This window comes from Thalassomonas sp. M1454 (assembly GCF_007097525.1).
GTDB lineage: Bacteria > Pseudomonadota > Gammaproteobacteria > Enterobacterales > Alteromonadaceae > Thalassotalea_A.
Window position 1 is genome coordinate 1 of sequence record NZ_VKDD01000007.1, and the last position, 115,343, is coordinate 115,343.

Consider the following 115,343-nt stretch of genomic DNA (forward strand, 5'->3'; position numbering starts at 1 on the left):
GCTATCGTAGGTATCAAAGACACAACTACTACTACTTGTACTGGTGTTGAGATGTTCCGTAAGCTTCTTGACGAAGGTCGTGCTGGTGAGAACTGTGGTGTATTATTACGTGGTACTAAGCGTGAAGACGTACAACGTGGTCAAGTATTATGTAAGCCTGGTTCAGTTAACCCACACACTAAATTCGAATCAGAAGTATACGTGTTAAGTAAAGATGAAGGTGGTCGTCATACTCCATTCTTCAAAGGTTACCGTCCACAGTTCTACTTCCGTACAACAGATATCACAGGTGCTGTAGAGCTTCCTGAAGGTGTAGAAATGGTAATGCCTGGCGACAACCTTAAGTTTGTTGTTGAGCTAATCAACCCAATCGCGATGGAAGAAGGTTTACGCTTCGCTATCCGTGAAGGTGGCCGTACAGTTGGTGCTGGTGTTGTATCTAAAATCATCGACTAATCGATGTTTTAGCTAGCAATAGCACAAACTAAAAAAGAGCGCTTCGGCGCTCTTTTTGTTTTTACGGTCAGCTTCACGGCTGCTCTTAATATGAGCGAGATGACGAATCACTTAAAAAAGTGTGCTAATGGACAGTTTTTAGTGATTCGCTTAAACCCTCAGGGTTTAAGAAAAATCATTTATAATTTTCTAGAGCCGTACAGACAATTAATCGTCTGAAATATAGTAAGCACGCTGTCAAATTGGGAGGTCCCGTCCAATACCATCAGATCTAATTTTAAGCCGCTTTTCAAGACTGTATTGCAACTCATTTTGCTGTCCGAGTATGTTTATATCTAATTCACTTATGTCAAAGGTGTAAGTCTAAAAATTAGTTACGAGCGCATGCATTCACCTTAATTTGTTAGTGCATACCCGTAATAATCATTAGAGGCAGAAATAATATAAATCCCACTACAGCGCCAACTGTGTCTATGGCTAAGGTTACAGGTGTTGCCACTACCTTACCTGCAGTACCTATAGCCGTTGACTCTTCTTTTATACTAATTTGAAAATTTTGACTAATTTCCTCATATTTCCCTTTTGATATTTCCTCTTGTGATACACGCTTACCTTTAAGAGCAACCATTTCACTTTCATATATCGTTGAATAAGTTGTCTCTGAAATCGTACTTTCTTGAAGTTGTTCTTGTTTAATAGTAGGAATCATTATTTCAAAAGTAGTAGCTACACTACTGCCTTGTTCATTCCATGTGAGGCTTCTTATTTTCATATTGTGTTTTTTTGAGTTGTCAAATAACTGAACAAGGTCGCGGTCTTTGTCACTGATATAGAACTGATAAATATTTTTATAAGTTTTAACTAGTAATATTTTTTTTGTTTTTTCTAGACTCAATGAATGCACAGTCTCAAAGCGAGAGTCTTCATCCCATAACTCTGTAGTAGTACAACCAGATGCTATTATCATTGAAACCATAATTAAAATTAATCTTTTCATTGTATTTCCCTCTATATTTTATTGTGCTCAAGACTCATAACTAACCAGACATATCTCTAAATTGCCGAAGAAAAGATTATGTTAATAAGTTTGCAGGTGATACTAAGATAAGAAAGGTAGTATAAAAATATACCAAAGGTATCAACAATTAATACTTGTGGTGAAAATGAGAAAGCAACATGATTTATCAGACACTATTTTTTGCTGATATATTATTGTCAATGTGTCTCAATAATATGAATTGTAATCAAATTAATTTTTAATTTATGTTATAAAGTAGTTATATCAATAATAAAAAATTAGGATTAAAATGAAATTGAATTCACCTACAGTAAGCTCAAATATGAAGTTTCCTTCAGTTCTCGGAGTTATTACATCGCTATTTCTATTTGTGCTGATATATAGCAGTTGGTTTGTCATTGATACTGGTCATGTTGCTGTAAAGAAAACACTGGGCACAGTTGATATGGAAGAAGTATCGGCTGGGTTAAATTGGAAATTACCTTTTTTAACTAGGTCATATGAATTCTCAGCAAAAGAAATTGCCATAGATTTTAACGATTTACGCCCTAAAGCCAGAGATAATCTTAGATTACAAGATTTAGACATTAGTATTTACTATAAAGTTTCACCTAACTTTATGGCCGAGACAATGGTTAAATATGCATCATCTTATGCTGAAGGTGATGATGCATTACTCCCTGCCTATGCGATTGTTTATCGTGAAGGCAGAGATGTTATTTATGAAGAAGTAACAAAAATTGATTCTTTAGATTTACACCGAAACCGCGATGAATTGCGCTTAGGTATAGCAACAGAATTGCAATTAAAGCTTGATGATAAAGATCCTGGTTTATTCACTATTACCAGAGTTGCAATAAGAGCGTTGAATACGGACCCGACAATTGAAGCTGCAATTCAAAAAGCTGTCCAAGCCCAAAAAACACTAGAGGCCAAGAAAGTTGAGGTTGAGATTGCAGCTAAAGATGCTGAAATTGAAATAGCAAGGGCAAGGGGTATAGCCGAGGCTAATGCGATTATCAATTCATCACTTACTCCTGAGTATTTGCAACACGAGCTGAATGATGCCTTAAAAACGTTTGCCGAAAATGATGGTGGTGTTGTCGTGATCCCTGCAAATATGCAAAACATGAGTATGATTATGGATACTAAATCTATTCGTAATAAAAATTAATCAGTAAATTATTGGCACATTAAAAGAGCGCTTAGGCGCTCTTTTTTTGTTTCTGAAATAGTTATCTATACTTAGGTTAGTTCCACAATGCTGTGTGGATAGTCTAATAATAATTACTAGGTGATAAATGCTGAGACAATTTTTAATCTTATTAAAACCTCTAACATTACTAATCATTACTCTACTAAGTCTTAGTGCTTATTCTCAAGAGCTAACTCTAAAGCAAGTAAAGGAACGAGAAGAAAGCGCGAAAGAGGCTGTTGCTCAAGCTCAATTGCAGCAAAGAGCTAACACTGTGGTTGGCAGTACACCTTTATCCACTTTACTTGCTTTAGCGGATGCTGTTAATAATAACGACTATGTTAAAGCGAGTCAGTTTCTAGATTTAAGGTACTTACCCCCGGAGCATCAAAACATACCTGCAGAGGAGCTTGTTAGGCAACTTGTAATTGTTTGGGGTCAACAGCGTATGCTTGATATCTCAACCATAAGCGATCAACCCGAAGGTCATTTAGATGATGGTTTGCCTAAATATCGAGATTTACTCGGTGTATTAAAATCTAATGGTGAAAACCTCCCCATATATTTACAACGCATTACAGATGCTAATGGTAATAAAACGTGGAAGATATCGAGCAACAGCACGGCTAAAATACCTGCTCTTTGGCAAGAGTTTGGTTACCATCCTATAGCTGAATCTATAGCAAGATATTTACCTGAATTTACTATTGCAGATATGCAAAACTGGCAGTTCGTCAGTTTTATTTTAATTTTATTTGGTAGTTGGTATGCAACGGCAATCTTTCGTTGGCTGATGCTGCAACTAGTATCCTATTCAGATGTTTATAGTAAAACCATGCGCCGCTTTATCAGAGTTCCTCTGCGCTTGTTTCTATTTTTTATTCTATTGCAATGGGCCGTTGGTTACCTTGGTTTATCACTTACCGCTAGAGTTTGGCTTGATAGCGGTACACTAAGTTATTTAGCTTCTATGTTTTTGACCTTAGGTATTATTGAATTTACCTTTGCATTGTATGTTAGTAAGGCTGATCAGAGTCAAAATGTTATTGCCATCCTCAAGCCATTAGTAACAACCTTAAAAATTATTATGGTGATAATCATCATACTTAATTGGTTCTCGGATGCAGGGTTTAACATTACCACCATTGTCACAGGCTTAGGTATCGGCAGTTTAGCGGTTGCTTTAGCGGCGCAAAAATCTTTAGAAAATGTATTCGGCGCTTTTACTTTGTTTATCGCTCGGCCTATTAAGCCAGGTGATATGTGTAAGTTTGGCTCAACGCGTGGCAGAGTTGAGGAAATTGGCTTGCGCTCTACTAAAATAAGAAAATTAAATCGTGCAGTTGTACATGTACCAAATTCAGTAATCGCGTCGATGGATTTAGAAAATATTACTGAAATAGATAATCGTCAATATGAAAAACGATTACGAATTCGTTTAGAAACACCTCTTGATAAACTTAAGCAATTACTTGTTAGGATGCGAGACTTATTAGAGCAACACCCAAATATTATCGAGTTAGAGCGCTATGCTCGCTTAGAAGAGATTGGCGAAGATGCTTTTATTATTGTTATCAATGTCTACTTTAATACTGGTGGGCGTATTAAATATAAAGAGCTAGAGGAAAAACTAAATTTACAGCTTTTAGAGCTCCTCGCTGAGTTAGGTATTGAACTGGCAATACCTCAACAAAATATTTCAATTGATCAAGCCAGTGCTAAAGCATTAAACCAATTGTAAATAGCACCCAATAGGCAAAGCCTGCAATGGCCGTTTTTGTTGTTTGGCTTTGCGCTACATCACTTTCAGGGTAGTGCTCTAAAGTCATGATTGTCGCATATAATGAAGGTAAGGCCATGATGAATAGGCCTGCAGTTAATGGTAAGTAGGCAAAATAAATAAACAATAAAGTCGCTATGGCGCTAATAATAATAATTACTTTTTGCTGCAGTAATTGTGTGCTTATTTGCTTTGGCATTTGTTCTGCTACAACAGGGGTATGTGCAATTATTTGCTCTTTTATTTGCTCGCTGAGTAAAAGCATTAAGCTCACTAGGCCTGCTATTATTGCAACTATAACTACATCTATAGGTAGCTGAGCTGTATGCAAATAATAAGTCAGAGTTAACGGAATTACTGCACTTAATGTTGCATAGACTAATGCGTTTACTATGGTTAATTTAGCGTATAAAGGTTTAGCTTTTTTACTTTTTTGTCTTAATACGCTAAGCATTAAAAATGCGTAAAACGCAATAATTAGTAACGCGATACCTGAGCCGTTAATTGCCGCAAAACTTAACAAACCTAAACTAAATATCATTGTTAAAAAACAACCTAAAATAAGTTGTAGCATCTGTTTGCGAGTTTTATATAGTATTTCGCTATTTGCCTTTATTTTGGCTTTTTGTGCAGCCGTAATAAATGCTCTTTGATAGTCATTAGCTAAATTAAACGTTACTTGCCCTACTATCGTTAGAATGAGCAATGAGATAAATAAGCCGCCATCAACAACGCCATTAAAGGCCGCCAATCCTGCCCCTAAAATCACGGCCGCACATGGTAAGAAAAAGGTGATAGGGCGTATTGCTGATAATAATAAATTAATAAAAATAGGCATGGTTTGATAGTGAAGATAAACGCTAATAAGTTGTTTGATTTTACCTTTTTGTTGTCGACATTACTATTTCTTAAATACTTCTTCTTTCCTCATATTTTCTTTAATGCTTTATAAGCTGTTTTTAGTCAATTCCATCAGTATTTAGTGATAGAAACCAATCGTAATATTATATAGTCGCTAGAGCCTAGTAAAACCGCCATGCTTTAGTTGGTACGCAACTTGCTATCTATGTCATATTAAAAATACAAACTGGATATCAGCATGACTGAACAACAACTTACAAAAATTAAAATTTATTTTACCGGCACAATAACTTTAATTATGTTGGCACTACTTATGTGGCAATATTTTCATAATGGAGTTCCTAGCCATCATTTACTGCATAATGCTGATTATCCTGCTATTTCTAATTGGTGGGGATTGCTAGTTTTGCCTGCTTTATCGTGGCTGTTGCTTGAACGAGTGCATAAGCAAACTTTAACTAAAAGCGATCAAGAAATTAAATATCCAACAAATAGGCTTGTTGGTTTTGGTTTAGCGCTTTTGTATGGGGCGGGAATGTCTATTGCTTTTGCTACCGGAAATACTGAAATTTCATCCGTTATGTTTCCGGGAATATTAGTTATTGCATTATTTTTTAAAGTTTATAGGGAAGAATATATACTTGGTTTTATCCTAAGTATGTCAATAGTATTTGGTGCCGTATTGCCAACTATCTTTGCGACAATAATCGCTATTGGATCTGCAATCGTGTACCACTGTGTGCACTTTATTATTCGCCAGTTTAAAGTGTTTTTCAAAAATACTAGAGCGATTAATTAAGTATCTTAATTTAACGGCCAAGTATGAATGATCTTGTACTGCACTCCTTGATTAGAAGAAATCGATTCATATAAGTGGCATTGCTGAAAATCTAATTTAAAGTTAAACGCCTCAGTAATTATTGGGGCGTGCTTTGCTTTTCTGCATAAGGTTAGGTGAGGTATATAGGGTCTATCTTCTTGATGAATATTATTATGTTTTACCGTTTCAATAATATTCGTTGCTAGGGTAAGAAGGTTTTCCTGAACTGATGAGGCATGAAGAAATAGCACTTTGGGTTTAGGCCAGCAATCGAGTCGATTTAAATCGATAGAACATTTCGGTTTTAAGGTTTTATTCATTGCAGCAATTAATGGCGTAATTTTATCTGCTGATATAGAGCCGATAAAACTCAAGGTAATGTGAAAATTATCTTTATCTACACTTTTAAATAGCTCACCAGAGTTATCTGATAAAGCTTGCTGTCGCCATTGAGCTATTTGTTCTCTTTGCTGCTTAGCGATACTTAAGCCAATAAATAATCTTTTCATTTTGTCACATGCACCTATCTACTTTGTTTCATCATGGCATCAAATATAGTTTAAATCTAAGTGTTTTAATTAATTTATTAAAACGCACTTAAAGTGTGCATTAGTTCATTTCAAGAGCAATTACATCTCGAAGTGTTATTTAGGTAAATCTTTAAGTTGCTGATTTAAAATGAAATAAATTAGTTTTTTTATTGGCATTCGCTTTGCACTATCTCCATCAGTTTTAGATTTATTAACTTTTGGAGTAATTATGAGTGAGCAAGCAGGAATTAAGCTTTGGTCCTTTACCGGTAAAATGAAAACTCTTCATTTGAGTTGGATGGCATTTTTCATCACCTTTGTTGTATGGTTTAACCATGCCCCATTATTGGCAGTCATTGGTGATAGTTTAGGCTTAACTGCTAGTGAAATTAAAACCTTGTTAATTCTCAATGTGGCACTAACTATCCCAGCCCGGGTAATTATTGGCATGCTGACCGATCGCTACGGACCAAAACTCACATACACATGGGTACTTTCTCTGTCTAGTATCCCTTGTTTTATGTTTGCTGCCGCTGATTCATTCGAGCAAGCCGCAATATCTCGATTCTTACTAGGCTTTATAGGTGCTGGATTTGTTATTGGTATTCGTATGGTTAGTGAATGGTTTCCAGCTAATGAATTAGGCACCGCTGAAGGTATATATGGCGGTTGGGGTAACTTTGGTTCAGCAGCTGGAGCCATGACTTTACCTGCTATCGCGCTTTTATTTGGCGGAGAAGATGGTTGGCGATATGCCATTGCCTTAACCGGTTTAATGAGCTTAACCTTTAGTGTTATTTGGTATTTTAATGTTGATGATACGCCTAAGGGCTCAACGTACTTCAAACCAAAACAAACTGGTGCGATGGAAGTTACTAGTAAAAATGACTTTTGGTTGTTATTGATAATGAAACTACCAATGTATGGTGCATTAGCATTACTTACTTGGAAGTTATCACCAAACGGTGTGAGTTTATTTTCAGAGCAAACTTCAATTATCGCTTATATTGCTTTGGTATTGTTATTTCTTTTTGAAGTAAAGCAGACTTATAAAGTTAATGGTCATGTATTTAAACAACCAGTTGCAGAAATCCATCAGTATAAATTTAAGCAAGTGGCGATTTTAAATGTTTTATATTTTGCAACGTTCGGCTCTGAATTAGCCGTTGTATCAATGTTGCCTTTATTCTTTGCTGACGTATTTAGCTTAGATATGGTTTATGCAGGTTTATTAGCATCACTTTATGCCTTTATGAATTTAATGTCTCGTCCGGGCGGTGGCTGGATCAGTGATAAATTTGGACGTAAGAAAACATTACTTATTTTAACTGCAGGCTTAGCCGCTGGTTATTTAACTATGTCGGCAATTGATAGCAGTTGGCCACTAGTCTTAGCCGTTATTGCTGCCATGGCATGTTCGTTCTTTGTACAAGCCGGAGAAGGCGCGGTTTTTGCTGCAGTGCCTTTAATTAAACGCCGTTTAACTGGGCAAATCGCGGGTATGACAGGCGCTTATGGTAATGTTGGTGCGGTAGTGTATTTAACTGTACTTTCAATGGTTAGTTATCAGCAGTTCTTCTTAGTTATTGCCGCTACGGCAGTTGTTGGCTTTATTACTTTATTGTTTATGGAAGAGCCACAAGGCACAATAACTGAAGTAAAAGAAGATGGTTCAATTGAGCTTATTAGCGTTACCTAAGATAGAACAATTTTATGTTAGTACTTGCAGAGTAATATATGTCAGTTAATGAAGTTATTAACGTCATTAAAGACCAAAATGTAGTTGCCCAGTTGCAACTGCATTTTGGTGGTTACTCTAGTGCTGGCGTAAAATCGCAAAACCAAGATGCGTTTGCTGCCTTTGAACCTAAGGGTAGCGACTTAAAAGCAAAAGGCGCTATTATTGCAATAGCTGATGGCGTATCAAGTGCAACTAAAGCTGCAGAAGCTGCACAACTTGCCGTTACTCAGTTTATTGAACAGTACTACTCAACCCCGCAAACTTGGTCGACACGTAAATCAGCAGCAAAAGTTTTAACTAGTTTGAATTCGTGGTTATATTCACAAACCGATGCAAATAGCGGCCTTGCTCAACAATGGTTAACGACATTTTCTGCGCTTGTGATCAAATCATCTACAGGTTACTTATTTCACCTTGGTGATACCCGTATTAGCGTATATAAAAATAACCGCATAGAAACGATCACTAATGATCATAATCGTAAGCAAGGGGTTAATAATGCCATCCTTACTCGAGCTCTTGGCGCAGATCCTAGGCTGCAAGTCGATGTTCATCAAGTAGATATAAGCCCTGGTGATATTTTTTTACTTACCTGCGACGGTGTTCATGATTATTTATCAGCTAAATACTTACAAGAACAACTCGCAACATTAGCAAAACCACCTAGCTCACAAGACTTAGAGCGGTTAAGTAAACAGTTAACAGAGCAAGCCATTAAGCAAGGCAGCGATGACAATGTAAGTTGTGTACTCGTTTATGTTAATAACACGCCTAATCGTAAGTCTGAAGAAATAGAGCGTAACTTACTCAGTCGGCGTATTCCTCCTGCGTTAAACGTAGGTAATAAACTAGACGGTTATAAAATAGTTAAAGTGATCCATGCCAGTCATCGCTCGCATTTATATTTGGCTGAATATGAAGGTGATACAAGCCCAGTCGTTTTAAAAGTGCCTTCGCAAAACTTTGCCGAGGATCCTATTTACCTACAAGGTTTTATGCGTGAAGCATGGGTAGGCGAGCGAATTAATCACAGTAATGTGATGCAGGTTAAAAGTGACCAAAAAGACAGTCGTTTTTTGTATCATGTATGTGAGTATATTGAAGGTCAAACATTGACTCAGTGGATGCATGATCACCCTAAACCAAGTATTGCACAAGTGCGGGATATTATTAGTCAGGTTATTGCTGCACTGCGTACCTTTCAGCGTTTAGAGTTAGTCCATAGAGACTTAAAACCAGACAATATAATGATTGACCGTTTTGGTCATATTAAGCTGATCGATTATGGCACTGCTCTTATTGCTTCACTTGATGAAAATAATGATGTTATAGAAGAAACTGTGCCGCAAGGTACGTTAAACTATATTGCCCCAGAAACCCTGCTAAGTTTAACCGCTACTAATCTTAGTGATATATTTTCACTAGGGGTTATTTGTTATGAAATGCTGAGCGGCGAATTACCGTTTAAGCCAATGCAACAAACTAGAGTAACTCAAACTCAATATAGTGATTGGCAATATCGCAGCATAAAGCAATTTCGCCCTGACTTACCTATTTGGCTAGATTTAAGCTTACAACAATGCACTCACCCTGATCCTAAATTACGTTATCAAGCGTTTTCTGAATTAGCCGCCGATCTTGAAAAGCCTAATTTAACCGCTGTAGAAGAATACAAGAAGCAACCTATTTTACAGCGCAATCCTGTCAAATTTTGGCAGGGTATGTCATTCATTTTATTTATATCTTTACTCATTTCAGTTGCTGTTTAATTGCGCACTTTTTTAGGGCAGGAACTTGTTCAAGCTAGTGCAAATCTACTTATCTAATAGTTAACATAAAACTTAATCTCTTGTTATCGTTGACTTTTATTTGTTGGCATTGTGCTTGCTCATATAACTTTATATTTCGTTAATTAAACAGTATTCGCTAAAAAGCGAATTTATGTACTAGGAAAATAAGCATGAGCGCACAGATCCAAATTCAAGCCAAACAAAATATTGTTGTTGTCGGTAATGGTATGGTTGGTCATCACTTTGTTGAACAGCTTTATAAAGATAATGACTACCAAATTACGGTGCTCTCTGCTGAATCTCGTTTAGCTTATGACCGTGTACACCTTTCAGAATTTTTTACTGGTAAAACTGCTGATGACTTGGCCATGACTGATGTGGCTACTTATGAAGCATGGGGCGTAGATTTTCGCACTAATGCAAAAGTAGTTAATATAGATAAAGCCAATAAAAAAGTAGTTACAGCTACAGGCGAAGAGTTTGGCTATGACAAGTTAGTCCTAGCAACAGGCTCTTATCCTTTCGTTCCACCTATCCCGGGTAAAGACCGTGATCACTGTCTAGTGTATCGCACAATTGAAGACTTACACGCCATTGAAAATAGTGCCAAATCGAGCAAGGTTGGCGTGGTAATTGGTGGTGGTTTATTAGGCTTAGAAGCGGCAAATGCAATAAAGGAGTTAGGGTTAGAAACTCATGTTGTTGAGTTTGCTCCGCAACTTATGGGCGTGCAAGTTGATGCTGGCGGTGGTGCGGTACTGCGCAATAAAATTGAAGATCTTGGCGTGCAAGTACACACCTCCAAAGCAACGAACGTAATCGAAGATGGCGAGCAATGTCGTTATAAGTTGTGCTTTAGTGATGACACTGTTTTAGAAACTGATTTAATATTATTCTCTGCCGGTATTCGTCCTTACGATAACTTAGCACGCGAGTTTGATTTAGAAATAGGTGAGCGTGGCGGTATAACCATTAATAACCAATGTCAAACATCAGATGCCGATATATACGCAATTGGTGAATGTGCTTTATGGAATAATTTTATTTTTGGTCTTGTTGCCCCTGGTTATGCCATGGCAAAAGTTGCCGCTAAACATATTTGCGGTGAAAGTGAGTCATTTACTGGCGCCGACATGAGTACTAAGTTAAAACTGATGGGCGTTGAAGTAGGCTCTATTGGCGATGCCCACGGTAAAACCGCCGGTTCATTAACTTACACTTACGAAAATCAACCAGAAGGTGTATATAAAAAGATTGTGGTATCGAGTGATAAAAGCAAATTACTTGGTGCGGTATTAATTGGTGATACCAGTGAATACGACAGTCTTTTACAGTACATGCTTAATGGCATTGATTTACCTGAAACACCTGAGTCATTAATCTTGCCTATGGGTGGTGATAAACCAACATTAGGCGCAGATTCATTGCCAGATTCCGCAATGATCTGTTCTTGTCATAATGTGACTAAAGGCGACATTATTGCGAGTGTTGATGCTGGCGCTACCGATTTACCTGCACTTAAGTCTTGTACTAAAGCTAGTACCGGTTGTGGAGGTTGCTCGGCATTACTTAAAGATGTCTTTGAAACTGAGCTAGAAAACCGTGGTGTTGAAGTTAAAAAAGACATGTGTGAGCACTTTGCTTATTCTCGTCGAGAATTATTCGATTTGATCAAAGTTGAAAAAATTAAAACCTTTGACGAATTACTTGATAAACATGGCTCTGGTTTAGGTTGTGAAATTTGTAAGCCAACTACGGCGTCAATTTTAGCGTCTGTATATAACGAATATATTTTAGAAAAACTGCACCTGCCGCTACAAGACTCGAACGATAATTTCTTAGCTAACTTGCAAAAAGATGGTACCTACTCAGTTGTACCACGTATTCCAGGTGGTGAAATAACCCCAGAAAAACTTATTGTGATTGGTGAAGTCGCTAAAAAATATGCGCTTTATACCAAGATCACAGGTGGCCAACGTATTGATATGTTTGGCGCACGAGTTGAGCAATTACCACTTATTTGGCAAGAGCTGATCGATGCTGGTTTTGAAACTGGCCATGCCTATGGTAAATCTCTGCGTACGGTAAAATCTTGTGTTGGTGAAACTTGGTGTCGCTTTGGCGTTAAAGATAGTTTATCTATGGCCTTATACCTAGAGAATCGCTACAAGGGCTTACGCTCTCCTCATAAAATTAAATTTGCTGTATCTGGCTGTACCCGTGAATGTGCCGAAGCACAAAGTAAAGACATAGGTGTGATTGCTACCGAAAATGGTTGGAACTTATATGTCTGTGGTAATGGCGGTATGCGTCCTCGCCATGGTGATTTGTTTGCCACTGACCTTGATGATGCCACCTTAATTCAATACATCGACCGCGTATTAATGTTTTATGTAAAAACGGCAGACCGTTTACAACGTACCTCGGTATGGTTAGAGAGCTTAGAAGGTGGTTTAGAGTATTTACAAAAGGTAATTATTGATGACTCTCTTGAGCTTGCAGGCGAATTAGAAAACCAAATGAAAGTAATTGCCGATTCGTATCAATGTGAGTGGAAAACTACATTGGCCGATCCAGAGGCAATGAAACGATTCAAATCATTTGTAAATAGTGATGATAGCGATAGCAATATTCAATTCGTTACCGAGCGTGAACAAATTCGTCCGGCGCGAGAAGAAGAGCGTATCCCAGTAATTTTTGACCCATCTTAAGGAGAGCATCATGGAATTTACTAACGACAAACAAGCAGATAAAAACTGGATAAAAGTGTGTAGTGAACAAGACCTAGTAAAAGATGCAGGTGTTTGTGCATTAATTAATGATCAACAGATTGCTATATTTCATTTAGAAAAAGCAGAGCAAAAACTTTTTGCTGTTGGCAACTTTGATCCTATTGGCAAAGCTAATGTGATCTACCGAGGTATTGTTGGCAGTATTAATGATGAGCCCGTTGTTGCATCGCCTTTATACAAGCAACATTTTTCATTACTAACTGGCCAATGCTTACAAGATGAAGCAAGCAATGTTCCTGTATATCTTGTTCGAGTGCAATCTGGAGAAGTACAGCTATTTGTTTAATAGTTGGCAAAATTTATGACATTAGCTCAGCCATTACAGCATAAACATACTACCTTAATAAAACAAAGCACTTGTGCCTATTGCGGTGTGGGGTGCGGGGTTGATATTAGCTTGCAAAATAATGTGGCTACAGCAATATCGGGTACACCAGAGCACCCGGCTAATCATGGCCGTTTATGTATCAAAGGCACTAACTTATTGGCAACTCAAAGTGATGATAATCGCTTAACGCAGCCAGAAATTAATGGTGAGCAAGTTGATTGGCCAACGGCTACAAATTATGTGGCTGAGCAGTTCAAAGACATTATCGCCGAGCATGGCAGTGATGCGGTTGCCTTTTATGTTTCAGGGCAGTTATTAACGGAAGATTATTACGTTGCCAACAAGCTGATGAAAGGTTATATAGGCTCTGGCAATATAGATACTAACTCAAGGTTATGTATGTCATCGGCGGTTGCTGGCTATAAGCGTGCTTTTGGTGAAGATGTCGTCCCTTGTAATTATCAAGATTTAGAACAAACGGATGTACTTTTTATTGTTGGCTCTAATGCTGCTTGGGCGCATCCGGTGTTATTCCAACGTATTGAACGAGCTAAGCAGCTTAACCCGCAAATGCAGGTTGTGGTTATTGATCCACGTCGTACGGCAACGGCAGAAATAGCTGAGCATTATTTAGCAATAAAACCAGGAACCGATGGCGCATTTTTTAATGGCTTATTGCATTACCTCAATGCCAACAATGCACTTGATAACGAATTTATTGCAAAGCATAGCCAAGGTTTTGAGCAAACACTCGCTGCTTGTGCTAAATGGGATGTGACAACCACAGCTCAATATTGTGAGTTAGATGCTAAGCAGTTAACTCAGGTTTATCAGTTATTTGCCAGTAGTAAAACCGCGATTAGTTTTTATTCGATGGGCATTAATCAATCGAGCTCTGGTGTAGATAAATGTAATGCCATTATTAACTGTCATTTAGCAAGCGGTAAAATTGCTAAAGCAGGTTGTGGTCCATTTTCTATTACCGGCCAACCTAATGCTATGGGCGGTCGTGAAGTTGGTGGATTAGCTAATCAGTTAGCGGCTCATATGGATATAACCAATAGTGAGCATAGAGACATTGTACAAACATTTTGGCAGTCTCCTACCATGGCCAGTGGAAATGGTTCTCAAGCCGTCGAGCTGTTCGACAAAATTAAATCAGGTGAGATAAAAGCGGTTTGGATCATGGCGACCAATCCAATGGTGAGCTTGCCAAACCGAAATGAAATCGCTAGTGCATTATCGCAATGTGATTTAGTTGTGGTATCCGATTGTGTTGCTAACAATGACACGCTCGACTTTGCTAAGGTAAAACTACCTGCCACATCATGGCTTGAAAAAAACGGTACCGTAACCAATTCAGAGCGACGTATTTCAAGACAGCGAGGTATAGTAAAACCTTGTGGTGAAGCTAAACATGATTGGCAAATCATCTGTGATGTTGCCACTAAAATGGGCTTTTCAGGTTTTAATTATACGCACCCAAGTGAAATATTTTCTGAACATGCAGCTTTATCTGGCTATAAAAATAATGGCCAACGAGTATTTGATATATCAGCTTTATCAACATTAAGCACAAGTGAGTATGATGCACTAAAACCAGTGCAATGGCCGATAAATTCGAACTATCCAGAAGGTTGTGCAAGGGTGTTTGCTGATAAAAAGTTTGCTACTGCTTCTGGTAAAGCAAATTTTATTGCGATAAGCCCACAATTACCGAAACAACAAACTTGTAAGCAATTTCCATTACTGCTTAATAGCGGCCGTATACGCGATCAATGGCACACCATGACTCGTACATCAAAAGCTGGCAAGTTAAACCAACATACTGCAAAACCATTATTATCGATAAACCCAACAGATGCCTCGGTTTATGGCGTGCAAGCAGGTGACTTAGTCGCGGTTAACTCAAACACAGGCGAAGTGATTGTTGGCGTGGATATTTCAGATAATATACGCCAAGGACAGGTATTTTTACCGATACATTGGAATAAACAATTTGCCTCTCATGCTAATGTTAGTAATTTATATCCATCGGTTGTTGACCCTATTTCAGGCCAACCTGAAACTAAGCAAAGCGCAGTTAATATTAAATCAAAACATTACCAGCAACATGTGCAGTTTCATTGCAATAGTGAATTTGTTAAGCCACAAGCTGATTTTTGGTTAAAAACTAATAATCAATATTGTACTTCACAGCAATTGGCTTTTACTGAAAAGCTAAGCGATGAGTTAGCTTGGTGTAAGGCGCAAAATGTGCAGGCAAGTCAGTGGTTGCAATTTAGTGACCCGCAAAATCAACAGAGCTTTATCATTGGTTTAGAACAAAATAAATTAGTTTGCTTAGCCGTGTTTTCACCGCTGCCAAGCGAAAGCGAACCACAATGGTTAGAGCATGTTTTTTCAGCTAAGGAAGTTAGTGCTCAAGAGATTTCAGCCATGTTACAGGGTAAACCCAGTGATGCTTTTGCCAACGGTAAGCAAATATGTAGCTGTTTTGGCGTGGCAGAAAAGCCTATTATTGCCGCAATTAAATCAGGCTGTAACTCTGTTGAACAGTTAGGGAAAAAGCTTAGTTGTGGTACTAATTGTGGATCGTGTAAATCTGAATTAAGTGCATTGATAAGTCAGCATCAAGTGGGTTCATCGGATGTTAATAGCAATAAATCAACCGAGAATGAAGGTAATCGCATTCCTGTTTTAGCCGTTTAAGTAGAACTAATATGACCTTAAGTAATATATTTAGCCCATTATCTTTTTTCAAAAGTGCGTTTAATTCGAATCTATTCTCAAACAAAGATAAGAGAAATGGTTTAAACAAAAACACAACCTTAAAAGGTAGTAAACAAGGTCAAGTATTCTTGATTGGTGGCGGCTGTGGTGATGCTGAATTACTTACCATGAAAGCACATCGAATAATCCAATCTGCAGACGTAATTATGGTTGACTGGCTGGTTAATCCTGACTTGTATGAGTACTTTCCTAAGCACGCAAAAGTTGAGTTTGTTGGTAAAAAGTGTGGCAAGCATAGTATGCATCAAGATGAAATATGTAAAGTGATGCTAGCCCATGCACAAGCTGGTAATACCGTGGTGCGATTGAAAGGTGGTGACCCCAGTATTTTTGGTCGTTTAGCTGAAGAAACACAAATATTAACTAATCATAATATTCCGTTCGCGATAATACCTGGTATTACCGCAGCCAGTGGCTGTGCAGCCTATGCGGGTATTCCGTTAACACATCGTGATTGCGCACAATCGGTGCGTTTTGTTACCGCCTCACTTAAAGATAAAGACGCAGAAGCTAATTGGCGTAACATTGCTAATGAAAAAGACACCTTAGTTTTTTATATGGGCTTAAGTAAAGTAGCCGAAATTAGCCAACGCTTAATTAAGTTTGGTATGCGTGAAACTCTGCCTATCGCCATAATAGATCAAGGCACATTAGCTGAACAGCTCGTTTGTTGCAGCGATTTAAATAATATTGAAACAGATATGAAATTTTATGACTTTAAAGGTCCTGCGCTAATTATTGTTGGTGAAGTGGTTAATAAACGTCAACAAATAAACTCCGTTATGCTGCAACAAACCCAATCGCTAATAACTAAGTAATTTTAATTACTCTAATATATATTGATTTAATTTCTATTAATCGCGATAAATCATTGCAGTTTACCCTACAAAGATTATAAATTATTAACTATACGAGTTAATTATTTTAATTGAAGGAAGCGGCATGAAAGATAAATCAGACATAGGGCTAGTTGGTTTAGCTGTTATGGGGGAGAACTTGGTTCTTAATATGGAATCTAAAGGCTTTACTGTTACAGCGTATAATCGTAGCTATGCGAAGGTTGAAAACTTTTTACAAGGTCGTGCTGCTGGTAAAAATATCCGAGGTGCAAATAGCATCGAATCTTTAGTTGAGTCACTGGCTAAACCTCGTAAAATCATGCTAATGGTTAAAGCTGGGCAACCTGTTGATGACTTTATCGAACAACTCATTCCTCATTTAGACGCTGGCGATATTATTATCGATGGTGGTAATACTCATTTCCCAGATTCAAATCGTCGAACTCAGTACTTAGAAAGTAAAGGTTTATTGTATATAGGCACGGGTGTATCAGGTGGTGAAGAAGGTGCATTAAAAGGTCCTTCAATTATGCCTGGTGGTTCAAAAGCGGCATGGCCTGCAGTAAAAGATATCTTCCAATCAATTTCAGCAAAAGTTGATAATGAGCAAGGTGAAGCGGTTGTTCCATGTTGTGATTGGGTCGGTGATGCTGGTGCCGGACATTTTGTAAAAATGGTACATAACGGTATCGAATACGGCGATATGCAATTAATTTGTGAAGCATATCAATTAATGAAGCATGTACTTGGCTTAAACGCAGATGAAATTCATCAAGTATTTGCCGATTGGAATAAGACCGAACTCGACAGTTATTTAATTGAGATCACTCGCGATATCTTCGCTTATAAAGATGAAGATGGTGAGCCTTTAGTTGAAAAAATTCTTGATACCGCGGGACAAAAAGGTACAGGTAAATGGACTGGCGTAACTGCGCTTGATTTAGGTGTGCCTTTAACCTTAATTGCGGACTCAGTTTTTGCTCGCTGTATATCAGCTCAAAAAGAACAGCGTGTTGCTGCATCTAAGGTGATATCTGGTCCAGGCATAACGTTTACTGGCGATAAAGCTGAGTTTATCGAAAACTTACGTCAAGCATTATTAGCCGCTAAAATGGTGTCATATGCTCAAGGCTATGTATTAATGCAAGAAGCAGCCAAAGAGTTTAAATGGGAACTCAATTATGGCGGTATTGCTTTAATGTGGCGTGGCGGTTGTATTATTCGCTCAGCATTTTTAGGTAACATTAAAGATGCTTATGACGCTGACCCAGAGTTATCTAATTTATTATTTGCCCCATATTTTCAAGACACTGTGGTTAATGCGCAAGAAGGTTGGCGCAAAGTAATTTGTACTGCAGTAACTAACGGTATTGCAGTACCATGTTTAAGTTCGGCACTTACTTATTTTGACGGCTTTAGAACGGCAAGATTACCTGCTAACTTACTGCAAGCACAACGAGACTACTTTGGTGCTCATACTTATGAGCGAGTTGATAAGCCAAGAGGTGAATTTTTCCACACCAACTGGACAGGAAGAGGTGGCGATACTGCTTCTACCACTTATAACGTTTAAATAAGTGTATAACTAATTCAATGCCCCTATAGGTTTAATTATCTATAGGGGCTTTTTTTATAAACTACTGCACAAGGGAAGTGTTAGCTTTATAAAATGGTTTGATATTTATTTCACTTGGTATTATTTGACAGAGTAAATATTTCGTAAAGCCTCTATTAACTCACCAACAGTTTGTTAGATAATAAAACTTGGCCGAATTATGATTTAAATTCCTCAAAAGAAAGGATTGAACAACGCAATGCATCTTATGTTAAGAGTTTTCTGCTCTGTTTTTTTATTGTGCTCGTGCAGTATCCAGACCAAAAAACTAGATGTAACCCCAGATATCGAAAGCTCGTTCATTGATGAAGGTCAAGTTGAGCTAGCTAGCAATTGGTGGGCGGCTTTCAATGATGACAAATTAAATGAATTAATTGAACTTGGCTTAAAAAATAATCAGTCTTTAACTTCAAGCTTAGCTAGAGTAAAAAGTGCCTCTGCAGGCTTAACCGTAAGTCAGTCAGATAAATATCCTGATCTAAATTTAAGTGCCACAAGCAGAAACGACTTTGATGACTTTGATCGAGCAGAAAGCGCATCACTAGGGCTAACATCTTCATGGGAGTTAGACTTATGGGGGCGTATTGCATCTTTAGAACAAAGAGCTGTTTGGGATGTTGTAGCAAAGCAAGCTCTTTACAAAGCAAGAGCTAATGCAGTTGCTGGTTCTATTGCCAAAGCTTGGTTTGGTTGGATAGCTGCTACAGATAAACAAAGATTATTTGCTGATCAATACAAGCGCACTAACTCAGCGTTAAAAGTTATCAATCGTCGTTTTGCCTTGGGTAAAAATTCAATTACAGATATTTGGCAACAACAAAGATTATTAGAATCTATTGTCGCGCAACAAGCTGTAAATGATGCCCGCTTAGCAATTTTTACTAAGCAATTGGCATTATGGGTAGGTGTTAAATCCTCACAATTGCCAGAGCTAACTCAGTCATCACTACCGACAGTGCCGCCCCTACCAAGTATGGGTTTACCATTAAGTACTCTACAATATCGTCCTGATATCCAAGAAGCCTATGCTCAGCTACAAGCATCTAATGCTGCTATGGCTGCAGCGGTTACTGATAGATTTCCACGTATTACATTGCGAGCAAGTTATTCAACTAATAAAACTAACGTACAAGACTTGTTTGACGATTGGAGTGGCTCGCTAATATCGTCATTGGTTTTGCCTTTATTTGATGCGGGCGCTAAAAAAGCGGTAGTAAAACAAAGAGAGTATGCTTTAGAGGCGAGTTTTGCTGATTACAAACAAACTTGGTTAGATGCTATTTATGCGGTGGAGTCATCATTAATTACCGAACAACAACTCGCTAAAGTTGCTAGTAATATTGATTTACAAATGACCCTGGCGAAAAAATCAGAACGAGTTATATCGTCAAAATATTTAAACGGTAAAGCCAGTTACTTAACCTTATTAAAAGCGCAAGAAACCAGTCTTAACCTTGAGCGACAAGTCGTTGATGCCCAAAAAGAATTAATAAATAACCGAGTAAGTTTGTATCGTGAATTAAGTCATGGCAATTTTACTTTGCTAACTAATGAAGAAGCGCAAGAGTCGATAGATTTTTCTGCTAAAACAATAATCGATGAAAATACCTAATGAATAAATTTAATTCCCTACTAATAAAGTCGATCCCTTTAGTGTTGGTTCTCATCAGCATCCCTTTGGCATTTTTCCTTTTAGATTCCGGTAAAATCGAAAAACCAGCATGGAAAAAAGACAATAAAAAAAGACAACGTATTGTTCGCGTGATTGAATTAACAAAAGGCTCTGTTACCCCTACATGGAACTCGTCAGGTCTAGTTAAAGCTAACGAAGCCGTTAATATCTTAGCGCAAGTCTCAGGTAAAATTTCCGAAGTAAACCCTAGAGCTAAACCCGGCGCTTTATTAGAAAAGGGTTCTTGGTTAGCAAAAGTTGATGACACCGATTACACCTTAGCTTTACGAACTCAACAAAGTCAGCTTGTTCAGGCGCAGGCAAGTTTAGAGCTAGAGCGCGGCGATCAAATACTAGCAAAAGAAGAGTTAGCTTTATTAGAAGACATTGACCCTGAAAGTTTAGAAACTACACTGGTGTTGCGCGAGCCGCAATTACTAATGGCGCAAGCAAAATTAGATATTGCCAAAACTAATGTTGAAAAGGCCGAGGTTGCATTACAACGTACTAATATAGAGATGCCTTTTAAAGGAAAAATCGTTAGTAAGTCAGTAGGGCGAGGCAGCAGAGTAGGGCAAAATAGTAATTTATTTGAAGTGGTTAATGTTGATACGTTTTGGGTTGAGGTAAAAATACCTCGTACTTTCCTAGCTATGTTTGATAGCAGCAAAGATGCCATTTTAACGCAACCTAAACTTTGGGGTGAAGGCGTTAGCCGCACAGCTAAGTTTGTTTCTGTACTGCCCGAATTAGATGCTCGAGATCGACAAGTCAAAGTTCTACTTGCCATTGACAACCCGTTATCATTAGATCAAAACAATACTATTGATAGCAATAATCCTCCGATTTTTATTAATGACTTTTTAAGTATAGAGTTGCAAGGCAAAGCAATTAACGATGCGTGGGTTGTTAAAAGTAACTTGTTACAAGCGGATAATTCTATTTGGGTCGTTGATAGCAATAACACAATGCAAAAACGAGCTGTTGATGTGTTATATAAAGGGCGTGACTTTGTTTACATTAAAGCTGACTTTAGTGCAGGGGACAGAGCACTTAGCGAAAAGCCAGGTATTGCAAGTGAAGGTTTAGTGGTTAAGCCAATAAACATAAATAAGCCAAGAAAAGCTCAGGCTTTAGCTCTAGATGAAAATGATAAGTCTGATAAAAGACAGCAAAAACGCCTTGAAAGAGGTAAGTTGTAATGAGCTTTAATCCGATGACATGGATGATCCGCCATGGTATTGCCCCTAACTTATTAATGTTTGCTTTGCTATTTGGTGGCTTAGTTATGTCGGTGGTTATTCGCAAAGAATATATGCCCGAAACAACCCTAGATAGTATTTCTGTACGAGTAAGTTATCCAGGTGCTTCACCAAGTGAAATGGAAAATTCTATTGCTGTACCAATCGAAGATTCACTTGATAGTTTATCGGGCATTCGCAGTATCCGCACCACTATTTTCTCTGGTTGGGTTCGAATACAAGGTGAGCTTGAAGCTGGAGCCGATGCCCAACAAGTTTATCAAGATGCCCAGCAAGCGGTTAACCGTATATCATCTTTTCCATCTGGTATGGAGCGACCTAAAGTCGATTTGGGTAAACGAATTATTGATGTAATGGAAATCGTTGTTCATGCTGATTTGGATAAATTTAGTGTTAAAAGGGTAGCGGAACAAATACGCGATCGTATCTTACAGTCACCTTATATCTCGCAAGTAAAACTAAGTGGTATTCCACGTGAAGAAATTCATGTTGAGATCCCACAAAGTACACTGCAAGCCTATAACTTAACGCTAACGCAAGTTTCATCAAAAATTAAACGCGGTGTTATTGAACAATCGGCAGGAAAAATTAAAGCTGACAATGGCGACATAATCTTATCTGTTGATGAACGTACTTATTGGGCTGATGAATTAGCACAAATGCCACTGCTATCGTCTGAGCAGGGTGATCAATTACTGCTTGGGGATATAGCAACGGTAAGTGAAGGTTTTGCCGATGAGCGTTACTTAGTTACCTACGATAAACAGTTATCTGCTCGCATAAATATTTATCGTGTTGGCGATCAAAGCCCTAGTGATATAGCCGACTCTGTAAAAGAAATGTGGCCAGAGCTCGAAGCTATGCTGCCACCTAATGCAGGTCTTTCAATTGTTGATGATGACGCAACCAACTATCAAAAACGCTTAGGACTATTACTAAATAACGCCTTTATGGGGTTATTACTTGTGCTTATCTTAATGAGTTTGTTTTTAGAATTTAGATTAGCTTTTTGGGTAGTAGCCGGTATTCCTAGCGCTTTCTTAGGCGCTATTTTATTAATGCCAAGTTTCGATGTTTCTATCAATATGGTATCTATGTTTGGCTTTATTATTGCCCTCGGTATTGTTGTTGATGATGCCATCATTGCCGGCGAAAATATTTATGCGCACATGGAAGAGGGCATGTCTTATTCAGATGCAGCAATTTTAGGAGCCAAAGAAGTTGCTAAACCATTAACCTTTGCCATCTTAACCAACATTGTTGCCTTCCTACCTTTACTCTTACTTCCTGGGTTTATGAAACTACTCTTTGGCGCAATCCCCGTGGTGGTTGTACTTTGTTTTATTGTCTCTTGGGTGGAAGCGTTATTTATATTGCCGTCGCACCTTGCCAATATAAAAAAGAAAGAGCCAAATGTTGTTACGGCTAAATTTAAAGCGTTGCAAAGGCGATGTGATAAGGGCTTGCAAAGCCTAATTACTAATTACTACACGCCACTTTTAAAGAAATGTTTAGCGTGGCCAAGCTTAACCCTAGCTATTGCTATTTTATGTTTTGTCTTAGTTCTTTCCTACGCTTTTAGTGGCAAGATGGGCTTTGGCTTATACCCTAAAATGGATGGTCGTTGGGTTAAAGCAAGCTTTGAAATATCAGAAAGCGAACCTCTTGCCGAGGCAATTAAATTGCGCGATATTTTAGAGCGAAGTAGCCAAACTATGCTTAAAGAAAACAATGCCGAAGACATTTTAGTAAGCACTCGTAGCTTGATCACTGATACTGGTGTTGAGGTGAGTTTATTACTTGTTGAAAGTGAAGAGCGTGATGTCAGCACTGAAGAGGTTCGCCAGTGGTGGCGTGAAAGCTCAAAAGAGTTGCATAAAAAAGGTAAGTTGCGATTTAGTGGTGCTCGTCGTGGTAGCAGTGCCGTGGCGGCAACTTCCGTGACGATAGAGTTACGCCACAGTGATGCTGATGTGTTACTCGCGGCATCACAAGATGCGGCATTATTTTTCGAAGGTATTGATAATGTAGTCGCCACCGTTAATTCGATGGAAGAAGGCAAACCCGAGTGGAAATTAAAACTCAATGAAAATGGTCGTTCACTAGGGCTAGATGCTGCTGATTTAGCTGCGCAAATGCGCGCTTCTTTATATGGAGCAAGAGCGCAAAGACAACACCGTTTAAGAAATGAAGTAACCACACTAGTGCGCTTACCAAGAGAAGAGCGTGAAGTGGCGAATGACATTGAAAGCTTGTTAATTCAAACCAAAGGAGGCGGTTATGCTCCTTTAGGGAGTGTTGCCACTATTGAAAAAGTATTAGCTCCTTCTCGAATCAATAGACGTAAAGGTCAACGTATTGAAACCGTTGGCGCGGAAGTTTTACCTGAAGAGGCTATTCCATCGGTAACTCAAGCGGTTAAAGGCCATTTAGTGGCTGAATTAGAGGGGCGCTACCCTGGTTTAACTATTCACTTTGGTGGTAATCAAGAACAAATTGCCGAAAGTGTTTCAAGCTTGGAATTAGGCACCGGTTTTGCGCTAGCTGCTATCTATATTTTGTTAGCCATTGCCTTTAAAAGTTATGCGCAACCATTACTCATTATGGCGGTTATACCGTTTGGCGCAATAGGGGCTATTTTAGGTCATATGTTCCTAGGCCTTAGCTTGAGTGTGGTTAGTCTTATGGGGATGTTAGCTTTAGCTGGGGTGGTAGTGAATGACAGTTTGATTTTAGTTGAATATGCTAATAAGAAAACTGCGCAAGGAGTTAATGCTTTACAGGCAATAATTCTTGCTTGTCAGCGTCGTTTTCGACCTATCATCTTAACCACGTTAACAACCTTTGGCGGATTAGCTCCTATGGTGTTTGAAACATCAAGGCAGGCACAATTTGTTGTGCCAATGGCTGTATCGTTAGGATTTGGTATCTTATTTACCACTTTTGTATGTTTGCTAGTATTACCTTCTTTATACATAGTGTTTAATAAAGATAATCAACTAGCCACTGATAACAAAAATAGTACTGAATCAGAAGCAATTTCTATGGTATAAATAATTATTGCTGAACAGCCATAATGCCAACTCAATTGGCATTTAATATATGACTATAGAACCTAACACGCTTCCTATTAATACCATTAAGCAGCCTTTATTGGCTGCTATTGAAAATGACACTCCAGCGATCATCCTTTGTGCACCTCCTGGTGCCGGTAAATCAACAAATTTACCGCTGTGGTTATTGCAATCTGAGCGCTTTGCGTCGCAAAAGATCATTATGCTTCAACCTCGTCGAATTGCTGCTAAGTCGGTAGCAACACGCCTTGCTCAGCAACTTGGTGAGAAAGTCGGTGAAACGGTGGGTTATAGAATGCGTAACGATACTCGTGTTTCAACAAACACTCGTTTAGAGGTTGTCACTGAAGGGATATTAACTCGCCTTATTCAAAATGATAATGAACTCAGTGATGTTGGCTTAATTATATTTGATGAGTTCCATGAGCGTTCTATTCATGCCGATTTAGCCTTTGCTTTATCACTCGATATTCAACAAGGCTTGCGTGATGACTTACAATTATTATTAATGTCGGCCACATTAGATAATGATTACCTAACTAAGTTTTTACCAAGCGCAGTTTCCCTTGCTTGTGAAGGTCGAACTTTTCCAATTGAAATATCCTATAGTGCGCCAAGCAATGATCGTAATTGGCGTAACAATGCTATTAATGTGATCCGCAAAAATGCGTTAAGTGAGCAAGGTTCAATTTTAGTATTTTTACCTGGCACAGCGGATATTCGCTTTGTCTATAATGCTTTAATTGAACAGCTACCAAATGAAGTCGACTTATTTGCCTTATATGGTGACTTAGATATTAAACAGCAACAACAAGCTATAGCGCCTTCTACAGCAGGGCGAAGAAAGATCGTACTAGCGACAAATATTGCAGAAACCTCACTGACTATCGATGGTATATCTATGGTAATTGATAGTGGTTATGAAAAAGTTGCTCGCTTTAACCAAGACAGTTTAATAAATGAATTAAGCCAACAAAAAATATCAAAAGCTTCTGCTGTGCAAAGAGCCGGTCGAGCTGGTCGTATGCAAGCAGGTAAATGTATACGTTTATATGCTAATGATGACTTTCAGCGTCGAAGTGAACACAGTGCTAGTGAAATTAGCCAAGCAGACTTACTACCTATGACTATCGATGTAGCAAACTGGGGGGTAAGTAAATTTTCACAATTAAATTTTCTAGAACTGCCAGCTAAAGCAAGTGAAGTTCATAACTGGCAAACTCTGCAAGCATTAGATGTGGTTAATCAGCAAAATCGTTTAACTAAACATGGCAGCTTAGTTGCAAACTTTCCTTGCCATCCAAGATTTGCTCATATGCTAATTAAGGCTCTTGAGTTAGTAGAGCAACATCAGCATTCAATACATGCTTTGTCGCTAGCGTGTTTAATGGCGGCTTTATTAGAAGAACGCGATATTTTTAAACGAGAGCAGGCCGAAGGTAATTGCGATATCAGAAGTCGTTTATATCAATTAGCGCAAAATAAAAATAAGGCTAGAGGAATTGAAGCTCGTATTATATTACAAGCAACTAGCTTAGCTAAGAAATTGATTGCTGTGAGTCGCAGCTCTAATTTAAAAAGCTTTAAACTTAGCTTGAATGATAACGATTGGCCAATGACTAGCTCTGGCTTGCTATTAGCATTTGCCTACCCTGAAAGAATCGCCATAACCCGTAACAAAGTTGGTAGTTATTTATGCACCAATGGCAAGGGAGCAGAGCTTGCTGAAAATGATAAATTAAATGGTGAACCTTACTTAGTTTGTGCTCAGTTACACAGTTATCAAAATAAACTTAATATTACTTTAGCTGCGCCAACGTCTGAGGCTGAAATTTATCAGCACTTTGCAGATCATATACAAGAAAGTGATGTACTTAAATATGATGAAAAACAGCAAAAAATCACCAGTGAAAAGCAAACTCGACTTTTTAGCTTAGTACTCAATCGAGAAATAAGTAATGCGGTAATCAACAGTGAAACCTTGACCCAGTTATGGTGTGACTTTATTCGTCAAAAAGGTTTGAACGCCTTAAAGTTTGATGACAAAGTGGTTAATTTTATTAAGCGTGTGCGATGGTTAAATCAATATTTTCCTGGGTTAGACTTACCTGATTTTTCTGAAAAATCTTTGCTGGCGCAACTAGAGGTTTGGCTGGCGCCTTATGTTATATCCATTAAAAAATTAACGGCTGTACAAAAGCTTAATTTTAGCGAAATTCTCAATAACTATTTAGATTTTGAGCAGCGAAAAATTGTCAAACTATGGGCTCCTAAAGTTTATGTATCGCCACTTGGTCGTGAGTTTGTTTATCAATATAGTGACCAACCTCAACCTAAGTTGGCTTTACCTATGCAACAAGTGTATGGTTTAACTAAGTCTCCCTATGTTGCAAATGGACAAGTTGCTGTACTATTAGAGCTACTTTCTCCTGCAAAACGGCCAATTCAGGTGACACAAGACTTGGCTAGATTTTGGCAAGGCAGTTATAAAGATGTACAAAAAGATATGAAGGCTAACTATCCAAGACATTTTTGGCCAGACGAGCCTGCAAACGCTAAACCAACTAATAAAACAAAAAAATATATGCGCAATGACTAAAACTAAAACAGCAAAATCGAAAGCAATAAAACAGAAAGGCTTTACTAAAGGTAAAGTAAAAAATACTAAAGTTAAGCAAGGCTTTAGTCGTTGGTTGATTGTAACTGCAATTAAATTATCGATTATTTTTGTCGCTCTTATTAGTTTGTATAGCATTTACCTTGACGGCAAAGTTAGGCAAACGTTTGAAGGCCAACGTTGGCAAATACCTGCGCAAGTTTATGCCAATATCCCTGTAATTAATGCAGATAAGCCAATTAATTTGGCCAAAGTTGAAAGTGAACTAATCCATCTTAATTATCAACGAGTTACCAGAGTCACATCGCCTGGTCAGTTTTCACGCCAAGGTTCTAAAGTTACTATTTTTAGACGAGAGTTTGATTTTGGTTATGGCTTACAAGAGCCAGCATTAATTAGCATTGAACAAAAAAACGGTGAAGTTTATCGTTTAACAGAAAATAGCGAAGTTAAGCATAGTGTTAAATTAGAGCCCATTTTAATTGACCGCATTCTTTCTGCCGATGCAGAAGACCGTGTGTTCTTATCATTAGAGCAGGTACCACAACAGTTAATTGATACATTACTCTTGATTGAAGACCGTGATTTTTATAGCCATCATGGTATTTCACCTACAGGTATTCTTAGAGCTTTCTGGAAAAACATGCTTGCTGGCGCAACTGTGCAAGGTGGCAGTACGTTAACCCAGCAACTTGCCAAAAACATGTATTTGAATCGTCAAAAAACGATTTGGCGTAAAGTCAACGAAGCTTTAATCTCAGTTATTTTAGAGCTCCGCTATTCCAAAGATCAACTACTAGAAGCTTATATCAATGAGGTTTATTTAGGCCAACATTATGCCAATGGTATTTATGGCTTTGGTTTGGCTTCGCAGTTTTATTTCGGTAAACCGTTAAGTGAGCTCGATGATGCTCAAATTGCTTTATTGATCGCACAGGTTAAAGGCCCTTCATATTATGATCCTTGGCGTAAACCTGAACGCGCCAGTGAACGTCGTGATTTAATTTTACGTGTGATGTTTGAAAATCACACCTTAACTAAAAACAGTTATTTAAATGCAATTGAGCAGCCATTAAGTATTCGTAGTGAACGCCGCTTCGCTAAGCAATCTTATCCTGCCTATATGCAGTTAGTTCGCCGCGAACTTAAAGATATTGGTGCGGGTAATGCACTGCAATCAGGGATTAAAGTCTTTACTGGTTTTGATCTTGTCCGCCAACAAAATGCCGAGCAAGCAGTAATCGAGCAATTAGCGCAACTTGAAAAAAGCAAAGATAGCTCAGAATTACAAACCGCTGTAATTGTTAGTGATATACGCACAGGACAAATTCAAGCGGTTGTTGGTGGTAAAGAGGTAAAATATTCAGGTTTTAACCGTGCATTAGATGCCAAACGACCTATTGGCTCATTGATTAAGCCTGTTATTTATCTAACCGCTTTAGAGCGCTATCAGCAGTATAACTTAGCGACCCCATTGGCTGATGAACCTATTTCATTAAAAAGCTCTACAGGTAAGCGTTGGCAGCCTAAAAATTATGATGGTAAATACCGAGGCCATGTACCTTTAATTGACGGTTTAGTTAAATCTTTAAATATTCCAACCGTTAACTTAGGTTTAAAACTTGGCCTTGCCGATGTTGCCGATACTCTGCATACATTAGGCTATCAAGGTAAAGTCAAAAAAGTACCAAGTATGCTGCTTGGCTCAACCAACATGTCAGCCTTTGAAGTAAACCAGTGGTATAACACTATCGCTAATTCAGGTATTTATAACCGTGCCTTAGCGATAAATAAAGTAGTCTCTGGTGATGGCGAAACCCTTTGGCAGCGAGAAAATGTAGTTGATGCAAGGCTATCATCACAAGGTGCCTATTTAATTGATTATGCACTAACTAAAGTGACATCAGAAGGTACGGCAAAATCATTAGCTTGGAAATTCCCAGAGCAACTGCTTGCTGGTAAAACAGGTACTAGTAACGACTTACGTGATTCGTGGTTTGTTGGTTACGATCAAGAAAGTGTAGTGACCACGTGGATAGGCCGAGATGACAATAAATCAACAGGGTTAACGGGCAGTAGTGGCGCATTGACATTGTTTGCCAACTACCTGAAAAAACAAGGCAGTCATAGTCGCTATGACTTTATGCCTGATGGTGTAGAGTTTGCCACGTTTGAACTTGCTACAGGTAACGCTGTAACAGATGAATGTGCGAAAGTTGCCCAATACCCAGCAGTTACGGAAGGTATCTTTTTCTCAACTGAATGTTTGGAGAAGAAACCTGAACCACCTTCATGGTTAGAAAGGTTGTTTGGCTTAGGCGATGATTAAGGACCTATCGCTCACTGTCTACAGTGAGCGATAAACTGAGGTTATTAACAAAGCAAAAATTTAAACATCTAGTGTTCTGCTAATATTTGAGCTAAAACACGTAGATTACACTTATACCTATTTCAGCTTCATAATTACTGCGAGCAATTGGGCTATCTCTAACCTCACTACTATAATATTCGAACAGCGCTTCACCGTAGATCTGCCAGTTATTATTTATATTATGTCTGTAATTATAATCAATACCAACCGAGCGTATACCTGCGCTTAGGTTGGTTTCTTGTAATCCTGAGTCAGCAGATTGTTGCGCATCTATACCAAAACCTTTATTTGCGTATTCGCTGTCATGAAAAACAGCAACTAAATTGATTTCTGAACCGGTACCATCAACTTGATCTCCGAAACGGCGACCCACACCAAATAAACCTAAATTTCCTTCATCACTTGCCACTAAACGGCCTACTAACCAATACCGCCAATCTTCGGTGAATGATCGACGAGCTTGAAATACCAGTTCAAACCCTTCATCTTGGTCGCCAAGACCGTCAAGCCTACCATCATCCGAGTCACCTTCTTCTCGTCCTTCATCAAAACCAACTAAGGCATCTAATAGCCAATTATCATTCACAACACTTCGCCAACCAAATGCCTCACCTGCAAAATAATATATATTGTTACCATCTCGCCATTGCACAGCACCAGCAGGTTGGATTTCAAATCCAAACTCGTCTGAACCTTCGTACGCTGTTTCATATTCAACGCCAAACCCAAGCCCAAACGCCCATCCATTTTCGCCTCTGGTAAAATCATCTACCGAGGGCAAGGGCACTAAAGCTGTTTTGTTGTCTTCTGCGATTGCCGTATTAAAAAGAGGGAAATGTATTAGTAATACCAAAAGAAAGCTGTGTATATTTTTCATTGGTTACCCTATGTAAATACTGACATGTATATTTATTAACAATATTGTACGAATGGAATTAAAGAAAAGTTCATATAATTGATTTTAGGTTTCAAATTTTTAGCTAACTAATATTACAGACTAAGTACTCTTAATCTATTAGCTTGAGTTAACTCTGCTGTATATACAACCTTGCTTGTCGACCCGTTTTAAGCTACATTCCGCTTATTATATATGGCAAAGAGAAATAAAATGAGCACAGCAAGCAGTACTTGGCAGCTACTTTTTACTAACGTTAATATCGCAACAATGTCTGATGCGAGCAACTCGTATGGTGCGATCACGCAGGGTGCATTAGCCGTAACCGATGGCAAAATTGTATGGTTAGGCGCACAAGCTGACCTTCCTGAAGTTGACCAAGAACTAACAACAATAATTGATGGCCAAGGCAAGTGGATCACTCCTGGTTTAATTGATTGTCATACCCATATTGTTTATGGATCTCATCGTGCTAATGAGTTTGAACTGCGCCTACAAGGGGCAAGTTACGAAGAAATAGCAAATAACGGTGGTGGTATTGTTTCTACTGTTAAAGCTACTCGTGAAGCATCGATAGATGAATTGTATGTTAGTGCTCACCAACGTTTAAGCGCCCTTCATAATGAAGGTGTTACTAGTTTAGAGATAAAATCAGGCTACGGACTCGACCTTGAAACTGAGCTTAAGATGCTTAAAGTTGCCAAGCGTTTAGAGGAAAATGTACCTGTTACTGTTCGTAAAACTTTCTTAGGTGCTCATGCTGTGCCTGTTGAATATAAAGATAACGCTGATGGCTACATTAAACTCGTTTGTGAGCAAATGATCCCTGAAGTGGCAAAGCAAAACCTTGCAGATGCTGTCGACGTTTTTTGTGAAGGCATAGGTTTTAGCATTGAACAAACAGAAGCTGTTTTTAAAGCGGCACAGCAGCATGACTTACCGGTGAAGGTTCATGCCGAACAACTATCTGATCTTGGCGGCACTGAGCTTGCCGCAAAATACCAAGCTCTTTCAAGTGATCATGTAGAGTTTTTATCACAGCAAGGTGTAAAAGCCATGAGCGCAGCTAATATGACAGCAGTTCTTTTACCAGGTGCTTTCTACTTTTTACGAGAAACCAAATTACCACCAATTGAATCACTGCGTGCGAATAATGTTCCTATGGCTATTGCTAGTGATGCAAACCCTGGTTCGTCACCAATCAACTCAATACAATTAATGCTTAATATGGCATGTACGCTATTTAGATTAACGCCAAGTGAAGCATTAGCAGGTGTTACTTGTCATGCTGCCAAAGCATTAGGGATAGATCATAAGGTTGGTCGATTAGAAGTGGGTCTCGATGCCGACATCGCTTTATGGGATATAGAACAACCTGCACAGCTTTGTTACCAGTTCGGGGTAAACCCTCTGGCTGCTTTATATAAGCAAGGTGTAAAAGTTAAATAAATAAAAAGGGATAACAAACGTTATCCCTTTTTACTATCTAGTCGCTTATAACTTACAATTAGCGTTCTACTCAATATCTAGAGGATCAGGAGAAAGCACAATACCTGTGTTGTCTGCATAAATATGATCATCCGGTAAAATCGTAACGCCGGCAAAGTTAATTGCTACATCACTTTCACCCGTTGTATCTTCAGTGGCGCCAACAGGAATCGACACCATAGCTTGAATGCCAAGTTCAATGTCTTCAATAATATCAACATCACGCACACTACCGTAACAGATAATGCCTTCCCAGCCATTGCGAGCAGCAGTTTCGGCAATATAACCATCGATTAACGCTCGACGAGTTGAGCCACCGCCATCAATAACCAATACTTTACCAACACCATCGGTTTCAACTAATTCGGCAATTAAGCCATTGTTTTCGAAACATTTTACTGTAACCACAGAGCCACCAAATGAACTTCTACCACCATAGTTACTTAACATAGGTTCGAGTACATCAATTGAGTCAGCGTATAAATTACATAGTTCAGAGGTGTTGTATTGCATAGTTTACTCCACTTTCTTTGAAAGTTAAGTTGTTGAATTATTTCTAGTATAACCCTTGTGATGGATGGAACAAGAGAAAAATTTTAACTTATTGTAGCCAGCTCATTGCTTTATAAATGATAATTAATGGAGATATATCAAACCGTAAAAACTAAAAAAGCGCCATAAGGCGCTTTTTTAATTCGGATAATAAGTCGATTATTTAGACTTAAGAGCACCGAAACGTTTGTTGAATTTATCAACACGACCACCAGTCTCAGCAGCTTTTTGCTTACCAGTGTAGAACGGGTGACAAGAAGAGCATACGTCTAAGTAAATGTCTTTACCGCGTGTAGATTGAGTTTCGATAACGTTACCACATGAACATGTTGCTTTCATGGCAGTGTAATTTGGGTGGATATTTTCTTTCATGGAAAACCTCTATATTTAGGCCGTATCGCCACTTGATCAATTGCCAAGTACCATACGAGTTACAATTTAAGTTGGCGGATCATACGGTATCAACCGCCGATGATCAACTAAAATAGTTAAAAAATAGACAAATACTTTAACTAGTGCCGATAATTAACATTTTTGGTGACTTTGTTGGTGTGCACAATAAATTTGCTTGGCAAATCTGCTTTATCTGGGCAGAATAAAAACACTTATTATAATACTGATCACTATGACCTTTATCTCCCGTTATATACAAGTGGCAATCCCGGTTCCAATGCGCCAAAGCTTTACTTATTTAGCGCCTGAACACTTAAACGAGCAAACCTTCTCTGCAGGCGACCGAGTGTTAGTGCCGTTTGGCTCTCGTAAATTGATTGCTATTGTACTTAAAGTAAGTAATGAATGTGATGTAGCCGATAATAAATTAAAGGCAATTGTAGAATTACTGCCGAGCGAATCAAAACTTTCCTCATCGCAAATAGATTTTCTTAGTTTGTGTGCGCGCTATTACCATCACCCCATTGGCGATGTCATTAGCCAAGCTTTACCTGTGCTATTAAGACAAATTAAACCTGTCGATTTAACCCCCGAAGCTTGTTGGTTCAAAAATCCAGATAAATCAGAGCAAGAGCTTGAACTGCTAATCGCTAAGCTTGCTAAATCTGCAGCTAAGCAAAAAGCTCTTTATCAATTTATTAGTGAGCATGGTGATATCACTTGGCCTGAAATACGCATGGCAGGTTTTATTAAAAGCCAGCTAACTGCGCTAATGAATAAAGAGTTAATTTGCCAAGGCGAAGTTGCGAGTGTGGCATTTAAGTGCAAAGAAAACTCTATTAATGTTGAAGATAAACACCAGCTTTCAGTTGAGCAAGCAGTCATTGTTAGTGGCATTAATCAACAGCTAAATAAATTTTCGTGTCACTTAATAGACGGTATTACTGGTAGTGGTAAAACCGAAGTTTACCTACAAATTATTGAAGAAGTGTTAAAGCAAGACAAGCAAGTCTTAGTTTTGGTACCAGAAATAGGTTTAACCCCGCAAACCTTATCGCGATTTGAAAAACGTTTTCGTGTGCCAATCGTACTTCACCACTCTGGCCTAAATGATAATGAACGCTTACAAACCTGGCATCGCACCAAAAAAGGTGAAGCAGCCATTGTTATTGCAACTCGATCTGGCGTGTTCTCACCACTCCAAGCTCCGGGCTTAATTGTTATTGATGAAGAGCACGATGGCTCTTTTAAACAACAAGAAGGCTTTCGTTACCATGCCCGTGATGTCGCTATCTTAAGGGCAAGACAGCTTAATATCCCTGTAGTATTAGGCACGGCAACGCCTTCTTTGGAAACGCTACAAAATGCTTTGTCGGGCAAATATCAATATCACCAATTAACCAAGCGCGCTGGTAAAAGTAATATTGCAGGTATCGAACTTATTGATATGGCTAAGCAACAAATTGAGTTTGGTTTATCAGGAACATTAAAAAAAGCGATACAAGATACGTTAGAGCGCGGCGAGCAAGTCTTAATCTTTTTAAACCGTCGCGGTTATGCGCCTGCTATATCTTGCCAAGAATGTAATTGGATAGCTGAGTGTAAGCGTTGTGATAAGCCTTACACCTTGCATCAAAACCAAGGTCTTTTGGTTTGTCATCATTGTGGTAGTCAAAAGCGTATTATGCCGCAGTGTGGTGAGTGTGGCAGTATCCGCATTAAACCATTAGGGCAGGGAACTGAACAACTTGAGCAGCGGTTAGTCGAGTTATTTCCTGATTTCTCCGCTGTGCGTATCGACAGAGACAGCACGCGACGCAAAGGTGAACTAGCTAAGTTATTAGAGCAAGTTAGTAATAAAGAGCACCAAATATTAGTTGGTACGCAAATGCTTGCTAAAGGTCATCATTTCCCTGACGTAACTTTAGTTGCCGTGTTAGATGTTGATGGTGCGTTATTTAGTTATGATTTTCGTGCGCCAGAGCATATGGCACAGCTGTTAGTGCAAGTTTCAGGACGTGCAGGTAGAGCAAGTAAGCCTGGCAAGGTCATGGTGCAAACACAATACCCTGAACACCCTTTATTACAAGATTTAGTGCACAATGGTTATCAACATTTTGCTCGTTATGCCCTAATGGAGCGTGAGCAAGCTCGTATTCCTCCTTTTGGATTTCAAGCACTGTTTCGCGCGGAAGCAAATTCTGCAGGTTTACCTAGTTCATTATTACGAGATATTAGTGAAGGTGACTTTGAGCAATGTTTAATTAGTGGTCCAATTGCTGCCGCACAAGAAAAGAAAGCAGGTAAATTTCGTTTTCATTTATTGTTACAAGCAAGCGATCGTAAATATTTGCATAGTGCAGTACAGGTTATTTTATTACGCCTAGAAAAACATAAGTTACAGCATAAAGTTCGTTGGTCTGTAGATATCGACCCTCAAGAGCTGAGTTGGTAATAAATCGGCAAAGTATCGATTTATTACGTATTTTATTAACTAAATCAAACAAACTCTGTACATTCATTTTCGGTTGGTTAAAATTGACTAATCATTTTTCGTGAAGTTTTATTATGGCTCATCAAGATTACGTTGCTCGCCCCCGCGCAACCAAGAAAAAAAAGAACCCTTATAAACCAAAGGGCAAGAAAGCAGTTGCTAATAATTCAGGTTTTAAGCCGGTATTTATTGGTTTAATAATTGTCGCTATCATTTCTACTTTTGCTTACTTTTTATTTTCGTTAAAGAATAATGCTAGTGATGTTGAAGGTTTAGAAATTAAGCTATCTGAGCCAGCTAATTCTACTGAGTATGTTGAAGAAGACCCACTACCCGAGCCGCCAACTGAAGATTGGAGTTACTTTAAAAATTTACCTGAAAAAGATGTTGCCGTTGGCGATTACGATGTTAAAGAAAGTGGTCCATATCAAATGCAATGTGCTTCATTTAGAAATCAAAATGATGCTGAAAAATTAAAAGCAAAAATAGCCTTTACCGGGCTTTCATCAACGGTGCGTAAATCTGTTGGCAGTAATGGCACTTGGTATAAAGTTGTTTTAGGGCCATTTGAGCGCAAGAGACAAGCGGAAAGTGCCAAGCATAAATTGAAAAGAAATAAAATCAATGGCTGCCAAATATGGCTTTGGACTTGAAAACCTAACTCTTCATTCCCACATTATATCTAAGATTGTTTTTCGAGGCGTCTGTTTCTAATTTTTTAGAAAGCGCCTCGTTTTTATTTATAGAGGTTTATTGTGACTACGATTGTATCAGTACGACGTAACGGCCGCGTTTGCATAGGTGGCGACGGCCAAGTTTCTCTTGGTAATACGGTAATGAAGGGCAATGCCCGTAAAGTGCGTCGTTTATATAACGACAAAGTACTCGCTGGTTTTGCGGGCGGTACTGCCGACGCCTTTACTTTATTTGAGCGCTTTGAAAGTAAGCTTGAACAACATCAAGGTCATTTGACTAAATCTGCAGTTGAGCTAGCTAAAGATTGGCGTAGTGATCGAGCATTAAGAAAGTTAGAAGCTATGTTAGTGGTTGCCGATGAAACCGCGTCATTAATCATTACCGGTAATGGTGATGTAGTACAACCAGAAAATGACTTAATTGCTATTGGCTCTGGTGGTAACTTTGCTCAAGCTGCAGCATTAGCGCTACTTGAAAATACCGAACTATCGGCAAAAGAGGTTGTTTCTAAATCATTAACCATTGCTGCCGACATCTGTGTGTTTACCAATCAAAATCACACGATTGACGAAATTTAACTTATAAAACAGAATTTATAATACTAAATACCCTTATGGTATTTAGTTAGAGGAAATATCACATGTCTAACATGACTCCTCGTGAAATTGTTCACGAATTAGATTGCCATATTATTGGTCAAAACGATGCTAAAAAAGCCGTAGCTATTGCTTTAAGAAACCGCTGGCGTCGTATGCAACTTAGTGATGAATTGCGCCCTGAAGTAACGCCAAAGAATATTTTAATGATTGGCCCAACAGGTGTTGGTAAAACAGAAATTGCTCGTCGTTTAGCTAAGCTTGCTAACGCACCTTTTATTAAAGTTGAAGCAACTAAATTTACCGAAGTAGGTTACGTTGGTAAAGAAGTAGAAACCATCATTCGCGATCTTGCTGATATGGCTATCAAGCTAACTAAAGAGCAAGAGATGACTCGCGTTCAGCACTTAGCTGAAGAAGCTGCAGAAGAGCGTATTTTAGACGTACTTATTCCTAACCCGGTAAATACTATGGGTGATAGCGAAACTACTGATAACAGTTCAACTCGTCAAATTTTCCGTAAGAAATTACGTGAAGGTAAGCTTGATGATAAAGAAATTGAAATAGACGTTGCCCAGCCACAAGTTGGTATGGAAATTATGGCGCCTCCTGGTATGGAAGATATGACTTCGCAACTGCAAAGCATGTTCCAAAATATGTCTCAGGAGAAAACTAAAAAACGTAAACTTAAAATCAAAGATGCGTTTAAAGCCCTGCAAGAAGATGAAGCCGCTAAAATGGTTAATCCAGAAGAGCTTAAAGAAAAAGCGATTGAGTCTGTTGAGCAAAACGGTATTGTTTTTATCGATGAAATCGACAAAATTTGTAAACGTGGTGACAGCTCAGGTCCAGACGTATCTCGTGAAGGTGTACAACGTGACTTACTGCCTTTAATTGAAGGCTCAACCGTAAGTACTAAACACGGTATGGTTAAAACCGATCACATCTTGTTTATCGCATCAGGTGCTTTCCAAATGGCAAGACCTTCAGATTTAATTCCTGAATTACAAGGTCGTTTACCAATTCGTGTTGAGTTACGTGCACTTACCACTGAAGATTTTGTTCGCATCCTTACCGAGCCAAACGCTTCATTAACTGAGCAATACATCGCACTATTAGCGACTGAAGGCGTAAAAGTTGAATTTAGTGATGACGGTATTCAAGCTATCGCTAATGCTGCATGGCAAGTGAATGAAGGTACTGAAAATATTGGTGCTCGTCGTTTACATACGGTAATGGAGCGTTTAATCGAAGAGTTATCGTTTAATGCTGATGCACAATCGGGACAAACTATTGTTATCGATAAAGCGTTTGTTGAAGGCAAATTAACGGCACTTGTACAAGATGAAGACTTAAGTCGCTTTATCCTGTAACTAAACCTATTCGACAGCTATAATAGTTAAAACAAGGAGATAGCATGCAATTACAACAGCTTAATATCGACCAAGCGCAAGGTGAACTTACCTTAACGTTTGCCGATAATTTTCAACAAACATTAAGCTTTGAGTTTTTGCGTGTTTATTCTCCCTTAGAACAAACCAGTGTTAAGGGTAAACCTAAACCACCGGTGAGTCATAAAAAACAAGTACAACTTTTAGCAATAGAGCCGGTGGCTAAACACGGTTATCGATTTATTTTTGATGATCAGCACAGTGCTATTTATTCTGCTTTATTGCTTAATGAGTATGCTCACAATAAAAATCGATTATGGCAACAATACCTCGATGCGCTTAAACTTACTGGGCATAGTCGCGAAGCCATGATAGATATTAAACAGGTTTAATGGACCCTTACACTAATGACTAATAACCAAATTTTACGTCGTATTCGTTACACATTTAATTATTCAGATGCGCAAATGTTGCAGATTTTTGCATCTGCAGAATTAACCGTAGATATAGAAAAGTACCACCACTGGTTACGTAAAGATGATGATCCTAAATACATCAATATTACTGATCAGCAATTCGCGACTTTTTTAAATGGTTTAATCAATGAACGCCGTGGCAAAAAAGAAGGGCCGCAGCCAGTAGCTGAGAAAAAACTAAACAATAATATTATTTTACGTAAATTAAAAATTGCGCTTAATATGACCGATGTTGATATTATTGAAGTGTTAGGCTTAGCTGAAATGCGTATTGGTAAATCAGAACTAAGTGCGTTTTTTAGAAAGCCAGGCCATAAACATTACCGTATATGTAAAGATCAATTCTTGCGAAACTTTTTACAAGGGGTGCAAATTAAGTACCGCGATAACTCACCTTGGCCAGCAGCTGATCACAGTAACTAAAATATAGTTATAAAAATATGAAACGAGTGTTGTTAATACTATTAGGGTTTAGCTTTGTTGCATTAGCAGCATTAGGTGCATTCTTACCTGTATTACCAACGACTCCGTTTTTGTTACTTGCCGCGACTTGTTTTGCCAAATCATCGAAACGTTGCCATCAATGGTTATTAAACAATAAACTGTTTGGCCCTATTATTGAAAATTGGCAATTAAACCGCTGTATACCGGCGAAAGCGAAAATCCTTGCCATTTCATCCATTGTCTTCTTTGGTTCAATATCACTTTACACATTACAGCATAATACCTACGCCCTGATGGGTACCTCGGTATTACTCTTTATTGGTTTATTTGTTGTTATCCATATTCCCACCTGTCCCTAAACCTTATTTTATCCCTATGTTTTAATTATAAAAAAATATAATTTTTTTATTTTTAAACCTTTTTCATTCATACTGCATCTAACAATCATAACTAAAACAAAAGTCTGAAAGGATTTAAAATTTTGTCCGGACAAAGCACCGTGATTAATGCTGAAGACGTTTTTGCGCAAAAGCAAGAACAAGAGTGGATAGCCAATGCCAAACAAGGTGACCGCTTAGCATTTAATCATTTGTATACATTACATATAGGTAGAGTTTTTGCACTGTGTCTGCGCATGCTTTCAAATAAAGAGCAGGCGGAAGATGTGAGCCAAGAAGTCTTTGTGCAAGTGTGGTTGAAATTAGATAAGTTTCGCGGTGAAAGTAAATTTTCTACTTGGTTACATTCCGTCGCCACCAATACGGTACTTAGCCATATTCGTAAACAAAAGAGCTGGGTGCAAAAAGTATTTAGTATTGAAGATCAGCCATTAGCTGAGCCAGTAGGAAATGAAATTGAAGACTTGTCAGATATGGATAAGCATATTATGCGCTTGCCAGAGAAGGCCCGCTTAGTATTTGTATTATTCGCCGTAGAAGGCTATCGACATGAAGAAATAGCAACAATGATGAATATGGCCGTGGGCTCAAGTAAATCACAATTTCATCGAGCAAGAAATTTATTAAAAGAGTGGTTGGAACATGAATAAGCCAGTAACAGATCAACAACTACAGCAGCAAATCGATGGTTTGCAACAAGATATCAAGCCAAGTAGAGATTTATGGCCGGGTATTGAGTTAGCGATAGAGCATCAACAGCAAGAGAGCTCCCCTAAAAAGGCTGCATTTGCTCCATACGCTTGGGCTGCATCAGTAATGGCTGCGGTGCTACTAACTTGGATGGTGAATAAACCTATGCAAGAGCAACCACTACAACTGACTGCCGTTGAAGTGATTCAACAGCAATATGTAGAAGAAAAAAATACTATGTTGGTGAGTTTTGGTAAGCCCGATATAAGTAAATTACCGGCAAAAATTCAGAAACAATTTACCGAATTACAATCAGCAAGAGAGTCATTATTAAAAGCGTTAGAGGATGATCCTGAAAATCCTGACTTGTTGAATTTATTACAGTGGACACAAAACCAAGAGCTTAGTTTACTTGAGCAATTATATAGTCCTAAATGGCAAACAATTTAAGAGAATAGTATGAATGTATTAAAACAAATTACATTGTCGGTTTTTATTCTTGCTTGTTCATTTTCTTTGCAGGCAAAGCAAGTGAATGAGAGCTTAGAAGTTAAAGAAAATGTAAGAGTTAAGATTGAAAACCTTAGAGGTAAGGTGGCAATAATTGGCACCGACTCTCTTGCGGTTAAAGTGTCAGGAGTACTTGACTATAAAGCAACAGACTTTGTTTTTAAAAAAGAAGGTAACAGCGTAATTATTCAGGTACAAATGCCACAGAATATGAATCATAGCTTTTGGGATAATGACGGTCAGGAAACCGACTTAAAAATACACGTTCCGCAATCAGCACGATTAAACTTTAAAGGTGTTTCTAGTGATGCCAGCATTGAAAACGTCAATAATGAGATTAATGTTAGAACCGTAAGTGGTGATATTGACGCGAAAGATTTAAGCTCGCGTATTGAGTTAGATACAGTTAGTGGCGATATTAAGTCGCAGAGATTAGCAGGTCGTATTACCCTAAATACGGTAAGCGGAGATATAAAAGATAGTGCATCGCAAGGGCGTATTAACTATCAAGCCGTTAGTGGTGACATAGAAGCTAACAGTACTGCAAATGAAGTCTATGCGAGTGTGATTTCTGGCAACATGGATATAACTCTAGCTCAAGTAATTGATGCAGAGCTTACCTCGATAAGTGGCGATATTGATGCCAATTTAGAATTAAGTGACCAAGGGCTGTTGAAAATGTCGAGTGTCAGCGGTGATATAGATGTTTTCTTACAAAAAGAGGTAAATGCTAGCGTAAGAGTTCATTCACAAGCTGGCGGTAAAATTTTTAACAAACTCAATAATGATAAAGTTAAAAAAGCTAAGCATGGCCCAAGCTCGCATCTAGATACAACCGTTGGTGATGGCAGCGCTTCAATCAAAGCCTCTACAGTAAGCGGTAGAGTTGGCTTGTATTATTAACTAAGTCGAGCAAATTATCCGGCCTTATGTTTATTGTTAAGCATAAGGCCTTTTTTATGCCTATAAGTTATCGAGCGATGAATTTATCTTTATCTTTATCTTCAAATAAGAGTTAATATAGCTTAAATTAGACAGTTAAATTAGCGATAATACTTCGCTTGTTAAAGCATAAAGACAAATACAGTCGTAGAGTGGGTAATACTTGCGACTTTAATCAGGATTAGCAACATAATGGCGCAGAAACCAGCCCAAAAACAGTTTAAAGATAATAAGTTTAAAGACAATAAGTACGGCGATAAGCAAGTTGAAGGCTTAAAAATTGCTCCGCATTCGTTAGAGGCCGAGCAGTCTGTATTAGGGGGCTTATTATTAGACAACAACGCTTGGGATAGTGTTGCTGAGCGTGTGGTTGCCACTGATTTTTATTCTCGCTCGCACCGTATTATCTTTGAATGTATCGGTGACTTGATTGAAAAAGGTAATCCGGTTGACTTAATTACCTTATCTGAGGCGCTTGAAAATCAGCAAACCATTGATGATGTTGGTGGCTTTGTTTATTTAGCTGAAATGATGCGTAATACCCCTTCTGCGGCAAACATATTTGCTTACTCAGATATTGTTCGTGAACGAGCAGTAACCCGAGAGCTAATTAAAGTAGCTAATGAAATAGCCGATGCGGGTTACGATCCACAAGGTCGTCCAAGTTCAGAATTACTAGACTTTGCCGAGACTAAAGTATTCCAAATTGCCGAGCAGCGAGCGAATAAATCAGAAGGTCCAGAGAATATTCACTCTGTTTTAGAAAAAACAGTCGATAGAATCGAAAAGCTTTATGGCCAACCTCATGATGGTGTTACTGGTGTTTCTACAGGTTTCCAAGATTTAGATAAAATGACTGCTGGTTTACAGCCGTCAGATTTGATTATTGTTGCCGCACGTCCATCTATGGGTAAAACCACATTTGCGATGAACTTAGCTGAAAATGCGGCGATGATGCAAGATAAGCCAGCACTTATATTCTCCTTAGAGATGCCTTCAGAACAAATCATGATGCGTATGCTTGCCTCACTTGGTCGTATTGACCAAACCAAAATTCGTACTGGTCAGTTAGGCGATGAGGATTGGGCAAGACTCTCTTCAACCATGGGCTTGCTTATGGAAAAAGGAAAAATGTTCGTCGATGATGCAGCAGGCCTTACACCTACCGAGGTTCGTTCTCGAGCGCGCCGTATCCACCGTGATAATGGTGGCTTATCAATGATCATGATCGATTACCTGCAGCTTATGCGTGTGCCACAATTTAGTGACAACCGTACCTTAGAGATTGCAGAAATATCACGCTCATTAAAAGCATTAGCAAAAGAGTTGCAGATCCCAGTTGTTGCACTATCACAGCTTAACCGTAGTTTGGAGCAACGTGCTGATAAACGCCCGGTAAACTCTGATTTACGTGAATCAGGTTCAATCGAGCAAGATGCCGATTTAATTATGTTTATTTATCGTGATGAAGTTTACAACGATGATTCACCTGATAAAGGCACTGCTGAAATTATTTTAGGTAAACAACGTAACGGCCCAATTGGTCGCGTACGTTTAACCTTCCAAGGTCAATTCTCTCGATTTGATAACTTCGCCGGTCCTGGCGGTATTATGGATGAAGATTAGGTTAAAACCTTGCTGCTTTCTAAAAACTTTAGCAATGCGGTAATTGCCGCATTGTTCATAAAATAGACTATTTTTATTTCTCTAGCTATAGTTGTACATGGTCCCTGGTCAAGATTTCAAAGGGAATGTATATGGATTTTCACTATTTAATTATTTTTAAATAGTAATCAAAAGGTTAGGACTATGGATAAGAATAGCAATGCAGTAACCGTGTTATATTACGATCAAAATGACATGACATCTATTTGTACAGATGTATTAACTAATTTAGATATAGAAGCCGATAAACGAGTGATTTTTCCAAAATCTTATCGGGATGATAAAATTATTATTGCGGTATTAGATGGCCAATGCCATGTTCGCAATTCTTTAGGTGATAGATCTATTTTCAGTTAGAAAAACTGCTTCTAGCAGTTTTGACACTTGCCATGCGCTTCAACCACTTGATGATTGATGGTAAAACCACTCGCGTCAGCCATTGCTCTTAATGCTAAATCTAAATTATTCGACTGGATCTCTTCTACATGGCCACAGTTATCACAAATAAGCAACTGTACTGGGTGATGGCAATCACTAAAATGGTCACATAATAAGAATGAATTTATCGACTCTATTTTATGCACAAAACCTTGCTTAGCTAAAAAATCTAAAGCCCGATAAACGGTTGCAGGTTTTGCTGACGGGTCAACTTTTTGCAACTTATCTAACAAATCATACGCACCAATAGCACCTTCATTTTCTGCCATTAAAACAAATACTTGCTCTCGCACTGCCGTTAACCTTGCACCGCGCTCTTTACAAGCTTTATGAGCTAATTGTAATAATTGTTTAGGATCCATTGGCGTATCAATTAAAGTTCATTTGTTTAAAGTGTATCACAGTAATTTATCAGTAAAAATAGCTTAATTTATTAAACACATAAGCAAAATATTGGTTATGAATACGTATGCTGTAACTTCTATTCATACGATAAAATTCTATAATTGATGCAATTAAATAAAATAAATTAGTCTCTTTTTATGAATGTTAAAAACCTAGCTCTTCTTCCCGTTATTTTAATTAGCCTATCTCTATGTGTTCTTTCTTCTTGTCATAAGCAAGAACCTAATCTTAAGGTAGATACCCATCAAAAAGAGGAGTTAAGCCAGCAATTTTATTTACGAGGAGGCTTTAATAATTGGGGAACAAGTAAACCATTTATAAAAGTTGACGCTAATAGTTACCAAGTGCAATTAGAAATAGGTCTAGGCAGTCACGAATATAAAATAGCCACAGAAGATTGGTTAACACAAATAATGATTGCTAATTGCAACGAAGCAATTGTTGATATTGCCAACGACGATTCAAAATCTTATCTATTGGCAATTAACCAAACCGAAAATGCCGATCTAATATTAGCTGAGAAGGCAGGTGTCTATACGTTCACATTAGATATAAGCGAGCCAAATAAGCCTAGGGTGTCGATTAAGCGTTTGCAAGATTTACAAATAATGTCAGACATCAAACATCTTAATGAAGATGTCATGCAACTTGAATTTGATACCGTAACTAACGGCAAAGAACTTGCTACATTTAGCGAGCAGCTGTTAAGCAATAACCTTAAGCGCTATGTACACTCTACCAGTCAAAGCCTACGCGACCCTGTTCCACAAATTAATCAGTTTACTGAAGATAAAAACTTTCCTTATACACGAACCAACAATACAGCCTTTGATGCTTTATTTGCCTTAGCCATAGATGAAATGAAGCTCAATTCTGTCGAAAATATTAACGATGGCGCCTATAATTTTGGCGAGTCTATTTCATGTGATTGTTTTAAAACGGGTGAAAAATGGGATTATGTTTGGACTCGAGATTTATCCTATGCGGCTCACTTATCTTTGGGTTTATTAGATCCTGCAAGAGTGCAGAACTCGCTTGAATTTAAACTATCCGGTTTTAGACAAGGGATAACAAAAGCTGAAAATGTTGCAGGCTCAAATGATGGTGTGCAGATAATTCAAGACACAGGTAGCGGTGGCAGTTGGCCAATAAGTACAGATCGTGTTACTTGGGCATTTGGTGCTGAATCTGTGTTAAATAGTTTAACCAAGGATAAGCGCACCCAATTTGCCAGTGCAGCCTACAAAGCTTTAGTAAATACCATTGAAAACGATCGCTTAGCGGTATTTGATCAGCAACTAGGTTTATATAATGGCGAGCAAAGTTTTTTAGATTGGCGAGAGCAGACTTATGCTGATTGGATAAAAGAAGATTTAACCTTTATGGCAACATCAAAATCTATATCAACTAATGTTGGCCACTATCAAGCAATATCATTAACAGCAAAACTTGCTAAAGAATTAGGAAAAAACCAACAAGCTAAGAAATATTTAGCTTGGGCAAATGAATTAAAGCGTGCGATTAATAAGCACCTCTGGTTAGAAGAATACGGTATGTATAGCAGCTTAACCGCTGGCCATTTTGATAACACTCCTATGCCAAGATTTGATTGGCTGGGTCAATCATTAGCGATTATTTCAGGTGTGGCAAACGCCAATAAAACAAAAAAAATTCTGGCTAGTTACCCGCAAGGTCCAATGGGGCCTCCGGTTATTTTCCCGCAGCAACCTAATATTCGAATTTATCATAATAGAGCTATTTGGCCGTTTGTAACTGCATATGGTTTAAAAGCTGCAATTGCAGGAAATAATGCCAGTGTTGCCAATAATGCCTACAACTCTTTAATTCGCGGTGCGGCCTTAAACCTATCTAATATGGAAAACTTTGAGTGGCTTTCTGGTCAGCCGGTGTGGTTACAAAAACAAGACTTAAATTTATCTGGGCCAGTGATTAATTCTAAACATCAGTTATGGTCTGTTGCGGGTTATTTAAATATGGTTGTTGAAGGCGTATTTGGTCTGCAAATAAACAACAATAAATTGAATATACAGCCGTACATCACCACAGAGCTTAAAAGTAGCTACTTTAAAAATGAAAATGATATTAGTTTGCATAACTTTACTTGGCTAAATAAAAGCTTAAATGTAACTTTGCGCTTAGCGGATAAACATCAGCAGCAAGGTGTTTTTGCGGTAACCTCAATCACCATAAATGGTAAAACGCTTAATGATAAAAGTATTACTATTGAACAGTTAACAGAGCAGTCAAACAACATCATTGTCGAGCTAAATAAAGTTGTTGCAACCAATAGACACATTACTGAAGTAAGCGGCCAACCCGTACTTATTGATAATAAAGTTTTTGCACCATTAGAGCCAAAAATCGACTTTAAGCAAACAGATTCTGGTACCAAGCTAATTGTGCAAGATAGCGATAACAGTGACGTATTTTATCGAATATTTAAAAATGGTAAGTTGGCAGTTACTAACTTGTCTAGTAAACAATGGCTAGATAAAGAGGTTGATGGTTTGCAAGCTTGTTATAGCGCAGTAGCCGTGTTTAACGATAGTGGCTTTGAGTCGCAGCACAGCAATGTTAAGTGTGTTAATCCAGGCCAATATATTTCGGTAAATAGTAAGCAAGTTAATACTAACTTAGACGTCATTAGAGTTAACAATAGAGATGTATTACTCGACTTTGGCGCAGCAGCCGATACATTTAAAGTTACCAATATTAGCGTACAACAAAAAGGCTCATACGCTGTTCAAGTTGATTATAAAAACATATACAACAAAACCAACACCGGCATAACTGCTGGCGTTAAATGGTTGAAGGTTTTGAATTCTGAAAATAAAGTAGTAAGCCAAGGGGTGATCCAACTTCCACATTTAAAGGCTGATTCAGAATCTTTAATGTCAACGCCAGTTTATGCTCAGCTTGAAAAAGGCAAATACACTCTAGAGGTTTCAGACTTTTATAATATGAGTTATTTAGAAAACAATAAGACATACTCTCAAGCCGGTGGCTTAGATGGCGCCATAAACAAGTTTGATATCTATGGCGTGCGAATAATGCCAATTGTTGGTAATTAATTTTGATGATTTAGTGTCAGATAATCTTACAAGTATCTTTATTTTCAAAAAACTAAATGAGCAATTATTTGCTCATTTAGCTTATCAAGTTAGTTAGCTGTATGGTTTAACTCTGCACTGACGAATACCTTTGAATCTATTGTCGGTTGCAATGCAAACTCAGTGATAGATGTTGGTGATTTACTGTGTCTATTTAAAAATGAGCTGTTGCGTTCCGCTTGGTAATACTGGGCAAACTCTGCAATAGGCATATTATTACAAAAAATAAAATTAGCCGCTTGTTGGTAGGTAAAACCGTAATATTTAATTTTACCTCTAAACCTTAAATGCTTGTCGGTAACAGAAGATACACATACTTTAGTTGCGTTGCTTTTATCTTCACCTACAAATTCAATATTGGCGTAGCTACCAAAGGCAAGGGTACTTGTAATGATTAAAATCAATATACGAAACATAAAACCTCCAGAAATATTTTAATGAGATGTTTATATTTTTTTTATTGTTATTACATAAAATGAATAGGCATTACTGCATTAAATAAGACCTTAAAAACTACCTTTTGTTTCATCTTATTTATTATTTTACGTTCGATATTGTTTTTAGATCACTTTATGTTATTGACTCAAAAAGTGTTGGTTTGCAATTTGTATTGTGATTTTTTATTCAATAAATAGTGAATAAAGACATTATATGTAATAGATACTCACGGCATAGCTCTAAAAAAGCTTCTCAACCAACTATGCTTTAAATTGTTATTGTGTTTTTGGTGCCAAATACACTTTATCGGCAACTTTGGTAGAGGGAAAGGGCATTCTTTCATAGTTAAAGAGCTTTTGTTTACTGCGTGTTGGGCAAGTGTTTTAGGCAAAAAGGCAATTAAATTTGTGTTAACAACTAGGCTAGCTTGCAATTCTAACGACTTGGTATACATACCTATTTTTCTTGAAAAATCATTATTTCTAGCATAAACATCAATAGGATCAACTTTGGCATCGAGCAAAGAAAGTTTAATATGTTCATGTTGATAAATCTCTGCAATAGTCCAGTTTTGTAAAGCAGGGTGTTCCTTATCAAGTAAGCACACTAAACTGTCTTCGTAAAACAGGTGGCTTTCAAAACACCTATTGGTGTTCAATCCAGAGCCAATTACCAGATCAATTTGCCCATTATCCATTAAGTCAGGCCAGCTAGGTTCATACCCAATAATCGATAACTTTACTTTTGGTGCAGCGAGTTTAATTTTTTTCAAAATATCGGTTAACAAATTCATCGCTATAAAATCATGAGTCATGATCGTTATCGTTGCATCTAAATTATCTAGGTCTAAGGTATCTTCATCAAAAAGTTTGTTAATTTTTTCAATAATGCAATCTATTTCTTTAGCAAGCTCTTCTGCTTTATGCGTTGGATATATGCCAGAGGCATTACGCTCAAATAAGCGTTCATTAAAAGTATCTCTTAAGCGAGATAGTGAATGACTCATTGCTGATTGACTAACATTCATCCTTTTAGCGCTTCGGCCAACATGGCGCTCTTCAAATAATACTTGGAAAGTTTTAAGCAGATTAAAATCGACATTAGCTATATTAGTTTTATTCATAACGTTTATTAGTATTTATCATTTTCGTTAATAGGAAGTATAAACTACCTTAATTAATAGTAGTGCTAATTTTTTAATATTTTTATAAAAATCATTAACTAGCAAGTAAATATTGAAGACTTAAACTATCTTTTAGTTGTTCACTTAAACATCAAGCTACCTATTTATGATGTAACGAATGATTTTGTTGAACTAAACCTAAAAATAATAATTAACACTAAAAAATATCAAGCTAGAGACTTACAGGGATTATGCAGAATTTAATAATAAAAATACTATTACTTATGGCTATCTTCTTTATGTCTAATGCCTACGCACTAGAGATATATAAAGATGATCAAAACTCTGTTGCATTAAGAGGTTTTTTTTCAGGGCTGTATATCAACTCGGATACTAGTGATGAAATCAGCGATGCTGGATCAAGATGGGGCATAGATTATACAAGAGCGATAGAAAATGATTGGACTGTTGGCTTAACTTTAGAGTGGGGCCTTAACTTTGAGAACAATAAAAACTTTACTTTAAATGGTTCTAATCAAGCGCCACAAGGTTCAAGTGATGATGTGATGTTTGCCCGCCTTGGCTACATATCTTTTAGCCATGATGACTACGGCACTATAGGAATAGGCAAGCAATGGGCGGCTTATTTCGATGCTACAGCTGGTACCGATGTATTTAATTATTGGGTTAACTTAGGTAGTGGTGCATTTAATCTTAACAGTGATGGTGGAATTTCAGGCACAGGTAGAGCAGAACAATCAATCGTTTGGAGAAAAACCTACGGTAACTTAAAACTAGCAGCGCAAGTTCAAGCTAAAGATGAGCCTGTTGTATTAGAGCTAGATCCAAACAGTCCAGGTTTTGGCCTATTAAATGGTGAAACTATTGCCACAGTTGGTAATGGCTATGGATTTTCAGCAATGTATGCCTGGCAAAATTTTACATTAGGTTTTGGACACAATAATAATGAAATCGAGCTTGCCCCTATTGTTGGTGGAGGTAGTGAAGATGATGTTATTTCTGCTGTTTCACTTACCTACGGAACCTTTGGCACTGTAGGGTTTTATGCATCGGCAATGGCGGCACAATCTGAAAATCATGAGATTGATAATACTGGTAGGTATTTCGATGCACTCGGGTCTGAATTTGTACTGCGCTATCAATTTGACAGTGGCTTTGCGCCTTATGTGGGATTTAACCGAGTAGAAGAGGATGATTCATCTTATCTAGGTGAGTATGAGTTTCATGTGAATATCATCGGCGCTGATTATTTATTACAAAACTTACATGCCAAATTATTTGCCGAAGTAGCTATTCACGATACTACCTATTCGTTAGGTAATGAATTTGACGAAACCGAGTTTGTTATTGGCGCAACATTCTTTTTATTCTAATTAACAGAGACACAGCTCATGAAAATTAATACTAATAAGCTACTCAAATATACTTTTATACTATCAGGGGCTTTTTTTACTAATTTAGCCATTGCCAATGATGCTGATGAAGCTGCGAAAGAATTAGCAAACCCAAATACGGCGTTCGCCAGTTTAAATATTAAACCTCAATATATTGCTTTCAAAAATGAAAATGGTGAAGACTTTGAAGAAACAAGTTTATTGTTTCAACCTGTCTTACCCTTTCCAAGAGATGACGGTTCAAAAATAATTGTTCGACCTGCTATTACAGCCGTTGAAGATAACGGTTTTGGTGAATCAGGTATGAAAGATATCTCTTCTGATGTGTTTTATGCACTACCTACCGTTGTCGAAGATAGTATTGCAACTATTGAAGGTTTTGGTGCGTTATTTTCTTTGCCTACAGGCTCTAGTGACTTAGGCCAAGGTGAAGTGACGTCAATAGGTGCATCTTATATTTTAGGTAAAATAGCCGCTGATAATATTAAATTATTTTTTCCTCAACACTTGGTTAGTGTTGATGAAGGTGATCTAGGTAATTCGGGTAAAGTGAATCTTACTACGATCCAACTTGGCTATATTAAGTTACCTGGTGGTGGTTGGAATTATGGTACCGGTCCAAAAATCAAATATAACTGGGAAGCAGAAAGTGGTGAAGAATGGACCGTACCACTGAATTTCAGCATAGGTAAAACAACCGTTTTAGGTGACCGACCATGGAAGTTTAGTTTGGAATTTGATTATTTTGTTGTGACCCCTGAACCGATTGGCCCTGAATACCAAATCACATTCACCATTACCCCGGTAGTGCAAAATACTTTAGCAAATTGGTTTTAATTAAATAGGAGGTTTTATGGAGATTAATAGTTCTCGTTTTACTCGAAAAATATTATCTTTAAGCGTTTTAGCTTCATTGATAGCTTGTACTTCAACAAGCGCTGATACAAGTGTAAAAATTCAACCAAGGCCTGAAAGTGCGCCTACGGCAATGACCCCATCAAAGCCATTTAATCTGGCCGAACGACCTACAGAACCTGCTAAATTTGAAAAATACATCCAATATTTACTTGATGTTGCAGAACCTCGTACACCTGCACAACTAAAAGAAGATGATGAAATTAAAGGCCGCTATAAAGACGTAATGATTGTCGATAGCCTTTGGGTAGGGGCACCTGACTTCCCTGCAGGGTTTACCGCAGATCTTTACGACCAAAGTATGCAAGAGTCTTTGGACAATAAGTTTAACGTAGTCTCTGCTACTGTCACCAATGCTGGGCCTGATACAGCAGATGTTGTAAAGGCTCGAATGGAAAAAGCAAATAAGCATTGGGCAGAGCAACCTAATAGATACCTGCAAGTAAAAACAATTGACGATTTTTATAAGGCAAAAAAGGAAAGTAAGTTAGGTGTTTTTCATAATTTCCAAGGCATGTTACCGCTAAGTCAAACAGGCGATAAAAAAGAAATTAGCCAAAATATGGAAATGTTTTATGACTTAGGTATGCGCCAATTAATGTTTACCTACAATATTGATACTGTTTATGCGGACGGTGGAGTGTCAAATTCTGATGGCACTGATCAAGGAGTTCATGAAGCAGGCTTCCATACTATTAAAGAGGCCAACCGTTTAGGTATTGCTTTAGACTGCTCACACTCTTCCAACGAAACATGTGTAGAAGCTGCGCAATATAGTAATGCGCCTATTATGCTTTCACACTCAAATTCAGACATGCTGCAACCTATAGACAGAAACGCATCAGATAAAGCAATTATGGCAGTAGCATCTACAGGTGGTGTTGTCTGCATTAATTTTATTGGCGGCTTTTTAAACCCCGTTGCTGATGCTTCACCGTTCCAAATAGCCAAACATGCTGAACATATTAAAAACCTAGTCGGCGCAGAACACGTATGCGCAGGTTCTGATTATGTATGGAACTATGCCGATACATTACTTTGGATTTTAAATAACCCGCAAAACTTTCCTGTAGAAATGGGCTACGCTACGCCATCGCATATGGGTAAACCGAAAGAGGTTTGGGGGGCAGCTCGTGTACTTGAGGAGACTTACGGTTGGACCCAAGAAGAGGTTGCCGGTTTTTTAGGTGAAAACTTAGTGCGTTTCTATGAGCAAGTGTGGAGCATGAGACAAGAATAAAAGCACGTTTTGTTGAACTGAACAAATTACTAACAAAGTTAATTTAATAGTTAACTTTGTAATTTACTTAACAAGGATTAAAGATGAATTTGAAACAAACTCTAACAATAAGTCTTTCACTAGTGGCTATGTCCTGTAGTGCAGACAGCACTCAAAAGGTTACCAAGGTTGAGTATAATAAAGAAAAAATGCAGCAATCTATGCTAGAGCCTGTTCCGTTTATTGATAAAGCGGCAAAAGCTCGACCAGCGCTTGATGCAAGTTCTGAAGAAATTGAAGCGTACGTACAGTACCTTTACGATGTATCGGTACCAAGAACACCAGAAGAAATAGCAGGCGATAAAGCCGTTATGGCTCGTTACAAAGACGCTTATAACTTAGACAGCTTATTTATTGGTACACCTGCTGGCTTTCCCGCGATGTTTACGCCAGAGCAATTTGATGTTTATGCTGGTCTTTCTAAAAAAGCTAATTTTGATGCTTTATCATTAACCATTTCTAATGGCTCAGATTCATCTATCGAGTATACCTATAACACCATCCAAAAAACGACGGAATATATTAAAAAGCATAGCGATAAATACCTTCACATCACGACAATATCAGACTTTGAGAAAGCAAAAAAAGAAGGGAAACTTGGAATTCATTATAACTTTCAAAGTATGAATGCATTTGGCGATGAATCTAACTTTATCGAAAATATTCGCAAGTATTACGAGTTAGGTATTAGACAAGTTAATTTTACCTATAACAAAGATAACCTGTATGGCGGTGGCGGGGTATCTAATGGTGACGGCTCGAACGACGGCGTTTCTGAATTAGGTGTCAAAGCGATTCAAGAAATGAACAAGCTTGGGATGATTGTTGATTGCTCCCACTCATCTAATCAAACCTGTATTGATGCTTCTGTTGCATCGGCAAAACCCGTGATTATGTCTCATTCAAATGTTGGTACTTTAATGCCTATTGACCGTAATGTTTCAGACCAAGCAATGCGTGCTATTGCTTCAACAGGTGGCGTTATTTGTACTAACTTTATCGGTGGCTTTTTAAATAAGCATGCAATGGCTCGCCCAACCGATATTGCCAAACACGTGCAATACGTACGTGATTTAGTTGGCGTAGAAGCAACCTGTGCAGGCTCAGATTATGTTTATAACCTAAATGACTTAAACAAATGGATATTAGCTAATCCTGACCAATTTCCACCTGAAATGGGCTATGCATCACCTTCTCAACTAGGCTTACCAAGTGAAATTTGGGGTGTTGTACGCGTATTGGAAGACAGATACAACTGGACAGAAGAAGAAGTACGCATGTTCTTAGGTGATAACCTACTACGTGTGTATGCGGCGAACTGGAAATAGGCAGTCGGTAACTTAACGAAGAGATAACTAGCATGAAAATTTTAACGTATATATTAACAATCCTTATTGTTTCAGCAGGTTTAATGAGTACGCAGGTAAAGGCGGACGAACCTGACTTACGTCATTTCATGTTCATTGGTGAACCCAATGCAAAAGCGTGGCAAATGATGGTGAAAGACCCAACAGATAGAAAGCAAGCTGTTGGGGCTGCTTTTAAAGCGTTAGGTGGCGATATCGTTAGCTATTATTGGGGCTTAGGCGATGGTAAAAATTACATTACAGTTACTATTCCTAATGATAATGAACTTATTCAAGCTATTTATTTGATGCGTATGCCTTCTGGATTACTCAACTCTTATCAAGTGATAGAGCTAATGCCAAGCGATCAAATGAGTGATGCCTTAAAACGTTCAGCAGAATTACTATCAAACGATACTACAGTAAAAAAATAATATTAAATTATCTAGACTAAATAACAGGAATTATGATGAAAAAATTACTCCTCTCACTAGTTTTTGCAGCAAATTTTTCAGCGATTGCTGCAGACAATAAAGAAGAGTTACCTAAACAAACATTATTTACCAATGTTCATGTCTGGGATGGTACTAGTGAAGGTATCACCAAAAAAATTAATGTATTGGTTGAAGGTAACCTGATTAAAAAGGTGCGTGCGGATAAATCTGATGCACGTAAAGATGCAACCATCATTAATGGCGATGGCAAAGTATTAATGCCGGGATTAATTGATACCCATACACATATTGCCGTACCTGAGCAACTGGACGTATTAACCAATAAAGTAGACACAATTTACTGGGGGATTTCAGCAGCGCAGGTTACACAAGACTGGCTAATGCGTGGCTACACAACAGTTAGAGATGCCGGAGGCCCTGCGGTAGCAGTGATGAAAGCGGTAAAAGACGGTAAACTTATTGGTCCAAGAGTATATCCATCAGGCCAAGTGATTTCTCAAACCTCTGGTCATGGTGACCATCGCGACTATAATACGCCACACCCTAATTTACCGGGCAATACTCCTCAAAAAATGCAAAAGCCTGAAGGGCTTGAAATGATCTGTGATGGAGTTGCTGAAGTACTACGTTGTTCGAGAGAAGTATTACGTACAGGTGCAACTCAGTTAAAAGTAATGGTTGGCGGTGGCGCTTCATCAAGTTTTGGCCCGCTTTACACGTTGCAATACCTACCCGAAGAAATAGAAGCTGCGGTGCGTGCAGCAAGAGATTATGGCACTTATGTCATGGTGCATGCTTATCATGATGAGTCGATTTTTAGAGCGATGAACGCTGGCGTTCGTTCCATTGAACACGGCACCTTAATGAGTGAAAAAGGCATGAAAGCCATTATGGAAAAAGATGCGTGGATATCGCCTTATTTCACCATGCTGTCATTACCTTGGGAAACAATTGAAGCCTATGTTGGCCCTCAAAATGCCCCTAAAGCCAAGCAAATTTATGACGGCGCTAAAAACCAATTGAGAATCTTAAAAGAATCAGGTTACGACAAAATCGCCTTTGGCGCTGATGTTGTTGGCCCTTTATCGGTGCAACAAACTGCCAATAATGAGTTTGTTGTACGCGCAAAATACTGGAAGCCTGTTGAAGTGCTAAAACAAGCCACCTTCAACAATGCGCGTATGCTAAAAGAAGAAACCGGATTACGTAATCCTTACCAAGCGGGTGATTTAGGTGTGATTAAAGCGGGCGCTTATGCCGATATGATTTTAGTTGATGGTAACCCATTAGAAAAAATTGAATTATTGGTAGATCCAACAAACACTTTAAAAGTGATCATGAAAGACGGCATGGTTTATAAAAATACACTTTAGTAACAATACATTAGCGGTTCAAGTAATAGCATTTAAGTTCAAATGACATTGCGTTTTCTCTATAAAACAAGGAATTATCATGAAAATAAAAACAATTGTAACAGCCTTAGCGTTGGCACTAGCTTCATCACAAGTGTTAGCAAGCACAACACTGTTCAAAAACGTCAATGTATTTGATGGTAGCAAAGACAAACTACATAAAAACTGTAGTGTGTTAATTGAAAAGAACACCATTAAAGACGTATGTACTAAAACAACAACAGCCGATGTGGTGATTGATGGTAAAGGTAAAACGTTGATGCCTGGTCTGATCGATAGCCACGTGCATTTTAACTTAATGAATCCTGGTGGCGTGCGTGAACTTGAAGCCATGAGTTGGGAAAAAATTGGCGCAGGTGCAGCATATGGTGCGACAGAGTGGTTAGCTAACGGTTTTACTACCGTACGCGATATGGGTGGGTTGTACACAGGATTAAGAGAAGTGATTGATTCTGGTATGCTTGACGGACCACGTATTTATAATGCTGGTGGTTTTATATCACAAACATCAGGACATGGTGATTGGCGCTCAACCGCAAGCAGCGTAATGGGATTAAAGCATACTGACAGTAACACCGAACGTTTAGGTATTGCTCGTGTAGTAGATGGCCCAGCTCAAGTAATGGCTGGGGTACGCCAGAACTTTGGTGCGGGAGCAGACTACACCAAGGTCATGATTGGTGGTGGCGTATCGTCTGATAAAGATCCATTACATTCCTTACAATTTACCGAAGATGAAATAAAAGCAGCGGTAGAAGCATCAGAAGCATGGGATACCTATGTTGCAGCGCACGTTTATCAAGATGAGCACATTGATAGAGGGATTGATTTAGGTATTAAGGTATTTGATCACGCACAGTTTATCAGTGAAAAAACCCTGAAAAAGCTAAAAAGTAAAGGCTATTTCATTTCACCGAATACTAACGGCATGAACCCTGATTTACTTAAACACCCGGTTTATGGCAACCCTGACTTACCGCAATACCCTAAAGTGGTTGAGTTTATGGAAAAAAGTAAGAATCTATTCAAGCACTTAAGAAAAGTTAAACCTAAAATTGTTTTTAATACCGATATTGTATTTACAACAGGTGCAGCATTGAGATCAGGTATTGATTTTCAAAAGTATGACTTAGCACGTGGTATTGGTAATTTCGAAGCGCTTAAATCAATGACATCTTACGGTGGTGAATTAGCCGCGTTAACCGGTAAAAATAACCCTTACCCGAAAAAGCTAGGTGTTATTGAAAAAGGCGCATACGCAGACATTATTATTGTTGACGGCAACCCATTAGAAGATATCACAGCTATTGGTGCTCATGACAAATGGTTAGATGCAGAGCCTCGCGGTAAAGAAATAGCGTCAATCAAGTTAATTATGAAAGATGGAAAAGTGTATAAAAACACGTTATAGGTCTAAAGCATTAATTTAAAACACCATCATCTGATGGTGTTTTTTTCAATGTTAAACATATGAAAAGATTAATGCACACTTCTCTTAAATTGTCTTCTGCATCATTGATAAATGCATGCGTACTGATAAATTACTTGGGATCTGATATATAGGTCCCATTTTTATTTAATTACGGAGTATCAATGTTCATTATCACGATTTTACTCGCCTTTTTCTTTTTATTTGCAAGCTCGATAAAAGTACTTGCTTGGCAGAAGTTTATTTTTAATACGCAGCTTAAGTTTTTTATAAAATATGGCTTAAACCGTACTCATATGCTTTTGGTAGGTTTGGTTGAATTTATCTCATCAGCACTATTAGTTTTATCATTGGTGGTAGGTAATGCAGAAATACAAACCCTTGGTGCACTTGGGATTTTCTTTACATCTATTGGGGCAATATTCTTTCACCTTAAATTTGATACTGTTAAGGATGCAATAGCTGCAATAGTAACTCTTATACTTTCTTCAACTTTAATTCTATTTAATGGCGTATTAATTACTTTATAGTTTAAAGCCTATGCCTTATTCATCGTTAATTTAGTATTGGCAATACGATAACATGTTCTAACAGGATGATGAGTAAATGGTATTATTTGGCGTTTATTTTATGATAAAATACGCCATTATTTTGCTCCAATCTTATTTGTTTTTGTAGGCATTTGTACTGTCTATATATGATGTTTTGTGAGCCATATTGTGTTTTAGGTGTATAGTTTAAAAACTCTTGTACCTTTTTTAATAAGGTTTTAGGCCAAAATTGAATAATAAAATTTTTACAGAAAAACTCTCAGTCGCCCCAATGCTTGATTTTATTTAATTCAAATAATGGTTATAAAAATCAACAGTATAGCCATTCTCATTTCAACTTTTGGGCCTATTTAGGGCCTCAGATACCAGCAAGCAACTCACAATCTCAATATAGTTTACTAAAACCTCTACATCAACAAAATTTATCACTTCGTGATGGTGGAAAAGGGTAGCCATATCTATTATAGATATGATGGCAGTTACGCCATTACTTTTTTGACAAAGTCCACCGCTATGAGAGATTAAACATCCCCAATTATTTAAGATAGGAGATTGTATGGGATTTTTTAGTCGCTTATTCGGTTCATGTAGTAATGAAGGTACACGCACAGGGCCGTTAACCAATATTGATGGCACCCCAATGTGCGGAAGTATCGATATCAACGGAAATCCGTATGGGGTTACCGATGATGATGATCCGATATCATCATGTGACCCATTTGATGATGATTTTGGCTCAGGCTGTGGCTTTGATGAATGGTAGGGTTTGCGTTTAGCGCAGATCTTTTGATTGAGTTTCATAATGTTTGTCATGAACATGGTTTAGAGCACAGCATAGCCTGTGCTCTGCTTAATTTGACTAAGAATGAGTTTGATGCTCAGTTAAAAGCAAGCGCACCTACCCACCCTCGCACTGTAAACAGGCTATTGAGGTGTCTTGAGATCTTTAATCGTCTTTATCAGCTTAACTATGTCGAAGCACATCACAAGGCTCATTGGCTTCGTTCTGCTCATAATAAACTAGATGCCAGGCCTATCGAGCTAATGTGTACCGACCTCGGTAGCTGTAAGGTCTTAAAATATCTAATTAATGAGGCTGATCTTAGTTAATCTTCACTGTAATAGTGTGGTCGCGCGACCGATACACTAGCGGTGCTAAGTTTAATTATGTAAGCCTATTAATGTTTCTCTAGCGAGACTCTGCTAGCTGTAATCGATTCGTCTCATCTAGTCCACATTGTGGTCTTATCTTATCCGGAACTTAGCTTCGCTCCGTATGTACAATTTATTTCTATCTTGCCTTTGTGCCACGGTCAATGTGCTTTGGGTTTGGTACTGGTTTAAATGCGAAATGTTTGATTGATAGTGACGCTGATATTATTCGTCTTTATTATGTCGCTTAAGTGGCAATAGCGCTCTTAACCTTAAATTGTCAGCTCAGGTTTGAGCTACTACAACTAAGGTATTGAGTTTTATAGGTCTAAAGCTTGCTATCCTTATATTTCAGACAAAAAAATAGCGCCATAAGGCGCTGTCTTTATTAGTACTTTATTGTAAATAGCCATTCCTGCACACTAAAGCAAAACTTTGGAACAGGGTGGCTTTAGTGTAATGCAAATCAGTAGCGTTATTATTATGTTCCTCAACTGATTTCACCGAACAGTTAAATGAATATTATCTATTTAACTTTAGCAACCTTGTAGTAATTGAAACGATTGTAGTTGGTCACAATGTAATCGTTAATTAATTCGAAAAATCTTTCTGATTTACAATAATATTGACGGCCAAGTTCATTAAGTTCAGACTCATATTTTTTCTGAGTATCAAAGACACAAATAACACCATCTTTTAAAGAATAATTAGTATAATCAAGCTCGGCAGACCGAAACTTTAGTGCCTGCTTGACCAGTTCACTTAAATCATCAGCTCCTATAATACTCAATAGGACTTGAAAAATTTCACCTCGGTCATAGAAATAGTCGAATGCCTGTACGAACCCACCATTTACCACCCTAAAATGAAAGTTTATCCCCCAATAGACCTTTTTATCAATTAGATTTAGTGCATGCCAATATTCAGGATGGGGAGAATGTAGAAATGCTCCACAAGTTGCAAATAGTGCATAAGATGAAGGAGCAGTTTCGAATGAATTTTTCATGATTTTACCTTAGTAGTTAGTATCACTAAGGTTTATACATGACCAAATTATAAAGTAAAAAGTGTATCCTTTGTTTTCTATTAATTACCCATAAGGCTATATCAACTAAAAATATTTTTAAAATTTTATATCCATACTTCAAACTTTACTACTGTGCTTTTAGCCTTTCTACAAAGATGAAACTCTTTAAAAATAAAACTCACGGGGTCACTAGGTTCGTTTTCTAAAGCTTTTTAGCTAAGCCATACCTTCAGGTAAAGGAGCTGTATTCTACTCTCTTGGTATACCAAATGCATTAATTTCTTGCCATTCTATAATGTCTTTGATCTCGTGTTTTGAAGGTTAAACAGTAATATTTCAAGAATAATGAGTAATAACCCCTGCCTAATCTGCAATAATCGATTCTATATGCTCAAGCTGTTTTTTTTGTTGTTCTTGAAATATCATTACTGTGAAATGTAGTGCCAAGCCCCTTCGTTATTCCCGCACTCCAAAATCTGTGGCCAAATTTGCCACCGTTCAAATCCGCGACGACGCCACCTACTAATGCATGACTAGAAATTTGTTATACTGTTTGCCCACTAGTTAATATGTTACCAGCAAAGTTTGTGAGAGAATTTATTCCCATTGCATTGCTATATTTGTATGTACAACCCATCACCCCTTTGCTTACTGTATTTGATAAAAATTATATGAAAATTATATGAAAATTATATGAAAATTATGAGTGTTTTTTTTGATTTATTACTCTATGTCATTGTAACTTCAATAATAAATGCTTTTTCTTTTTACACTCCAGCAATTCAATATTACAGAAGGGAATCTAATGTCGTCATCTGCCATTAGTGTATTTACACGTAACCACACAATTAAAACATTCATATCGATTGTGTTTCTATTTTTTATAGGCACATTTCTCGCTCATGCAACTAATGATAAAATAAAGAACACGGACAAAGACCGTGTCGCGAATGAATATTTCATCGTATTAACAGATGCTGCAAAGCCAAAATATAACCAAGCATTGGCTGACATTTTCAAATCCATTCCCAAAGAGCTTATTGACAATGAAAAGGTCAAAGTATTAAAGAAATACAAAAACATCAACTCTGCGTTCGTTAAAGTGCCAGATAACCTCGTTGAGTATTTGGTAGATAATGAAGACATTCAGTTTATTGAAGCAAACCAGGTTTTAGAAGCTGGTCCATATATTCCACCTAGTGATGGTTTTGGGATAGGTATCCCTGAAGCGCCAGTAGAGGCAACAGGTTTCTTTGGTGAAGAGGGATACGATTGGGCAGTAAATCGTATTATCCAACGAGAGCCATTGCCTTACAGTGACCCTTTCGATACAACGTTTAACAGTGGCTTGCCTATTGACTTATTACACCCAGGTCAAGGTGTTGACGTATACGTGTTATCTACAGGTGTAGATGAATACCACTACTTATTCGAAGGTAGCGCTCAGCATATTTATACCGCAAGTGATATTACGAACCAAACCCCTGGTGATGTAAATGGTTTTGGTACAATGGTTTCGGGTATCGTTAAGCAAGTGGTGAGCGATGCTAATATCAAAGCTGTCAAAATACTTAATGATAGCGGAAGTGGCCCGCTCAGTGCGCTTATTGAGGCATTAGATTACTTAGGGGATGGAGGTGACTCAACGATGTCACCAAATGCGATTATTCTCATACCGTATGGCTTTGGCGGACAAAACTACCTGATTGAAAGTCAAATAGATTTACTTTTTATACAAGGGCATACGGTTGTTGTCCAAGCTGGTAATTCCAATGCAGATGCATGTTCAGAAACACCTTCGTTTATAGGCAGTTCGATTACAGTTGGAGCAAGCGACATAAATGATGTTACTGCTCCATTTACAAACTGGGGGGCATGTGTTGATTTGTTTGCTCCGGGCGTGGATGTGACGACATTTGCCCCCATTAATGACATAATAACAATTTCAGGTACAAGTCTTTCAGCGGCCTACGTAGCAGGTCTTGCAGCGTCATACACCTCTTCGTTACTGCCTGGTTATCCATATATAGGCGAAGTCAAAGATTTTGTTGTTTATAACGCAACGTTTGATGTTTTAAATTGGAATGAACCAATACATAGTTTGAGTCCTAATGTATTCTCATACATTGAAGAAGATGGCTCTCTGATGCATGAGCCTCCAGGTGACTTAAATCAGGTATATATATCAACATCTATCTCAACAGATAGTACATTCAGTATATCGTGGGATGAAATACCTTCAACTAGTTATTATAAAATTGAAGAAGTGCTTAATGGTGTTGGTGGTGGTTTTTCAACGTATTATATCAGTGATATAAATGGGGTTGTCACCAAAACTTATACGAATAAACCTGACGGTGATTACAGTTATAACGTGCAAGCGTGTAATAACTATGGTTGCTCTAGTGTTGTTTCATCCGCGGTGATTACTGCCGATGCACCTGCGCCTGAAGATATTGCGTCTATTACTATCTCTACAGAGCACAGTTTGTCAGGTAGTTTTACCGTGTCTTGGGATGTATCACCTACAGCTACCGACTACTTTTTGAACTCGTCATTTAACGGCGTATGGTCTGGGTTTGTTGATATAAATAATACTGTTTCTAAATCTTATACAAATAAAGCCAATGGTACGTATAAATATCAAGTTAAAGCATGTTCTCTAGGTGGATGTAGTTCAATTGTTGAATCAAACGAAATCGTAGTAGATGTTGAACTACCTGAGCCACCAGCGTATATAAAACCTTCTCAAACTACCGTAGAATCAGGGTACTTTAACGTTGGTTGGAGTAGCTCGGAAGCAGCAACCTATTATAAATATTCTTGGAAAAAAGATGCTGGCTCTTGGAGTTACGATCAAAACTTTACGACTACATTTCGTAAATATTATGAGTACGTTGGTACCGGTAATGGTCAATATACTTATCGAGTAGCGGCATGTAACCTTGCTGGTTGCAGCGATCATGTTGAATCAGTTCCTGTTACAATCACAAATACAGAGTTAAATCTTAACCTTGTTATAACAACAGCTAGAGCTTACATGATTCCTGGAAATGACTATATTAATATCACTTGGGAGAGCGCAACTGGCGGTAATGCAAATTTTTATATTACAGCTAATTATAATGGAAAATCAAAGACTATAATCACGCAAAACCCAGGGTCTTATAAATATTATCCAAAGGAGACAGGGACGTATACCTTTATTGTTCGAGCGTGTAATGATACTGGTTGCGGTTATAGTTTTAACGGGGCGGGAGGCGTTTCTTTTACTTATATACCTCCAATATGGCACGAAACTGGTGGTGATGTAGAGAATGACGGGCTTGTTAGTGCTAATGAACCGACTTCTGATTTAGTACCTAGTCTACCTGCCCGAGCGGGTGTGAATACTGGTCAAGCAACTTATAGTATCCCCGTTGAACTCCCTCCGGGACGAAACGGAATGCAACCTAGCGTAAGTATTCAATATTCAAGTGGGCGAATTAATGGTGTTGCAGGGAAAGGCTTTGCTCTCTCAGCGACAGGGAGCATTCATTTCTGCTCTGCAACCCTTGCTCAAGATGTCGGCAATTTAGTTTCTTACGGGACTAATATACCGTCTAATGTAAGGCTTTGCTTGAATGGGCAAAGGTTAGTCAAAGCGCCAACGAGTAGCTCAAGTTATGGCATAAATGGCGCAATTTATCATACAGAGATTGATAATGGTATTGTTGTCACGCAAAGCGGTACAGCTAGTGAAGGGCTTGGTGACTCAGGTATAACCTTTACAGTTAGTTACTTGGACGGACGTGTTGAGGGGTATGGATTAGAAGAGGCTTCTGTAGAGTCCGTCGCATCAGAATACGAATCTTCATGGCTATTGAAATATCAATCCGATGTCACAGGTAAGAATAATATTACTTACAATTATTCATCTTATGGACTCCATGAAAAATTACTTACTAGTATTAATTATACCGGAGAAACAACTTTATTGAATGATGGTCCATCCAATATTATTTTTAATTATGAAACGAGGGGTGACAAATCGATAAAATATCGTTTTGGTCGTCAATTTGAAACGTCGCAACGATTAAGTAGGATAGATGTTAAGCACGATGCGAACATATTGCATAACTACCAATTTACTTACGGGGATGCCAGTATTGCGACTGGTTCAAGCTTGTTACGCTCAGTCACTAAATGTTTGGGCAGTTTAACAACTTCATGTTTACCTGAAACGAGCTTTAACTGGCAAGAAGACGACGTCACTTATGAACCTAAGAAACTCTCGAATATAGACAGTAATGTTATTAACTTACACCCAACAGGTGACTTTAATGGTGATGGAATTCCTGAATCTATACAAGTATCAGAAGTTTCGAACGGGACGTTTAAAAAAGAACTAGTGACTATAGATTTAGGTGACCTAAATACTACTTCGTTAAAGGAATTGTCCACTGATGATGAGTACCGACCAAAATCACAAGGGTTAGTTGGAAGTTTTGATGTTAACTCTGATGGTATCACTGATTCTGTTTTAACAGAAGGCGCCGCTCATTTGATGAGGTTAAAATTTTACAGTGGAGGTAGTTATTTGGGTCAATATCTCACCGATATTAGCAGCGCATCTAATACTATCATTGATAAAGTAATGCATATTGATATTAATCAGGATGGGTTACTAGATTTAGTTGTTTCATACAACGTTAAAGGTTCTGGAAACAAGGCGAGCTTTTATATTAAAGGTTATCTTGCCCTAGGCCCAATGCCGGATATTGATTATGACTATGCTGATAACAATGTACTATTAGCTGAGATAGTTGATTATGACCTCATCAACGAGGCAACAGATTTTAATACCGGATTGTACTACGTAGGCAAAGAGGTAAGATTCAATGATGATATTTACGTAGACCTTCTACTTTATCGTGATTATATAGATTACCAAGATATGGGACACAAAATACTATTGAGTTCAGGCTATTCTGATGAATATTTCTGGAATATTACAAGCTTTTCAAGCAAGTTCTCAGAATCGGGCTTGAATGAATTTCATCGCTGGGTAGACATTAATAATGATGGACTTGTTGATTTTGTAAGTGTACGACCTGTAATAGAAGAGTTTTATCCATATGTTACATCCGATTCTCATATTCATAGCAATGAAGAAAATTATAATGAAATACATAGTCAGACTTATCAACCACTCGACCTTAGTAGAACGAATGCTGATGGGGATCTTGTTTACAAGTATAATTCTGCAAGCGTATGGCGTTATAGACTGAATAAAGGTGACGGAAGTTTCACTGATGGAGAAGATTTAATTGTAGACGATGCTACAAATAAATCTGTAAAAAAATGCCGCTTGCATTGGCCGGACGATATAACATATTATGGAGATTTGACGCCTGTTGTTGGTGACGATGAAGCATACGAAGAGGCATACGAAAATTATGATGGCACTTGTATACTTTCTAATAGTTTAGGAGATAGTGTTCTAAATGTTGCACTTTCACCGGTCTTAGGAAGCTTAATTCAGCCAACAGATATTAATCAAGATGGGCGAATGGAGTTAACGATACCTAATGTAGCAGGAATAAACCATATTCAAGATGACCAAGTCTCTGATACTAAGACGCAAAATTTTGAAGTAAATCCGTATGAATTTTATTTCGATGAAACAGAAGATAAATTCGGTTTAAGACCTTTAACTGGTTACTCAATGTTTTCAACCCTTGCTTCGGGATCTAACTCTATAGATATTAGCGGTGATGGGCTCACTGATTACATATATAATAACGTACAAGGAAATGCAGATACATCCTTTGAAGATGAAGGTGTTTATATATACGAAAACCTAGGTTCTGGTGGGACAAAGTTGCTCCCAGATACTCTTTTGTCAGTTAATAATGGCATGAATATCATTTCAGCATGGGAATATCACCCTTTACCAGAGGAGTTTGACCGTAATTCGACTGAAGATTCACTTTATAGAACAAAGGCAGGCAATGACATAGAAGATGAATTTGGAGGTATTTACAGTTACCTCACCCCTAACTCCTTTGTCGTAAGTAAGTTTACTCAACGTCAAAATGTTGATTATTCCCCTAACATTGTTGAAAATGACTATAGTTACCAAGGTTTTGCCTACAACAAAGAAGGACGTGGTTCTAGTGGATTTCATTCTATAATTGTTGAAGATAAAATCAAGGAAATAAAGACAAGGACTGATTTTTTACAAACGTTCCCATTTACAGGTAAGCCTAAAGCTCAAGCTACTTATTTATCAGGTGTAAACATCAATTATTATAGCATAAGCTGCAATAATACATCTTACATTGCATGTACCACCTATGATTGGCGAGTAAACTCAAACAACACTTCGAATATTTATCTTTACTCCAAAATCAGCAAACAAAGTGACTACGATGCGTCAGCGTACATGATAGTTTTGCCAGGTATGGAACCTGCCTACCCTTTATTATCGCAAAGCACGACAACTGTTACTGATATTGGTGAATTTGGCAATGTGAAAGTGCAAAACAATACACATTATGATGTAAACTACGGTACGAATGAAATGATAACAACCAATGTGTACGATGAAACTGTTGGTTGGCCAAAGCTTAATTCAACAACAACCGTCTATAAGACTGTAACTTCTCGACATTCAAATGATCCATTTGACCTTACTTTAGATGAAGAAAAAACCATTACTAGTGTACTTACAGACTATGATTTAAATGTAAGGAAACCTCAAAAAATTACAGTGAATTCGTCAGATGCCACACATATAAATAAAATAATTAATACAAACTATAATGCTTATGGTTTAGTTAATTGGTTTGAACAAGAAGGTCAAGTCTATAGCGTAGTTGATGGCACTCCAACACGTAACAGTATAAATGAAAAGCGTAAAACTGTTTTTACTTATACAAGAGATGGGCTAAGTGTGAGTGAAGACGGGCACCTTCCTTTGACTGTAACAAATGCGGAGTCGGAAGAAACATCATTTACTTATGATGTAACAACGGGGCAAGTGATTACTACTACACTTCCTACAGGTTTGCAAACCAGAAACTCATATGATGATTATAACCGAGTTAGAACTGTGGACACATTAGATTATTTAGGTGCAGCTTTAACTCCAACGACCTATTATGCATATAAATCTACTCTTGATAATTCGGCTCCAAATTCAGCCTTTAGTCAGCGTATAACTCAACAAGTTGGTAGTCCAGATGTAACTGAATATTTTGATTATTTAAATCGTCCAGTACGTAGCAGTGTAGTTGCTTTTGATGAAAACTTAATCTTTAAAGACACTCAATATAACAATCTAGGCCAAGTGTCCTTTTCTTCAGTACCATATAAAGATATTAATGGAGGAAGTGATCTGGGGAGTACCTATTATTGGGAACGATTAGGCCGATTAGAATATGTGGAAACTGATTCGATAATTGGTAAATCAAATACTACGATTTTACATTCTGGCTTTGATAAAACAACCAAAGTGAATAGCGACCTAATTAACAGAACTTACAGCAATAGCTTAGGGCAATTAATGAGTTCTAGTGATGACAATTTTAATACTTCATATTTCTCATATGACAGTATGGGTAATCCTATCGTTATTGAAGATGTGAACGGCAACAAAATAAAAGCCAAATATAACGGCTTTGGCCATAAGATATATGTAGAAGATCCGAACCAAGGCACAACGTCTTATATCACGAACAGTTTCGGGGAAGTTGAATTTGAGACAGATGCTAACGAAAACACAATTGATTATGAATACGACCTACTGGGTCGACTTACAAAACGCATCATAAATTACAAAGATGAAGCATTAACTAATGAAATCGACAGTTTCATGTATGATACTAAGGGTTTGTTAAAACTTGAATGTAAGGGAACCATTACGTTAGAGAGTTGTAATGGTGATATGTATAAATTCTATGAATATGACTCTAATGGACGTGTTTTAAAGATAACCTCGACGATTGAAGGTAAATCGTATCCCGTTGAGTATCAATATGATACATATTACGGTCGCATAAAAGCGATTGTTTACCCGAACGACTTAACTCTAGAGTATCAATATGATAGTAATGGTTATCTGCTTAAAGAGGTGAATGCCCAAACCGGCTATGTATATCGGGAAATCAGGACAATGGATGCATGGCAAAACGTAACAGGGGACAAACTAACTAATGGTTTATTGTTTGGTGATTATCATTTTTCTGATAGCACAGGTCAGATGTTGACTAGTGAAGTAAAGAAAGGGAGTGAGTTTGGTGAATACAGGCACCATATTGGTTATACCGGTTTCGACCATTTAGGTAATGTCACAGACCAAACTAACTTTATGACGAACCTTGTTGAACACTTTGACTACGATAGTTTAAATCGTTTAGATTCTAGCACACACGATAATGGAGGTGAGTATTGTACTGACAAACCAGAACTATGCACCGTAAATTATGATTATGATGCTTCAGGTAATATATCTGTAAAAAGTAATTACGCTACAGATTACCAGTATGGGGACTCAGCTAAAAACATAGGAAATGCAGGGCCTAATGCAGTTCACCAAGTCACTAAAATTAACGGGGCTGGAGCTGTTAACTTTACATACGATAATAAAGGAAACATGACTAGCGGTGATAACATGCTTGCCAAGTATAATGCTTTCAGTAAGCCTGTATATATAGATAAAAACGGAAGTGAAACTGAATTTTCTTATGGTGCAGATATGATGCGCTATAAAAAAGTAAATTTAGATACAGGCATTAGTACAATATATGTTGGTAAGTTGTATGAAGCGGATTATCAAAATGATAAACTTATTGCTTGGCGAGCTTACTTAGGTAAAGCAACCATAAAGTACGATGAAACTAATGCACATCAGCTAATTTACACTCATAGCGATAGGCTAGGAAATGGCACAACATTCACAAATCATGATGGTGAAGTACTTAATAGGCAGAGTTACACTCCATTTGGTAAAGTTAGTGCTCAAGGCAGTACTTCGATCCTCACTAACCTGACAAACAGAGGTTTTACAGGACATGAAAGCCTAGATACTGCAGAGCTAGTTCATATGAACGGTCGGATCTACGATCCAAACCTTGGCCGTTTCATGAGTGTTGATCCGTTCATTCAAAGCCCGACAAATACCCAATCTATTAACGCTTATTCGTATATTATGAATAATCCTGTGAATGGTACTGATCCTACAGGATATGAATGGGTCGAAGGGTGTATTGCAGATGGACATGGTAACGATTGTGGAGCACCCTCAGGCGGAAATAGCAAAGGATGTGGTGGGTTTGGTTGCTTACCCGGCGAGCAACCTAGTGGAGCGTCTAAAGGGCAAATGACTGCCGCCGCGAATATTTGGGCTAATAGAGGCAAAATGGCGCCTTGGCTAACAGGAGAGTTCCACACAAAAAATCCTCAAATGCTATCTTCATTTCAAGTATTTTTATTAAAATTAAGATTAGAGAGTTTAAATAGGACTTGGGAAAATTTAGAAGATGAACTAAATGGAATTAAGCCATGGGATAATAATAGAAAATATATAGACTTCGCTAATAAAGTAGGTAAAGAACTTAAGATTAACTTACGTAGGGCTGAAGTTAGCATAGCTAAAATAACTAATGGTGGGGTTGCATCAGTTGATGTTGGTTATGGAACTCCAACTATTTTTTTAGATAAAGAAGCATTCGATTCTGTGTCATTTATAGCTGAAAATTTGTTCCATGAAAGTTACCATATATTACAGAATGAAGATGATATGAACCCTTACGCAGAAATAGAAGCTCACCAAAAAGTACTAGAAAATAAAGAGGCTCTTAGACTAAGTATTTTTGGAATACGTAGAAACGAGGGCATGATTAAACATTATCAAGAAGAGTTAAAAAAGTAATGGCTGTAAATTTATTTAAAACATCAATGATATTTTTTATTATCCTATTGATAATAATCACCTCTATTTATGGAAGTCGGTTTCTGGGCAATGATGCATTTCTGAGCTTAGATGAGACAGAGTTTAATCATTTTAGAGTCGTTGTTAATGATGAAAATGAAATTAGATTGGCTTTTGAGAAAGATGTATATGGCTCAAATAACCTACTATACATCAATATATATAAAAACGAGTTTAATTGGACTGATTTTCAACAAGAAATAGCTCAATTAACTACCACTAATTACTGGAAAGAATATAGCATCTTGAGTTCTCAAAAAGAGATTTATGTATCAATATTGGACTCCAAACTTGATAGGTGTGATAAAATAAGGGCCCAGAGAATTCGAAAGCTATATGTCATTGTTACGTCAGAGCAAGGATGTGAGGAAAAACACTACAATCTTGATAAGTTGTTTAATGAGTCAAATTTTGAAGCATTCTTCGACCAAAAAGAAGCTGTAATGAAACTCGCGGCAAAATTAGAGAAAGAAAAATATAATTATGTTGGTTATAGGCAATACAACTGTTTAAATCGAGATAACTTAGACAAAACTTTTTGTAAAGAGTTAATGGAATACTCACAAGAAATTAACGTCGACATTAACTAGTTGACATTAACTAAGCCGGTAATTTAACAATTATCGGCTTAAATTTTATTAGTTCAGACTAGAGCTGACATAATTGAAAGCCGAATAGTTAACTCCTCCGTGAGTTAACTTTTTTGTTGAGGGATATAAAGTTGTGAGTTTTACTTTGTAAATAAGGCCTATCTAAGCTTTGTAAAATTAACTAGCCTCCCAATGTAACTAAGCCGATAACTTAATGATTATCGGCTTGGTAATTGTCAGATCATGTTTGAGCTACTACAGATGAATATATCGATGTATCTTCTCTAACTTGAGCAAATGAAAATTAGTCAATATCAATTAAAACTTCATTACTCTCTATACAGTTTTTTAGCGACCAATTAGATTTACAAAATTTCCCCTTCACCTTATATTTTCCTGGCGGCAAAATATAAAATGTTTTTAACTCGAATTTTGAAAATTTGAATCCACCGATTTCTCTATAGTCTAAAGCTAATTTAGATGGAGTTCGTTTAGCGTCAAGGTGCCCGTCAAAACTAAATATTTTACCGTCTAAATTTTTTATATTAAAAGATACCTGTCCTGAACGTCCAATATGGAAATAAGCATCCAATGTTATTCGTTTTTGTTCATTATTCTCGATTATATAGATAATCCCTTAGTTTGACTTAACAAGACTTAGCTCCAAGGCACTCACCGATTTTATACCAACTAAAACGCTAAAGAGAAAAATCTGAATAAATTTCTTACTCAACATAAATGCCATTGTTCATTCTCCGTTTTATTTCTATCACCGTAAGCGTATCGGGAACGGCACCTAGCCCTGCTATTAACCAAATATACGACTATGTATTCTATTCACTTTTTATATACATTACTTTTTCTTTCCCTAAAGTAAAAAACTCACCTAGTAATAAGCTACCAACAGGAAAAATATCATATTCATTGAACACATGGCTTCTCGTACTGTCAAACTCATATAATACAAGGGCTGTATAATTGGTACCATTATCTTTATATTGATATTTTTCCCACTTCCCAATAGCTGTTATATTACCATTCTCATGTTGTATATATTCATAATTTTCACGAATACAGATAGTGTCAAATTTAGACTTATAACACCCTGTTATTATTTTTACTGGTATTGTTTTGGATATATAAAACCAAGTACAAACTACACTTGCCAAAACAATGAACAAAAATGTTTTTTTCATTTTATTTGCTCTTCTTCCTAGGTTTAACCCATTCAATGATAGTCTCCATATTTCCTAAGGGAACTCTAGGTCCGTTTGGACCTGACCTATTTGGTAGGTCGGGTAACGATGGAATATTTAAATTATGAGCTTCATTTATTTGATCAATATTTTTACCAAATGTCAAAGAACGTATGCTTGTCACATTTGAAGCTCTAAATACTATCAAATCCTCTGTTGCATGAGCTGAACCACTCCAACTACCTATAAAATGCTCAGCAGGATTGCTAGTATTAAAAGCTCTTGCCCCTTTATCTATCCATGTGAAGTCATAACTAAAATCAGTATAAGTGCCACCATCTGGGATAACATTATCTTCATACTTTTTACGCCAATTATCTTCCATATATTTTGCCCCTTTTCCTTTCGCAAATAACTTGGACATTTTTGTATTTGGACCAAAATACCTTCTTTCAGTGCCTATACCCAGTACCCATTGACCTCCAACTTCATAAGGTGAAGGATCATTTTCCTCTGATAACATTCGAGCTGTTATTAACATTAGTTGAAACGCATTCAAGCCAAATGGTTAGGCCGATCTTATTTCTGTTGAAAAACTGTATTCCAAAGCTTAGATGCTGCATTCATTTGTCCTTCAGAAGCTCCACCTGCTTGTTCTCCTAGTGAACAGCCAAAACCACCGCATCCGTTACCTCTGCCACCTGAACCACCTACCTTTTGACCATCGCCTGAACTAGGAGCACCACAATCATTATCATCTTTTGGATCAGCGATGCAATCCGAAAAATAACCACTAGGATCTATTCCATTCACCGGGTTATTCATAATATACGAATAAGCATTAATAGATTGAGTATTAGTCGGGCTTTGAATGAACGGATCAACACTCATGAAACGACCAAGGTTTGGATCATAGATCCGACCGTTCATATGACTTAATATTATTTAAATCATGTAAACCAATGAATTTTAAAGAACTTTAAGTTTCCCCATTAAACATCTCATAATTACTCGTGTCAAATTCAATGTACTAAAACTAAACGGTGATTCAACAACAAATCGGAGGATATATGAATCACCTTAACTTTCTTCCCATAAAAATTGGGGCTATGTCTGATATGCGTATCGTTATTTCTTGCGTAGATTATAACCATGAGACGTTGCTCATTTCTGATTTTCAAGAGCATGTTATAGACCAGCTTATTAACTACTATCATGCAAGGCTTCTTGAAAACAAAGCTGCCATCAAACAGCTTTTCAATTTGGGAATTAGCATTCAAGAAATCAAAAAGCTCAAACTTGGTTTATGCGATAGAACGCTTAACAAAGCGGTTCCTAAAAGCCTCTCTTGCGAGGGAGCATCTATTCGTGGAACACTTGAAGTTCATGGTCTCATAAAGCCTTCAGGTCATGAAGAGCTGCGTGGTTGCGTTACGATGCCATTGTATGATGAAAATGGTTTAGTTGCCGGTATATTTGGACGAAGAATGGCTCAATACATAAGACGAAATGGCAGACGCCATATCCTCTGGCTGGCAACCCAAGACGCAATAAATAAGTTAAGCTTTCCTGCAAAGATAAAGGAGCTCCAATATGATGAATAATCCTTTACCTCAAAACTTTACACAGTGCCTTGAGTATTACTTAATCAATTTGCTCGCAAAAGGCTATAGCCAAGCAACAGTTGATTTAAAGCAACAAATCCTAGAAACGTTTTTTGATTGGCTTAAAATCCAAGCGATATTTGACTTAGATCGAGTGAATGTTTCTGTACTGGATACGTATCTAGAAAATCTTCGTAGTCATCGAAAGAAATTATCGAATTTACCACTAGCACAAACTACCATTCGAACAAGAGCGACCACAGTTAAGATATTCCTTCGAGGTTTATATACTAAAGGCATTATTGAATCTAATGAATGTGAAAAGTTTGAGCTCCCCAAAGCAGGTAAAGCACTACCAAAATCAATTCTCAGTATTCAAGATGTATTGGCAATAATAAAACAAGTGCCAACTCATACAATAAAAGGAATTCGCGATAGAGCCATTATTGAGTGTTTCTATGCATCAGGAATACGTCGCAATGAGTTAGTAAATTTAAAACTAGAGGACTTCGATTTTTCTGCACGACAAATAAAAATCGTTAATGGTAAAGGTGGCCATGACCGATTTGTACCAATTGGAAAAACAGCCATATTGTGGATACGGAAATACCTAAGAGATGCTAGGCCTTATTTTGCACACATTGGCTCTGGTCATACTTTATTTCTAGGAAACAACGGCAAAAAGTTTTTGCCTGGTGCTTTAACGAGTTTGATGAGTAAATACATTAAGCGCGCAAACTTAAATAAGTTTGGCTCATGCCATCAGTATCGTCATGCAGCGGCTACGCACATGATGGATAACGATGCAGATATACGGCATGTGCAGGAATTTTTGGGTCACTCAAGTATTTCGACAACTCAAGTCTATGTGCACATTAGTAAAGCAAGGTTGCAAAAGGTGTATAAGAAATCACACCCTAGAGCAGATTAAATTATGTGTTTGCAAAATGCATAAATCTAGTGAACAATGTTACAACAACTAACCCATTGTTCACGCGTGGCATTGAGACCCCTGACTTTTGGGAGGGAATGCCAGTTTAATACTGGTTTTCCCAAACTTGCAATTGACTTTGAATAGATTCTTGAATATCATCTTACATAGAAATTGATATTTCTATAGTCGAACCGGAAACGGGCGGCAGTCCCTAAAGCCACATTTTATGTGGCTTTAGTTGTTTTTAGGTGAGGTGAAATGTTTTTTTGTTATATTGACGAAGCAGGATGCACAGGCGTTTTACCTTCGGCTACTTCCGATGTTCAGCCTATATTAGTTTTATGTGGTCTGGTTATTCCTGAAACATCTTTAATAGAATTAACACAAGAATTCCTCGCTTTAAAACGACAATTTAACCCTAAGCTTGCTTCCAAACTCCGACACGATCTAGATATAGTTAAACATGAAATAAAAGGTGCTGAGGATTTAAGAAAGCCTTTAAGGAAGTCAAATCGTAATAACTATCGCCGTGCAATTGGCTTTTTAGATAAACTTCTTAATTTAATGGAAAAGTTAGATTGTAAATTAATCCCAAATATATACATTAAGGCGCCTTCTAAACAATTTGACGGCAAAGCTTTATACGCCCGTTCTGTACAATTTATCAATTCTCATTTTCAACACTTTTTGATGGAAAAAGCGAGTAAAGGGATCGTTATAGCTGATAGCCGAAATCACGAGCTTAATATAGGCGTATCTCACTCCATATTTACTCAAAAATTTAAAGCTAGTGGGGATTCATACCCCAACATTGTTGAAATGCCTTTATACGGCCATAGCGATAACCACGTAGCTCTACAAATCACAGATATAATATGCTCTGCGCTTTTATTCCCTATCGCATCTCATGCTTACTGTACAGAGCATATAAAAAGTATCCACGTAAATTCAAAGTACGAAAAACTTCAAGAAAGATATGCAAAAAGATTAAAGCATATGTCTCACCGCTATTTTGATGGTGAAAGGTATCGAGGCGGAATTACCGTTTTGGATGAAATTGAAAAGCGCAGTGCTAATAAATTTTTTGAGTGATACTTTATTGGCTATTGAGTCAAATACTGATAACATCTTATTCATAAAAGTTCTTTAAAAACCATGCATTTAGCTTGTCTTAAGTCTATTAAGTCATATGAACGGTCGGATCTACGATCCAAACCTTGGCCGTTTCATGAGTGTTGATCCGTTCATTCAAAGCCCGACAAATACCCAATCGATAAATGCCTATTCGTACATAATGAATAATCCTGTGAATGGAATTGATCCTAGTGGTTATTTTGCAGTGGGTTCAATAGGTGAAAGTGGCTCAATAATCGGTTGTGAAGCCGATGGTGTTGGCCAAGATTGTGGAATACCAACGCCAAATGATCCAAGTGAAGATCCTATTGATTTACCTGAATTAGAAGCTCCACCTGTTTATGATGATGTTTTTGGTTATGAACCAGGCAATCAAGCAGGCGGAGCCAGTGTTGGTGTAATGGCCGCTAGTGCTAACTTTTATTCAAATGCTGAAGCCATTGCCCAAGCTGCAATTAATGCCTCTTTAGGTAATTCAGGAGGCGGGTCAAGAGGTTCTAAACAAAATAGTGACTTCAATGGTCAGCCTGCTGGAAATAATGCTATTGGAATAGGAGTAACTGTTTTAGGTGCGCTTGGTAATCAAAAAGCTCCGACGTCGGTCAAGACAAACCTTAAGGCTCCTAATGCTGTTTACAAGGCTCCTACTAACGCAACTAAAGTACCGCTTTATAATTTTTACCATTTAGCTCCATATGCAAAACGAATTGGTATAATTGGTGTGGCTATTACAGTGGCTACTGGATTTGAATCGATTAGAGGAGATAGTGCTTCACAAATAAAGTATGGTATCGATATAGGAGTGGCGGCTCTTACATTTGGCATCGGTTTAATATCTGCCCCAATAGCCGCACCAATAGCTATTGTTGGAGCAATTGGATATTTAGTTTTTGATAACTTATTTGATATTGAAGGTGCTATTAGAAATAAAATAACAGGTATTAGAAGAAGGGAATAAAGTATAAATGTTTTCAATTAAAACTATAATATTAGCACCGTTACTAATAGTTTATTTAACTCAGAAAAATAAACAGAAGCCGGAAGAGTACTTGGCAGCTAGCTTTGCATCTATCCCTTATGTTATGAATGTAGGGAGCATTCTTATAGCATTGGCTTATTGTTTTCCAAATGCTGAAATGTTATTGATTAATGACTATTTTCAGCTTTTTTTGGCTGTTGCTATTTATTTATCTTGTGAGTTTTGTGTAAAGAAACCTGCTTTCTTAAAGAAAGTTGAGGAAATGCAGGTTTATTGGAGGAGAGAAAAATTCAAATGGAAATTAAGTATATTTCTTTATGCGCTTTTATCCGCTGTTCTGTTAATTACGCTAGTTGTTAATTTTGAATAAGCACTAGAGGAGGCAGCCATTGGTATTAACCCTCTGCCAACAGAATATCAGCTAAAACGAAAGCCAGCGGTAGCTGGTTTTCTTTTGTCTGGTGGTTAGTTTTCGTCGGAACTATAACGAAATATTTTGTCATAAGTTAGATGTTTTTTTTCCATTTTTGATCGGAATATACTGCCAATGCGGATTGGGTCGGATGCTGGATATGTTTGGACAGACAGCTAAAAGTGAATGGGTTTTGCAACAAAAACTTCGGTAGTGCTTTTTTAGCACAACAAGCAGGAGTCGCTATGTCAGAGTATATAACAACAACTAATGAAGATTTAATCAATGCTACTAGAAGTATCGCAATTGTTAGCGAGGGGGGCTAGGCTATGTACGTCTAGGACAATTAACATCATCCTTTGTTTGTTTTACTCCTGAGCCAAGTGCTGAAGGAGTAGGATGGATAGTTGTAGATTTAGCAACATTCAGAGCTGGTAACTTCTTTAGAGGTACCACTCTAGAGGTTATAGACAGTGGTATAAGTATACTTATTTGGCTTAATCAAACTGCTAAAAGTGTTAAAACATGTAGCATACCAATGAGGTGTAAGTAAACGAATAAAATTAGCTCTAGAGAATTTATGTATATTGAGGGGGCTTCTTCTACCCATTTTTGATGTTATTCAAAGGGTTATATTTATATTTTTTAGGTTTGTTCATACTTTAATTGTTTTAATAAACTTTGATTCTTTATTTAAAGAATTCAGAAAAGAAATAGATGGGGCTAACAACTTTATAATAATTATTTGGACTGTAGGAATAGTAACTTCCAGTTTAGCTAGTATGATTCCTGGTTTGTCTACATTATTAATATTGATTTATGCCTATTTCTATACTGGTTATGGATTCAAGATGGCAAAGAAAATCAATAATAAATAACTTTTGGATGATTATTCTTAAATTAGCTTTCAAGTGCTAGGGTATTACCTGAAAGCTTCTTATTTTAGCATAAGTAAATAACTTTAAAAAATCAAAAACAAACCTTGTTCTAGCTTCGGCCTTAAAAAAACTAGATATATACTCAACATAAAAAATAGAAAACTTAATATCAAATATACGATATTAACGAGAATACCATATTTTTTAAAATGCATATTATTTTCCATTTCAATTTCCCAGGCAGAAATAGCCCCTATTCTTTTTAGCCTTAGAATTGAAAAAATTATGGTTGCAGTAATAGAAATAGTTAATACTGATATTGCAAACCCATTAGTGAACATATAAAACATTACTTCTTTATATGTGCCTCCTAATAAATAAGAAACCCAAAGTAAAATTGAATATATATTCAATAGGTATAACGTAATACTGAAACCAACCGCTGTATCAAATATGGATTCCCTATCGTTATTTGTATTTTTATATTGGCGATAAAATATAAAAAATGTCCATATAAAAAATGTTTTCATCATTGGCGAATATTCCTTATTGCATTTCTTTGTCGGTTACCAACTATTTTTCCTTTAAAATAACCAAAAGAATCGAATGACAAATCAAATAACAAGTAACCTATTCCAAAAACTACAGCTCCTGGAGCACTGATAAAACCTATAGCAACCGTTGCTACTATAACTCCGGCATCTAACCCTAATTTCGCTGCATGGGCTGTTGCATCGGTAGAGTTCCTTGCATTTATAATATTTGTCATCCCTGAATATCCAGTTACGCCAATAGCTAGTGGGCCCAGTAGCCATTTACTGGCCTTCGAACCTATCTTCGGTAAATCAAGCATAACAAGGCCTTTGCCACCAATAACAAGCTCAGGGGGGCATTTGGTACCATAAACCTAGTTGAAGCTTTAACTGGAGGGTAGTTAATAGTACCTGAATTCTTAGCAATACCCATAGCAGCGTTTGAAGTATTTATTATATTACCGATAGTGTTTGATGACTTAGACTTTTCTTTAGCTGATGAACTTGAAGATTTTCCATTAACATTCATAGATGCATTAATTGCAGCTTGGGCAATAGCTTCAGCATTTGAATAAAAGTTAGCACTAGCGGCCATTACACCAACACTGGCTCCGCCTACTTGATTTCCTGGTTCATAACCAAAAACATCATCATAAACAGGAGCTTCTAATTCAGGTAAATCAATAGGATCTTCACTTGGATCATCTGGCGTTGGTATTCCACAATCTTGGCCAACACCATCGGCTTCACAACCGATTATTGAGCCACTTTCACCTATTGAACCCACTGCAAAATAACCACTAGGATCAATTCCATTCACAGGATTATTCATAATATATGAATAGGCATTTATCGATTGGGTATTTGTCGGGCTTTGAATGAACGGATCTACACTCATGAAACGGCCAAGGTTTGGATCGTAGATCCTACCGTTCATATGGATGCAAACCGATAATCATTTAGATTATCGGCTTAGTTACAGTGGGGGCTTCTTTATGTTTTAATTATTGAATACTAGTCTTTCTCACATTGTGAAGGACTTAATGGAAATCCAATAGGTTGCTCACTCTGAATAACACTGGAGTCAAAGTTGGGAGATGCTTTATATACATAAATATCAAATTTTTCATCTATTTTAAATCGTAAAACAATTGTTGATTCACTCCAAGTATCACGGTATTTCTTTCCAATATTCAAATAGTTAAAATAATAACAATAATCTACATTATTTGATGTGATTTTTAATTCATCTATCATTTTATCTAGCTGACCTGCTGGCACTAAAGCACCGTATACGTCTGCGAATTCTCCACTCTCAAGATTTATTTTTTCAGATTTACTTTGAAAAAATAAATCTTGGTCACTCAAATTATATAAATAAAAAATTGGTGCAGTTGAACATGATGCTAAAAAATTAATGACAATAAATATAGCTAATAACCTAATCATATAATTCATCTTTAAAAATAGGGCCTTCCATAAAATTAGGTTCTCCATGAAACTTCCCCTTCCCCCCGTATTGAGTTCTTAAATTTGCATTGAAAAAAGTTGTTCCTATAAATGAAGACCCCATACCAAGAAGGTTTAAAGGTATATAAGTAAATCCAAGGAACTGTCCCTGAACTGTATGAAGTTCTTCATGGGACGACATTTTTGTATAAAATGTACCTCCTTTTTCTACTCCCCAAGTTATAGTATTACCAAGCGCTATAGCGCCGCTACCACCAAATAAATTTGAAGTAAATTCGATAGCATTATTACCAAACCCTATTTCGGACTCAAGGTTTGTCAAGCCGAAGAATTGGCCTATTTCGGTTACTATATGCCCTGTAAATCCCCAAGCGAGTCCTATTATAGTGTTGGGTAAATTCCATATTTTTCCAATGAAATCAGCAACTCCTCTTATAAACCCTTGTTTGGACTTCGCATTACTAGAAGCACCACCACCAGCAGCCCATGAAGTAGTATCTCCCATTAGAGAGTTCTTATATGCCTTGTCTTCCATTATTGAGTTTATCCAATTAGCAGTATTAATTGAAAATGATAACGATATTACATCTACGTTAAGACCAAGTGAAGAATTTTCAGACATCCATTTGCCATTTATACCTTCTATCGTTTGTTCAAAAGGTATACTTGAACCATTATCGCTATCGTTCGATGAATCACTGCTATTACCGAAAGGATTAAAACCGCTACCAATACCATCAGAGCCATCAAAAGCTCCAGTATAAGGTTTATGATCATCTTCACCAATGTAGCCACTAGGATCTGTACCATTAACGGGATTATTCATAATATAAGAATAAGCGTTAATCGATTGAGTATTGGTAGGGTTTTGAATAAACGGATCAACACTCATAAAACGGCCAAGGTTTGGATCGTAGATCCTACCGTTCATATGACTTAATTTAGTTTAAGTCAGGTAACTATTTGGTTTTTTTAAAGAACTTTATAAATTATATTAAAATGTATTCTTCTAGTTACGTCAATAATAATTAAGCATTAAATGCTCGGTTATTGTATATCTCTGGAGTTGTAGAAACTAGTTTAAGCTTCTTAATATCAGGATGTTTAGGGTTAATAACTAATATATTTTCAAGCCCAGAAGGTACTGCGCAGCTTGGAACCAATAACCCTAAGCTTTTTTGAGACTTTAACCAATCAGTACCTAATTTTTGAGTCGATCTTGGATAAGGATATTCAGACCAATCTTTTGGTAAATGTTCAAGTTCTAAAGTTACGTATTTATCTTCAATAATGTAAGTAGCCAATACATAGAATTTAGGTACTAAACGCGGGCTAGGAAAATAGTTTGCCATTTCAAGCATTGCAACTGAAGGAGATAAAGCAAAGTACAATACAGGCAGCTTAGGTTCATTCCAGCGAGCACCATCTTGATAACTTGCTCCTAATCCACTGAAGCTATCTGCATATTCACGAGGCACAATGCGATATAACCTCACTATGAAAATTCTCCGTGAAGCATTTTATTGATTACTTCTTTGACCATTGTTCTACCAACAAAGGTATTCATTAGCTCATTTGGCTGTTGATTATTGAGAGCAATAACTGTTGAGGTGAGCAATTCTTCCACCAAGCTCCAGTCACCATAAAGCTTAAAAGCCATTTCATACACGGATAATACATCTAACATTTCTTCTGTATGTGTAGGTGTTAATACTTTACGATTGTATAAACGGCTTAAGTTATTCGTCGTTGTACCTAAAGCTCGACTGATAACTTGCCTTTGCTGTGGGAATTGATTAACAGTGCGGCGAACTACAGCACCGGGTATGCCATGTTCAACTAGTTCTAGATAAGCTCGCTTATTAGAAAAAATATTTTCTTTAATCCCTAGGGTTTCACTTAATAGTGATGACATAATTGACCTTATTAAAAATAATCTCAAGCCTCATAATACATCATAATGAAGAGTAATCAACATCAAAATGATGTGTTTGTATTGGTGCATTACCAACTCACCAGCTAAAATTTTTTCTAGAAGCATAATTTTTTGACTAATAGCAAATATAGGTATTTAATGTACCGATTAAAGTTCTTTAAAAACCAATGCGTTAGCTAACCTGTTCGTGATTAAGTCATATGAACGGTCGGATTTACGATCCAAACCTTGGCCGTTTCATGAGTGTAGATCCATTCATACAAAGCCCAACAAATACTCAGTCGATTAATGGTTATTCGTATATCATGAATAATCCAGTTAATGGTACTGATCCTAGTGGTTATCTTTGGAATAGTACAAGTGACCCTCTTGATGTAGGTGATGATATGCTTCTTTTTGGAGGATCTGGAGGAAGCAATTCAAATGGAAGTGATGATGAAGGTGATTCAGGTAGCAGTTATTCTGATATGATGAATGAAGAGTACGCAAAAAACGCCCCTAAAATGACAACGATAACTGTTACCGGTTTTGCATGTTCAGGTTTCATTGACTGTAAACAACAAAATGCTGCTAGGTATGCTGAACAAATTAATGCACTAATGGATCAAATTGATAATGCGTTTTCTGCGATAGGTGATGCGGTGTCTAATTATGTTTTAGCAGGTATAAGTAATACTCTAAATAATATAGTGACTGCTGGCTGGATTGATCCAACTTGGGCGACTAATAAGGCATTTTTCGAAATTGTTGATGGAGTAGCTGATGGTCACCTAACTTTAATTGAGGCTAACAAAATTTGGCGTAAGAATAGCGATCCAAACCTGAAGGTTGTTGTAGACGCGAGCCGCCTTACTGTGGAACGAACTTCACGCTTCAATTCAAAAGGGACCGCTTCAGGAAAAGTTTCAAATTTTTTAGACTGGTTAGTACATGGTTCAGTAACTTTAATTAACAATGGGCAAGGCATAGCTCAAGGGAAATATAATTTTGAAAAGCATGATGCCAGTAGGTACAGTAATGAATTTAAAGGGCATTTTAGGAATTTTGCCACATATTTAGGATTTGCTTATGCGTCTAATGCAGGAAGTGCTGTAGGAAATGACTTTACAATAATGTATAGAGGTTCTCCAAATGTTACACCTTAGATTTTCATTTTTGATCTTCTGTCTATTTGGCTGTGGTCCTGGGGCTGGGGATGGAGCGTTTCAAATAAAAGGGGAATATTATTTTCTTGAGGCTGGAGGCGATGAAAAATTAATAGTTCGAAGACTCGATAAGGAACTTGATATTATAGTCGTGGATGCAAAAGTTGTAGACTTTATTATGAGAGATAATTTGTTATACATTAAAAGGCTACCTAGAATTGTTAAAATTGAAAATGGTCTAGCATTAACTTCTTTTACAGGTTCTTGCGAATTGATAATAATCAATACCCTCCGCCATGGTATTGAAGTCATTCCTGAAGGTAATTCCAATTTCCTTTCATGTTAAAGACTATTTCCCCCAAAGTTATTAAGTAGCCACGCACTGTAACTAAGCCGATAATTCTAAATTATTATCGGCTTAAATTCATATGAACGGTCGGATCTACGATCCAAACCTTGGCCGTTTTATGAGTGTTGATCCGTTTATTCAAAGCCCGACAAATACCCAATCGATAAATGCCTATTCGTATATTATGAATAATCCTGTTAATGGAATTGATCCTAGTGGTTATACAAGTACAAGTGATGATACTTCTGATAGTGGTGACACTAAAAATAGTGCTTGGGTTACAATTTGGGATCGTTCTTTGTGCTCAAGTGATGCATATTGCGATGCTGAGTTAGAACGATTTTTTACCTCTATTGGCCTTAATGTTGAAGGGGGACAGCTTATTTTAACACAAGGTATGGATATGTGGGTTGGTGGAAATAAATTAAGTAAAGCCCTTTCCTTTAATAAATTATTAAATGCATTTGATAGTCCTGAGATGGAAGACTTTGACCCTTCGTCGCTTGATGGAGAAAATTTAGAAATATATAAACTAATGCAAAATAAAAATTATGCAAAAGCCCTAACAATGATAGTTGAAGAGTATGGTGACCTAATAGGCCTAAATGAAAAGCAAAATGTGATATATAGCAATGAGCTACGTAAAGAAGGAACTGTAGCTGAAAATGGCGATATCTTAATAGGTAAAGCTGCTTTCATAAGAGGACCTGGCTGGTTAGCTTCTATAGTTTATCATGAGTATATTCACTATCAGCAAGGTTGGTGGGGCGAGTTAGAAGATGTAAACTTGGCAAGGAAATATGAGGCTGAAGCTTATTTAAAACAGTGGCAGGCATCCCGAATATTTGGATTAAGCCAAAAAGAATCTGATGCACTGTGGTATCGTCGAGATTACTATTTAGATTAGGGACATATATGAAATTTATTTATTATTTAGTTTTTACTATTGTTTTTTGCTTTAACTGTTTTGCATTTGATAATGAAATTAGTCTAAAGCTTGAAAATGATGATAATTCTAATTACTTAAAGTTACTGTTAACGAATTATTCGAATGAAATTGCTTATATAAGACCATCACCTATTTTTAACCAATGTGAATTTAAAAATGGCATCTGCGTTGAGTTTGCCGATAAGCAGCTAGCCAAGACTGTTTTTGTAGATGGAGGGATAGCAAATGGAAAAATAGAGCTTGAGCCCTTTGATATTCAAGGATATTTATTAACTAAAAATTCTTTACAGTATATCTTTCCAAAACACTTAAAGCCCAGAGTAGTACGCTTTAAATTGCATTATTTTTTACCGGAATCAAAAGGTAAGATTTCTTCACCTTGGTATAACCTATCTACTGTAAATTACAGATTAGTAGAGTAGTAATTGATAACTCTAGGTGTAATGAAGTTATGCCTAGAGAGACCATTAACTAGCCACCCACTGTAACTAAAGCCGATAATTTAACGATTATCGGCTTTAGTTAATGTTAATGGTCGAATTATTTTAATGGTTTTGGCAAGTTTTGATCGTAATACTGTCAACCTTTGATTGTGTAGGTGATCATATTTCATTGGATTTGTATCGGTTTTGAGTGGAATCTACAGTAGCCTTCTAAAGTAACGTTCAATTCTGAACAGCTAAAACCACACATTGATCTTAGCTGTTTTTTTTGACTGCTTTTTCAAAATAAATAAGACATTTTCAGAATAAACGAGAGCGATTGCACGAGAGATGAGACTGCCTTTCATTTTGACGGAGAAATATCAATATGTTCTAATTTGATTTCGAAAAACTCTACTTGTGTTTGCCACCTAGAAGTGTATAGCGGCTAATAGTTGAACTTACAGCGCTTAAGCTACGTTTTAATTTAAGAGTGCACCCAGCGTTCTCTATGAGCCATAAGTTTTCCTCGTTTTTTGGCGCGTTGTAGCGCCACATGTACTTGCTTTTTGTTGAAAAATATTAGTTCGCCAATGATAGCTTCCGTTGTCGGGGGATATCCATCAACTACCCACAAACATTGAATTGCATCTAGTAGAATTTCATCTGTTAATCTTTTCATTCAGTATCTTTCGTATAACCAATAGAAATTTGTTCTTTTAGTCCGCACGAAATTGAGAATTTCCTTCGCTAATGAAACAGCCTAACTTTGCACTGTGCCGAATTGCCCTCGATTGATAATTTTTATCTCATGAGGGACGTTTGATGTAACAGGCATTACTAAGCGATAACCTAGCTTTCGCCGCGTTATTATATAGGTAGGGTCTGTAGCTGAGTCACCAAAAACTTTTCGAAGTTGTGAAATGGTTTTATCGATAGAGCCAGAGGAAACATGCTGAGTCCAAACCTTGAGTATTAATTCCTGCTTACTCACTAATCGATCGTTGTTATGTATCAGAAACAGAAGAAGTTTAAATACCAACGGGCTCAGATCGACTACATCTCCTGAGAGGTTTGTCACCTGTGCGAGTTTTTCATCGAAAAGGTAATTGCCAATTTTGTACAAGAATAAGGCCTTATCATGAATTTGTTTTTCCTTCTATTATCCACAAATAACTGACTTGTCAAAAAAGTAAGGGGTAGCTCTAGCCCTTGAAAATAAAGGGGTAAATATAAAATCAGGATAATACCCGTCTTTGGTAAGGTTTAGGTTAGAAAGTAACTATTTTTTAACACTTCTCTAGTAGAGAATCTCTGTGACCTGTTTTTGGACAAAAATACAGGCAACTTAATAATAAAAAGAACTTTTTAATACGGAGATTGCATTTCAAATGAATCGAATTACCTTACTTAGCTTATTTTCCCTTTCTTTAGCAGCCTGCGGCGGTGGAGGTGGTGGAGGTAGCGAGCCCGAAACTACAACTACGCCACCAACACCTAATGTAGCACCAATAGTTACCTTAGCTGAAATGTCGGCAGTTAAAGAACAAACTATGGTGCAACTTAGCGCGGACGCATCAGATAGTGATGGTTCAATTAGTTCTTATGCCTGGAAACAGCTATCAGGCCCTACAGTTTCAATTAACAACGCGAGCTCAGCGCAAGCATCATTTATGTCGCCAACTCTTGTGGAAGCGGCAGAATTGGCGTTTGAAGTCACTGTAACGGATAACGATGGCGACACCGCCAAAGATAGCGTTACAGTTAATGTATTGCCCGTAAATACTGGTCCAACAGTTGCACTAGGTGATGATGTTGAAGTTAACGAACAAACTGCTGTTAGCATTGATGCAATGGCCGAAGATTCAGATGGCACAATTGCGACATACAAATGGACGCAAACAGCGGGTACAGACGTATCGTTTTCAGCTGACGTTAAAACGTTAGCGTTTGAGTCTCCAATGCTAATTACTGAAGAAGAATTAACCTTTAGTGTTGAAGTAACAGATAACGAAGGTGCAACTGCTTCTGATGACATTTCAGTATCTGTGTTACCTGTAAATGCTTTGCCAGTTGTTAATGCTGGTGCGGCACAAACAATAAACGAAGAAACTCTAGTCGACCTTGCTGCTACCGCGACAGATACAGATGGTACTGTTACCAATATTGCATGGACTCAAACAGGTGGTGCGACAGTAGAGTTAAGTGCTACCGATGATCTTACTGTTTCTTTTACGAGCCCAACACTAATTGAAGAAGATGTTTTGACCTTCTCTATAGAGGCTACAGACAATGAAGGTGGCATTACTTCTAGCTCAGTATCAATTACTGTTCAACCTGTAAACATTGATCCTGTAGCTGTTGTTGGCAACTCAACAACTACTAACCCAGATGTAGAATTTACAATTGATGGCTCTGCGAGTACAGATGTTGATGGTTCGATAGCAAGCTACTCTTGGACGCAAGTAAGTGGTACTTCGGTTGAGTTAACAAATGCAGAAACTGCCATGGCAAGCTTTACTGCACCAACTGCAATTGAAGGTGAAACATTAACTTTTCAGCTTATGGTTACAGATAATGAAGGCGCTTCGCATGCAAATAATTTAAATGTGTATGTTAATGAGCACCCCGTAGCAAGAGCAACAAACCCTGTACTTGTGAAAGTTGGTGATGATGTCATTCTAACTGGTGTCAATAGCTCTGACGACGGTCAAATTGTTGAGTACTCTTGGACGCAAGTAACAGCGTTTGATATTGAACTTGATAGTGATGAAGCTATGTCAGCAACTTTTGTTGCTGATGTTACAGATGATGAAGAAGTTGTTTTCGAATTAACTGTTACAGATGATATGGGCCTAACAGACACAACTGAAGCTAAAGTTACTCTCTTACATGTAGATAGATTCATTCACGATTCAGGCGTTAATTTTAGTGCTGGCTTCTTAAGTGGTAATGACGATAGTTGTATATCTGATGAAGGATTAAAGCATGATTGTGAATTAGGTCGAGATGCCGAAGCTGCTGCAGGTACGTTAACAAAGGTAGGTGCTGGTGATGCTGGTTTTGATTTTACAAAACTAGACGCAGAAGGCAACAAGCTTGCAGATTCTGCGGAATCTTGGTCATGTGTGCTCGATAACTTCACAGGTGCTATTTGGGAAGTGAAAACCACCGATGGCGGAGTTCGTGATAGATATAATGGGTACAGATGGGGCGGTAAAGGCGCCCAAGGTTATAATGATGAGAGTAAAATTGGCACTTATTCAGGTGAATGGGATGAACTTGTAGATGAGTTAAATACAAATCAAGTGTGCGGCAAAACTAATTGGAGATTACCAACCGTAGAAGAGCTGGGTGGCTTATTACATTATGGAACATCGGTACCTTATATCGATATGACATACTTCCCAAATGCCCCAATCGGTTCAACCGGAGGGATTTTTTGGACTGGCACTCCTGCATTAGGTCGAACAGATCATGCTTGGGCAGTTGACTTCAATACATCAGGTCAACTTGGACATCTGAGCCGTACAGTAATTGCTCGTGTACGTTTAATCTCGAATAATGAGCTAGCTGATTCTTATGTTATTGATGAAACACCTACATCTCGCTATTTATCTCCTACTGAAGGAGTTATTGCTGACTTAAAAACTGGCTTAATGTGGTCTCGCTGCGTTTATGGTCAAGAATGGAGCATTGAAGAGCAAACATGTACTGGTGATGCGATAAAACTTACATGGGAAAATGCCCTTAAACAGCCTGCTTTAACGTTAAACACTGGTTATGAAGGTTGGAGGCTTCCTAACATAAAGGAGCTGAGAACAATCGCTAACACAGGGCAGGCACAGCCATCATTCAATACAGATGTGTTTTTTAATATTCCAAGTGAAAACACAGACTATTTTTGGTCTTCTACACCTGTACAGTATCTTAGTTCTACGCTTTATTCTTGGGTTATGAATAGATCTGGAGGGGCACAAAAACATACTAGAACCAGTACCGTTTATGTGATTTTAGTACGAGACATCGACTAAGGTTAAACCTTTCAAATCGCCTATTTATTTGGCTTAAAAACTAAACTAGCTAAGCTTTATGCGTCCAAGCTTGGCTAGTTAATCCACAGGACGAGGAAGAGAACAATGAAAAAAATAATAATATCATCAATGCTTTTAGTTTTATCAGGCTGTGCTACACATGCCCAAATTACCATGCCTACTGTTGAGAATGTTTATCATCAGGAATTTGATAATAAGTCGTTCACATATGACATTCTTTATAGTCAGCCGAAACCAGGTATTTTTTCTGGCGGTGAGCAGCTTGCTTTAGCTCCGCTATCAGAAGTTGAGCTTTCTGTAGCGTCAAGTAAAACGTTGAAAGGATTACCTGAGCTAATTTTCGAACAGTTACCGGCAACAGCAAAGCGTGCTAACGCAGAACAGGCAGATTACCAGGTAATCGTTGAGTTAATTGCTCATGATAAACTAGGGCCTGCTTATGCAGATCATGAAACAATGAAAAGCATGGGGAAAAGCTTAGTTACTCTAGGTTTAGGCTCTTCTGAATATGATATCGTTGCTGACTTTGATGTGACTTACAAATTATCTAGTAAAGGTGAAATCGTTTTTGAAAAAGCCTATAAAGTGAATGAAAGTGTCGACCATGAAAAAGGCAGCTTTGATAGCTTCAACACTTTGGACGAGTTCACTTCACAGCTTCTAGAAAAACACTTTATCTTGACGCTAAATGATTTCTTTAAAGAAGCAACTCAGAAAATTTAAAAATCACCTGCTCCCGCCCCTCATGGGCGGGACATTGTCTCTGCTCAACCTAACTACCCAACAAAATTATACCGTTACACATCCCTTATAATGGAATGAAAAGGAAGTTGGTTTCATAATCATCATAGTCATATCACTAAACACAAGGAGAAAATGACTGTGAGAGAGTTTAACTATGACAAGCACGTTGAAACGCTGTATGCAAATGAAGGTAGGGCTTTAGAAGCCGGTATCGAGCATTACAGAGGATTGACTCCTGGAGGGGAAGTAACGGTTAATCTGAGTCGAGATGAAGCTGCTGTGTGCATAAAAGCTCATGATTTTGGTATTCGAGCCTTGTCAGAGAAAGAGAAGTGCATGGTCGACTACGTTATGTCTTTGATTAAATGGTCACTGCGCAACTAATCAACCAATAGACAGAAAACCTAACGATTAAAAGTAACACAAAGCCTAGACAAAGCTAAATTTGGCAGTCGAATTGCCGTTTGGTGATTTATCTAGGCTTTTTCATTCCAGACCTTTTCAGTAGGCATCTGAAGTTGGGCTGTAGAAATATTGACGTTATATCTAGTTCAACCGCCAGTTCCCTTTTTAGACAAAACTGTACTTGTTGAGACAATAAACAAACTAACTATCAACAAGGACAAAAAATGAAAACAGACAAAAAAATTGCCGCAGGGGCTGGATTAACTGGCGCACTGTTTATTGAAGAAGCTTTACTATGGAGCCTAGACCGGATGTTTGATTTGTTTCTTGTATACAAGGACACGATAACAGTACTAATTTCAAATTTTTAGCATTACCTCTCAAAGATGTGCTTATTTAAATCAATGTCTTTCCACGACTAGCCTTTTGCGAATAAATGAAAACCAAAGCTACTTTTTTGACGAATCTCCTAGGTGCATTAATCTGGTAAACGTTCACATAGGAGGAGCTTGAGTTAATGAATTACGTATCATATTTAAGAGTATCAACCATTAAACAGGGCGAAAGTGGCCTAGGACTTGAAGCTCAAAAACATTCCGTTAAAACCTTTATCGGTTCACAAGACCAGGCGACGTTGCTTGAGGAGTATGTGGAAATAGAATCGGGTAAGAAGAGTGATAGAAAGGTTCTTGATGCAGCGATCAGACACTGCAAATTAACTAACTCAATATTGCTAATAGCTAAGCTTGATCGTTTGACCCGTGACCTTCATTTTCTTACGGGATTGATGAAAGAAAAGATCAAGTTTATAGCATGTGACAATCCACACGCGAATGAGCTGACGGTTCAGCTATTAGCCGTAGTTGCAGAAAACGAAGCAAGGCAAGTATCTGTTAGAACAAAGGCCGCACTGGCCGCAGCAAAAGCAAGGGGGGTTATACTTGGAAATCCTAACCTTGATGAAGTGCGCTGTACAGATACCACAAATGCAAGAAAGACCTTTATTGAAAATACTCAGATCTTCTACGAACACATATACCCAGTCATTACAGACATACAGGGTCGGGGCATCGTTTCGTATCGAGGTATTGCTAGAGAACTTAATCGATTGGGCTTTAAATCGCGAAGAGGCGCTGGCTTCACAGATGTTGTGGTAAAAAAGATAGTAACATCTAACTATTAAGTCGCATAAAAGATGTGCTATCTAAAAGCTTTAAGTACTTCTCGATAGCGCTTTATCTCTTGTTTGGTCATTTTTTACATTGCTTATATATGCCATGAACAACATAAAATAGTAACAGGCATATTTTTGATTTTAAATATGAGGTCAAATAATTTCTTGGTCGTGGAAAGACTTACTATTTTACTTTACAATCGTTTTTAAAGTTTAAATTACTAGTAAAAGCATGGATATGCAGTGAAAATAGTAAATGGAGAACCTCCCAATGCAACAATCCAACTTCGAGTTTCTAAAAGGGGACAAGGATAGTCTTTATAGTATCGCGTTTGTGGTGGAGAAAGCATCGAAACCTAAAGCGACCAATGCAAATAAATAACACGATAAGGCCAACATAATGACCATTACAGAACAACAAAACCAAGCAGAGCCACATCGATATTGGTTTGTGGGTTCAACTTGGGGGTATAACCAAGATCAAACACCTCGATTTATCGAAGATGGTATCTGGGAAAATGGTTACGACCATAAATATACTCAAGTTGTGAAAGGGATGAAAGTTGGCGATCGTATTGCGATTAAATCAACCTACACACGTAAAAAGGACTTACCTTTTACTAGTCGAGGGAATGTAGCTTCGGTAATGGCGATAAAGGCTATCGGTGTTATTACTGGTAACAACAAAGACGGAAAACAAATAGAAGTAGATTGGCAGGAAACTTACGAAAAGCCTAGAGAGTGGTACTTCTTTACCGGTCGTAACACCGTTTGGAAAATAGAGCCCGGTGATTGGGCAGAAGATGCTCTTATCGACTTTACCTTTAATGGCCAAGACCAAGATTATAAGCGCTTCACTAGTCACCCTTTCTGGAAAGAGCGTTTTGGTGACTTGCCTGAAGAAGATATTCGCTTTAAATGGACCGGCTTTTATCATGCAGTTTCTAACGCACTTGGCCAATATCATAATGATCGTAAACCGCTCATTGATTTTACACTTCAACTTGCTGAAAAATATGATCTTTCATATATGAAAGACAAAGAATTAGTCGACATAGATCCATTCACCTTTATGGGTATATTCAACCGAGGTATGACCGACGACAATCGTCAAAAGCTTGCTACGGAAATCGCCTTATTTTTAAATGTTGAAGAAAGCGCGCCAGATTCTTTTGAGGCAATCCCTATTCTAAACAATCAAAAATCATGTTTCTTTTGGGGTTGGGGTGAGCGAGACGATAATGATATTGAAAACTTATGGGAGCTTTTTGAAGTCGCCAAACTATTTGCAGATGAATCTGACTCAACAGATGCAGATCTATTTTGTTCACTTTATACCAAGGTTGCTGCTCAGAAAGGAATACGTTGGAACTTAACCATGGGCTTGTATTGGATACGCCCATGGATCTACCCAACACTAGAAAGTCAGTCACAAGAATATTTATCGTCACTATCAATTCGACCACAATTTAATGGCCCTAAGAAAAGTTGTAGCGGAGAAGATTACCTATTAATACGAGACAATCTATTATTGCGCTTCGCAGAAGATGCCTTCCCAGTTCATTCATTTCCTGAGTTGTCGCTAAATGCATGGCAAAAGCCTACCTTAAAGAAAATTGGCGAAAAGCTAACTTGGAAGAGCGCCGTTCTGTCTCGCGTTAAAGATTTATGCTTAGCCAAAGAATCACCCGATTTTACTCGAGTTGAATTTCAGCAAAATTATCTTGATGAGTTAAAGGCTCTCTTTCCCGACAATAATTCGGCTGAGTTTTCTATTGATAGCAGTATGCAAAAACTGCGTGACGAAGGCGAAATCGAGTTCGTTAAAAGTGGTGAATATTCATGGCTTGGCTTTGATGATGGTGAAATAGACACTGACGAAGCGACTAAAGAAGTAATAATAGAACCCTACGATATTTCTAACATTATTGAAGAGGGCTGCTTTTTAAATCAAGCCACTCTTGACACTTTCTTAGGACGTCTAAAACACAAGAAAAATATCATATTACAGGGGCCACCAGGCACCGGCAAAACTTGGTTAGGCAAAAAACTGGCGTATGCATTAATAGGGCAGAAACAAACCGCTTATATTAAGGCTGTTCAGTTTCATCCAAACCTTTCATATGAAGACTTCATAAAAGGTTGGCGCCCAACAGGGGAAGGCAAGCTTGAACTCTGTGACGGTCCTTTTTTAGAGTTTGTAAAACTCGCCCAACAAAATCCTAGCCAAAAATATGTTGTGGTTATTGAAGAGATTAACCGTGGCAATCCCGCGCAAATTTTTGGTGAAATGTTAACGTTGCTTGAAGCTGATAAACGCACACCGAGTGAAGCGCTAGAGCTGAGTTATCGTAAAGAAGGTGATGAACCTGTTTATATTCCTGGTAACCTCTATGTGATTGGTACCATGAACGTTGCCGATAGATCGCTGGCGTTGGTAGATCTTGCCTTACGAAGGCGTTTTGCCTTCATCAACTTATGCCCTACATTGGGTAAACCATGGCGAGAGTGGGTTCATACAAAAGCTAAAATTGAATATTCTGCTCTAGATAAAATTGAAGCTAAATTAAATAAGCTTAATGATGAGATCGCTGCAGATAGCAGGTTAGGTGTGCAATTTCAGGTTGGGCACAGTTATGTTACTCCAGCTATTAACAGTGATATTAAAGATGCAATGAACTGGTTTACTCAGGTTGTTGAAACAGAGATATTCCCGCTACTAGAGGAATATTGGTACGATGACCCTGCAAAAGCACTCAGTGAAAAAGCGGCATTGTTGAAAGATTTATAATGAGTGAGCTAGCTACATCATCAACAATCGAGGATGAGTCAAACTACAGTGCAGGTATTCCTGTGCAAAACCTTTGGCTGTTAATGCTCTATGCGTCGGAGTTCCGTTACTTAGCTAATGAGTATGCAGGAACTGAATCGATTGATGAAGATGTAGCAAACTTAGTTGCTGATGTACTTTGCAAACAAGTTGAACAAAGGCTTCAGCGCAGCTTAACATACGGCTATAAACATTCGACCAGAGAACTAAATCGTGTTCGCGGGCGAATTAATACTCTAGAGACTTACTCAAAACAGTTACTCCTCAAAGGCAAGGTAAATTGTACTTTTGAAGAGCTATCAGTAGACACACCACGCAACAGGTATATCTGTGCTGCGTTAAGCAAAATGTCTAGCTTGGCGTCAAAAAAATCACTTAAGCTAAATTGCCGCAGACTGCACCAAGCAATGCTGCAACTTGGAGTGTCACCTTTATTCTCTGTGAACTACCATCCTAAAAACGACAGATTTGGTCGCCATGAGTCTGGCGACAAGAAAGTTTTGACTACCGCAGAGCTTGCATTTAACTTAGCTTTGATTAATGAATCTAATGGAAGTAGTGCATACCCAACACCTGATAAGCAAGCACACTGGGTAAGAGCATTATTTGAAAAGGCAGTAGCTGGCTTCTATGCAATTAAGCTTGATAGTGACTGGAAAATTAAACCGGGCAGACAACTAAACTGGCAGATCGATGATGCTACAGATCAAATATCGACACTGATGCCATCGATGAAACTAGATATTTTGCTAGAAAATCAAGCGCTAGCAAAGCGCATAGTAATAGACACTAAGTACACCTCAATCACAATGCAGCGCCAATATGGCGGCGAAAGTTTCAAAAGTGGCTACATTTATCAACTATATACCTACCTCAGATCTCAAGAGATTGAGAGCGACCAGCTCTCTTTGAATGCGACCGGCATGCTATTACACCCATCTGTTGGCGTACAATACAACGAACAAGTTTCGATACAAGGTCATGATATTCTTTTTTGTACTGTAGACCTTACTCAGTCATCAGAAAGTATTAGTGAGCAATTGTTGTTATTGTTAAATCCAGCCTCAACCATAAACGGCAATACGCATGAAGGTAACTTTCAGGGATAGATTATATGTTGCTTGAAGTCTCAACTTTAACAAAATACTGGAATAAGATAATCGGTAAAACGATATCTGTTGAGCTTGATAGTACACAAATATCTGTCACTAAAAATGGAACATTGACGCAAATATCACTAAATGATGTGAGTCATATTGAAGTGAAGGAAGGTTGGTTATCTAGCCAGCTAGTTATTTCAATTGATGATCAACCGCACATAGTGCTAAAAGGCTACAGTAGCACCACTTTAAATGAATTTACTCAGCAGGCGATTCAACACTTAATAGCATTACTCGCAACAAGTGATCGCTGGCACGCCTTTGAGCAATCATTAGATATGCTCAAAAATAGAGAAGTCTATTTATCTAGCTCTGAATGGCAACCTATTGCTGATCTGCATCTACTGGTAACTAAGTTTTCCCGTTTAGGTATTCGGCCAGAAGAACTTACTAATCCACTACAGCAACAAGTATTTCAAAGGGCACAAGCTTTATCAAAACAAGATGTGAGTGAGCTTGGGCGTGAGCTGCATAATCAAATGGTAGTCCCCATTTTATTAGAAAAACATTCAGTCTTTTTCGACACCGTTGAAAAAATGCCTCTTACCGATAAGCAAAGAATCGCTTGTGTAACCAATGACGATCATAACTTGGTAATCGCAGGCGCTGGTACGGGCAAAACTGCCACCTTGGTTGGCAAAGCCGGTTTTCTGGTAGAAGCTAAAATAGCCAAGGCTGAAAATGTGTTAATGCTTGCATTTGGTAACAAAGCCGCGGCCGAAATGAACGAACGCATTAAAGAACGTATACCGACAGTGGGTGAAGAGTTTCAGGCGAGTACATTTCATGCATTAGGTAATGAAATTGTCTCAAATCATATAAGTTATAAAAAAACAGTTACCCCATTTACAGATCAGCGCGCTAAATTTACTCAATTTTTAGATCAGTGCATTGAACAGAAGGCTGAAGAGGATGATCAATACAAGGCTCTACTTGTTCATTATTTTTCCAGCTTAGGAACCCCCGCAAAGTCTCAGTTAGATTTTGAAACAATTGACGATTACCATGAATTTTTATCTAGTTGCCGTTTAGTGACGCTTAATGGTGAATGGGTAAAAAGTGTTGGTGAGTTACGGGTTGCCAACTACTTAGCCTTAAACGGTGTGAAGTATGAGTACGAAGCTAATTATAAGCACAATACCAAGAGTGTCGCGCGCAGGCAGTACCAACCTGACTTTTATTTACCAGAAGCGGATCTTTACATCGAATACGTCGGCCTGAATAAAAACTTTGAAACCGCTCCATTCGTCAACCAAGCACAATATATTGAAGGTTTGGAATGGAAGCGAGAGCTACACCGTTCAAAACGTACCAATTTGGTCGAGTTATATTCATACCAATTGACTGATGGTAGCCTATATAGAAATATTCGACAGGTATTACTTGATTACAATGTTGCAGTAACGAAAACACCATTAGATGAAATTTTTAAAAAATTAAAGCGAGAAAACCAGACGCAGTGGCAAGGTTTTATTGAGTTACTCCAACGCTTTCTTGGCTTATATAAAGAAGGCGGCTTTACCGTTGAGTCGCTTTTAAACGATATAAGTCCTGAAGTTTGTGATATTGAGCGTACCAAAGCGTTCTTGAATATCTTTACCCCTGTATTGGATCGTTATCAAGATCACCTTGAAGAAACAGACACTATTGATTTTAGCGATATGATCGCGTTGGCGGTGGATATCATTGAGCAAGGTAAATTTTTTCATAGCTACAGTCATATTCTTGTTGATGAATTCCAGGATATTTCCAGTGGCCGCGCGAAGCTGTTGAAGGCTTTATTGGCATCTAAGCCTAATATGAGGTTATTTGCTGTAGGTGATGACTGGCAATCTATCTATCGCTTTAATGGGGCTGATATTGCACTATTCACAGAGTTCAGCAAAAGCTTCTCTCCAGCGACTGCGGTTCCTCTCGATAAAACGTTTCGTTTTAACAACAAAATACACAATGTGAGCAGCCAGTTTGTTATGGCTAACCCTGGTCAGCTTAAAAAAACAATAACCACATATGCTGAAGTCGACACACCAGCGTTACGCTTAGTTGATATAAAAAATGATTTGCCTTCCCACAGTATTCTGAGTATTAAAGAACAAAAGCAGTACGCATATTTGCACGCATTACAGCGTACGTTGAACACCTTTAACCGAAGCGCAGAGCAGAAAAGTAAGCGATTATCGGTGCTCATTATAGGGCGATTCCGTCAAGAGAATATGATAATGCTTAATGGCATCGATTTTGATAAACACCCATTTGATAATCTTGATGTGAATTATGTCACTGCTCATGCTAGTAAAGGGTTAGAAGCCGATTATGTTGTTGTTCTTGGCGTAGAGGTAGGCAGCTTCCCATCCTCAAGAGAGAACGATGAATTGATTGACCTAGTTTTGCCAAATAAAGAAAATTTCTTATATGCCGAAGAGCGACGCCTTTTTTATGTGGCACTTACGCGAGCAAAGCATTTTGTTTATGTACTTTTTGACTCCGATCAAGGGAGCCCGTTCTTAACCGAGATTAAAAAGTATGGTAGTAAACTCGTTGAAAACTTACGGGCAGGTTCGTTCGCTAGATGGGACTGTCCAAGCTGTAAGTCAGGTACCCTAAAGCCATTGCAAACTCGCGCCAACAAAACATTTTATAAGTGCTCATTGGCTCCCGCGTGTGAGCAGACTATGAATGCATGTAAATACTGTAACTCCCCAATGCAAACACATGTCGAAGGGTTTAGGTATTGCCTGGGCTGTGGTGAAGTCGAGTTAGGTTGTTTACGATGTGGCATAGGTACCATGGTTGCCAGACTTGAGAATGACCCGAATAGAGAAACTTTCTATGGCTGCAACCGTTTCCGGCGTGGAGCCGACGATTCGTGTGGCGAGAATATAAAAGTGGCTGAGTTTGAACAACGATATGAGGTTGCTAAACAAATGATAATGAACAAAGTCTAATCACGATAATCTTCAATCTATATATTGCTTCAAAAACACTCAATAGTTAGGTAAGTTACTAATAGACAAGTGTTTTGAAAACCAGTTTTCAAACCTTTATCACAAATATAGCTCAATTAAAGGACATGGATTATGAGATTGGCGAAAGCAAGGGTACAAAATTATCGTAGCATTTTGGATACGGGAGAGTTTGAGGTAGAAGCTTTGAAAACAATTCTTGTTGGCCCAAATGAGGCAGGTAAAACCGTGATTTTACAAGCGCTTCAGCATCTAAATAAGCCTAGAGATATAAATGATCTTGAGCCACTAAGGGATTATCCAAGATCTAAATATAATGATATTAGCACCGGTAAAACAACACCTGAGACTGTCACTGTCGTAACCGGGTACTTTGACTTAGATGCCGACGACAAAGCCTTAATACCAGTAGATTTTCATAATTGCCAGTATAAATTAAAGCGTAAGTTGAATAACCAAGCTTACCATTCTTTATTGAATGGCCCGGAACGTCTTAAATACGAGGACTTAAAAAAAACATTGATACGTATGTCATCACATATGGATAAACAATTTGAAGGTGAAAATAAAGAAGAGCGACCGACTGCGTCACTTAACAACATTTGTTCTACTTGGGATGACTCAAAAGTAATTGATGATGAAGCTGAGTCATTATTAGAAAAGTGGTTAAATGAAAATCTTGAATTTGTTGATGAGAGCAACAAAGCTGAAGATGAACGACATACAGAGCTTCTTAAAAAGATAAAATTCAATAAAAAGTATGATGAAGTTCTTTCCATTTTGGATAAAAGGACACCTATTTTTATTCTTTTTAATAATTATTTTAAAGTTAAACCTACTATTCACTTAGCACATTTAGCGCAACGCATAGAGCAAGACATCCTCGATGATGATTATTATGATTATGGTAATCAATGTTTACTGAAGTTATTAGGTTTTACAGCGAAAGAGCTCTCCGACTTAGGAGGTGCAAATAGTCCAAACGCGAATGATGATGTAGGGCTTAAGGAGTATAGAGACAAGCTTGATTCCAGAAGTTACCAATTAAATGCAGCGAGCGTTCAATTAACTAGAGAGATTCAATCAGTTTGGATGCCAAACCCGAATAGACCCGAAGCGGATCGATTAAAGGTTATCGCCGATGGTCAGTACCTTAAGGTGGTGGTTGAAGATGATCTAGGTGTCGAAATTGAATTAGATCAACGTTCTGAGGGGTTTCAATGGTTAGTTTCATTCTTCGTAGTGTTTTTCTCTGAAACAATGGATAAACACGAGAATGCAATTCTTCTATTAGATGAACCAGGTATGAGTCTTCATGCTCTGAAACAGCGTGACTTTAGGGACACTATTTCTAGGCTAGCCGCAAATAATCAAACGCTATTTACCACGCACTCGCCTTTCCTTGTTGGCCCTGGTGAACTTGATATCGTCAGAGTCGTAGAAATGAAAGATAGATCTACAGGAACTAAAGTGCACACCACTCTTTCATCAGAAGACCCTGCTGGACTATTACCTCTGCAGGAGGCTCTAGGGTATGATTTGGCTAGTAGCTTATTTTCACAAAAGAAAAATTTGATTTTAGAAGGGTTAACCGACTACTGGTATATTGATGCAACCGCTGAATTACTCCGAGCATCTACCTCTTCAAATCTTGACAGCAAGATAGCGCTTGTTTTTGCTAACACTGCTGGAAAAGTTGTCTATTACGCCACAATTTTGCATGCGCATAAGCTAAAGGTTGCTGCATTGCTAGATTCAGACGCCGCAGGAGATCAAGCTGCGCAACAAGAAGCTTTAGTACACACTCTTGGCAATAAGAGTATTTTGAGAACCAAAGATTATTGCGCAACACCGAAAGCTGAAATTGAAGACTTGTTAAAAGATACTTTAGTCCAAGTGGCGAATGATGAATTTGGTGTCGATGTATCTAAAACCGTGTTGGCTCAACCGGAGCGTTCCATTGTAAGTATCTTTACTAGTGAAATTGATGGATTTTCGAAATATAAATTAGCTAAAGCATACATACGTTGGACTAGAAGTAATGATGCGAGTGCTTTAACGGAAACCGAGTTAAATTATTGGGGTAAGCTGATCTTGAGTATTAACAAAGCTTTAAAATAAAACTTTGAACTTTATACAATAATAGAGCGGCTTTATTTTTTAAGCCGTTTTTTATTAAGTGAAAGACATTCTCTTACCGAAAGACATTTCCCACACATTCCCCATATGAATTAACGACTGAAAATTTTTGTAAGACATAGACCATTTATTTTATGAGGAGTTATGATTATGGTAGTAAAATCAATGACTTTAGCATTACTATTTGCCTGGCTATAAAATTGACTTGTTACCCCCTAAGCAGCTTAAAAGATTAAAGCAAGCTAGACGCTTGCTTTAAAAGAGATCGAATACATAATCTACATATGGGGTTAACTCTTTACTTCTACACTCAACATAATTGCAGCCTCCTCTGTTTGTCGTTTCTTATTTTGCTTTACCACAGCCACTCTGATTTTTCTTACGTTGTTCATCATCAATGATTTCCAGCTTCGAATTGTTGAGTGTTCAACATCGAACTCTTCAAGCAACTGCTCTTGAGTGATGGCTCCCGTTGTGAAAAGGATGGCAAACGCCACTTGTTCAACTTCGTCATAATTTCGTTTCATTTTTACTACCTCATTTATTATTGGATAGGGCTAAGGTAATAACTTTGATTTGCTGTGTGGGGCAAAAGGAGATGTATTATGGGGTGGTTTTGAGGGTGATGAAATAAGTTTTGCCGCCGGATTATGGCGGCTTTTTAGTTGGGGTAGGGCGGAACATAGTCACGGTTCCTGGTTGTTCTAACTTAGGAGAGCTGCTGTCTTTCATTATCCGCCTAAAGGTAAGTTGCCAGTCAGGGGGAATATATTTACTTGGCATGGCGGCTTCTATCTTGGATGGTTGATACTCTTTGTGAAAAACACAGAGTTCATTTGATCCTTGCATGTTTACTTGCTTGCCGTCGTCACAATGAGCAAGCCTTAGTTTACGCTTGTTACTGTATTTAATTTCAACGAGAGATACGCGACTGACTTTGAACTCATCACTAAAAGGGGGAGAGCTCACGATGTAATGCACCTGCTGCCAATCAACATCCCAAATATTTACCGGCAAGAACCGCATTCTGAAGTGTATATCAAGAAGTAGCTTCGGATATGCTATGAAATCTAGGGAGATATAATATAGTATCGTATGGAGTTGCGATATTACGTTTTCGTAGTTGGCACAGCTTATCCCCATTGGGTAGAAAAAGTCTCCGCCTTTCAACCTGTGATAACACCGCCTATAGTAACTAGAACACTCCGTATGCAACCTAATGAGGTCATGCTCTTTGGGTTGGTTATAAATTTTTATTAACTTATCTTTCATCTCTCCAAAGTAACTCAACCGCGCGCACTGTCAAAAATCAGATGAGTATTATTCTGCTTATTATTCCTCGCAGTATGACGGTGACTCTGCGATAAGGGAGATGTGATGACTTGAATATGTTTCTGCAACTACTTGCAGAGATTGTGTTAAGTAATGCTTGTAGATGACGCAAGGAGGTTAATAACATGCAGATGTTTCAGCGAGAACTTGCTGATTGTCAGTTATGAGTTGGACGCATACTACTATTGTGAGAAGTGCTTCCTGCGAGTCCTTGCTGAACAATGTTATTAATGAATATACTTAGAGGTTGTGGGCAATACTTAATCGAGCCGTTTTTGTTGTGAGACGTACCGCCAAGTTAGCGGTACGTTGTTTAAAATAATGGCCTAGCCAAGAGTTTACAAGTAAAAGTTTTAATAGGAGATGAACTCTCCTATTTATAACTACTTCTCGTCTTCCTCATCAAAAAAGTCATCGTTAGCCGCGGATGCATTAAATTGCTTTTCAAGTTTATCAGCCACGGTTTTTAGATCCTTATGAATGTAGTGTTTGCGCATTACTCTGCTATTTTCTGAGTGTCCACTTACCTTAGAAATTTCTGCGCAAGTAAACCCTTTATCATCCAACTCCGTAATTAAGGTTGTGCGAAAGTCACGAAATTGTAGGTCATCGATTTTTAGTGCTTTGAATATACGTCTAAAACCAGAAGATACGGAGTTCATATTGTATGGGAATATTTTACCTGTGGTAATAGGTAGGCTTTCTATTAAACTTCTAGCCACAGGAGTCACCGCCAATAAATCACGTCCTTCTTTATTGTCTTTTCTGTTTTGGTGTCGAGTAAGTTTGATTATCTTGCCGTCTTCTAAAATATCCGCCTGCTGAAAGCGGCCAATTTGTCCACGACGAGAGCCTTGGCTTATCGCAAACTTCAAAATTTTAGAATAAGGTATCTTAACTCGAGGGCTCTTTTCGAACTTGATGCATTTATTAAGGATCTTCTTGTATTCCTCTTTTGTTACTTTGCGGTCGCGTACAGATGACACATCAATTAGCTTATCTTTTCTTAGCGTTTTTCTCGCCTCTAGGACACATGCATTCGAAGCTTTGATATTGGTCACCGTATAGGCACTGTCTAAAACACTGCTAAGTATTGATAAATACCAAGCAACAGTCGCAGGTCCTCTGCCTTTTTTTTGGGATAGTTCGATCGCCAATTGATAAATATGGTTAGGTGTAAGGTCTTTCACTTTGACTTGAGCAATTGCCGTCTTACTCGTTGTATTGATTAAAGTTGTCTCTGACTCTTTAAGGGATTCACCTTTTGCACTTTTATATGCGTTGAACAACTGTAGTACTGTTTTAGAACAACCTACAATTGGTTCAAGTGGCAATCCTTCATCAAAATTAAACCTAATTGTGACATTCCACTTATAGGCGTCATTTTTACAACTAAAGGTTTTTGAATGTTCTTCAACAACTTTACCATGTTGAGTAATTCGAGTTCTTGCGCGAAAGCTAGTTGCGTTTTTCCCGTGATAAGCCTCTATGTATTGCTTTATTCGTTTTGTAACTGGTGTCATTTCTTTTATCCTGTTTTTTCAACCAGTCACCTATTGTTAGCACTTTTGCTTTTTAGTCTATTATGAAGGGGTCGGGTTAACGTCGTTTTCAGACGATGGAGAGGTCGGAGGAGAGGCAGTGTTTTACGTGATACATAAAACACTGTTGTACGCTATTATTTTTGATCGTTTTTAGTCAGCTCAAGTGCGACGAGAGATTCAGGTTTAATCGATACGTAAATGTTGTGCAAAACTTTAAGATCTTTGTGACCACTGACGGCCGCGACATGAGGGAGAGGGAAGCCTTTTTCTATTAAGCGGCTGCAGCCCTCTCTGCGCAGATCATGGTAGCGTAGTTCTTCAATACCAATATTCCTCACCACTCTTCTAAAGCCTGTAGCCACACTTTTGGGGTTATAAGGAAAAATGTACTTACCACTCTTTGGCTGTTTTTCGATGATTTGCAATGCTCTCCCATTACCGAGTAGCGGTAATAACATATTGTTTCCTTGCTTTTGTGTTGGATGTTTTCTGTCAATCACTTGGATCACGGATCGTTCTGGTATTAGATTTTTCCATTCAAGCTGGCAAAGCTCAGAGACTCTAAGGCAGGTTAAAATCGACATCTCGTACAAGTCGGCATAAGGGATTTTTGTTCTACTTTTCGACTGGTATTTGATCAAGGCTTCTAAAATGAACTCATATTCGTTCTCTTTTAGCCTGCGCTGTCGTTGGTTTGAGCGCGCAATCAGTTGTAAGCGTTTCATTGTTGGGTAGGACTCTATAATAGGTGTGTCGTCAATGTTTATTGCAAACATACTTTTGGTATGAAACAAAACTGTGCGTATAAAAGAAATGTCCATAGCAACAGTTTGTGGTTGTGGCCTGTTAGATGAGCTTAAACGATCGTAACAAAAGTCGATAATATGACTCGAAGATAATTCACATAGTTTTGTTTGCGACAGTCGGTATTTACTTACTTGTAGTAATGAATACTCTGCAGTTCTACCTAAAGGCTTATTCGATTGGTTTACCTTATCGATATATTTTCTAATCAAATCGCCAAACGTTAACTGATTTAATGGGTTTTCTGATTGGGCAACACCATGTTCAATGTCGTGTATGAGATCTTTTGCCCACTTAGTTGCTGCTGACTTGACATTAAACGTTTTAGTTTTGTTGAAAAGCACCTTACCATTTTGTTTGTCTCTGACCGTGACTTGGTAGCGTGTTGTCGTCTTTCTATCTTTAGTGTTCTTTACAACTTTTTTTATGGTAAAATACGCCATTATTTTGCTCCGATACTCTCTGTTTTGGTAGGCCTATTTCGGGCCTGATAGTTAAAAAAGGCCTATTTCGGGCCTGAAAACTGATATTTTTGTGAGTAGTTTGGGTTTTGTTGATTTACAGGGTAGGTTGTTAAAACCCTTTGTTTATAAGGTTTGTAGCCAAAATTGAATAATAAAATTTTTACAGAGAAGCTCTCAGTCGCACCAATGCTTGATTGGACTGACAGACACTGCCGTTATTTTTTACGCCAGTTATCTAGTAATACCGTTATGTATACTGAAATGGTAACTACTGGCGCTATTTTATTTGGTAAAGGTGACTACCTTTCATATAACGATGAAGAGCATCCGGTTGTTTTACAACTTGGTGGTAGTGATCCAAAAGCATTGACTGAGTGTGCAAAAATAGCTGAACAGCATGGTTATGATGCGATTAACATTAATGTTGGCTGTCCATCAGATAGAGTACAAAACGGTAGGTTCGGTGCTTGTTTAATGGCTGAACCTGAGTTGGTTGCTGAATGTGTACAAACTATGCAAAATGCGGTTAATGTGCCGGTAACGGTTAAATCTAGGATCGGTATTGATGATCTTGATAGCTATGAATTTTTGCATAACTTTATTGATGTTGTTGGTAAAGCTGGCTGTGAACACTTTATTGTTCATGCTCGTAAAGCTTGGTTAAGTGGCTTAAGCCCTAAGCAAAATAGAGAGATCCCTCCGCTTGATTACTCTCGAGTTTATCAAATAAAGCAAGACTTCCCGCATTTAGATATTTCGATTAACGGCGGTATTAAAACCTTAAGTGAGAGTCTTGAGCACTTAAACCATATTGATGGAGTAATGATTGGCCGTGAGGTTTATCAGAATCCGTATATGCTCGCGCAAGCTGATCAACTTATATGGGGTGAAGATAAGGCGATTGTTTCTCGTGAACAAGTTATCGATGCTATGTGTGACTATATTGACAGGAATGTAGCCAATGGTGGCCGTGTTTGGCATGTTGTGCGCCATATGTTGGGCTTAACCAACGGCTTACCTGGTGCAAGACGCTACCGTAGGTACTTAAGTGAAAATGCAGGCCGTGAGGGAGCTAACTCTGCGGTACTTAGAGAAGCTTTTGCTTTAACAGGTCCTATGCCAGAGTAGTTAATCTATATAGATTTCAGCTAAAGGAGTACTCGTTACTCCTTTTTTTTTGCAAAAAATTTTAATTAGTTTTAAACCTTTTTCACCTTAACTGCGACTAATAGGCTATTGAACAACAATTTTTAGGCACACCTGCTTGAAATTAACTATTTAGGAGATGTTATGCCAAGTTTAATTATTATGTTATCTATCTTTTTAATACCCGTAACATGTCTATTGGCTAGCTCAGTTATTATTAGCTTTGTTGAATAGTACACACACCATTTAAATTTTATAAATCAGCCATAAGGCTGATTTTTTTTGCCTAAAATTTCTCGTTTTAAATTGATTTTAGTTGTTGTTAGTCAAATTAACCAATCGAGTGGTTAAAAAAGCCAATATCTGGTTGTTGCAAAAATGTTAAAAATACAAGCGTGTTCTTATGGTTGCTTAAAACCCTTTGAAAACAGTTGGTTATGAGTTTTTTAAAAGTTGGCACAGCACTTGTAACGTATAAATCATTATTAGCAGTATTTACTAACACTGTAACCAGGAGAAGAACATGAACACATTAACTATTAAAGCAAAATTATTCGCAGCATTATTAGCAAGCAGCGCAGCAGTAAGCACAACAACACAAGCTGAAGAGCTAGTATCGTTAGAAACAGCAGTTGAAATGTTAGTTTCGCAACAAAGCCATATGGTATTTAACCAAGTACGTAATCATATCGCTAACAGCATTGAGCAAGAAGTTGCTAGCTTTAAAATCGACAGCATGTTTGCAAGTGACAAAGGTGTGCCAACTGTAACGATTAGCGAAATGGATAACACTATTAATATTAACGAAGATGAAGATTCATCTGAAGATTTACCAAAGTAGAGAGGAATTAACCATGGGAATGTTTTCAAGAATTACCGATATTATCAACGCCAACTTAAATAGTTTATTAGAGAAAGCGGAAAATCCAGAAAAAATGATCCGCTTGATCATCCAAGAAATGGAAGAAACGCTAGTTGAAGTAAGATCGGCAGCTGCAAAAAATATTGCAGAAAAGAAAACCCTGTTACGCCAAGTACGTAATGTAGAAACTAAAGTGGCAGACTGGCAAGTAAAGGCTGAACTAGCACTGAGCAAAGGTCGAGATGATTTAGCTCGCAGCGCATTACAGCAAAAAAATACAGCTGCTGGTCAACTTGAAGCTCTACAAGCTGAGCTGAACACGCTAGATGAATTACTCGTTGGCGTACAAGATGATAGTCAACGCTTGCAAGATAAATTATCTGAAGCTAAGCGTCGTCAAGAAAGCATCATCATGCGTCAACAATCTGCTGAGGTTCGTTTAAAAGCTAGAGAAACGATCAATAAAGAAAGTATTGAACGTAGTATTGAAAAATTTGAGCGCTACCAGCAGAAAATTGATGGTCTAGAAGCGCAAGTAGAAGCATATGACTTCACTCAAAATCAGAGCTTAGAAAGTCAGTTTGCCGAGCTTGAAAATGAAGATGCGATTGAGCAAGAACTTGCTCAAATGAAGAAAAAAGTAGCTAACGCTTAGGCGTTAGTGAATAACTAAAAATTGAAGGTATAAATTATGTTTCCTTTTTCAATGATGTTTACCCTTATGTTAGTGCCAGTAGTAACGTTTTTTGTCAGTGCTGGTGTTTATGGTATCGCTCGATCGTTGCAAGCTTAGTAATGAGTAGAGTGTAAATTTAAAAAGAAATATAAATTAATTAGGAGTTAGTCATGAGTAATAGTTACCGCGTAGAGCGCCCATTAGCAAAAGATTTAGTTCACAAAAAAGTATCAGGTGTTTGTGGCGGTATTGCTCGCCACTTTGAACTGCCAAGATTACTTGTTCGAGCTGTTGTTGTCATTGCCGGTTTGATGATGCCAATGGTAACTGTAGTTGCTTATATTGTAGCAGCGCTATTAATGCCAAATCGTCATTAATTATTTGAATTATCGTTAGTTGTTAAATCGTAACTGTAGAGGTAAATATGTCATTTTTTAAAGCGCTTATTTTTGCCATTTTCGCGTCAATATTATTGACCTATATTTTTGGCACCACGTTAATGGAGTGGTTTGAAATAAGCGTATATATGGATGAACATCAAGTAGAGCCGCTAAAAGCATTAAGTATCTCGGCTCTGGTTATGGTGGCATTAATTGTGGCAACACTTGCCATTGTATTAACGGTTTTTGGTACTGTGATCTTTGCTGGCTTGTTAGCTCTTGGCGCTATACTGCTTGTTGGGGTAGGTATCTTTTGGCCAGTAATTTTTATTGCGATTATTATTTGGCTGTGTTTTCGAGAAAAAAGACCCGTACAAGCCTAATTAAATAGGCGCTATATAGCCGTTAGCATCTTGAATATTAACGGCTATAGATACAATTAAGTTATTGAATTAATAATATTTAAGTTAAATGGTTAGCAAAAATTGTATTATTTAGTGCTATTTGCTTATTAACCATTGTCGCAGCTCAATAAATAAGAGATTATTTAACTAATATAACTTTAATAAGTGATTTAGTATGAAAAATAATTTTATTTTAACCTTTCTATTATCTGTACTCTTTTCAAGCTCGGTACTGGCGAGTGAGATCTCAATTAGCGAGCAATACGTTAGAGAAACCATCCCTGGCACCACAATAAGTTCAGCTTATATGTTAATTAAAAATACAGGCGACAAAGATGTAGCGCTTAAGAGTATTACGTCACCTGTTAGTGCAAGAATTGAATTGCATGAACATTTAATGGCCGATGGAATGATGCAAATGCAGCAAGTTGAATCTATTATTGTTAAAGCTAATGATAAAACGGTTCTCCAACCTCACGGTTATCATGTAATGATATTTAATTTAGATGAGCCGTTGATGGCAGGTAGTAGCATAGACATGGCGTTAAAATTTGATAATGGCAAGACAGTAAATATCAAGGTACCAGTGCAAGGTCTTAAGAAAAAAACTCACTCGCATTCGCACAATCATTAAGGGCATATTATGAAATTAAATTTATCACTTAAATCTGGATTGGGGATAACTTCACTAGTTTTCTTCTTGTTCTATTTGTTGGGTGTTTTTTGGAGTTTTGAACCGAGCAGCTTTGACGTTCGCGAAGAAGCTATTACCGCAGCAAAAGTTGATGGTTTTAAGCCAGTTGTCGGTTATACAACAACGACTACTTTGATTAAGGTGTCAGAAACGTTATTAAATAAACCCGGTGGTTATTTGTCTAATGATGTATTACCGCCGTCTGTGCTTCTAGATAATATACCAGCATGGGAGTTTGGCGCTTTAGAGATGGTTCGAGATTTAGCTTTAGCTATGCGTCAGTCTTTTTCTCGTTCGCAATCACAATCATTAGAAAATCAGCATTTAAAGAATGCGCAACCTAAATTTAATATTGATGCTAAAAACTGGGCAATACCAAGTGCTGAAGGTGAGTATGCATCAGCAATTGATGATTTATATAAATACCGACGCGACCTTGCTGATCCGTTAGTTCAAAATGCACAATTTTATGCTCGTACCGATAACCTTAGAGATTGGTTGCGTGAAGTTGAAAAAAGACTAGGTGGTTATTCGCAACGTTTAAGTTCAAGTGTGGGTCGTAATCAACTTAATACAGATTTAGCTGGCGAACGAGATGCAACCCAATCTACCTTTTCTGCATCAGCCGTTATTGTAAAAACTAGTTGGTGGAAAACGGATGACGTTTTTTATGAAGCACGTGGAGCTAGCTGGGCACTACTGCATATGCTACAAGCGATTGAGGTTGATTTTGCTGATGTATTAGAAACCAAAAATGCAACGGTAAGTTTAAGCCAGATTATTCGTGAGTTAGAAGCTACTCAATCAACTGTTTGGAGTCCAATGATTTTAAATGGTAGTGGTTTCGGTACACTTGCTAATCATTCTTTAGTTATGGCTAACTATATATCTCGAGCGAATGCCGCTATAATCGACTTGAGAGAATTACTTAGTCAAGGATAATAATAAAAATGAAAAAATCTGCTGCGTTAATTGCTTCGGCAATGTTGTTAACCTGTGGTTCAGCAAAGGCTGACACTATATTAGGTGTTTATGCTGGCGTTCAAGGGTGGGATATGGCTGCTGAAGGTAGCCATGGTGAGAATAATGATTTAACTGAATATAACTTTGATGATGAAAGCCAAGGTCGTTTTTATGCCGCTTTGGAACATCCAATCCCGTTTATTCCTAACATTAAAATTGCTCATTCAGAAATAGTAACTCAAGGTTTAGAAACAGATAGTGAATTTGTTAACTCATTCATTACTGAAGGTTCTGAAATTGATTTGTCTTATACTGATTACACTCTGTATTACGAAATATTTGATAATGGCCTGTTTTCTTTTGATATCGGTTTAACCGCTAAAGATTTAGATGGTGAATTATTAACGATTGATACATTTGATACAGTAGAAGAAATTATTCCTATGGTTTACGCTTCAACACAAGTATCTATTCCGGGTACTGGTTTAAGTGTATTTGCTGAAGGTAACTTTTTAAGTATTGATGATCATACGTTATTAGATTACCAAGCAGGAATTGCATATGCCTTAATTGATAACATGCTTATTGATGTAACTTTGCAAGCGGGTTACCGCATGGTTGATTTAGAATTAGATGACCTAGATGATGTATACGCTGATCTGCAGTTTGATGGCGCATTTGCTGGTGTAGAAGTTCACTTCTAACTTAACTAGTTAAATAACCTGATTAAAAAGCTTAACATGGCAACATGTTAAGCTTTTTTGCTTTCAGGGGGGGAAGTAATTAAATCAGCAGTAAGCTAGCCCTATAAACAAAATTATGTTTCATCTCTTTAAGTGTAAGCGCTTACATGTTTTAATGATGAGATTATTTAAACAAGTAAAATATTTTAAAGGTCTGCTGATGAACCAACTCAAAACAAAAATAACAGTCGCTACCTCTTTTTTAACCGCAACATTATTGCTATCTGCATGTGCACCAGAAAAAAGTGCCATAGAAGCTGATAGTCAAGCCTCAACAAAATCAGAGCAAGAGAGTCGTTTTAATGGCCTTGAGCAAGATGTTGAAAATATTCTTACGCAATTAACGCTAGAAGAAAAAATTAGCTTAGTCCATGCAAGCGGTAAGTTTCATGTTGATGCGATTGAGCGTCTAGGTGTTCCTGAGTTATGGCTCTCAGATGGTCCTCATGGAGTTCGCCATCAAATAGAAAAATACAGTTGGAGCTCAGCCGAATGGGATGATGACCAGTCAACGTATTTACCACACTTAACTTCGGTTGCTGCTAGCTGGGATTTAAATATGGCAACCATGCATGGCAATGTGTTGGGTAGTGAAGCTAGACATCGTGGTAAAGACATTATACTCGGACCTGGTGTTAACTTAGCTCGACTACCTTTATATGGCCGTAATTTTGAATATATGGGTGAAGACCCAGTATTAGCCGCTAAATTAGTGGTACCTGAAGTAAAAGCAATTCAAAGCCATGACGTTGCCGCTAATGCCAAGCACTATGCCCTTAATACGCAGGAATTAAACCGAATCGGCGTTAATGCCAAACCTGATGAACGTACCTTAAGAGAAGTGTATTTACCTGTATTTGAGTCAGCGGTTAAAGACGGCGGTGTGTACTCAATTATGGGCGCATATAACCAGTACTATGGCACTAATGCTAACCAATCAAAACACTTAGTTATGGATATTCTAAAAGGTGAGTGGGGCTTTGATGGCGTATTGCTTACTGACTGGAATGTTGATATTAATACTCGTGACGCTGCTTTACACGGGCTTGATTTGGAAATGGGCACCAATGTTGACAGTTACGATGACTACTTTCTTGCAAAGCCATTTTTAGAAGAAATTAAAGCGGGCAATATTCCTGTTGCCGTATTAGACGATAAAGTTCGCCGAGTATTACGCTTAATGCACCGCGTTGGTTTGTTTGATGAAAACCGACTACCTGGTGCTCGTAACACTAAAGAGCATCAACAAGCTGCCCGCACTATTGGTGCTAATGGTGTGGTATTACTTAAAAACCAAGATAATGTTTTGCCTTGGGATAAATCTAAAATTAAAAATATTTTAGTACTTGGCCCTAATGCTAATAAAAAGCATGGCCAAGGTGGAGGCTCTTCAGAAGTTAAATCTTTGTATGAAGTAACTCCTCTAGAAGGTTTAAAAAATGAATTTGGTGAGCAAGTAAACATTACTGTTATGCGTGCTCGTTCAAATGAATTATCGCCTATTGCTGCCGATTATGTTGCAAGTAGACATTGGACAGGTACGCCAGCTTGGAATGTTTCGTATTTTAATGATGCTAAGCACACTGAGCTTACTAGCGAGAATTGGATTGTAAACTCAGAATTTAAATCTACTATCGCTGATAAAAATGATTTTATTACCATGAAGGCAGATATAAAGCCTCTTAAAACTGGTGAACATATCCTTAAGCTTAACTCTGATGGCAACATTAAAGTATCGGTAAATGGTGAAGCAGTACTTAGCTTTGACGGCAAAACTAATGAGCAGCTAACTTACCCTATAAACCTAACTGCAGATCAAGTATATAAGTTTGAAATCGAATACGCTGGTAATAAAGAATTTGTATTAGGTTGGGATGCACCGGGTAATTTATTTTCAACTGTTGAAGAATACACCACAGCTGCTAAGCAAGCTGATGCGGTTATTTATTTTGGTGGTTTAAGTCATGGTGATGACCGAGAAGCTATCGACCGCCCTGATATGAAACTACCAAACTCGCAAGATGAAATCATTACTAATTTGCTTAATGCTAATGCCAATACTGTGGTGTTTATGGTGGCAGGATCTGCAGTTGAAATGCCTTGGGCAGAGCAAGCAAAAGCCGTAGTTTGGGGGTGGTATGGTGGCCAAGAAGCCGGTAACGCTTTTGCTGATATTCTAGTCGGCGACGTTAACCCTAGTGGTAAAATGCCTATTACTCTACCTGCCAAGCTAGAACATACAGCGCCTATCGCGCTAAATGACTATAACGCCGTAGAGTCTTTATATTCAGAAGGCGTATTTATAGGGTATCGCTGGTTTGAACAGCAAAATATTAAGCCAACGTTTGAATTTGGCTATGGCCTGTCGTACACCAATTTTGGCTACTCTGATATTAAGCTATCAAACGATGTATTTAATGGCGAAGGCCAGCTTGTAGTCACTGCCAATGTTATCAATACGGGTAAGGTTGCTGGCGCTGAGGTTGTACAACTTTATTTGAATGATGAAGTGGCAAGTGTTGAGCGTCCTGCGAAAGAGCTTAAAGGTTTTGATAAAGTTTTCCTTGAGCCAGGCGAAACTAAGCAAGTTACTATTGCTCTTAATAAGCGTGATTTATCTTTTTGGGATGTTAATAGCAATGATTGGTTAGCTGAAGAAGGTAACTTTAACGTGCTGCTCGGCGCATCTTTATCAGATATTCGTTTACAAAAACAATTTACATATAAAACACAGTAGTTCATTACTGTCTGATATTCGATCAAACTATATGGTTAATTATATGGTTTGATCGATAGTCGGATATAAATTCTCTAACTTATTACCTTTTAAACTACCTACCTCATATTCCTTTTTGGAATAAAAAATCGTTATCTATTCTTTTATGTTTTAGTTCTAGCTGTTTATTCTTTATTCATTGTTAATAAATCGTCAATAATTGGATAAAGAGTATGTTGGTAAAAGCCAATACAGATTCATCTGCAAGTTTAAATACCGAGCAACTTAAGCAGTTGCAACAGGTATCGCAGCAATTCACACCTTTACAGCTTGCTTGGGCTAGTGGTTATCTTGCCGCAAAAAGTGAGAACCCTGGTAATCAAGTAGCACCTTCAGCCGAAGCTAGCACAGCAGCTAAGCTGACTATTTTATATGGTTCACAAACTGGTAATGCTAAAGGCGTTGCAAGCCAAGTTGAAAGTGCTGCTAAAAGTGCAGGAATGCAAGTTAGTACTTTTAATATGGCTGACTATAAAGGTAAGAACCTTAAGAATGAATCGCATGTATTAGTTATAACTAGTACCAATGGCGAGGGTGAACCGCCTGATGATGCGATTGCTTTACATGAGTTTTTAGGTTCAAAACGAGCGCCAAAACTTCCAAACCTGAACTATTCAGTACTGGCTTTAGGCGATTCAAGTTATGAATTCTTCTGTCAAACAGGTAAAGACTTTGACGAAATGCTAAGTAAGCTTGGCGCTAAAGCTCTTAGCCCTCGTATTGACTGCGATCTAGATTACCAACAACCTGCTAAAGATTGGCAAGATACGGTATTAAAGGATGTTGCCTCGCAGCTTAAAGCGACAACAGCCGATGTAGTGCAGTTACCTCTTGAAAGTGCTAACTCGTCACAAACGAGTCAGTACAGTAAAGAAAATCCTTTTACGGCCACTATTTTGGCTAATCAAAAGATCACTGGCCGCGACTCTAATAAAGTCGTTCAGCATATTGAAATTGATTTATCCGACTCAGGTATTACCTACCAACCGGGTGATGCTTTAGGCATTTTTCCATTAAATGACAAAGCTCTAGTCGCAGATATTGCGGCATTGTTGAAGTTAGATGTTAGCGAAAGTGTATCGGTTAATGATAAAGAAACTAGCTTAGAGCAAGCATTAATCTCTGACTTAGAAATAACTAAATTAAATAAAGCCAGTATTGTGGCTTGGGCTGAGCTAGCAGACAATGCAGAGTTAACTTCGTTACTTGCGAATGCAGAGCAACTACGTGATTTAATAAATGGCGTCCAGTTTATTGATTTTGCGAAAAAATATCCTGCAAAAGTATCGGCGCAACAACTAGTTGCAACTTTAGCTGCGCTTACGCCAAGACTTTATTCAATCGCATCTAGTCAAGCTGATGTGGAAGAAGAGGTGCATTTAACTGTTGGTCTTGTTGAATACCAAGTAGGCGATGAACAACGCTTAGGTTGTGCTTCTGGCTTTTTGATTGAACGCTTACAAGAAGACGATGAAGTAAGAGTCTTTATTGAGCATAACAATAATTTCCGTCTGCCTGAGAATCCTGAAACCGCAACAATCATGATAGGCCCAGGCACTGGCGTGGCTCCATTTAGAGCCTTTATCCAACAACGAAGTGCAGAAGAAGCTTCTGGTAAAAACTGGTTGTTCTTTGGCGATCAAACTTTCACACAAGATTTCTTATATCAAGTTGAATGGCAAGCTTACCTTAAATCAGGTGAATTAAGCCGCATGGACGTTGCCTTTTCACGTGATCAAGCAGAAAAAATATACGTACAGGACAAACTTAAAGCTCAAGGTAGCGAAGTTTTTGCATGGCTTGAGAGTGGCGCACACTTATACATTTGTGGCGATATGTCACGTATGGCTAAAGACGTACACCAAGCACTTATCGAAATTATAAGCGAGCATGGCCAAAAATCAGCTGAGCAAGCTCAAGAGTATTTAAAACAATTACGCATTAATAAGCGTTACCAGAAGGATGTATATTAATGTCTAATCAAGTTATTGACCCAAATGTGGTACAAGGTACCTTAGCCGTTAACGAAAGAATTAAGGGCGAAAGTAAAAATTTACGAGGTACAATTACCGAAGATCTTAGTGATGAAATTACTGGTGGCTTTACTGCTGATAATTTCCAGCTTATTCGTTTCCATGGTATGTATCAGCAAGATGATCGTGATATACGTGCCGAGCGTGCTAAGCAAAAATTAGAGCCTTTACATAATGTTATGCTTAGAGCGAGAATGCCCGGCGGTATTATCACGCCAAAACAATGGTTGGCTATTGATGAGTTTGCCGATACTCATACATCTTATGGCAGTATTCGTTTAACTACACGTCAAACCTTTCAGTTTCATGGTGTATTAAAGCCAAATATTAAGTTAATGCATCAAACGCTAAACAGTATTGGCATTGACTCAATTGCGACTGCTGGTGATGTAAATCGTAATGTACTATGTACATCTAATCCAGTTGAATCAGCTTTACATCAACAGGCTTACGAATGGGCAACCAAGATAAGCGAGCACTTACTGCCAAGAACTCGTGCTTATGCAGAAGTTTGGCTAGATGGCGAAAAAGTTGAAGAAACAAACTCTCCTGTAGAGCCAATTTTAGGTGATAACTACTTACCGCGTAAATTTAAAACTACCGTAGTTATTCCGCCAAGTAATGACATTGATGTACATGCCAATGATTTAAACTTTGTTGCCATTAGTGATGGTACAGACTTAATTGGTTTTAATGTTTTAGTCGGTGGCGGTTTAGCCATGACCTTTGGCGATAAATCAACTTATCCGCGCCGCGCTGATGACTTTGGCTTTATTAAATTAGCCGATACCTTAGCATTTGCTGAAGCTGTAGTAACTACTCAGCGCGATTGGGGTAACCGTGTT

At 37.8% G+C, this 115,343-nt stretch carries 92 protein-coding genes and 5 pseudogenes (1 of these 97 running past the window's edge); 70 read left to right on the forward strand and 27 right to left on the reverse strand.

Going from position 1 to position 115,343, the window contains the following annotated elements:
- A partial coding sequence (locus FNN08_RS14050; protein WP_260679361.1) for an EF-Tu/IF-2/RF-3 family GTPase occupies positions 1 to 456 on the forward strand: 456 nt, incomplete at its 5' end.
- Between the two features lie 403 nt (positions 457 to 859).
- Here the strand turns inward: FNN08_RS14050 and FNN08_RS14055 are convergent.
- Complete coding sequence (locus tag FNN08_RS14055; RefSeq protein ID WP_143586886.1) at positions 860 to 1,453, reverse strand: hypothetical protein; 594 nt, start codon at positions 1,451 to 1,453, stop codon at positions 860 to 862.
- 310 nt (positions 1,454 to 1,763) lie between these two features.
- On the opposite strand from FNN08_RS14055, the gene FNN08_RS14060 reads away from it, so the two are divergent.
- Positions 1,764 to 2,648 carry an SPFH domain-containing protein gene (locus tag FNN08_RS14060; protein ID WP_143586888.1) on the forward strand — a complete coding sequence of 295 codons (885 nt, stop codon included), beginning with the start codon at positions 1,764 to 1,766 and terminating at the stop codon, positions 2,646 to 2,648.
- 127 nt (positions 2,649 to 2,775) lie between these two features.
- Positions 2,776 to 4,410 carry a mechanosensitive ion channel family protein gene (locus FNN08_RS14065; protein ID WP_143586890.1) on the forward strand — a complete coding sequence of 545 codons (1,635 nt, stop codon included), beginning with the start codon at positions 2,776 to 2,778 and terminating at the stop codon, positions 4,408 to 4,410.
- On the opposite strand, the gene FNN08_RS14070 is transcribed toward FNN08_RS14065, so the two are convergent.
- Positions 4,388 to 5,287, reverse strand: a complete 900-nt coding sequence (locus FNN08_RS14070) for a hypothetical protein (RefSeq protein ID WP_143586892.1) — start codon at positions 5,285 to 5,287, stop codon at positions 4,388 to 4,390. The two genes, FNN08_RS14065 and FNN08_RS14070, sit on opposite strands and share 23 nt — an antisense overlap.
- 261 nt (positions 5,288 to 5,548) lie before the next feature.
- Here FNN08_RS14070 and FNN08_RS14075 point away from each other — a divergent pair, with 261 nt between their 5' ends.
- Positions 5,549 to 6,109 (forward strand): hypothetical protein, encoded by a 561-nt coding sequence (locus tag FNN08_RS14075; RefSeq protein WP_143586894.1) that lies wholly within the window; start codon positions 5,549 to 5,551, stop codon positions 6,107 to 6,109.
- A gap of 5 nt (positions 6,110 to 6,114) precedes the next feature.
- Here FNN08_RS14075 and thpR read toward each other — a convergent pair whose 3' ends face one another.
- Entirely contained in the window at positions 6,115 to 6,639 is a 525-nt protein-coding gene (thpR, locus tag FNN08_RS14080) for an RNA 2',3'-cyclic phosphodiesterase (RefSeq protein WP_143586896.1), read from the reverse strand.
- 250 nt (positions 6,640 to 6,889) lie between these two features.
- Between thpR and FNN08_RS14085 the strand changes: the two genes are divergently transcribed.
- From FNN08_RS14085 to mrcB, 12 genes are all read left to right on the forward strand, one after another.
- Complete coding sequence (locus tag FNN08_RS14085) at positions 6,890 to 8,359, forward strand: NarK family nitrate/nitrite MFS transporter (RefSeq protein WP_143586898.1); 1,470 nt, start codon at positions 6,890 to 6,892, stop codon at positions 8,357 to 8,359.
- Between the two features lie 38 nt (positions 8,360 to 8,397).
- The gene (locus tag FNN08_RS14090) at positions 8,398 to 10,170 is read left to right on the forward strand and encodes a bifunctional protein-serine/threonine kinase/phosphatase (protein WP_143586900.1); all 1,773 of its coding nucleotides are present in this window, start codon (positions 8,398 to 8,400) and stop codon (positions 10,168 to 10,170) included.
- A gap of 191 nt (positions 10,171 to 10,361) precedes the next feature.
- On the forward strand, positions 10,362 to 12,902 hold the full coding sequence (gene nirB, locus FNN08_RS14095) for a nitrite reductase large subunit NirB (protein ID WP_143586902.1): 2,541 nt from the start codon (positions 10,362 to 10,364) through the stop codon (positions 12,900 to 12,902).
- Positions 12,903 to 12,912: 10 nt separating this feature from the next.
- Entirely contained in the window at positions 12,913 to 13,269 is a 357-nt protein-coding gene (gene nirD, locus FNN08_RS14100) for a nitrite reductase small subunit NirD (RefSeq protein WP_143586904.1), read from the forward strand.
- 15 nt (positions 13,270 to 13,284) lie between these two features.
- Positions 13,285 to 16,023: a nitrate reductase gene (locus FNN08_RS14105; protein WP_143586906.1), complete on the forward strand. Its 2,739-nt coding sequence runs from the start codon at positions 13,285 to 13,287 to the stop codon at positions 16,021 to 16,023.
- A gap of 11 nt (positions 16,024 to 16,034) precedes the next feature.
- A complete protein-coding gene (gene cobA, locus FNN08_RS14110; RefSeq protein WP_143586908.1) occupies positions 16,035 to 16,922 on the forward strand; it encodes a uroporphyrinogen-III C-methyltransferase in 888 nt (295 codons plus the stop codon).
- 124 nt (positions 16,923 to 17,046) lie between these two features.
- Positions 17,047 to 18,516, forward strand: a complete 1,470-nt coding sequence (gnd, locus tag FNN08_RS14115; RefSeq protein WP_143586910.1) for a decarboxylating NADP(+)-dependent phosphogluconate dehydrogenase — start codon at positions 17,047 to 17,049, stop codon at positions 18,514 to 18,516.
- A 241-nt stretch (positions 18,517 to 18,757) separates the two neighbouring features.
- Entirely contained in the window at positions 18,758 to 20,170 is a 1,413-nt protein-coding gene (locus FNN08_RS14120; protein ID WP_143586912.1) for a TolC family protein, read from the forward strand.
- Positions 20,170 to 21,432, forward strand: a complete 1,263-nt coding sequence (locus FNN08_RS14125; protein WP_143586914.1) for an efflux RND transporter periplasmic adaptor subunit — start codon at positions 20,170 to 20,172, stop codon at positions 21,430 to 21,432. Before FNN08_RS14120 ends, FNN08_RS14125 begins: the two co-directional genes overlap by 1 nt.
- Positions 21,432 to 24,545, forward strand: a complete 3,114-nt coding sequence (locus FNN08_RS14130; protein WP_143586916.1) for an efflux RND transporter permease subunit — start codon at positions 21,432 to 21,434, stop codon at positions 24,543 to 24,545. The genes FNN08_RS14125 and FNN08_RS14130 overlap by 1 nt, the downstream gene beginning before the upstream one ends.
- Before the next feature lie 49 nt (positions 24,546 to 24,594).
- Positions 24,595 to 27,165, forward strand: a complete 2,571-nt coding sequence (gene hrpB / locus FNN08_RS14135) for an ATP-dependent helicase HrpB (RefSeq protein WP_143586918.1) — start codon at positions 24,595 to 24,597, stop codon at positions 27,163 to 27,165.
- Entirely contained in the window at positions 27,158 to 29,512 is a 2,355-nt protein-coding gene (mrcB, locus tag FNN08_RS14140; RefSeq protein WP_143586920.1) for a penicillin-binding protein 1B, read from the forward strand. Before hrpB ends, mrcB begins: the two co-directional genes overlap by 8 nt.
- 91 nt (positions 29,513 to 29,603) lie before the next feature.
- Here mrcB and FNN08_RS14145 read toward each other — a convergent pair whose 3' ends face one another.
- Positions 29,604 to 30,431, reverse strand: a complete 828-nt coding sequence (locus tag FNN08_RS14145; protein WP_143586922.1) for a MipA/OmpV family protein — start codon at positions 30,429 to 30,431, stop codon at positions 29,604 to 29,606.
- A gap of 231 nt (positions 30,432 to 30,662) precedes the next feature.
- Between FNN08_RS14145 and hutI the strand changes: the two genes are divergently transcribed.
- Positions 30,663 to 31,898: an imidazolonepropionase gene (gene hutI / locus FNN08_RS14150; protein WP_143586923.1), complete on the forward strand. Its 1,236-nt coding sequence runs from the start codon at positions 30,663 to 30,665 to the stop codon at positions 31,896 to 31,898.
- A 66-nt stretch (positions 31,899 to 31,964) separates the two neighbouring features.
- On the opposite strand, the gene rraA is transcribed toward hutI, so the two are convergent.
- Positions 31,965 to 32,450: a ribonuclease E activity regulator RraA gene (gene rraA / locus FNN08_RS14155; protein WP_143586925.1), complete on the reverse strand. Its 486-nt coding sequence runs from the start codon at positions 32,448 to 32,450 to the stop codon at positions 31,965 to 31,967.
- Positions 32,451 to 32,648: 198 nt separating this feature from the next.
- Positions 32,649 to 32,861: a 50S ribosomal protein L31 gene (gene rpmE / locus FNN08_RS14160; protein WP_143586927.1), complete on the reverse strand. Its 213-nt coding sequence runs from the start codon at positions 32,859 to 32,861 to the stop codon at positions 32,649 to 32,651.
- A gap of 253 nt (positions 32,862 to 33,114) precedes the next feature.
- On the opposite strand from rpmE, the gene priA reads away from it, so the two are divergent.
- The 12 genes from priA (at position 33,115) to FNN08_RS14220 (ending at position 43,541) form a co-directional block, all read left to right on the forward strand.
- Positions 33,115 to 35,337, forward strand: coding sequence for a primosomal protein N' (priA, locus tag FNN08_RS14165; protein ID WP_143586929.1), 2,223 nt, complete (start codon positions 33,115 to 33,117; stop codon positions 35,335 to 35,337).
- Positions 35,338 to 35,450: 113 nt separating this feature from the next.
- Entirely contained in the window at positions 35,451 to 36,029 is a 579-nt protein-coding gene (locus FNN08_RS14170; protein ID WP_143586930.1) for an SPOR domain-containing protein, read from the forward strand.
- Between the two features lie 102 nt (positions 36,030 to 36,131).
- Positions 36,132 to 36,650, forward strand: a complete 519-nt coding sequence (gene hslV, locus FNN08_RS14175; RefSeq protein ID WP_143586932.1) for an ATP-dependent protease subunit HslV — start codon at positions 36,132 to 36,134, stop codon at positions 36,648 to 36,650.
- A 62-nt stretch (positions 36,651 to 36,712) separates the two neighbouring features.
- On the forward strand, positions 36,713 to 38,041 hold the full coding sequence (hslU, locus tag FNN08_RS14180; protein ID WP_143586933.1) for an ATP-dependent protease ATPase subunit HslU: 1,329 nt from the start codon (positions 36,713 to 36,715) through the stop codon (positions 38,039 to 38,041).
- A 44-nt stretch (positions 38,042 to 38,085) separates the two neighbouring features.
- A complete protein-coding gene (locus FNN08_RS14185) occupies positions 38,086 to 38,451 on the forward strand; it encodes a gamma-butyrobetaine hydroxylase-like domain-containing protein (protein ID WP_143586935.1) in 366 nt (121 codons plus the stop codon).
- Between the two features lie 15 nt (positions 38,452 to 38,466).
- Complete coding sequence (locus tag FNN08_RS14190) at positions 38,467 to 38,958, forward strand: DUF1456 family protein (protein ID WP_143586937.1); 492 nt, start codon at positions 38,467 to 38,469, stop codon at positions 38,956 to 38,958.
- 17 nt (positions 38,959 to 38,975) lie between these two features.
- Positions 38,976 to 39,338, forward strand: a complete 363-nt coding sequence (locus tag FNN08_RS14195) for a YbaN family protein (protein ID WP_143586939.1) — start codon at positions 38,976 to 38,978, stop codon at positions 39,336 to 39,338.
- A 122-nt stretch (positions 39,339 to 39,460) separates the two neighbouring features.
- On the forward strand, positions 39,461 to 40,027 hold the full coding sequence (locus FNN08_RS14200; protein WP_143586941.1) for an RNA polymerase sigma factor: 567 nt from the start codon (positions 39,461 to 39,463) through the stop codon (positions 40,025 to 40,027).
- Positions 40,020 to 40,517, forward strand: a complete 498-nt coding sequence (locus tag FNN08_RS14205) for a hypothetical protein (protein WP_143586943.1) — start codon at positions 40,020 to 40,022, stop codon at positions 40,515 to 40,517. The genes FNN08_RS14200 and FNN08_RS14205 overlap by 8 nt, the downstream gene beginning before the upstream one ends.
- A gap of 9 nt (positions 40,518 to 40,526) precedes the next feature.
- The gene (locus FNN08_RS14210; RefSeq protein ID WP_143586945.1) at positions 40,527 to 41,480 is read left to right on the forward strand and encodes a DUF4097 family beta strand repeat-containing protein; all 954 of its coding nucleotides are present in this window, start codon (positions 40,527 to 40,529) and stop codon (positions 41,478 to 41,480) included.
- Positions 41,481 to 41,711: 231 nt separating this feature from the next.
- Positions 41,712 to 43,145 carry a replicative DNA helicase gene (dnaB, locus tag FNN08_RS14215; protein ID WP_143586947.1) on the forward strand — a complete coding sequence of 478 codons (1,434 nt, stop codon included), beginning with the start codon at positions 41,712 to 41,714 and terminating at the stop codon, positions 43,143 to 43,145.
- A gap of 183 nt (positions 43,146 to 43,328) precedes the next feature.
- Entirely contained in the window at positions 43,329 to 43,541 is a 213-nt protein-coding gene (locus FNN08_RS14220) for a DUF2375 family protein (protein ID WP_143586949.1), read from the forward strand.
- A gap of 11 nt (positions 43,542 to 43,552) precedes the next feature.
- Here the strand turns inward: FNN08_RS14220 and zur are convergent, their stop codons facing one another.
- The gene (gene zur / locus FNN08_RS14225) at positions 43,553 to 43,984 is read right to left on the reverse strand and encodes a zinc uptake transcriptional repressor Zur (RefSeq protein WP_143586951.1); all 432 of its coding nucleotides are present in this window, start codon (positions 43,982 to 43,984) and stop codon (positions 43,553 to 43,555) included.
- 180 nt (positions 43,985 to 44,164) lie between these two features.
- On the opposite strand from zur, the gene FNN08_RS14230 reads away from it, so the two are divergent.
- Positions 44,165 to 47,119 (forward strand): MGH1-like glycoside hydrolase domain-containing protein, encoded by a 2,955-nt coding sequence (locus tag FNN08_RS14230; RefSeq protein WP_143586953.1) that lies wholly within the window; start codon positions 44,165 to 44,167, stop codon positions 47,117 to 47,119.
- A gap of 89 nt (positions 47,120 to 47,208) precedes the next feature.
- On the opposite strand, the gene FNN08_RS14235 is transcribed toward FNN08_RS14230, so the two are convergent.
- Positions 47,209 to 47,574 (reverse strand): DUF3718 domain-containing protein, encoded by a 366-nt coding sequence (locus FNN08_RS14235; RefSeq protein WP_143586955.1) that lies wholly within the window; start codon positions 47,572 to 47,574, stop codon positions 47,209 to 47,211.
- Between the two features lie 248 nt (positions 47,575 to 47,822).
- Positions 47,823 to 48,719, reverse strand: coding sequence for a LysR family transcriptional regulator (locus FNN08_RS14240; RefSeq protein WP_143586957.1), 897 nt, complete (start codon positions 48,717 to 48,719; stop codon positions 47,823 to 47,825).
- Positions 48,720 to 48,970: 251 nt separating this feature from the next.
- On the opposite strand from FNN08_RS14240, the gene FNN08_RS14245 reads away from it, so the two are divergent.
- The 9 genes from FNN08_RS14245 (at position 48,971) to FNN08_RS14285 (ending at position 58,284) form a co-directional block, all read left to right on the forward strand.
- A complete protein-coding gene (locus FNN08_RS14245; protein ID WP_143586959.1) occupies positions 48,971 to 50,113 on the forward strand; it encodes a porin in 1,143 nt (380 codons plus the stop codon).
- Positions 50,114 to 50,131: 18 nt separating this feature from the next.
- Positions 50,132 to 50,971, forward strand: coding sequence for a hypothetical protein (locus tag FNN08_RS14250; protein ID WP_143586960.1), 840 nt, complete (start codon positions 50,132 to 50,134; stop codon positions 50,969 to 50,971).
- 16 nt (positions 50,972 to 50,987) lie between these two features.
- The gene (locus tag FNN08_RS14255; RefSeq protein ID WP_143586962.1) at positions 50,988 to 52,289 is read left to right on the forward strand and encodes a membrane dipeptidase; all 1,302 of its coding nucleotides are present in this window, start codon (positions 50,988 to 50,990) and stop codon (positions 52,287 to 52,289) included.
- Positions 52,290 to 52,372: 83 nt separating this feature from the next.
- A complete protein-coding gene (locus tag FNN08_RS14260; protein WP_143586964.1) occupies positions 52,373 to 53,656 on the forward strand; it encodes a dipeptidase in 1,284 nt (427 codons plus the stop codon).
- A 32-nt stretch (positions 53,657 to 53,688) separates the two neighbouring features.
- A complete protein-coding gene (locus tag FNN08_RS14265) occupies positions 53,689 to 54,108 on the forward strand; it encodes a GYD domain-containing protein (protein WP_143586966.1) in 420 nt (139 codons plus the stop codon).
- Between the two features lie 35 nt (positions 54,109 to 54,143).
- Positions 54,144 to 55,502, forward strand: a complete 1,359-nt coding sequence (locus FNN08_RS14270) for a metal-dependent hydrolase family protein (RefSeq protein WP_185962679.1) — start codon at positions 54,144 to 54,146, stop codon at positions 55,500 to 55,502.
- A 79-nt stretch (positions 55,503 to 55,581) separates the two neighbouring features.
- Positions 55,582 to 56,952: a metal-dependent hydrolase family protein gene (locus FNN08_RS14275; RefSeq protein WP_143586970.1), complete on the forward strand. Its 1,371-nt coding sequence runs from the start codon at positions 55,582 to 55,584 to the stop codon at positions 56,950 to 56,952.
- Positions 56,953 to 57,134: 182 nt separating this feature from the next.
- On the forward strand, positions 57,135 to 57,500 hold the full coding sequence (locus FNN08_RS14280) for a DoxX family protein (RefSeq protein WP_143586972.1): 366 nt from the start codon (positions 57,135 to 57,137) through the stop codon (positions 57,498 to 57,500).
- 577 nt (positions 57,501 to 58,077) lie between these two features.
- Positions 58,078 to 58,284, forward strand: a complete 207-nt coding sequence (locus FNN08_RS14285) for a hypothetical protein (protein WP_143586974.1) — start codon at positions 58,078 to 58,080, stop codon at positions 58,282 to 58,284.
- 915 nt (positions 58,285 to 59,199) lie between these two features.
- Here the strand turns inward: FNN08_RS14285 and FNN08_RS14295 are convergent.
- Positions 59,200 to 59,679: a DUF4375 domain-containing protein gene (locus tag FNN08_RS14295; RefSeq protein ID WP_143586978.1), complete on the reverse strand. Its 480-nt coding sequence runs from the start codon at positions 59,677 to 59,679 to the stop codon at positions 59,200 to 59,202.
- Positions 59,680 to 60,505: 826 nt separating this feature from the next.
- Between FNN08_RS14295 and FNN08_RS14300 the strand changes: the two genes are divergently transcribed.
- Complete coding sequence (locus FNN08_RS14300; RefSeq protein ID WP_185962680.1) at positions 60,506 to 69,616, forward strand: RHS repeat-associated core domain-containing protein; 9,111 nt, start codon at positions 60,506 to 60,508, stop codon at positions 69,614 to 69,616.
- Positions 69,616 to 70,266 carry a hypothetical protein gene (locus tag FNN08_RS14305; RefSeq protein ID WP_143586982.1) on the forward strand — a complete coding sequence of 217 codons (651 nt, stop codon included), beginning with the start codon at positions 69,616 to 69,618 and terminating at the stop codon, positions 70,264 to 70,266. The genes FNN08_RS14300 and FNN08_RS14305 overlap by 1 nt, the downstream gene beginning before the upstream one ends.
- 304 nt (positions 70,267 to 70,570) lie before the next feature.
- Here the strand turns inward: FNN08_RS14305 and FNN08_RS14310 are convergent, their stop codons facing one another.
- From FNN08_RS14310 to FNN08_RS14325, 4 genes are all read right to left on the reverse strand, one after another.
- A complete protein-coding gene (locus FNN08_RS14310; protein WP_143586983.1) occupies positions 70,571 to 70,858 on the reverse strand; it encodes a hypothetical protein in 288 nt (95 codons plus the stop codon).
- A gap of 241 nt (positions 70,859 to 71,099) precedes the next feature.
- Positions 71,100 to 71,462, reverse strand: a complete 363-nt coding sequence (locus FNN08_RS14315) for a hypothetical protein (RefSeq protein WP_143586985.1) — start codon at positions 71,460 to 71,462, stop codon at positions 71,100 to 71,102.
- A 1-nt stretch (position 71,463) separates the two neighbouring features.
- Positions 71,464 to 71,985, reverse strand: a complete 522-nt coding sequence (locus FNN08_RS14320) for a hypothetical protein (RefSeq protein ID WP_143586987.1) — start codon at positions 71,983 to 71,985, stop codon at positions 71,464 to 71,466.
- Positions 71,986 to 72,041: 56 nt separating this feature from the next.
- Complete coding sequence (locus FNN08_RS14325) at positions 72,042 to 72,392, reverse strand: RHS repeat domain-containing protein (RefSeq protein WP_143586989.1); 351 nt, start codon at positions 72,390 to 72,392, stop codon at positions 72,042 to 72,044.
- Positions 72,393 to 72,532: 140 nt separating this feature from the next.
- Here FNN08_RS14325 and FNN08_RS14330 point away from each other — a divergent pair, with 140 nt between their 5' ends.
- From FNN08_RS14330 to FNN08_RS14350, 5 genes and pseudogenes are all read left to right on the forward strand, one after another.
- The gene (locus FNN08_RS14330) at positions 72,533 to 73,066 is read left to right on the forward strand and encodes a hypothetical protein (RefSeq protein ID WP_143586991.1); all 534 of its coding nucleotides are present in this window, start codon (positions 72,533 to 72,535) and stop codon (positions 73,064 to 73,066) included.
- Entirely contained in the window at positions 73,056 to 73,997 is a 942-nt protein-coding gene (locus FNN08_RS14335) for a tyrosine-type recombinase/integrase (RefSeq protein WP_143586993.1), read from the forward strand. Before FNN08_RS14330 ends, FNN08_RS14335 begins: the two co-directional genes overlap by 11 nt.
- A 261-nt stretch (positions 73,998 to 74,258) precedes the next feature.
- Complete coding sequence (locus FNN08_RS14340; RefSeq protein WP_143586995.1) at positions 74,259 to 75,092, forward strand: DUF3800 domain-containing protein; 834 nt, start codon at positions 74,259 to 74,261, stop codon at positions 75,090 to 75,092.
- 88 nt (positions 75,093 to 75,180) lie between these two features.
- Positions 75,181 to 75,339: pseudogene (locus FNN08_RS16660) on the forward strand (RHS repeat-associated core domain-containing protein); the annotation flags it as partial.
- Between the two features lie 760 nt (positions 75,340 to 76,099).
- Positions 76,100 to 76,483, forward strand: coding sequence for a hypothetical protein (locus FNN08_RS14350; protein WP_143586999.1), 384 nt, complete (start codon positions 76,100 to 76,102; stop codon positions 76,481 to 76,483).
- Between the two features lie 1,003 nt (positions 76,484 to 77,486).
- Here the strand turns inward: FNN08_RS14350 and FNN08_RS14355 are convergent.
- From FNN08_RS14355 to FNN08_RS14385, 7 genes and pseudogenes are all read right to left on the reverse strand, one after another.
- The gene (locus FNN08_RS14355; RefSeq protein WP_143587001.1) at positions 77,487 to 77,936 is read right to left on the reverse strand and encodes a hypothetical protein; all 450 of its coding nucleotides are present in this window, start codon (positions 77,934 to 77,936) and stop codon (positions 77,487 to 77,489) included.
- Positions 77,933 to 78,256 carry a hypothetical protein gene (locus tag FNN08_RS14360; protein ID WP_143587003.1) on the reverse strand — a complete coding sequence of 108 codons (324 nt, stop codon included), beginning with the start codon at positions 78,254 to 78,256 and terminating at the stop codon, positions 77,933 to 77,935. The genes FNN08_RS14355 and FNN08_RS14360 overlap by 4 nt, the downstream gene beginning before the upstream one ends.
- A 467-nt stretch (positions 78,257 to 78,723) precedes the next feature.
- Positions 78,724 to 78,879 (reverse strand): annotated as a pseudogene (locus tag FNN08_RS16665) (RHS repeat-associated core domain-containing protein); the annotation flags it as partial.
- Positions 78,880 to 78,950: 71 nt separating this feature from the next.
- Positions 78,951 to 79,385 carry a hypothetical protein gene (locus tag FNN08_RS14370; RefSeq protein WP_185962681.1) on the reverse strand — a complete coding sequence of 145 codons (435 nt, stop codon included), beginning with the start codon at positions 79,383 to 79,385 and terminating at the stop codon, positions 78,951 to 78,953.
- A pseudogene (locus tag FNN08_RS14375) lies at positions 79,378 to 80,340 on the reverse strand (RHS repeat-associated core domain-containing protein); the annotation flags it as partial. The pseudogene FNN08_RS14375 and the gene FNN08_RS14370, both read right to left, overlap by 8 nt.
- 94 nt (positions 80,341 to 80,434) lie before the next feature.
- Entirely contained in the window at positions 80,435 to 80,902 is a 468-nt protein-coding gene (locus FNN08_RS14380) for an RES family NAD+ phosphorylase (RefSeq protein WP_143587010.1), read from the reverse strand.
- The gene (locus tag FNN08_RS14385; protein WP_143587011.1) at positions 80,902 to 81,321 is read right to left on the reverse strand and encodes a DUF2384 domain-containing protein; all 420 of its coding nucleotides are present in this window, start codon (positions 81,319 to 81,321) and stop codon (positions 80,902 to 80,904) included. Before FNN08_RS14385 ends, FNN08_RS14380 begins: the two co-directional genes overlap by 1 nt.
- 212 nt (positions 81,322 to 81,533) lie before the next feature.
- On the opposite strand from FNN08_RS14385, the pseudogene FNN08_RS16670 reads away from it, so the two are divergent.
- From FNN08_RS16670 to FNN08_RS14405, 4 genes and pseudogenes are all read left to right on the forward strand, one after another.
- Positions 81,534 to 81,686, forward strand: a pseudogene (locus FNN08_RS16670) (RHS repeat-associated core domain-containing protein); the annotation flags it as partial.
- A gap of 787 nt (positions 81,687 to 82,473) precedes the next feature.
- Positions 82,474 to 82,833, forward strand: a complete 360-nt coding sequence (locus tag FNN08_RS14395) for a hypothetical protein (protein ID WP_143587013.1) — start codon at positions 82,474 to 82,476, stop codon at positions 82,831 to 82,833.
- A gap of 76 nt (positions 82,834 to 82,909) precedes the next feature.
- Positions 82,910 to 83,065: pseudogene (locus FNN08_RS16675) on the forward strand (RHS repeat-associated core domain-containing protein); the annotation flags it as partial.
- Positions 83,066 to 83,751: 686 nt separating this feature from the next.
- On the forward strand, positions 83,752 to 84,207 hold the full coding sequence (locus FNN08_RS14405; protein ID WP_143587015.1) for a hypothetical protein: 456 nt from the start codon (positions 83,752 to 83,754) through the stop codon (positions 84,205 to 84,207).
- A 487-nt stretch (positions 84,208 to 84,694) separates the two neighbouring features.
- Here the strand turns inward: FNN08_RS14405 and FNN08_RS14410 are convergent, their stop codons facing one another.
- Positions 84,695 to 84,889 (reverse strand): hypothetical protein, encoded by a 195-nt coding sequence (locus FNN08_RS14410; RefSeq protein WP_143587016.1) that lies wholly within the window; start codon positions 84,887 to 84,889, stop codon positions 84,695 to 84,697.
- 81 nt (positions 84,890 to 84,970) lie between these two features.
- Positions 84,971 to 85,288 carry a transcriptional regulator gene (locus tag FNN08_RS14415; protein WP_260679365.1) on the reverse strand — a complete coding sequence of 106 codons (318 nt, stop codon included), beginning with the start codon at positions 85,286 to 85,288 and terminating at the stop codon, positions 84,971 to 84,973.
- Positions 85,289 to 85,598: 310 nt separating this feature from the next.
- Here FNN08_RS14415 and FNN08_RS14420 point away from each other — a divergent pair, with 310 nt between their 5' ends.
- The 9 genes from FNN08_RS14420 (at position 85,599) to FNN08_RS14455 (ending at position 99,659) form a co-directional block, all read left to right on the forward strand.
- Positions 85,599 to 88,241 (forward strand): DUF1566 domain-containing protein, encoded by a 2,643-nt coding sequence (locus tag FNN08_RS14420; RefSeq protein WP_143587018.1) that lies wholly within the window; start codon positions 85,599 to 85,601, stop codon positions 88,239 to 88,241.
- Positions 88,242 to 88,346: 105 nt separating this feature from the next.
- A complete protein-coding gene (locus tag FNN08_RS14425; RefSeq protein WP_143587020.1) occupies positions 88,347 to 88,985 on the forward strand; it encodes a hypothetical protein in 639 nt (212 codons plus the stop codon).
- A 153-nt stretch (positions 88,986 to 89,138) separates the two neighbouring features.
- Positions 89,139 to 89,390 carry a hypothetical protein gene (locus tag FNN08_RS14430; RefSeq protein ID WP_143587022.1) on the forward strand — a complete coding sequence of 84 codons (252 nt, stop codon included), beginning with the start codon at positions 89,139 to 89,141 and terminating at the stop codon, positions 89,388 to 89,390.
- Between the two features lie 245 nt (positions 89,391 to 89,635).
- Positions 89,636 to 89,782: a hypothetical protein gene (locus tag FNN08_RS16380; RefSeq protein ID WP_185962683.1), complete on the forward strand. Its 147-nt coding sequence runs from the start codon at positions 89,636 to 89,638 to the stop codon at positions 89,780 to 89,782.
- A 146-nt stretch (positions 89,783 to 89,928) separates the two neighbouring features.
- Positions 89,929 to 90,594, forward strand: coding sequence for a recombinase family protein (locus tag FNN08_RS14435; protein ID WP_143587024.1), 666 nt, complete (start codon positions 89,929 to 89,931; stop codon positions 90,592 to 90,594).
- 391 nt (positions 90,595 to 90,985) lie between these two features.
- Positions 90,986 to 93,376 carry an AAA family ATPase gene (locus FNN08_RS16555; protein ID WP_185962684.1) on the forward strand — a complete coding sequence of 797 codons (2,391 nt, stop codon included), beginning with the start codon at positions 90,986 to 90,988 and terminating at the stop codon, positions 93,374 to 93,376.
- Complete coding sequence (mcrC, locus tag FNN08_RS14445; protein WP_143587026.1) at positions 93,376 to 94,524, forward strand: 5-methylcytosine-specific restriction endonuclease system specificity protein McrC; 1,149 nt, start codon at positions 93,376 to 93,378, stop codon at positions 94,522 to 94,524. The genes FNN08_RS16555 and mcrC overlap by 1 nt, the downstream gene beginning before the upstream one ends.
- Positions 94,525 to 94,529: 5 nt before the next feature.
- Positions 94,530 to 97,520: a UvrD-helicase domain-containing protein gene (locus FNN08_RS14450; protein ID WP_143587028.1), complete on the forward strand. Its 2,991-nt coding sequence runs from the start codon at positions 94,530 to 94,532 to the stop codon at positions 97,518 to 97,520.
- A gap of 132 nt (positions 97,521 to 97,652) precedes the next feature.
- On the forward strand, positions 97,653 to 99,659 hold the full coding sequence (locus FNN08_RS14455) for an AAA family ATPase (protein WP_143587030.1): 2,007 nt from the start codon (positions 97,653 to 97,655) through the stop codon (positions 99,657 to 99,659).
- A 308-nt stretch (positions 99,660 to 99,967) separates the two neighbouring features.
- Here FNN08_RS14455 and FNN08_RS14460 read toward each other — a convergent pair whose 3' ends face one another.
- The 4 genes from FNN08_RS14460 to FNN08_RS14475 form a co-directional block, all read right to left on the reverse strand.
- On the reverse strand, positions 99,968 to 100,204 hold the full coding sequence (locus FNN08_RS14460; RefSeq protein WP_143587032.1) for a hypothetical protein: 237 nt from the start codon (positions 100,202 to 100,204) through the stop codon (positions 99,968 to 99,970).
- A gap of 121 nt (positions 100,205 to 100,325) precedes the next feature.
- Complete coding sequence (locus FNN08_RS14465; protein ID WP_143587034.1) at positions 100,326 to 100,694, reverse strand: hypothetical protein; 369 nt, start codon at positions 100,692 to 100,694, stop codon at positions 100,326 to 100,328.
- Positions 100,695 to 101,392: 698 nt separating this feature from the next.
- Entirely contained in the window at positions 101,393 to 102,532 is a 1,140-nt protein-coding gene (locus FNN08_RS14470; RefSeq protein WP_143587036.1) for a tyrosine-type recombinase/integrase, read from the reverse strand.
- A 155-nt stretch (positions 102,533 to 102,687) separates the two neighbouring features.
- The gene (locus FNN08_RS14475; protein ID WP_143587039.1) at positions 102,688 to 103,800 is read right to left on the reverse strand and encodes a tyrosine-type recombinase/integrase; all 1,113 of its coding nucleotides are present in this window, start codon (positions 103,798 to 103,800) and stop codon (positions 102,688 to 102,690) included.
- Positions 103,801 to 103,965: 165 nt separating this feature from the next.
- On the opposite strand from FNN08_RS14475, the gene dusA reads away from it, so the two are divergent.
- From dusA to cysI, 11 genes are all read left to right on the forward strand, one after another.
- Positions 103,966 to 104,949: a tRNA dihydrouridine(20/20a) synthase DusA gene (gene dusA / locus FNN08_RS14480; protein WP_260679362.1), complete on the forward strand. Its 984-nt coding sequence runs from the start codon at positions 103,966 to 103,968 to the stop codon at positions 104,947 to 104,949.
- A 541-nt stretch (positions 104,950 to 105,490) separates the two neighbouring features.
- On the forward strand, positions 105,491 to 105,808 hold the full coding sequence (locus FNN08_RS14485) for a hypothetical protein (protein ID WP_143587040.1): 318 nt from the start codon (positions 105,491 to 105,493) through the stop codon (positions 105,806 to 105,808).
- Between the two features lie 13 nt (positions 105,809 to 105,821).
- A complete protein-coding gene (gene pspA, locus FNN08_RS14490; RefSeq protein ID WP_143587042.1) occupies positions 105,822 to 106,484 on the forward strand; it encodes a phage shock protein PspA in 663 nt (220 codons plus the stop codon).
- A gap of 191 nt (positions 106,485 to 106,675) precedes the next feature.
- A complete protein-coding gene (locus FNN08_RS14495; RefSeq protein WP_143587044.1) occupies positions 106,676 to 106,882 on the forward strand; it encodes a PspC domain-containing protein in 207 nt (68 codons plus the stop codon).
- A 47-nt stretch (positions 106,883 to 106,929) separates the two neighbouring features.
- Entirely contained in the window at positions 106,930 to 107,268 is a 339-nt protein-coding gene (locus tag FNN08_RS14500; protein ID WP_143587046.1) for a hypothetical protein, read from the forward strand.
- Between the two features lie 196 nt (positions 107,269 to 107,464).
- Entirely contained in the window at positions 107,465 to 107,923 is a 459-nt protein-coding gene (locus FNN08_RS14505) for a copper chaperone PCu(A)C (RefSeq protein ID WP_143587048.1), read from the forward strand.
- Positions 107,924 to 107,932: 9 nt separating this feature from the next.
- Positions 107,933 to 108,925, forward strand: a complete 993-nt coding sequence (locus FNN08_RS14510; RefSeq protein ID WP_143587050.1) for a DUF2333 family protein — start codon at positions 107,933 to 107,935, stop codon at positions 108,923 to 108,925.
- A gap of 8 nt (positions 108,926 to 108,933) precedes the next feature.
- Positions 108,934 to 109,650 (forward strand): TIGR04219 family outer membrane beta-barrel protein, encoded by a 717-nt coding sequence (locus FNN08_RS14515; protein ID WP_143587052.1) that lies wholly within the window; start codon positions 108,934 to 108,936, stop codon positions 109,648 to 109,650.
- 199 nt (positions 109,651 to 109,849) lie between these two features.
- Complete coding sequence (locus FNN08_RS14520) at positions 109,850 to 112,426, forward strand: glycoside hydrolase family 3 C-terminal domain-containing protein (protein ID WP_143587054.1); 2,577 nt, start codon at positions 109,850 to 109,852, stop codon at positions 112,424 to 112,426.
- Between the two features lie 212 nt (positions 112,427 to 112,638).
- Entirely contained in the window at positions 112,639 to 114,438 is a 1,800-nt protein-coding gene (locus FNN08_RS14525; RefSeq protein ID WP_143587056.1) for an assimilatory sulfite reductase (NADPH) flavoprotein subunit, read from the forward strand.
- Positions 114,438 to 115,343: the 5' portion of an assimilatory sulfite reductase (NADPH) hemoprotein subunit gene (gene cysI / locus FNN08_RS14530; protein ID WP_143587057.1), read on the forward strand. It continues 816 nt past the right edge of the window; 906 of the gene's 1,722 nt are visible here — the first part of the coding sequence; the start codon lies at positions 114,438 to 114,440; its stop codon lies off the right edge, out of view. The genes FNN08_RS14525 and cysI overlap by 1 nt, the downstream gene beginning before the upstream one ends.

What these genes read in the sequence shown, in the direction of transcription:
- FNN08_RS14055 (WP_143586886.1), bottom strand. Translation starts at nt 1,453, where the DNA reads ATGAAAAGATTAATTTTAATTATGGTTTCAATGATAATAGCATCTGGT.
- FNN08_RS14060 (WP_143586888.1), top strand. Translation starts at nt 1,764, where the DNA reads ATGAAATTGAATTCACCTACAGTAAGCTCAAATATGAAGTTTCCTTCA.
- FNN08_RS14065 (WP_143586890.1), top strand. Translation starts at nt 2,776, where the DNA reads ATGCTGAGACAATTTTTAATCTTATTAAAACCTCTAACATTACTAATC.
- FNN08_RS14070 (WP_143586892.1), bottom strand. Translation starts at nt 5,287, where the DNA reads ATGCCTATTTTTATTAATTTATTATTATCAGCAATACGCCCTATCACC.
- FNN08_RS14075 (WP_143586894.1), top strand. Translation starts at nt 5,549, where the DNA reads ATGACTGAACAACAACTTACAAAAATTAAAATTTATTTTACCGGCACA.
- thpR (WP_143586896.1), bottom strand. Translation starts at nt 6,639, where the DNA reads ATGAAAAGATTATTTATTGGCTTAAGTATCGCTAAGCAGCAAAGAGAA.
- FNN08_RS14085 (WP_143586898.1), top strand. Translation starts at nt 6,890, where the DNA reads ATGAGTGAGCAAGCAGGAATTAAGCTTTGGTCCTTTACCGGTAAAATG.
- FNN08_RS14090 (WP_143586900.1), top strand. Translation starts at nt 8,398, where the DNA reads ATGTCAGTTAATGAAGTTATTAACGTCATTAAAGACCAAAATGTAGTT.
- nirB (WP_143586902.1), top strand. Translation starts at nt 10,362, where the DNA reads ATGAGCGCACAGATCCAAATTCAAGCCAAACAAAATATTGTTGTTGTC.
- nirD (WP_143586904.1), top strand. Translation starts at nt 12,913, where the DNA reads ATGGAATTTACTAACGACAAACAAGCAGATAAAAACTGGATAAAAGTG.
- FNN08_RS14105 (WP_143586906.1), top strand. Translation starts at nt 13,285, where the DNA reads ATGACATTAGCTCAGCCATTACAGCATAAACATACTACCTTAATAAAA.
- cobA (WP_143586908.1), top strand. Translation starts at nt 16,035, where the DNA reads ATGACCTTAAGTAATATATTTAGCCCATTATCTTTTTTCAAAAGTGCG.
- gnd (WP_143586910.1), top strand. Translation starts at nt 17,047, where the DNA reads ATGAAAGATAAATCAGACATAGGGCTAGTTGGTTTAGCTGTTATGGGG.
- FNN08_RS14120 (WP_143586912.1), top strand. Translation starts at nt 18,758, where the DNA reads ATGCATCTTATGTTAAGAGTTTTCTGCTCTGTTTTTTTATTGTGCTCG.
- FNN08_RS14125 (WP_143586914.1), top strand. Translation starts at nt 20,170, where the DNA reads ATGAATAAATTTAATTCCCTACTAATAAAGTCGATCCCTTTAGTGTTG.
- FNN08_RS14130 (WP_143586916.1), top strand. Translation starts at nt 21,432, where the DNA reads ATGAGCTTTAATCCGATGACATGGATGATCCGCCATGGTATTGCCCCT.
- hrpB (WP_143586918.1), top strand. Translation starts at nt 24,595, where the DNA reads ATGACTATAGAACCTAACACGCTTCCTATTAATACCATTAAGCAGCCT.
- mrcB (WP_143586920.1), top strand. Translation starts at nt 27,158, where the DNA reads ATGACTAAAACTAAAACAGCAAAATCGAAAGCAATAAAACAGAAAGGC.
- FNN08_RS14145 (WP_143586922.1), bottom strand. Translation starts at nt 30,431, where the DNA reads ATGAAAAATATACACAGCTTTCTTTTGGTATTACTAATACATTTCCCT.
- hutI (WP_143586923.1), top strand. Translation starts at nt 30,663, where the DNA reads ATGAGCACAGCAAGCAGTACTTGGCAGCTACTTTTTACTAACGTTAAT.
- rraA (WP_143586925.1), bottom strand. Translation starts at nt 32,450, where the DNA reads ATGCAATACAACACCTCTGAACTATGTAATTTATACGCTGACTCAATT.
- rpmE (WP_143586927.1), bottom strand. Translation starts at nt 32,861, where the DNA reads ATGAAAGAAAATATCCACCCAAATTACACTGCCATGAAAGCAACATGT.
- priA (WP_143586929.1), top strand. Translation starts at nt 33,115, where the DNA reads ATGACCTTTATCTCCCGTTATATACAAGTGGCAATCCCGGTTCCAATG.
- FNN08_RS14170 (WP_143586930.1), top strand. Translation starts at nt 35,451, where the DNA reads ATGGCTCATCAAGATTACGTTGCTCGCCCCCGCGCAACCAAGAAAAAA.
- hslU (WP_143586933.1), top strand. Translation starts at nt 36,713, where the DNA reads ATGTCTAACATGACTCCTCGTGAAATTGTTCACGAATTAGATTGCCAT.
- FNN08_RS14185 (WP_143586935.1), top strand. Translation starts at nt 38,086, where the DNA reads ATGCAATTACAACAGCTTAATATCGACCAAGCGCAAGGTGAACTTACC.
- FNN08_RS14190 (WP_143586937.1), top strand. Translation starts at nt 38,467, where the DNA reads ATGACTAATAACCAAATTTTACGTCGTATTCGTTACACATTTAATTAT.
- FNN08_RS14195 (WP_143586939.1), top strand. Translation starts at nt 38,976, where the DNA reads ATGAAACGAGTGTTGTTAATACTATTAGGGTTTAGCTTTGTTGCATTA.
- FNN08_RS14205 (WP_143586943.1), top strand. Translation starts at nt 40,020, where the DNA reads ATGAATAAGCCAGTAACAGATCAACAACTACAGCAGCAAATCGATGGT.
- FNN08_RS14210 (WP_143586945.1), top strand. Translation starts at nt 40,527, where the DNA reads ATGAATGTATTAAAACAAATTACATTGTCGGTTTTTATTCTTGCTTGT.
- dnaB (WP_143586947.1), top strand. Translation starts at nt 41,712, where the DNA reads ATGGCGCAGAAACCAGCCCAAAAACAGTTTAAAGATAATAAGTTTAAA.
- FNN08_RS14220 (WP_143586949.1), top strand. Translation starts at nt 43,329, where the DNA reads ATGGATAAGAATAGCAATGCAGTAACCGTGTTATATTACGATCAAAAT.
- zur (WP_143586951.1), bottom strand. Translation starts at nt 43,984, where the DNA reads ATGGATCCTAAACAATTATTACAATTAGCTCATAAAGCTTGTAAAGAG.
- FNN08_RS14230 (WP_143586953.1), top strand. Translation starts at nt 44,165, where the DNA reads ATGAATGTTAAAAACCTAGCTCTTCTTCCCGTTATTTTAATTAGCCTA.
- FNN08_RS14235 (WP_143586955.1), bottom strand. Translation starts at nt 47,574, where the DNA reads ATGTTTCGTATATTGATTTTAATCATTACAAGTACCCTTGCCTTTGGT.
- FNN08_RS14240 (WP_143586957.1), bottom strand. Translation starts at nt 48,719, where the DNA reads ATGAATAAAACTAATATAGCTAATGTCGATTTTAATCTGCTTAAAACT.
- FNN08_RS14245 (WP_143586959.1), top strand. Translation starts at nt 48,971, where the DNA reads ATGCAGAATTTAATAATAAAAATACTATTACTTATGGCTATCTTCTTT.
- FNN08_RS14250 (WP_143586960.1), top strand. Translation starts at nt 50,132, where the DNA reads ATGAAAATTAATACTAATAAGCTACTCAAATATACTTTTATACTATCA.
- FNN08_RS14255 (WP_143586962.1), top strand. Translation starts at nt 50,988, where the DNA reads ATGGAGATTAATAGTTCTCGTTTTACTCGAAAAATATTATCTTTAAGC.
- FNN08_RS14260 (WP_143586964.1), top strand. Translation starts at nt 52,373, where the DNA reads ATGAATTTGAAACAAACTCTAACAATAAGTCTTTCACTAGTGGCTATG.
- FNN08_RS14265 (WP_143586966.1), top strand. Translation starts at nt 53,689, where the DNA reads ATGAAAATTTTAACGTATATATTAACAATCCTTATTGTTTCAGCAGGT.
- FNN08_RS14270 (WP_185962679.1), top strand. Translation starts at nt 54,144, where the DNA reads ATGAAAAAATTACTCCTCTCACTAGTTTTTGCAGCAAATTTTTCAGCG.
- FNN08_RS14275 (WP_143586970.1), top strand. Translation starts at nt 55,582, where the DNA reads ATGAAAATAAAAACAATTGTAACAGCCTTAGCGTTGGCACTAGCTTCA.
- FNN08_RS14280 (WP_143586972.1), top strand. Translation starts at nt 57,135, where the DNA reads ATGTTCATTATCACGATTTTACTCGCCTTTTTCTTTTTATTTGCAAGC.
- FNN08_RS14285 (WP_143586974.1), top strand. Translation starts at nt 58,078, where the DNA reads ATGGGATTTTTTAGTCGCTTATTCGGTTCATGTAGTAATGAAGGTACA.
- FNN08_RS14295 (WP_143586978.1), bottom strand. Translation starts at nt 59,679, where the DNA reads ATGAAAAATTCATTCGAAACTGCTCCTTCATCTTATGCACTATTTGCA.
- FNN08_RS14300 (WP_185962680.1), top strand. Translation starts at nt 60,506, where the DNA reads ATGTCGTCATCTGCCATTAGTGTATTTACACGTAACCACACAATTAAA.
- FNN08_RS14305 (WP_143586982.1), top strand. Translation starts at nt 69,616, where the DNA reads ATGGCTGTAAATTTATTTAAAACATCAATGATATTTTTTATTATCCTA.
- FNN08_RS14315 (WP_143586985.1), bottom strand. Translation starts at nt 71,462, where the DNA reads ATGAAAAAAACATTTTTGTTCATTGTTTTGGCAAGTGTAGTTTGTACT.
- FNN08_RS14320 (WP_143586987.1), bottom strand. Translation starts at nt 71,985, where the DNA reads ATGTTATCAGAGGAAAATGATCCTTCACCTTATGAAGTTGGAGGTCAA.
- FNN08_RS14325 (WP_143586989.1), bottom strand. Translation starts at nt 72,392, where the DNA reads ATGAACGGTCGGATCTATGATCCAAACCTTGGTCGTTTCATGAGTGTT.
- FNN08_RS14330 (WP_143586991.1), top strand. Translation starts at nt 72,533, where the DNA reads ATGAATCACCTTAACTTTCTTCCCATAAAAATTGGGGCTATGTCTGAT.
- FNN08_RS14335 (WP_143586993.1), top strand. Translation starts at nt 73,056, where the DNA reads ATGATGAATAATCCTTTACCTCAAAACTTTACACAGTGCCTTGAGTAT.
- FNN08_RS14340 (WP_143586995.1), top strand. Translation starts at nt 74,259, where the DNA reads ATGTTTTTTTGTTATATTGACGAAGCAGGATGCACAGGCGTTTTACCT.
- FNN08_RS14350 (WP_143586999.1), top strand. Translation starts at nt 76,100, where the DNA reads ATGTTTTCAATTAAAACTATAATATTAGCACCGTTACTAATAGTTTAT.
- FNN08_RS14355 (WP_143587001.1), bottom strand. Translation starts at nt 77,936, where the DNA reads ATGATGAAAACATTTTTTATATGGACATTTTTTATATTTTATCGCCAA.
- FNN08_RS14360 (WP_143587003.1), bottom strand. Translation starts at nt 78,256, where the DNA reads ATGCTTGATTTACCGAAGATAGGTTCGAAGGCCAGTAAATGGCTACTG.
- FNN08_RS14370 (WP_185962681.1), bottom strand. Translation starts at nt 79,385, where the DNA reads ATGATTAGGTTATTAGCTATATTTATTGTCATTAATTTTTTAGCATCA.
- FNN08_RS14385 (WP_143587011.1), bottom strand. Translation starts at nt 81,321, where the DNA reads ATGTCATCACTATTAAGTGAAACCCTAGGGATTAAAGAAAATATTTTT.
- FNN08_RS14395 (WP_143587013.1), top strand. Translation starts at nt 82,474, where the DNA reads ATGTTACACCTTAGATTTTCATTTTTGATCTTCTGTCTATTTGGCTGT.
- FNN08_RS14405 (WP_143587015.1), top strand. Translation starts at nt 83,752, where the DNA reads ATGAAATTTATTTATTATTTAGTTTTTACTATTGTTTTTTGCTTTAAC.
- FNN08_RS14410 (WP_143587016.1), bottom strand. Translation starts at nt 84,889, where the DNA reads ATGAAAAGATTAACAGATGAAATTCTACTAGATGCAATTCAATGTTTG.
- FNN08_RS14420 (WP_143587018.1), top strand. Translation starts at nt 85,599, where the DNA reads ATGAATCGAATTACCTTACTTAGCTTATTTTCCCTTTCTTTAGCAGCC.
- FNN08_RS14425 (WP_143587020.1), top strand. Translation starts at nt 88,347, where the DNA reads ATGAAAAAAATAATAATATCATCAATGCTTTTAGTTTTATCAGGCTGT.
- FNN08_RS14430 (WP_143587022.1), top strand. Translation starts at nt 89,139, where the DNA reads ATGACTGTGAGAGAGTTTAACTATGACAAGCACGTTGAAACGCTGTAT.
- FNN08_RS16380 (WP_185962683.1), top strand. Translation starts at nt 89,636, where the DNA reads ATGAAAACAGACAAAAAAATTGCCGCAGGGGCTGGATTAACTGGCGCA.
- FNN08_RS14435 (WP_143587024.1), top strand. Translation starts at nt 89,929, where the DNA reads ATGAATTACGTATCATATTTAAGAGTATCAACCATTAAACAGGGCGAA.
- FNN08_RS16555 (WP_185962684.1), top strand. Translation starts at nt 90,986, where the DNA reads ATGACCATTACAGAACAACAAAACCAAGCAGAGCCACATCGATATTGG.
- mcrC (WP_143587026.1), top strand. Translation starts at nt 93,376, where the DNA reads ATGAGTGAGCTAGCTACATCATCAACAATCGAGGATGAGTCAAACTAC.
- FNN08_RS14450 (WP_143587028.1), top strand. Translation starts at nt 94,530, where the DNA reads ATGTTGCTTGAAGTCTCAACTTTAACAAAATACTGGAATAAGATAATC.
- FNN08_RS14455 (WP_143587030.1), top strand. Translation starts at nt 97,653, where the DNA reads ATGAGATTGGCGAAAGCAAGGGTACAAAATTATCGTAGCATTTTGGAT.
- FNN08_RS14460 (WP_143587032.1), bottom strand. Translation starts at nt 100,204, where the DNA reads ATGAAACGAAATTATGACGAAGTTGAACAAGTGGCGTTTGCCATCCTT.
- FNN08_RS14470 (WP_143587036.1), bottom strand. Translation starts at nt 102,532, where the DNA reads ATGACACCAGTTACAAAACGAATAAAGCAATACATAGAGGCTTATCAC.
- FNN08_RS14475 (WP_143587039.1), bottom strand. Translation starts at nt 103,800, where the DNA reads ATGGCGTATTTTACCATAAAAAAAGTTGTAAAGAACACTAAAGATAGA.
- FNN08_RS14485 (WP_143587040.1), top strand. Translation starts at nt 105,491, where the DNA reads ATGAACACATTAACTATTAAAGCAAAATTATTCGCAGCATTATTAGCA.
- pspA (WP_143587042.1), top strand. Translation starts at nt 105,822, where the DNA reads ATGGGAATGTTTTCAAGAATTACCGATATTATCAACGCCAACTTAAAT.
- FNN08_RS14495 (WP_143587044.1), top strand. Translation starts at nt 106,676, where the DNA reads ATGAGTAATAGTTACCGCGTAGAGCGCCCATTAGCAAAAGATTTAGTT.
- FNN08_RS14500 (WP_143587046.1), top strand. Translation starts at nt 106,930, where the DNA reads ATGTCATTTTTTAAAGCGCTTATTTTTGCCATTTTCGCGTCAATATTA.
- FNN08_RS14505 (WP_143587048.1), top strand. Translation starts at nt 107,465, where the DNA reads ATGAAAAATAATTTTATTTTAACCTTTCTATTATCTGTACTCTTTTCA.
- FNN08_RS14510 (WP_143587050.1), top strand. Translation starts at nt 107,933, where the DNA reads ATGAAATTAAATTTATCACTTAAATCTGGATTGGGGATAACTTCACTA.
- FNN08_RS14515 (WP_143587052.1), top strand. Translation starts at nt 108,934, where the DNA reads ATGAAAAAATCTGCTGCGTTAATTGCTTCGGCAATGTTGTTAACCTGT.
- FNN08_RS14520 (WP_143587054.1), top strand. Translation starts at nt 109,850, where the DNA reads ATGAACCAACTCAAAACAAAAATAACAGTCGCTACCTCTTTTTTAACC.
- FNN08_RS14525 (WP_143587056.1), top strand. Translation starts at nt 112,639, where the DNA reads ATGTTGGTAAAAGCCAATACAGATTCATCTGCAAGTTTAAATACCGAG.